This is a genomic window from Shewanella sp. VB17 (assembly GCF_013248905.1).
In the GTDB taxonomy this organism is placed as follows: Bacteria; Pseudomonadota; Gammaproteobacteria; order Enterobacterales; family Shewanellaceae; genus Shewanella.
The window spans coordinates 345,394-460,736 of the sequence record NZ_JABRVS010000001.1; the positions used below are offsets into that span (position 1 = coordinate 345,394).

Annotated in this window: 103 protein-coding genes, 1 tRNA gene, 3 rRNA genes, 5 pseudogenes and 2 riboswitches (2 of these 114 only partly in view); of the genes and pseudogenes, 76 read left to right on the top strand and 36 right to left on the bottom strand. The window is 42.9% G+C overall.

Translation table 11 applies throughout. From position 1 onward, the window contains the following. Positions 1 to 654 carry the 3' portion of an electron transfer flavoprotein subunit beta gene (locus tag HQQ94_RS01495; protein WP_173292774.1) on the top strand. The gene continues 129 nt to the left of window position 1, outside the view, so the window shows 654 of its 783 coding nt (coding positions 130-783); its start codon lies off the left edge, out of view; its stop codon occupies positions 652 to 654. A gap of 53 nt (positions 655 to 707) precedes the next feature. Here the strand turns inward: HQQ94_RS01495 and HQQ94_RS01500 are convergent, their stop codons facing one another. Continuing rightward, complete coding sequence (locus HQQ94_RS01500; protein ID WP_173292775.1) at positions 708 to 1,745, bottom strand: GlxA family transcriptional regulator; 1,038 nt, start codon at positions 1,743 to 1,745, stop codon at positions 708 to 710. A gap of 472 nt (positions 1,746 to 2,217) precedes the next feature. Here HQQ94_RS01500 and HQQ94_RS01505 point away from each other — a divergent pair, with 472 nt between their 5' ends. Beyond that, a complete protein-coding gene (locus HQQ94_RS01505) occupies positions 2,218 to 3,474 on the top strand; it encodes an aromatic ring-hydroxylating dioxygenase subunit alpha (RefSeq protein ID WP_309247227.1) in 1,257 nt (418 codons plus the stop codon). Between the two features lie 71 nt (positions 3,475 to 3,545). On the opposite strand, the gene pstB is transcribed toward HQQ94_RS01505, so the two are convergent. The 5 genes from pstB to HQQ94_RS01530 form a co-directional block, all read right to left on the bottom strand. Continuing rightward, on the bottom strand, positions 3,546 to 4,295 hold the full coding sequence (gene pstB, locus HQQ94_RS01510; protein ID WP_173292776.1) for a phosphate ABC transporter ATP-binding protein PstB: 750 nt from the start codon (positions 4,293 to 4,295) through the stop codon (positions 3,546 to 3,548). 12 nt (positions 4,296 to 4,307) lie between these two features. Next, on the bottom strand, positions 4,308 to 5,159 hold the full coding sequence (gene pstA / locus HQQ94_RS01515; RefSeq protein WP_173292777.1) for a phosphate ABC transporter permease PstA: 852 nt from the start codon (positions 5,157 to 5,159) through the stop codon (positions 4,308 to 4,310). Next, positions 5,159 to 6,064, bottom strand: coding sequence for a phosphate ABC transporter permease subunit PstC (gene pstC, locus HQQ94_RS01520; protein ID WP_173292778.1), 906 nt, complete (start codon positions 6,062 to 6,064; stop codon positions 5,159 to 5,161). Before pstC ends, pstA begins: the two co-directional genes overlap by 1 nt. Positions 6,065 to 6,137: 73 nt before the next feature. Then, positions 6,138 to 6,950 (bottom strand): phosphate ABC transporter substrate-binding protein, encoded by an 813-nt coding sequence (locus HQQ94_RS01525; RefSeq protein WP_173292779.1) that lies wholly within the window; start codon positions 6,948 to 6,950, stop codon positions 6,138 to 6,140. Between the two features lie 484 nt (positions 6,951 to 7,434). Next, the gene (locus HQQ94_RS01530) at positions 7,435 to 7,632 is read right to left on the bottom strand and encodes a DUF2061 domain-containing protein (protein WP_173292780.1); all 198 of its coding nucleotides are present in this window, start codon (positions 7,630 to 7,632) and stop codon (positions 7,435 to 7,437) included. Between the two features lie 526 nt (positions 7,633 to 8,158). Here HQQ94_RS01530 and ccoG point away from each other — a divergent pair. The 11 genes and pseudogenes from ccoG (at position 8,159) to HQQ94_RS01585 (ending at position 20,151) form a co-directional block, all read left to right on the top strand. Next, the gene (ccoG, locus tag HQQ94_RS01535) at positions 8,159 to 9,601 is read left to right on the top strand and encodes a cytochrome c oxidase accessory protein CcoG (RefSeq protein ID WP_173292781.1); all 1,443 of its coding nucleotides are present in this window, start codon (positions 8,159 to 8,161) and stop codon (positions 9,599 to 9,601) included. 697 nt (positions 9,602 to 10,298) lie between these two features. After that, positions 10,299 to 11,841, top strand: a 16S ribosomal RNA gene (locus tag HQQ94_RS01540). 476 nt (positions 11,842 to 12,317) lie between these two features. After that, a 23S ribosomal RNA gene (locus tag HQQ94_RS01545) occupies positions 12,318 to 15,236 on the top strand. A 307-nt stretch (positions 15,237 to 15,543) separates the two neighbouring features. Continuing rightward, positions 15,544 to 15,659 (top strand): 5S ribosomal RNA (gene rrf, locus HQQ94_RS01550). The 16S, 23S and 5S rRNA genes sit together here with 1 tRNA gene alongside, the layout of an rRNA operon. Positions 15,660 to 15,765: 106 nt before the next feature. After that, positions 15,766 to 15,842 (top strand) — tRNA-Asp (locus tag HQQ94_RS01555). 158 nt (positions 15,843 to 16,000) lie between these two features. Continuing rightward, positions 16,001 to 17,140, top strand: coding sequence for an alpha/beta hydrolase-fold protein (locus tag HQQ94_RS01560; RefSeq protein WP_173296469.1), 1,140 nt, complete (start codon positions 16,001 to 16,003; stop codon positions 17,138 to 17,140). Positions 17,141 to 17,246: 106 nt separating this feature from the next. Next, positions 17,247 to 17,778, top strand: a pseudogene (locus HQQ94_RS01565) (GNAT family N-acetyltransferase); the annotation flags it as partial. A gap of 83 nt (positions 17,779 to 17,861) precedes the next feature. Then, positions 17,862 to 18,104 carry a GNAT family N-acetyltransferase gene (locus HQQ94_RS01570; protein ID WP_173292782.1) on the top strand — a complete coding sequence of 81 codons (243 nt, stop codon included), beginning with the start codon at positions 17,862 to 17,864 and terminating at the stop codon, positions 18,102 to 18,104. An 85-nt stretch (positions 18,105 to 18,189) separates the two neighbouring features. Continuing rightward, positions 18,190 to 19,029 carry a PfkB family carbohydrate kinase gene (locus HQQ94_RS01575; protein ID WP_173292783.1) on the top strand — a complete coding sequence of 280 codons (840 nt, stop codon included), beginning with the start codon at positions 18,190 to 18,192 and terminating at the stop codon, positions 19,027 to 19,029. 32 nt (positions 19,030 to 19,061) lie between these two features. Next, positions 19,062 to 19,757: an MOSC domain-containing protein gene (locus HQQ94_RS01580; RefSeq protein ID WP_173292784.1), complete on the top strand. Its 696-nt coding sequence runs from the start codon at positions 19,062 to 19,064 to the stop codon at positions 19,755 to 19,757. 31 nt (positions 19,758 to 19,788) lie between these two features. Further along, positions 19,789 to 20,151, top strand: a complete 363-nt coding sequence (locus HQQ94_RS01585) for a DUF4870 domain-containing protein (protein WP_254303974.1) — start codon at positions 19,789 to 19,791, stop codon at positions 20,149 to 20,151. A gap of 63 nt (positions 20,152 to 20,214) precedes the next feature. Here the strand turns inward: HQQ94_RS01585 and HQQ94_RS01590 are convergent, their stop codons facing one another. Further along, on the bottom strand, positions 20,215 to 21,864 hold the full coding sequence (locus HQQ94_RS01590) for an electron transfer flavoprotein-ubiquinone oxidoreductase (RefSeq protein ID WP_173292785.1): 1,650 nt from the start codon (positions 21,862 to 21,864) through the stop codon (positions 20,215 to 20,217). Between the two features lie 225 nt (positions 21,865 to 22,089). Next, positions 22,090 to 22,224, top strand: a riboswitch (molybdenum cofactor riboswitch). Here HQQ94_RS01590 and moaA point away from each other — a divergent pair. The 18 genes from moaA (at position 22,212) to HQQ94_RS01680 (ending at position 35,425) form a co-directional block, all read left to right on the top strand. Continuing rightward, entirely contained in the window at positions 22,212 to 23,192 is a 981-nt protein-coding gene (moaA, locus tag HQQ94_RS01595) for a GTP 3',8-cyclase MoaA (RefSeq protein ID WP_173292786.1), read from the top strand. It overlaps the preceding riboswitch by 13 nt. 97 nt (positions 23,193 to 23,289) lie before the next feature. Then, entirely contained in the window at positions 23,290 to 23,766 is a 477-nt protein-coding gene (gene moaC / locus HQQ94_RS01600; protein WP_173292787.1) for a cyclic pyranopterin monophosphate synthase MoaC, read from the top strand. Positions 23,767 to 23,770: 4 nt separating this feature from the next. Then, complete coding sequence (gene moaD / locus HQQ94_RS01605; protein ID WP_173292788.1) at positions 23,771 to 24,022, top strand: molybdopterin synthase sulfur carrier subunit; 252 nt, start codon at positions 23,771 to 23,773, stop codon at positions 24,020 to 24,022. A 2-nt stretch (positions 24,023 to 24,024) separates the two neighbouring features. Next, positions 24,025 to 24,492: a molybdopterin synthase catalytic subunit MoaE gene (moaE, locus tag HQQ94_RS01610; protein WP_173292789.1), complete on the top strand. Its 468-nt coding sequence runs from the start codon at positions 24,025 to 24,027 to the stop codon at positions 24,490 to 24,492. A gap of 28 nt (positions 24,493 to 24,520) precedes the next feature. Then, positions 24,521 to 25,315: a molybdate ABC transporter substrate-binding protein gene (gene modA / locus HQQ94_RS01615; protein ID WP_173292790.1), complete on the top strand. Its 795-nt coding sequence runs from the start codon at positions 24,521 to 24,523 to the stop codon at positions 25,313 to 25,315. A gap of 3 nt (positions 25,316 to 25,318) precedes the next feature. Then, positions 25,319 to 25,999, top strand: coding sequence for a molybdate ABC transporter permease subunit (gene modB, locus HQQ94_RS01620; RefSeq protein ID WP_173292791.1), 681 nt, complete (start codon positions 25,319 to 25,321; stop codon positions 25,997 to 25,999). Then, positions 25,980 to 27,098, top strand: coding sequence for an ABC transporter ATP-binding protein (locus HQQ94_RS01625; RefSeq protein ID WP_173292792.1), 1,119 nt, complete (start codon positions 25,980 to 25,982; stop codon positions 27,096 to 27,098). The genes modB and HQQ94_RS01625 overlap by 20 nt, the downstream gene beginning before the upstream one ends. Positions 27,099 to 27,205: 107 nt before the next feature. Next, entirely contained in the window at positions 27,206 to 27,556 is a 351-nt protein-coding gene (locus tag HQQ94_RS01630; protein WP_173292793.1) for a NirD/YgiW/YdeI family stress tolerance protein, read from the top strand. A 194-nt stretch (positions 27,557 to 27,750) separates the two neighbouring features. Beyond that, positions 27,751 to 28,287 (top strand): hypothetical protein, encoded by a 537-nt coding sequence (locus tag HQQ94_RS01635; RefSeq protein WP_173292794.1) that lies wholly within the window; start codon positions 27,751 to 27,753, stop codon positions 28,285 to 28,287. A gap of 8 nt (positions 28,288 to 28,295) precedes the next feature. Further along, entirely contained in the window at positions 28,296 to 28,973 is a 678-nt protein-coding gene (locus tag HQQ94_RS01640) for a response regulator transcription factor (RefSeq protein ID WP_173292795.1), read from the top strand. A 49-nt stretch (positions 28,974 to 29,022) separates the two neighbouring features. Further along, the gene (locus HQQ94_RS01645) at positions 29,023 to 30,285 is read left to right on the top strand and encodes a HAMP domain-containing sensor histidine kinase (protein WP_173296471.1); all 1,263 of its coding nucleotides are present in this window, start codon (positions 29,023 to 29,025) and stop codon (positions 30,283 to 30,285) included. A gap of 8 nt (positions 30,286 to 30,293) precedes the next feature. After that, entirely contained in the window at positions 30,294 to 30,968 is a 675-nt protein-coding gene (locus tag HQQ94_RS01650) for a TIGR01621 family pseudouridine synthase (RefSeq protein ID WP_173292796.1), read from the top strand. 16 nt (positions 30,969 to 30,984) lie between these two features. Next, positions 30,985 to 31,149 (top strand): YqaE/Pmp3 family membrane protein, encoded by a 165-nt coding sequence (locus HQQ94_RS01655; protein WP_173292797.1) that lies wholly within the window; start codon positions 30,985 to 30,987, stop codon positions 31,147 to 31,149. A gap of 715 nt (positions 31,150 to 31,864) precedes the next feature. Next, positions 31,865 to 32,032, top strand: coding sequence for a DUF2986 domain-containing protein (locus HQQ94_RS01660; protein ID WP_173292798.1), 168 nt, complete (start codon positions 31,865 to 31,867; stop codon positions 32,030 to 32,032). 105 nt (positions 32,033 to 32,137) lie between these two features. Next, on the top strand, positions 32,138 to 33,361 hold the full coding sequence (gene gltS / locus HQQ94_RS01665; RefSeq protein ID WP_173292799.1) for a sodium/glutamate symporter: 1,224 nt from the start codon (positions 32,138 to 32,140) through the stop codon (positions 33,359 to 33,361). 143 nt (positions 33,362 to 33,504) lie between these two features. Continuing rightward, on the top strand, positions 33,505 to 33,789 hold the full coding sequence (locus HQQ94_RS01670; RefSeq protein WP_173292800.1) for a DUF2282 domain-containing protein: 285 nt from the start codon (positions 33,505 to 33,507) through the stop codon (positions 33,787 to 33,789). Next, complete coding sequence (locus tag HQQ94_RS01675) at positions 33,789 to 34,658, top strand: DUF692 domain-containing protein (RefSeq protein ID WP_173292801.1); 870 nt, start codon at positions 33,789 to 33,791, stop codon at positions 34,656 to 34,658. Before HQQ94_RS01670 ends, HQQ94_RS01675 begins: the two co-directional genes overlap by 1 nt. Beyond that, entirely contained in the window at positions 34,649 to 35,425 is a 777-nt protein-coding gene (locus HQQ94_RS01680; protein WP_173292802.1) for a DNA-binding domain-containing protein, read from the top strand. The genes HQQ94_RS01675 and HQQ94_RS01680 overlap by 10 nt, the downstream gene beginning before the upstream one ends. Here HQQ94_RS01680 and moeB read toward each other — a convergent pair. Both moeB and moeA read right to left on the bottom strand, forming a co-directional pair. Next, on the bottom strand, positions 35,422 to 36,195 hold the full coding sequence (gene moeB, locus HQQ94_RS01685) for a molybdopterin-synthase adenylyltransferase MoeB (RefSeq protein ID WP_173292803.1): 774 nt from the start codon (positions 36,193 to 36,195) through the stop codon (positions 35,422 to 35,424). The genes HQQ94_RS01680 and moeB overlap by 4 nt on opposite strands. Before the next feature lie 21 nt (positions 36,196 to 36,216). Next, positions 36,217 to 37,461 carry a molybdopterin molybdotransferase MoeA gene (gene moeA / locus HQQ94_RS01690; RefSeq protein WP_173296472.1) on the bottom strand — a complete coding sequence of 415 codons (1,245 nt, stop codon included), beginning with the start codon at positions 37,459 to 37,461 and terminating at the stop codon, positions 36,217 to 36,219. A gap of 334 nt (positions 37,462 to 37,795) precedes the next feature. Between moeA and ftnA the strand changes: the two genes are divergently transcribed. Beyond that, positions 37,796 to 38,323, top strand: a complete 528-nt coding sequence (gene ftnA, locus HQQ94_RS01695) for a non-heme ferritin (RefSeq protein ID WP_173292804.1) — start codon at positions 37,796 to 37,798, stop codon at positions 38,321 to 38,323. 142 nt (positions 38,324 to 38,465) lie between these two features. On the opposite strand, the gene ribB is transcribed toward ftnA, so the two are convergent. Beyond that, on the bottom strand, positions 38,466 to 39,119 hold the full coding sequence (gene ribB, locus HQQ94_RS01700; RefSeq protein WP_173292805.1) for a 3,4-dihydroxy-2-butanone-4-phosphate synthase: 654 nt from the start codon (positions 39,117 to 39,119) through the stop codon (positions 38,466 to 38,468). Positions 39,120 to 39,262: 143 nt separating this feature from the next. Next, positions 39,263 to 39,501, bottom strand: a riboswitch (FMN riboswitch). A gap of 536 nt (positions 39,502 to 40,037) precedes the next feature. On the opposite strand from ribB, the gene HQQ94_RS01705 reads away from it, so the two are divergent. Both HQQ94_RS01705 and HQQ94_RS01710 read left to right on the top strand, forming a co-directional pair. Then, positions 40,038 to 42,110, top strand: coding sequence for a S9 family peptidase (locus HQQ94_RS01705; RefSeq protein ID WP_173292806.1), 2,073 nt, complete (start codon positions 40,038 to 40,040; stop codon positions 42,108 to 42,110). Between the two features lie 17 nt (positions 42,111 to 42,127). Next, positions 42,128 to 42,415: a GIY-YIG nuclease family protein gene (locus HQQ94_RS01710; RefSeq protein WP_173292807.1), complete on the top strand. Its 288-nt coding sequence runs from the start codon at positions 42,128 to 42,130 to the stop codon at positions 42,413 to 42,415. A gap of 4 nt (positions 42,416 to 42,419) precedes the next feature. On the opposite strand, the gene lpxL is transcribed toward HQQ94_RS01710, so the two are convergent. After that, a complete protein-coding gene (lpxL, locus tag HQQ94_RS01715) occupies positions 42,420 to 43,403 on the bottom strand; it encodes an LpxL/LpxP family Kdo(2)-lipid IV(A) lauroyl/palmitoleoyl acyltransferase (protein ID WP_173292808.1) in 984 nt (327 codons plus the stop codon). Positions 43,404 to 44,111: 708 nt separating this feature from the next. Between lpxL and HQQ94_RS01720 the strand changes: the two genes are divergently transcribed. Continuing rightward, entirely contained in the window at positions 44,112 to 44,969 is an 858-nt protein-coding gene (locus tag HQQ94_RS01720) for a phosphatase PAP2 family protein (RefSeq protein ID WP_173292809.1), read from the top strand. A gap of 141 nt (positions 44,970 to 45,110) precedes the next feature. Here HQQ94_RS01720 and HQQ94_RS01725 read toward each other — a convergent pair whose 3' ends face one another. Further along, positions 45,111 to 45,866 (bottom strand): hypothetical protein, encoded by a 756-nt coding sequence (locus HQQ94_RS01725; protein ID WP_173292810.1) that lies wholly within the window; start codon positions 45,864 to 45,866, stop codon positions 45,111 to 45,113. A 198-nt stretch (positions 45,867 to 46,064) separates the two neighbouring features. On the opposite strand from HQQ94_RS01725, the gene HQQ94_RS01730 reads away from it, so the two are divergent. Together HQQ94_RS01730 and HQQ94_RS01735 are read left to right on the top strand one after the other, a co-directional pair. After that, positions 46,065 to 46,862, top strand: coding sequence for a bifunctional 2-polyprenyl-6-hydroxyphenol methylase/3-demethylubiquinol 3-O-methyltransferase UbiG (locus tag HQQ94_RS01730; protein WP_173292811.1), 798 nt, complete (start codon positions 46,065 to 46,067; stop codon positions 46,860 to 46,862). Between the two features lie 480 nt (positions 46,863 to 47,342). After that, on the top strand, positions 47,343 to 48,050 hold the full coding sequence (locus HQQ94_RS01735; RefSeq protein WP_173292812.1) for a 4'-phosphopantetheinyl transferase: 708 nt from the start codon (positions 47,343 to 47,345) through the stop codon (positions 48,048 to 48,050). Between the two features lie 32 nt (positions 48,051 to 48,082). On the opposite strand, the gene HQQ94_RS01740 is transcribed toward HQQ94_RS01735, so the two are convergent. The 12 genes from HQQ94_RS01740 to gspC form a co-directional block, all read right to left on the bottom strand. Beyond that, positions 48,083 to 48,841 (bottom strand): type II secretion system protein N, encoded by a 759-nt coding sequence (locus tag HQQ94_RS01740; protein WP_173292813.1) that lies wholly within the window; start codon positions 48,839 to 48,841, stop codon positions 48,083 to 48,085. Between the two features lie 46 nt (positions 48,842 to 48,887). Next, entirely contained in the window at positions 48,888 to 49,364 is a 477-nt protein-coding gene (locus HQQ94_RS01745; RefSeq protein WP_173292814.1) for a type II secretion system protein M, read from the bottom strand. A gap of 1 nt (position 49,365) precedes the next feature. Next, positions 49,366 to 50,559: a type II secretion system protein GspL gene (gene gspL, locus HQQ94_RS01750; RefSeq protein ID WP_173292815.1), complete on the bottom strand. Its 1,194-nt coding sequence runs from the start codon at positions 50,557 to 50,559 to the stop codon at positions 49,366 to 49,368. A gap of 46 nt (positions 50,560 to 50,605) precedes the next feature. Further along, complete coding sequence (gspK, locus tag HQQ94_RS01755) at positions 50,606 to 51,616, bottom strand: type II secretion system minor pseudopilin GspK (RefSeq protein WP_375335688.1); 1,011 nt, start codon at positions 51,614 to 51,616, stop codon at positions 50,606 to 50,608. Beyond that, on the bottom strand, positions 51,616 to 52,320 hold the full coding sequence (gene gspJ / locus HQQ94_RS01760) for a type II secretion system minor pseudopilin GspJ (protein WP_173292816.1): 705 nt from the start codon (positions 52,318 to 52,320) through the stop codon (positions 51,616 to 51,618). Before gspJ ends, gspK begins: the two co-directional genes overlap by 1 nt. Further along, positions 52,298 to 52,669, bottom strand: coding sequence for a type II secretion system minor pseudopilin GspI (gene gspI, locus HQQ94_RS01765; protein ID WP_173296474.1), 372 nt, complete (start codon positions 52,667 to 52,669; stop codon positions 52,298 to 52,300). The genes gspJ and gspI overlap by 23 nt, the downstream gene beginning before the upstream one ends. Next, a complete protein-coding gene (gene gspH, locus HQQ94_RS01770; protein WP_173292817.1) occupies positions 52,662 to 53,243 on the bottom strand; it encodes a type II secretion system minor pseudopilin GspH in 582 nt (193 codons plus the stop codon). Before gspH ends, gspI begins: the two co-directional genes overlap by 8 nt. 55 nt (positions 53,244 to 53,298) lie before the next feature. Next, a complete protein-coding gene (gene gspG / locus HQQ94_RS01775) occupies positions 53,299 to 53,733 on the bottom strand; it encodes a type II secretion system major pseudopilin GspG (protein WP_173292818.1) in 435 nt (144 codons plus the stop codon). A gap of 60 nt (positions 53,734 to 53,793) precedes the next feature. Continuing rightward, complete coding sequence (gspF, locus tag HQQ94_RS01780) at positions 53,794 to 55,017, bottom strand: type II secretion system inner membrane protein GspF (protein WP_173292819.1); 1,224 nt, start codon at positions 55,015 to 55,017, stop codon at positions 53,794 to 53,796. A gap of 3 nt (positions 55,018 to 55,020) precedes the next feature. Beyond that, on the bottom strand, positions 55,021 to 56,589 hold the full coding sequence (gene gspE / locus HQQ94_RS01785) for a type II secretion system ATPase GspE (RefSeq protein WP_217273978.1): 1,569 nt from the start codon (positions 56,587 to 56,589) through the stop codon (positions 55,021 to 55,023). After that, complete coding sequence (gene gspD, locus HQQ94_RS01790) at positions 56,582 to 58,819, bottom strand: type II secretion system secretin GspD (RefSeq protein ID WP_173292820.1); 2,238 nt, start codon at positions 58,817 to 58,819, stop codon at positions 56,582 to 56,584. Before gspD ends, gspE begins: the two co-directional genes overlap by 8 nt. 146 nt (positions 58,820 to 58,965) lie before the next feature. Continuing rightward, complete coding sequence (gspC, locus tag HQQ94_RS01795; protein ID WP_173292821.1) at positions 58,966 to 59,877, bottom strand: type II secretion system protein GspC; 912 nt, start codon at positions 59,875 to 59,877, stop codon at positions 58,966 to 58,968. Positions 59,878 to 60,129: 252 nt separating this feature from the next. Between gspC and hslR the strand changes: the two genes are divergently transcribed. The 3 genes from hslR to HQQ94_RS01810 all read left to right on the top strand — a co-directional run bounded on the left by hslR (position 60,130) and on the right by HQQ94_RS01810 (position 63,341). Then, complete coding sequence (hslR, locus tag HQQ94_RS01800) at positions 60,130 to 60,528, top strand: ribosome-associated heat shock protein Hsp15 (protein WP_173292822.1); 399 nt, start codon at positions 60,130 to 60,132, stop codon at positions 60,526 to 60,528. A gap of 96 nt (positions 60,529 to 60,624) precedes the next feature. Then, positions 60,625 to 61,485, top strand: a complete 861-nt coding sequence (gene hslO / locus HQQ94_RS01805; RefSeq protein ID WP_173292823.1) for an Hsp33 family molecular chaperone HslO — start codon at positions 60,625 to 60,627, stop codon at positions 61,483 to 61,485. 299 nt (positions 61,486 to 61,784) lie between these two features. After that, a complete protein-coding gene (locus HQQ94_RS01810; RefSeq protein ID WP_302051836.1) occupies positions 61,785 to 63,341 on the top strand; it encodes a phosphoenolpyruvate carboxykinase in 1,557 nt (518 codons plus the stop codon). Positions 63,342 to 63,548: 207 nt separating this feature from the next. Here the strand turns inward: HQQ94_RS01810 and HQQ94_RS01815 are convergent, their stop codons facing one another. The 4 genes from HQQ94_RS01815 to flgA all read right to left on the bottom strand — a co-directional run bounded on the left by HQQ94_RS01815 (position 63,549) and on the right by flgA (position 65,876). Next, the gene (locus HQQ94_RS01815) at positions 63,549 to 64,193 is read right to left on the bottom strand and encodes a DUF4937 domain-containing protein (protein WP_173292825.1); all 645 of its coding nucleotides are present in this window, start codon (positions 64,191 to 64,193) and stop codon (positions 63,549 to 63,551) included. A 126-nt stretch (positions 64,194 to 64,319) separates the two neighbouring features. After that, positions 64,320 to 64,766, bottom strand: a complete 447-nt coding sequence (locus HQQ94_RS01820; protein ID WP_254303976.1) for a flagellar protein FlgN — start codon at positions 64,764 to 64,766, stop codon at positions 64,320 to 64,322. After that, positions 64,756 to 65,052: a flagellar biosynthesis anti-sigma factor FlgM gene (gene flgM, locus HQQ94_RS01825; RefSeq protein ID WP_173292827.1), complete on the bottom strand. Its 297-nt coding sequence runs from the start codon at positions 65,050 to 65,052 to the stop codon at positions 64,756 to 64,758. The genes HQQ94_RS01820 and flgM overlap by 11 nt, the downstream gene beginning before the upstream one ends. A 77-nt stretch (positions 65,053 to 65,129) precedes the next feature. After that, complete coding sequence (gene flgA, locus HQQ94_RS01830; RefSeq protein WP_173292828.1) at positions 65,130 to 65,876, bottom strand: flagellar basal body P-ring formation chaperone FlgA; 747 nt, start codon at positions 65,874 to 65,876, stop codon at positions 65,130 to 65,132. Positions 65,877 to 65,962: 86 nt separating this feature from the next. Here flgA and HQQ94_RS01835 point away from each other — a divergent pair, with 86 nt between their 5' ends. The 24 genes and pseudogenes from HQQ94_RS01835 to HQQ94_RS01950 all read left to right on the top strand — a co-directional run bounded on the left by HQQ94_RS01835 (position 65,963) and on the right by HQQ94_RS01950 (position 85,248). Next, positions 65,963 to 66,313 carry a flagellar basal body rod protein FlgB gene (locus tag HQQ94_RS01835; protein WP_173296476.1) on the top strand — a complete coding sequence of 117 codons (351 nt, stop codon included), beginning with the start codon at positions 65,963 to 65,965 and terminating at the stop codon, positions 66,311 to 66,313. 25 nt (positions 66,314 to 66,338) lie between these two features. Continuing rightward, complete coding sequence (gene flgC / locus HQQ94_RS01840) at positions 66,339 to 66,758, top strand: flagellar basal body rod protein FlgC (protein WP_173292829.1); 420 nt, start codon at positions 66,339 to 66,341, stop codon at positions 66,756 to 66,758. A 7-nt stretch (positions 66,759 to 66,765) separates the two neighbouring features. Continuing rightward, positions 66,766 to 67,434 (top strand): flagellar hook capping FlgD N-terminal domain-containing protein, encoded by a 669-nt coding sequence (locus tag HQQ94_RS01845; RefSeq protein ID WP_375335712.1) that lies wholly within the window; start codon positions 66,766 to 66,768, stop codon positions 67,432 to 67,434. A gap of 29 nt (positions 67,435 to 67,463) precedes the next feature. After that, the gene (gene flgE, locus HQQ94_RS01850) at positions 67,464 to 68,672 is read left to right on the top strand and encodes a flagellar hook protein FlgE (protein ID WP_173292831.1); all 1,209 of its coding nucleotides are present in this window, start codon (positions 67,464 to 67,466) and stop codon (positions 68,670 to 68,672) included. An 11-nt stretch (positions 68,673 to 68,683) separates the two neighbouring features. After that, positions 68,684 to 69,418: a flagellar basal body rod protein FlgF gene (locus HQQ94_RS01855; protein WP_173292832.1), complete on the top strand. Its 735-nt coding sequence runs from the start codon at positions 68,684 to 68,686 to the stop codon at positions 69,416 to 69,418. Positions 69,419 to 69,478: 60 nt separating this feature from the next. Continuing rightward, positions 69,479 to 70,264, top strand: coding sequence for a flagellar basal-body rod protein FlgG (flgG, locus tag HQQ94_RS01860; protein WP_173292833.1), 786 nt, complete (start codon positions 69,479 to 69,481; stop codon positions 70,262 to 70,264). A gap of 23 nt (positions 70,265 to 70,287) precedes the next feature. After that, on the top strand, positions 70,288 to 70,950 hold the full coding sequence (flgH, locus tag HQQ94_RS01865; protein WP_173292834.1) for a flagellar basal body L-ring protein FlgH: 663 nt from the start codon (positions 70,288 to 70,290) through the stop codon (positions 70,948 to 70,950). 79 nt (positions 70,951 to 71,029) lie between these two features. Further along, a complete protein-coding gene (locus HQQ94_RS01870; protein WP_173292835.1) occupies positions 71,030 to 72,157 on the top strand; it encodes a flagellar basal body P-ring protein FlgI in 1,128 nt (375 codons plus the stop codon). Positions 72,158 to 72,212: 55 nt separating this feature from the next. After that, positions 72,213 to 72,641 (top strand): rod-binding protein, encoded by a 429-nt coding sequence (locus tag HQQ94_RS01875; RefSeq protein WP_173292836.1) that lies wholly within the window; start codon positions 72,213 to 72,215, stop codon positions 72,639 to 72,641. Between the two features lie 48 nt (positions 72,642 to 72,689). Next, positions 72,690 to 74,063, top strand: a complete 1,374-nt coding sequence (gene flgK, locus HQQ94_RS01880) for a flagellar hook-associated protein FlgK (protein ID WP_173292837.1) — start codon at positions 72,690 to 72,692, stop codon at positions 74,061 to 74,063. A 12-nt stretch (positions 74,064 to 74,075) separates the two neighbouring features. Continuing rightward, positions 74,076 to 74,993 carry a flagellar hook-associated protein FlgL gene (gene flgL / locus HQQ94_RS01885; protein ID WP_173292838.1) on the top strand — a complete coding sequence of 306 codons (918 nt, stop codon included), beginning with the start codon at positions 74,076 to 74,078 and terminating at the stop codon, positions 74,991 to 74,993. 9 nt (positions 74,994 to 75,002) lie between these two features. Continuing rightward, on the top strand, positions 75,003 to 76,067 hold the full coding sequence (locus HQQ94_RS01890) for a hypothetical protein (protein ID WP_173292839.1): 1,065 nt from the start codon (positions 75,003 to 75,005) through the stop codon (positions 76,065 to 76,067). A 262-nt stretch (positions 76,068 to 76,329) separates the two neighbouring features. Further along, positions 76,330 to 76,806, top strand: a pseudogene (locus HQQ94_RS01895) (Lateral flagellin); the annotation flags it as partial. Between the two features lie 426 nt (positions 76,807 to 77,232). Next, positions 77,233 to 77,511: pseudogene (locus tag HQQ94_RS01900) on the top strand (flagellin); the annotation flags it as partial. Positions 77,512 to 78,029: 518 nt separating this feature from the next. Continuing rightward, on the top strand, positions 78,030 to 79,442 hold the full coding sequence (gene fliD, locus HQQ94_RS01905) for a flagellar filament capping protein FliD (RefSeq protein ID WP_173292840.1): 1,413 nt from the start codon (positions 78,030 to 78,032) through the stop codon (positions 79,440 to 79,442). Positions 79,443 to 79,453: 11 nt separating this feature from the next. Continuing rightward, positions 79,454 to 79,834, top strand: coding sequence for a flagellar export chaperone FliS (gene fliS / locus HQQ94_RS01910; RefSeq protein ID WP_173292841.1), 381 nt, complete (start codon positions 79,454 to 79,456; stop codon positions 79,832 to 79,834). After that, entirely contained in the window at positions 79,803 to 80,129 is a 327-nt protein-coding gene (locus HQQ94_RS01915; protein ID WP_173292842.1) for a hypothetical protein, read from the top strand. The genes fliS and HQQ94_RS01915 overlap by 32 nt, the downstream gene beginning before the upstream one ends. Further along, complete coding sequence (locus HQQ94_RS01920; protein ID WP_173292843.1) at positions 80,119 to 81,294, top strand: flagellar hook-length control protein FliK; 1,176 nt, start codon at positions 80,119 to 80,121, stop codon at positions 81,292 to 81,294. The genes HQQ94_RS01915 and HQQ94_RS01920 overlap by 11 nt, the downstream gene beginning before the upstream one ends. Before the next feature lie 14 nt (positions 81,295 to 81,308). Beyond that, positions 81,309 to 81,767 (top strand): flagellar basal body-associated protein FliL, encoded by a 459-nt coding sequence (fliL, locus tag HQQ94_RS01925; protein WP_173292844.1) that lies wholly within the window; start codon positions 81,309 to 81,311, stop codon positions 81,765 to 81,767. Between the two features lie 7 nt (positions 81,768 to 81,774). Further along, positions 81,775 to 82,500, top strand: a complete 726-nt coding sequence (locus tag HQQ94_RS01930; protein ID WP_375335689.1) for an RNA polymerase sigma factor FliA — start codon at positions 81,775 to 81,777, stop codon at positions 82,498 to 82,500. A 15-nt stretch (positions 82,501 to 82,515) separates the two neighbouring features. Then, complete coding sequence (motA, locus tag HQQ94_RS01935; RefSeq protein ID WP_173292845.1) at positions 82,516 to 83,373, top strand: flagellar motor stator protein MotA; 858 nt, start codon at positions 82,516 to 82,518, stop codon at positions 83,371 to 83,373. Beyond that, complete coding sequence (locus tag HQQ94_RS01940; protein WP_173292846.1) at positions 83,373 to 84,392, top strand: flagellar motor protein MotB; 1,020 nt, start codon at positions 83,373 to 83,375, stop codon at positions 84,390 to 84,392. The genes motA and HQQ94_RS01940 overlap by 1 nt, the downstream gene beginning before the upstream one ends. Before the next feature lie 81 nt (positions 84,393 to 84,473). Beyond that, positions 84,474 to 84,890, top strand: coding sequence for a hypothetical protein (locus tag HQQ94_RS01945; protein ID WP_173292847.1), 417 nt, complete (start codon positions 84,474 to 84,476; stop codon positions 84,888 to 84,890). Positions 84,891 to 84,957: 67 nt separating this feature from the next. Next, the gene (locus tag HQQ94_RS01950) at positions 84,958 to 85,248 is read left to right on the top strand and encodes a hypothetical protein (RefSeq protein ID WP_309247229.1); all 291 of its coding nucleotides are present in this window, start codon (positions 84,958 to 84,960) and stop codon (positions 85,246 to 85,248) included. Positions 85,249 to 85,360: 112 nt separating this feature from the next. Here the strand turns inward: HQQ94_RS01950 and HQQ94_RS01955 are convergent, their stop codons facing one another. Beyond that, a complete protein-coding gene (locus HQQ94_RS01955; RefSeq protein ID WP_254303977.1) occupies positions 85,361 to 87,868 on the bottom strand; it encodes a bifunctional diguanylate cyclase/phosphodiesterase in 2,508 nt (835 codons plus the stop codon). A gap of 519 nt (positions 87,869 to 88,387) precedes the next feature. On the opposite strand from HQQ94_RS01955, the gene HQQ94_RS01960 reads away from it, so the two are divergent. From HQQ94_RS01960 to HQQ94_RS02010, 11 genes and pseudogenes are all read left to right on the top strand, one after another. Then, positions 88,388 to 89,785: a hypothetical protein gene (locus tag HQQ94_RS01960; RefSeq protein ID WP_173292848.1), complete on the top strand. Its 1,398-nt coding sequence runs from the start codon at positions 88,388 to 88,390 to the stop codon at positions 89,783 to 89,785. Position 89,786: 1 nt separating this feature from the next. Then, a complete protein-coding gene (locus tag HQQ94_RS01965) occupies positions 89,787 to 100,388 on the top strand; it encodes an FG-GAP-like repeat-containing protein (protein WP_173292849.1) in 10,602 nt (3,533 codons plus the stop codon). Then, complete coding sequence (locus tag HQQ94_RS01970; RefSeq protein WP_173292850.1) at positions 100,381 to 100,845, top strand: hypothetical protein; 465 nt, start codon at positions 100,381 to 100,383, stop codon at positions 100,843 to 100,845. Before HQQ94_RS01965 ends, HQQ94_RS01970 begins: the two co-directional genes overlap by 8 nt. Positions 100,846 to 100,984: 139 nt before the next feature. Continuing rightward, positions 100,985 to 102,037, top strand: a pseudogene (locus HQQ94_RS01975) (transposase). Between the two features lie 356 nt (positions 102,038 to 102,393). Further along, complete coding sequence (locus HQQ94_RS01980; RefSeq protein WP_173292851.1) at positions 102,394 to 102,744, top strand: hypothetical protein; 351 nt, start codon at positions 102,394 to 102,396, stop codon at positions 102,742 to 102,744. 136 nt (positions 102,745 to 102,880) lie between these two features. Next, complete coding sequence (locus HQQ94_RS01985; RefSeq protein WP_173292852.1) at positions 102,881 to 103,231, top strand: hypothetical protein; 351 nt, start codon at positions 102,881 to 102,883, stop codon at positions 103,229 to 103,231. A 112-nt stretch (positions 103,232 to 103,343) separates the two neighbouring features. Then, positions 103,344 to 103,700: a hypothetical protein gene (locus tag HQQ94_RS01990; RefSeq protein ID WP_173292853.1), complete on the top strand. Its 357-nt coding sequence runs from the start codon at positions 103,344 to 103,346 to the stop codon at positions 103,698 to 103,700. Positions 103,701 to 103,832: 132 nt separating this feature from the next. After that, positions 103,833 to 104,081 (top strand): hypothetical protein, encoded by a 249-nt coding sequence (locus tag HQQ94_RS01995; protein WP_173292453.1) that lies wholly within the window; start codon positions 103,833 to 103,835, stop codon positions 104,079 to 104,081. A gap of 79 nt (positions 104,082 to 104,160) precedes the next feature. Then, positions 104,161 to 105,195: pseudogene (locus tag HQQ94_RS02000) on the top strand (IS110 family transposase). A gap of 623 nt (positions 105,196 to 105,818) precedes the next feature. Continuing rightward, positions 105,819 to 106,004: a hypothetical protein gene (locus tag HQQ94_RS02005; RefSeq protein WP_173292854.1), complete on the top strand. Its 186-nt coding sequence runs from the start codon at positions 105,819 to 105,821 to the stop codon at positions 106,002 to 106,004. Positions 106,005 to 106,050: 46 nt separating this feature from the next. Further along, positions 106,051 to 106,464 carry a hypothetical protein gene (locus HQQ94_RS02010; RefSeq protein WP_173292855.1) on the top strand — a complete coding sequence of 138 codons (414 nt, stop codon included), beginning with the start codon at positions 106,051 to 106,053 and terminating at the stop codon, positions 106,462 to 106,464. A 421-nt stretch (positions 106,465 to 106,885) separates the two neighbouring features. Here HQQ94_RS02010 and HQQ94_RS02015 read toward each other — a convergent pair whose 3' ends face one another. The 7 genes from HQQ94_RS02015 to HQQ94_RS02045 form a co-directional block, all read right to left on the bottom strand. Further along, positions 106,886 to 107,881, bottom strand: a complete 996-nt coding sequence (locus HQQ94_RS02015; protein WP_173292856.1) for an alpha/beta fold hydrolase — start codon at positions 107,879 to 107,881, stop codon at positions 106,886 to 106,888. A 139-nt stretch (positions 107,882 to 108,020) separates the two neighbouring features. After that, positions 108,021 to 109,793, bottom strand: a complete 1,773-nt coding sequence (locus HQQ94_RS02020; RefSeq protein WP_173292857.1) for a DUF885 family protein — start codon at positions 109,791 to 109,793, stop codon at positions 108,021 to 108,023. A gap of 196 nt (positions 109,794 to 109,989) precedes the next feature. Further along, positions 109,990 to 111,348 carry an oxygen-independent coproporphyrinogen III oxidase gene (gene hemN, locus HQQ94_RS02025; protein WP_309247271.1) on the bottom strand — a complete coding sequence of 453 codons (1,359 nt, stop codon included), beginning with the start codon at positions 111,346 to 111,348 and terminating at the stop codon, positions 109,990 to 109,992. A 131-nt stretch (positions 111,349 to 111,479) separates the two neighbouring features. After that, positions 111,480 to 111,947, bottom strand: a complete 468-nt coding sequence (locus HQQ94_RS02030) for a DUF2489 domain-containing protein (protein WP_173292859.1) — start codon at positions 111,945 to 111,947, stop codon at positions 111,480 to 111,482. A gap of 169 nt (positions 111,948 to 112,116) precedes the next feature. Next, positions 112,117 to 112,656 (bottom strand): Der GTPase-activating protein YihI, encoded by a 540-nt coding sequence (gene yihI / locus HQQ94_RS02035; protein WP_173292860.1) that lies wholly within the window; start codon positions 112,654 to 112,656, stop codon positions 112,117 to 112,119. Positions 112,657 to 112,718: 62 nt separating this feature from the next. Further along, complete coding sequence (locus HQQ94_RS02040; protein WP_173292861.1) at positions 112,719 to 113,381, bottom strand: class I SAM-dependent methyltransferase; 663 nt, start codon at positions 113,379 to 113,381, stop codon at positions 112,719 to 112,721. A gap of 712 nt (positions 113,382 to 114,093) precedes the next feature. After that, positions 114,094 to 114,714 carry a cytochrome c4 gene (locus HQQ94_RS02045; RefSeq protein WP_173292862.1) on the bottom strand — a complete coding sequence of 207 codons (621 nt, stop codon included), beginning with the start codon at positions 114,712 to 114,714 and terminating at the stop codon, positions 114,094 to 114,096. Positions 114,715 to 114,882: 168 nt separating this feature from the next. Between HQQ94_RS02045 and yihA the strand changes: the two genes are divergently transcribed. Continuing rightward, positions 114,883 to 115,343, top strand: partial view of a ribosome biogenesis GTP-binding protein YihA/YsxC gene (gene yihA, locus HQQ94_RS02050; protein WP_173292863.1) — the 5' portion only. The gene runs 211 nt beyond the window's last position; 461 of the gene's 672 nt are visible here — the first part of the coding sequence; it begins with the start codon at positions 114,883 to 114,885; its stop codon lies beyond the right edge, outside the window.

The window sequence follows — 115,343 nt, forward strand, 5'->3', positions numbered from 1 at the left end:
CTGCGTGTGGTGCATGGAGGAGATCCGTACAATCCAGCATTAAGAGATTACTTAGGGATGGGGATTAGTCGTTTGTATGTGGTTTCTCAGTGTGAGAAGGCGGATGTGTTGCCCGCGCTAGTGGATCATATAGAGTCACAGGAAGTGGATATTATCTTAATGGGCGCTAGAGCTGAAGTCGGAGAATCATCGGGAATGAGCGGGTATATGCTGGCTGAGCAGTTGGGTTGGAGCATAGTGCCTAATGTGGCTGAAATCGTCTCTGTTACAGCAGGTATTGCAGAAGTTTTACAGGGACTACCTGGGGGACAAAGAAGTCGGCTTAAGGTCTCTTTGCCTTTCATTGCCTCAGTAGGTGATGCGGCAGCCACACCGCGACAAGTTGCCTTTTTATTGGCTAGAGATGGTGTTATAGAGGTGATAGAGGCTGTTTCTACTTTGGATGAGGCGTTGGAGTCGTGGGATATTATCAATGCTAAAAAGCGGCCTAAACGGCTTAAAGTCGTGAAAGCCAAAACGGCGATGGAGCGACTTAAAGCGGCGACAGTAGCATCAGATACTAAGGGAGGGAAAGTATTAACCAATGTGCCGCCTGACGTTGCAGCAAGGGAGATATTAACCTTATTGCAGCAAGAAGGTGTATTTAAAAAGTAAACCCCTGCGAATATTGGATTATCTACAGGGTGTTTTTATATATTAGTTATTGATTAAATAGAGATTGATGCGAAGGTGGGTTCGTTGATTGAAGGCCCAACTTCGTGTTCGCTGATTGAACTCATTCCTAAACGCTCTTCTCGCGGTGGTATGCCAAAATAATCTCGATAACATTTACTAAAATGTGGATTAGACACAAACCCACAAGCAATGGAAATTTCGATGATAGATAGGTTGGTGTGTTTTAATAACTGTTTGGCACGAATAATTCTCAAATTTAGATAATAACGAGAGGGTGAGCACATAAGGTATTTTTTAAATAATCGCTCTAGTTGTCGACGTGATAAATTAACATAGCTAGCCATATCGTCCATGCAAATTATTTCCTCCAAATTCGCTTCCATTAGGGCAACAATTTCCAGTAACTTGGGTTGAGAAGTGCCTATTAGCGTTTTAATCGGCACCTTTTGAATATCCTCACTGTTACGTATACGATCACAGATAAACATTTCTGAAATAGCAGAGCTTAGTTGATGCCCATGTTGTTTGGTCACTAAGTTAAGCATCATATCCATAGGGGCTGTGCCACCTGAGCTGGTCATCCGGTTGGCTGATATGGTAAATAGTTTGTTACTGGCCATGACCCTTGGAAATTCCTCTTGGATACCGGCTAAATATTCCCAGTGAATGGAACAAGATTGTCCTTCTAGCAAGCCTGCTTTTGCGAGCATATAACTGCCAGTACAGATACCGCCAAGTTGAACATTATTTCTGTCTAGGTGACATAGCCAATTTAAAATTTTAGGGTGGCTGTTTTGTTTGACGTTGATGCCACCGCAGATGATGAGTAAATCGAGTTCCTGATGTTTACTTATGGACTGTTCAACATGGACTTGCAGTGAATCACTGGCGTAAGTCGGTTCTCCTGTTTCGCTGATAGTGATCCATTTATAGAGTTTTTCACCGGTAAGTTGATTTGCCATTCTCAGCACTTCAATGGCAGAGGCAAGCGCTATCATGGTGAAATTTTTACTGAGAAAAAAACCAACTGTCATGGGGAGTTGAGTTAAGTTACAGTTCTTTGAGGTCATTAGGGTAACCTTCTATTTAGAATAGACAATACTAAGCTTATTTTATGTTGCAATACATCGAGGGAGATTGTTTGCATCAACAAGTAAGCAGTCTTTTTTTTGGTGTTAACTAATTATAATTAATGCATATAACTCCATAGTTGTTTGACTCTTTCTTATTTACCGCACGGTTGCTATTTTGTAAAGATAAATAGTGTTTTCTATGTGGTAATTTTATCTAGGATTATTTAATCTCGACATGAAATAGACTTTTTTAGTTCATGTATGTGAATTAAGGTCTCATAAACTTACTTTAATATAGGTCGTATAGTTACCAGTATTAGGTCGTTTATACGTAACTATTTCTACTTTAAATAAGGCAATATCGCTGTAAAATAATGTGATTTTTTTATCAAAATATTGTTGTAGATGTTAGGAGATAATTTTTCCTGTTGATGACACTCAATAACATGTGTGATGGAGAGTTAAGATAGTGGCGACGAGAATAAAAGGACGCAATAGGCGGCCAATTGATAGAGAAGTGGTTCTTGATATGCTGGCGCAGCGGACACCTGATTATTCACTTGAGCAAGCATTTTATAATGACCAAGACCTGTTTGATATAGACATGGAGGGGATCTTTTCTCAACAATGGCTGTTTGCTGGTTTAACGTGTGAAATCCCTAAAAAGGGAAATTATTTAACGCTAGATATCGGTGACAATGGCATTATCATTGTTCGAGGAGATGACGACACCGTTTATGCTCACCACAATACCTGCCGTCATCGTGGTTCTAAAATTTGTTTGGAACATAGAGGTAAGGTCGCAAAATTGGTCTGTCCCTACCATCAATGGACTTACAATACAGACGGTCAGTTAATCTATGCCGGTCAAGAAATGGGCATTGATTTTGACAAAACTAAATTTTCTCTTAAACCAGTACACTGTCGAACGGCAGGTGGGTATATCTATATTTCATTGGCTTCTTCAGCTCCTCCCCCGATTGATGATTTTTTGGTGGATATGGCGCATTATCTTGAGCCTTATGATTTGGAAAATGCCAAAGTGGCGGTTGAAAGTGTAATGATAGAAGAAGCCAATTGGAAACTGGTGATTGAAAATAATCGCGAATGTTACCATTGTGATGCTTCTCACCCTGAATTACTGGGTTCTTTGTTGGAGTGGGATGATACCCATGATCCCAGAGCCAGTGAAGAATTTAAAGCATTGGTTGCCGAAAAGCAGCTATTGTGGCATGAGGATAACATTCCCTATGAGCATAAGAGTGCCTATGGGAATCGGAATCGGATTGTGCGTATGCCCCTAAAAATGGGAGTACATTCGATGACAATGGATGGCAAGGTCGCTTGTAAAAAATTACTGGGGAGAATTAAGAGCCCTGATCTAGGCTCTATGAGGATTTTACATCTGCCGAATTCTTGGAGTCATGCTCTTGGTGATCATATCATTGCGTTTCAAGTGATCCCTTTAGGCCCACAGTTGACCAAAGTGGTGACTAAGTGGTTAGTACATAAGGATGCGGCAGAAGGCGTGGATTATGACCCAGTAAATTTGAGAAAAGTATGGGACGCTACTAATGATCAAGACCGTATTTTAGGTGAAAACAATCAATTAGGGGTTAACTCACAAGCTTATACACCTGGCCCTTATTCAAAGACATTTGAATTTGGCGTGATTAATTTTGTTGATTGGTATGCTGAGACATTACAGAATCACCTTAGTATTTGATTCTATTGTTTGATTCAAAAATAGTTTTCAAATTAAGCGCTGCACTTTGCAGCGCAATTAAACAGGATTAATTAACCAAACTCTCCATTTACATAGCCTTGTGTTCGCTTATCTTTGGGGTGATTGAATACTTGACTCGTTTCACCATATTCGACGAGTTCGCCCATCCAAAAGAAGGCTGTTTTATCCGAGATACGTTTAGCTTGATTCATGGAGTGAGTGACAATCACAATCGTAAACTTCTTTCTTAGCTCGTCCAGTAAATCTTCTATCTTGTGGGTGGCAATAGGATCGAGTGCACTGGTCGGTTCATCCATCAAGATCACTTCAGGCTGCATTGCGATAGCGCGGGCAATACATAATCTTTGTTGTTGACCACCTGATAGACCGAAAGCTGGAGTATCTAAGCGTTGTTTGACTTCGTCCCAAAGTGCTGCACCACGCAGCGATTCTTCGACTACTGAGTCTAATTGTTTTCTATCTTTAATTCCCTGAGCTTTAAGGCCAAAAGCAACATTTTCAAAGATACTCATAGGGAATGGATTCGGCTTTTGAAATACCATGCCGACTCGCATTCTTAATTGTTTTACATCAACATCATTATAAATGTCTTCACCTTCAAATTTAACATCACCAGTAATTTTTACGCCACTGATCAAATCGTTCATTCTATTCAATGTTCTAATGAGGGTAGATTTACCGCATCCAGATGGACCAATTAATGCTGTGACCTTGCGAGCAGGAATGTTGAGTGAGATATTTTTTAGCGCATGGGTCTCACCATAGAATAGATTTAGGTTATTTACTTCAAGTTTATTCATGCTATCTGGCCTTTATTTAATACGAGTGGCAATCAACTTAGTTGCCAGATTTAAAACAAGTATGAGTACGATAAGGACAGTGGCTGTTGCGTAGGCTTGATCCCATTCATTTTGAGTAAATAGCTCTTGCGTTAGTTTGTATAAGTGGACCGTTAAGGTGCGACCTGACTCTAAAACTGACTCAGGTATTTGGGTCACCATACCAGCGGTTAAAAATACCGGGGCTGATTCGCCAATGACTCGACCAATACTTAAGATCACCGAAGTGACGATACCTGGTAGAGCACTGGGTAATATCAAGCGCCAAATGGTGTACACCTTACTGCTACCTAAAGCGTAACCACCTTCACGGTAGCTAATAGGTACGGCGAGCAAAGCTTCTTCTGTGGTACGAATAAGCACGGGTAAAATTAGCATGGATAAGGTTAAAGACCCCGCTAGAATTGAGAAGCCTAAACCTAAGGTAGTGACAAAGAAGGTCATACCAAACAGGCCATAGACGATAGAAGGTATGCCCGCTAGAGATTCGATACAAAAGCGAATTATCTGCACAACTTTACAGCCAGGCTTAGCGTATTCAGTTAAATAAATTGCCGTCATTATGCCTATTGGAGCTGCTATGGCGAGAGACAGGCCAACCATATAAACAGTTGAAACGATCATGGAAAAGATGCCCGATGCTTCACCAATTCGGGTATAAGCACCAGTAATAAATGCCCAACTCACATGAGATAAACCATTACTTAAAATGTGCCAAACGACCCAGAGTAGGAAAAATACCGTGATAGCTGCTGAACTCCATATTACACCTAAAAGGAGTTTATCTTTAGTATCTCTGCTGAGTAAGCCTTTACCTTGAAGCATTAGTTGCTCCTCTTGCGGTTGAGATATAATAAGCTTGCGTTCAGTAATACAATAAAGACTAATAACACAATGCCGGTCGAATATAGTGCGCTGGCATGAATCCCCGTAGCATAAGACATTTCCATGGCGATATTTGCTGTTAAGGTTCGAGCAGGATCTAAGATTGAGCCGGGCATCGCTGGAGCGTTCCCCATGACCATGATAATCGCCATCGTCTCGCCTATCGCTCTAGCCACTCCGAGTGCTACGCCGGTTATAATACCGCTACGTGCAGCAGGGATTAATACCTTAAAGATACTGTATATATGCGATGCTCCTAAGGCGAGAGCCCCTTCTTTATAAACTGATGGCAGCGCACGTAGAGAGGTCTTTGATATGGTGATCACTGTGGGTAATATCATTATTGCCAATACGATAATGCCTGCCAAAATCGTATTTCCAGCCGGAATGTTGAAGATAATCTCAATAGCAGGAACTATGATCACTAATCCAAAAAAGCCATAAACAACCGATGGGATCCCTGCGAGTAGCTCTACAGCAGGCCTAATAATATCAGCAAGCCATTTTGGCGCTAACTCGGCCAGAAAAATAGCGGTAAGAATCGCTATAGGTACACCGATAATGACAGCTCCCGCTGTAGAAATAATCGATGCCACTATCATAGGGAATATGCCAAACAAGGCGGGAGGAAGCCATTCTCTTCCTAAAATTAATTCGGTGATCCCAGCTTCTTGAAATGCGGGTAAGCCTTCATGAAATAGAAACCAACCTATGGTCACCACAGAGATAACTCCCACCATGGCGCTGCATAGAAATAGGAGGTGGAATCCAGTTCCAATCCAATCATAAGTATTTTTTTGAACGAGTTTTAGCTCTGATGTGCGGATTATTTTGGCCGTATCCATCACTTTGCCTCAAGGTCATGCAATTAACATTACCTCGAATAGGAGCGAAAGCGCCTATTCGAGGGTGAAGGTATTACTTAATACGGATATAACCTTGTTCGGCAACAATGTTCTGACCTTTGTCTGACAGAATGTAGTTGATAAAGTCTTTAGCCTCTTGGGCTACGTTGTTTTTAATGAGTAATACAAATGGTCGTGCAATGGTGTATTCACCTGCGACAATATTCTCATCGGTTGCTGCGATACCATCTATTTTCACTGCCTGTAGCGAGTCGTCAACTGAACCGAGAGAAATATAACCAATAGCAAAAGTGTTATTTGCCACTATGGTTTTTACCATGCCGTTACCATTACCCACTTGAGCTGTTTGCGTAATAGCAGATACTTTTATGCCTTTTATTTCACGTTTGAGCTTCATGATATCTTCGAAAGCCCCCCGAGTACCGGATGCAGTATCTCGAGTGACAACGACAATAGGTTTGTTTTCACCGCCCACTTGATTCCAATTTTTAATTTCGCCACGGTAAATTTTAGTGATTTGCTCTTTAGTGAGGTTCTGCACAGGGTTATCATTGTTCAGTGCAACAGCGATACCGTCACGAGCTATGACTATTTTTTTAGTATCTGCGGTTATTTCACTGGTTTTAACATCGCGAGACGACATTCCTATCATGCTAGTGCCATCTTTGGCTGCACGGATCCCAGCTGATGAGCCTGTACCTTGTACTTCAACGTTGTTGCCAGCAGTCTTTTGATAAGTTTCTGCTAATACTTCCATCACATTCGTTACAGAGGTTGATCCTGAAACTGTAATTGTTGTGCTTGCTTGAGCAAGTGGTGCTGTCATTAAGCTAGCAGCGGCTAATAAACCAATAACTTTTTTCATCACAAATTCTACTCTATTTAGTCGAAAGACATATTAAGTTGAGACTTCCGCTCTGGAAGCTGAAAGCATTAAGACAGATAAATATGACAGCTAAGTTACAAGTAGTACTTTCGGGTTAGATAGAGAGGATTGGCATGGTGATATTTGTAGGTTTTATATCATGGTGTTACAAGGGAAGAATGAAGTGATAAGATTTAATTAACTAAGGTGAAAAACAATTGAACTTACCTAAAGCTGAGGATATATAGTAGGTTATGTTCCACTTTACATTGTTTCTTGCCATATAACTATCATATTAAGTAAGATGGATAGGTTAATTAAGTCAATGTCTAATTACTGATATATTTGTTTATGAAATTTTTATGACGCTTTGATTACCACTATTGTTATAACGGTTAACTGTGTCTGGTTATCCTCCAGCCTCTTTACCTCAAGGCTGAGAGTATGGTTATGTGTTTACTTGGTAGCTAAAATAAAATGCTGGTTATAGAGAGATGATACCTGCCTGTTTATTCTTCTCAAATTTACGCCATACCTTTTCATGAAAATAAAATACCACGGTGTTCACTGCAGGCTCTACCAAGGCGACTGTGCCACCGATAATGATGCTACCAGTCAGTAAATAAGTAATGGTGAATGCAACGCTGAAATGGAGTATTGCAAAAGTAAATGTCTTAGTCATGATGAGTTTCCTTTAAGTTTATAACCTAAATGGTAATGCTTATCATTTAGGTTATAAAGGGGAAACATTAGATTAACTTGATAGCTTTTTGAGATTAAGCGTTACTTTTAGTTATATACTAATAAAAAATAACGTCTTTTTACTGTCGAGATTCAATACCATTAATCGTGCAGAAGAAATCTTGATCACGCTTTCCTAAAAAGACATCAGGTCTCCTTTGGTTGAGGGACCATTAGCTGTAAGCAGTACGCAATCGACATCTGGCCATTGTCTTGTGTGGTCTAATGTAATAAACAATTCATTGATAGTGTTAGGTCTACATTAATTTTGACATTCAGGATAGTTAATCGTTATAGATAAGTGTTTGGCTAGATATGTTTATCTTGCGGTGCAATAGATTAAATCAGCTTCGATATCTAATATGATTCAACCTCTCATTTTAAGTCCAACTCTGGTGAATAATCTATAATATAAAAGGTATAATAAGCTAATTTTCGAGCAAAATTAAAGTGGTAAGGCTAAAAACATGAGCATAGAGCCTAATAATAAGGATTATTCAAAAGCTAAGCGGATTAAAATTCATCAACCTGATGCGAGTAAAATCGATAGGTTTAATCCTCGTAATCGTATTTATGTCCGAGCAGTAGAAGGGCTTTGGAGTCGATTACGTACACGATTAGGTTGGGGGGCATTGCTCTTTTTTCTTGTCTTACCTTGGCTCACATGGGGCAATCGACAAGCGGTGTGGTTTAACTTAGGTGAGCAGAAATTTCATATTTTTGGATTAACCATATGGCCGCAAGATCTTACTCTACTTGCAGCACTATTGATGATTGCCGCTTTTGGTTTATTTTTTGTCACGACTTATCTTGGCAGAGTTTGGTGTGGTTTTACTTGTCCACAAACGGTATGGACGTTTATTTTCATTTGGTTTGAAGAAAAACTTGAAGGTGCGCGTAATAAGAGAATTAAATTAGATCAAATGCCCTGGAGTGTTAATAAACTCTGGCGTAAAACCGCCAAACATACAGCCTGGTTGTTAATATCTTTGATTACAGCCATGACATTTGTGTCTTATTTTGTGCCTACCCGTGAAGTCTATGTTGATGTTTTTACCCTTAACGCTAGTGGTGGCATTTATTTTTGGGTTGTTTTATTCACTCTAGCGACATATGGAAATGCTGGCTGGATGAGAGAGATAATGTGTATCCATATTTGCCCTTATGCACGTTTCCAAGCCGCTATGTTTGATCAAAATACATATATTGTTGGATATGATACTCATCGTGGTGAAAGCAGAGGTCCAAGATCGCGTAAGGTTGATCATAAAGAATTAGGACTCGGTGACTGTATTGATTGTGATTTATGTGTGCAGGTGTGTCCTACAGGGATAGATATTCGCAACGGTTTGCAATATGAATGTATTAACTGTGGTGCTTGTATTGATGCATGCGACTCCACCATGGATAAGATGGGATACGCTAAAGGGCTAATTTCATATACGACTGAAAATAAACTCGAGGGGATAAAAGAAACCGTATTACGCCCCAAGTTGGTTGGCTATGGTGTTGTGCTCACTATTATGATCCTTGTTTTTATCTATGCGAGTGCGACAATTGCCCCTGTCCGTATCGATGTGATCCGTGATCGTAATGAATTATTTAGAGAAAATAATGACGGATTAACAGAAAATACCTTCACTTTGAAAATTCTAAATAAGACAGAGCAAGATCATAAGTACAGACTTTCAGTTGAAGGTTTACCTAAATATACCTGGTATGGTGCTCAGGAAGTCAGTATCTCAGGAGGTGAAGTGCTAACGCTTCCAATAAGCGTAGCGGTAGATCCTGTTAACCTTTCTAGAACCATGACTAAAATTCATTTTAAATTGGTCACTGAAATTAATGCTAATGAAACTGATGAGACTTATATAGAGGCTAAACAGGAATCTCGCTTTTTTAGTCAATAGTTACCTATATAATAGCCGTTTGAAAGGCACATAAGTTCCTTTCAAACTGTGATTTTGAGTGTTTTGTCTTTATTTTCACCTTGTTGAGTGATAAAGCAACATTTAGCATGTTAAATGTATTTATTTATAAAAAAGCGCTTGTACTCTGCGGTGATATCCCTATAATGCGCAACCACTGACACGGCACAGCAGGCCAACGAGGTAGCGTAAACGCTAAGGAGTAAGGGACTTGCAGCAGTGCTAGAGATTGAGATTTCAATAGAAAGCTTAGTCAGGTGAAAAGCGGTTTAAGTGGTTCATTGATGTAGCCTAACACGAAAGTGTACAAGAAAGCGTCAGTTGAAAATCTTCTTAAAATAAGCGCTTGACGCCAACAATGGAGAGTGTAGAATACGCCTCCTCAAGCCAACGACCTAGCGTCTAACGGCAGTACCTGAAAGATTGGTACTAACGCTCTTTAACAATTTGAGACAAGAAATCTGTGTGGACACTCACAGGTATTGAGTTATTCGAAACTGCCTCTTTTTTCTAGTAAAAAGTGAGGCAGTCAAAAAATTTCTCAATGAATGAGTGTTCATAGATTCGAACCTAGTTTGAATCAATATGTACAATCGTTGTTAACACTCTTATGAGTGTTGTCAATGAAATCAGAATTCATTGAGCCGCTGAGTCCTTAACGGGGTTTAGCAAAAAACTTTAATTGAAGAGTTTGATCATGGCTCAGATTGAACGCTGGCGGCAGGCCTAACACATGCAAGTCGAGCGGAAACGAAGATAGCTTGCTATCAGGCGTCGAGCGGCGGACGGGTGAGTAATGCCTAGATATCTGCCTAGTCGTGGGGGATAACAGTTGGAAACGACTGCTAATACCGCATACGCCCTACGGGGGAAAGGAGGGGACCTTCGGGCCTTCCGCGATTAGATGAGTCTAGGTGGGATTAGCTAGTAGGTGAGGTAATGGCTCACCTAGGCGACGATCCCTAGCTGGTCTGAGAGGATGATCAGCCACACTGGGACTGAGACACGGCCCAGACTCCTACGGGAGGCAGCAGTGGGGAATATTGCACAATGGGCGAAAGCCTGATGCAGCCATGCCGCGTGTGTGAAGAAGGCCTTCGGGTTGTAAAGCACTTTCAGCGAGGAGGAAAGGTTGGTCGTTAATAGCGGCTAGCTGTGACGTTACTCGCAGAAGAAGCACCGGCTAACTTCGTGCCAGCAGCCGCGGTAATACGAGGGGTGCAAGCGTTAATCGGAATTACTGGGCGTAAAGCGTACGCAGGCGGTTTTTTAAGCCAGATGTGAAAGCCCCGGGCTCAACCTGGGAATTGCATTTGGAACTGGGGAACTAGAGTCTTGTAGAGGGGGGTAGAATTTCAGGTGTAGCGGTGAAATGCGTAGAGATCTGAAGGAATACCGGTGGCGAAGGCGGCCCCCTGGACAAAGACTGACGCTCATGTACGAAAGCGTGGGGAGCAAACAGGATTAGATACCCTGGTAGTCCACGCCGTAAACGATGTCTACTCGGAATTTGGTAACTTAGTTACTGGGTTCCCAAGCTAACGCATTAAGTAGACCGCCTGGGGAGTACGGCCGCAAGGTTAAAACTCAAATGAATTGACGGGGGCCCGCACAAGCGGTGGAGCATGTGGTTTAATTCGATGCAACGCGAAGAACCTTACCTACTCTTGACATCCTCAGAACTTACCAGAGATGGTTTGGTGCCTTCGGGAACTGAGAGACAGGTGCTGCATGGCTGTCGTCAGCTCGTGTTGTGAAATGTTGGGTTAAGTCCCGCAACGAGCGCAACCCTTATCCTTATTTGCCAGCGAGTTATGTCGGGAACTTTAGGGAGACTGCCGGTGATAAACCGGAGGAAGGTGGGGACGACGTCAAGTCATCATGGCCCTTACGAGTAGGGCTACACACGTGCTACAATGGTCGGTACAGAGGGTTGCAAAGCCGCGAGGTGGAGCTAATCTCACAAAGCCGGTCGTAGTCCGGATTGGAGTCTGCAACTCGACTCCATGAAGTCGGAATCGCTAGTAATCGTGGATCAGAATGCCACGGTGAATACGTTCCCGGGCCTTGTACACACCGCCCGTCACACCATGGGAGTGGGCTGCACCAGAAGTAGATAGCTTAACCTTTCGGGGAGGGCGTTTACCACGGTGTGGTTCATGACTGGGGTGAAGTCGTAACAAGGTAGCCCTAGGGGAACCTGGGGCTGGATCACCTCCTTACCTATACGACTAACTCAATATTTGCTGAGTGTTCACACAGATAACTTGTTCTTGTTAGAGCGAGTGGCACGCCTTTACGGTGATGCTTGTTCTTTAAAAATTTGGAAAGCTGATAGTGTTAATGTGAAAGGGACAGTGAATGGCTTATGTTATAGGTTGTTTGTTGTTAATAGCATTAATGCGAAAATAAATAATTGAGTTCTCAAACACTTAAATCAAGTGCGGAATAATTTACCTTAGGGTGATGAGTTCAAGAGTATTCTTTTGGCGAAAGTAAACACCATTAGTTGCGATACATCTCGTTCAAACTACCCGTTTGAACAATAGATAATATTAGCGCAGCGAGTTTGGTCTTAGGCAAGGCGCGAAAGTGAGCGAGAAAGGCATGTAGCAGCGCTACATAACTGACAAGCGAACTTAAGTAACGCCGCATAAGGGCAAAGTAGCAAGCGAATAAAAACCTATGTGGGTTGTATGGTTAAGTGACTAAGCGTATACGGTGGATGCCTTGGCAGTCAGAGGCGATGAAGGACGTAGTAACTTGCGAAAAGCGTTGGCGAGCTAGTAACAAGCATTTGAGCTAACGATATCCGAATGGGGAAACCCACATGCATAAGCATGTATCACGACATGAATACATAGTGTCGTGAGGCGAACCCGGGGAACTGAAACATCTAAGTACCCGGAGGAAAAGAAATCAACCGAGATCCCCCTAGTAGCGGCGAGCGAACGGGGGTTAGCCCTTAAGTCTATGGGGTGTTAGTGGAATGTGTTGGAAAGCACAGCGGCACAGGGTGATAGCCCCGTACATGAAAACTAACCATAGATGAAAACGAGTAGGACGGGACACGTGACATCTTGTCTGAACATGGGGGGACCATCCTCCAAGGCTAAATACTCCTGACTGACCGATAGTGAACCAGTACCGTGAGGGAAAGGCGAAAAGAACCCCTGTGAGGGGAGTGAAATAGAACCTGAAACCGTATACGTACAAGCAGTGGGAGCGGTTCAACTCTTTATGGGTAAGAAACCGTGACTGCGTACCTTTGTATAATGGGTCAGCGACTTACATTTTGTAGCGAGGTTAAGCGAATAGCGGAGCCGTAGGGAAACCGAGTGTTAACTGCGCGTTTAGTTGCAAGGTGTAGACCCGAAACCCGGTGATCTATCCATGGGCAGGTTGAAGATTGAGTAACATCAATTGGAGGACCGAACCGACTTATGTTGAAAAATGAGCGGATGACTTGTGGATGGGGGTGAAAGGCCAATCAAACCGGGAGATATCTGGTTCTCCTCGAAAGCTATTTAGGTAGCGCCTCGAGCGAATACCATTGGGGGTAGAGCACTGTTAAGGCTAGGGGGTCATCCCGACTTACCAACCCTTTGCAAACTCCGAATACCAATGAGTACTACTCGGGAGACACACGGCGGGTGCTAACGTCCGTCGTGAAAAGGGAAACAACCCAGACCGTCAGCTAAGGTCCCAAAGTTATTGCTAAGTGGGAAACGATGTGGGAAGGCTTAGACAGCTAGGATGTTGGCTTAGAAGCAGCCATCATTTAAAGAAAGCGTAATAGCTCACTAGTCGAGTCGGCCTGCGCGGAAGATTTAACGGGGCTAAGCAATACACCGAAGCTACGGGTGTGCATCTTTGATGTACGCGGTAGAGGAGCGTTCTGTAAGCCGTAGAAGGTGAAGGGGTAACCCACGCTGGAGGTATCAGAAGTGCGAATGCTGACATGAGTAACGATAAAGGGAGTGAAAAACTCCCTCGCCGAAAGACCAAGGGTTCCTGTCCAATGTTAATCAGGGCAGGGTGAGTCGACCCCTAAGGCGAGGCCGAAAGGCGTAGTCGATGGGAAACGGGTTAATATTCCCGTACTTCTGCTAACTGCGATGGAGAGACGGAGAAGGCTAGGCTAGCGCGGCGTTGGTTGTCCGCGTTTAAGGTAGTAGGCAGTATTCTTAGGCAAATCCGGGAATACGCATTAAATTGCGATGCTGAGAGCTGATGACGAGTCACTAAGGTGATGAAGTAGTTGATGCCATGCTTCCAGGAAAATCTTCTAAGCTTCAGGTTAGTAGGAATCGTACCCCCAAACCGACACAGGTGGTTGGGTAGAGAATACCAAGGCGCTTGAGAGAACTCGGCTGAAGGAACTAGGCAAAATGGTACCGTAACTTCGGGAGAAGGTACGCTCCTGTTGGTGATAAGACTTGCTCTTTAAGCTGACGGGAGTCGCAGATACCAGGTGGCTGCAACTGTTTATCAAAAACACAGTACTGTGCAAACTCGCAAGAGGAAGTATACGGTATGACGCCTGCCCGGTGCCGGAAGGTTAATTGATTGGGTTATCTTCGGAGAAGCTCATGATCGAAGCCCCGGTAAACGGCGGCCGTAACTATAACGGTCCTAAGGTAGCGAAATTCCTTGTCGGGTAAGTTCCGACCTGCACGAATGGCGTAATGATGGCCACGCTGTCTCCAGCCGAGACTCAGTGAAGTTGAAATTGCGGTGAAGATGCCGTATACCCGCGGCTAGACGGAAAGACCCCGTGCACCTTTACTATAGCTTGGCACTGAACATTGAACCTACATGTGTAGGATAGGTGGGAGACTTTGAAGTTGGGACGCTAGTTCTGATGGAGTCAACCTTGAAATACCACCCTTGTAGTTTTGATGTTCTAACTCTGGCCCCTGAATCGGGGTTGAGGACAGTGTCTGGTGGGTAGTTTGACTGGGGCGGTCTCCTCCCAAAGAGTAACGGAGGAGCACGAAGGTTGGCTAAGTACGGTCGGACATCGTACGGTTAGTGCAATGGCATAAGCCAGCTTAACTGCGAGACATACACGTCGAGCAGGTACGAAAAGTAGGTCATAGTGATCCGGTGGTTCTGAATGGAAGGGCCATCGCTCAACGGATAAAAGGTACGCCGGGGATAACAGGCTGATACCGCCCAAGAGTTCATATCGACGGCGGTGTTTGGCACCTCGATGTCGGCTCATCACATCCTGGGGCTGAAGTCGGTCCCAAGGGTATGGCTGTTCGCCATTTAAAGTGGTACGCGAGCTGGGTTCAGAACGTCGTGAGACAGTTCGGTCCCTATCTGCCGTGGGCGTTGGATGATTGAAGGAAGCTGCTCCTAGTACGAGAGGACCGGAGTGGACGAACCGCTGGTGTTCGGGTTGTTATGCCAATAGCATTGCCCGGTAGCTACGTTCGGAATCGATAACCGCTGAAAGCATCTAAGCGGGAAGCGAGTCCTAAGATGAGTCATCCCTAGGGATTTAATCCCTTTAAAGAGCCGTTCGAGACTAGGACGTTGATAGGCAGGGCGTGTAAGCGTTGTGAGGCGTTGAGCTAACCTGTACTAATGACTCGTAAGGCTTAACCATACAACCCAGATGGGTTTTACTTCTAAGAAGTTTGTGGTTAATGAGTGATTACAGAGCGAAAAAGAATACCAATTTGATTTAAGTTGGTCATAAAATGCTCCTGCATTTATGACATACAGTACATCCGTGTACTAAATTCAATTATATTTATTTAACAGCTTTTCGAATTTAGTTATTTGGTTAATTACGCAGGAAATTGTTTGGCTGACAAAGCCGTAACGAGCGAAGCGCGGCGTGTACTTTAGTACACAAGCACTGGAGCGAGGAAACAATGCCGTGAGACGAATAATTAACCAGTAAGAATTTGTCTGGAAACCATAGCATTGTGGCCCCACCTGATCCCATCCCGAACTCAGAAGTGAAACGCAATCGCGCCGATGGTAGTGTGGGGTCTCCCCATGTGAGAGTAGGTCATTTCCAGGCGCCTAATTCGTTTTCACTTTAACTTTTTATTAGAGAAAGTAGTGAAAACACGTCTCCTAACTTTGACAAGTTAGTGACGAAAAAGAATTTAGACTTTATGTCTAAAGGAGTGGTAGTTCAGTTGGTTAGAATACCGGCCTGTCACGCCGGGGGTCGCGGGTTCGAGTCCCGTCCACTCCGCCAACACAAAGACGAAAGCCTCATCGAAAGATGAGGCTTTTTTCGTTTTGTCTATATCAGTTTAGTAGCATTATCATTGTTCTAAGACTCGTCTTGTTATTCTTTGAGTTGAGTGGCACTATCACTTAACTTATTAATAATTAATTATAAAAATAATTATGATGAAAAGGATATCATTGATACTACTCTTGTTATCACCATTTATTTGTGTGGGCGCGGAGCGCTTTTCTTTCGTTTCAACGATGATAAAAGAGCAACTTACTATCCAAGTTGCATTACCAAATTCCTGTAATCATTCAACAAACTTTAAATACCCTGTTTTAGTCGTGTTGGATGGATCTACACAATTTGAGCACATTTCTGCGGGCGTACAGTTTTTAAGCTCGTACGCGATCATTCCCGAAATGATTGTGATTGGAGTAAGTACTATTCATCGCTTGAAAAACTTCACTCACACAGAATCATCAAAATTCAAGGGACGTTCAGGAGGTGCACAAGTGTATACTTCTTTTTTACAGGAAGAGTTACTACCTGAGTTAAGAGATAAATATCGTATTGCACCATATGAAATCATCTCGGGGCATTCGTTGTCAGGTTTATACACAAGTTACTTAGCCTTGACTAGTAATTCGGAATTTAACGCCGCGATTTCAATTAGCCCAAGTTTATGGTGGGACAATGCATCTCTTGTAAGTCACGATAAGAAACTTCAAAAGCTTAAAATAGAAAAACCAATGAGATGGTTTTTAAGTTTGGCTAGTGAGCCGAATGAAATGAAAAGTGCATTTGATGCAATGCTAGGTAGCCTCAATAAAAATACACCAGATAAGCTAGTTTTGTTTCATGCTCAATTTCCTGATGAAACCCATGATAGCACTCCTCTAATAGGTAATAATAAAGCGCTGCAAGCTATCTTTAGCGGTTGGAATGCTGTTCCTGAAATAAATGTGATGTCACTAGCTGAATTGCAAAAGTTTTATCAGAGTAAAAGGCTTGAGTTTGGTTATGAATTTCCTATGTCAGAGCATCAGTATAATGTATATGGATTAAAAGCATCCTATGAGGGAAAGACGGATTGGGGGGTAGAAATACTTGAGCAAGGGGCTATGTATTTTAAATTATCGGATATTATTTGGGATAGCTTAGCAACGGCATACGCACTGAACAATGAATTAGAGAAGGCTATTACAGCTTCGGAAAAAGCGCTGCAGCTTGCGAAGCAATATGATTCAGTGTTTCTAAGTGACATCATTGCTCAAAATAAGAAATTACAAGCTAATCAGCTGGTCAGTAAGCATTAGTCTGTGAGTAATGGCATACTTAATATGACTTGGTAGGGAAAGTCATATTTATGGCAATAGGATTGCTAAAGGTTTGAGGTATTAATTTACCAGTGGTTTAATTGAGATGAAAGAATTATTTAGCACTGAGCGTATTGTTTGTCGTGAATTTCAACTAAACGATTTACACGCGTTTGCTAGTTATTTATCGTGCCCTGCCTGAAGTGGCTAAATATCAGAGCTGGAGTGAATATCGTTTTCAAGATGCTCAAGCTCTGTTCGGTGAGATGAAAAAGTGTAAATTTGGAACTTTAGGTGCATGGTTTCAACTTGCTATTTTGGAGAAGGAGTCTAACCAGCTTTTAGGCGATTTAGCGGTTCATTTTATCGATGAGGAGAAAATTGAAATAGGCTTTGCTTTAGCGCCTAATTTTCAAGGACTGGGCTATGCATCTGAGACTGTAGTAGGGCTATTAACTTATCTATTTGCTGATCCGAAATTGCATCGAGTTGTAGCGACAACCGACTTTGATAATCTTGCTTCTTGGCTTTTGCTTGAGCGGGTGGGCTTTCGTCGTGAGGCACATTTTATTGAGAATATCTTTTTTAAAGGTGTGTGGGGCAGTGAATATCAGTATGCAATGTTAGCTTCTCAGTGGCGTAGTAGTGAAGAGCCTCAATCAGAAAGTGTAGATGTAAGCTTAATTGAAACGCCAATATTGGTTAATCAAAAACTGTAGGCATGGGGCGAGTTGTTGGGGATGGGGCGCTGAATTTTGAAATAGTTGATATTGCCGTTGATCCAGTTTATCAAGGAAAATGTTACGGCAGGCTGATTATGCAAGCCATAATGGACTACTTGGATCGAGAAGCACCAAAGGGGGCTTATATCAGCCTCATGGCAGATGTACCTGAGTTATATGAAAAATTTGGTTTTACGCTTAGTCGACCCACCAGTGAAGGTATGTTTCTGGTTAAAAGTTGACTCTGTTTATTGTTTATTTGTGAATATCCCTTTTGCCAAGATTCCTTTATTATCGATACTATAATGTTTATTTTTCGGAGCGATTTTGGCTAATATTCTTCTGGTGGCGAACCTAAATTGTGATCGCATATTGAATCTGGATAAGCCGTTGCAGATGGGCGGACGATTTCACTATCAAGATGGTGGTAAACGCTTAGGCGGAGGAGGAGCAAATACCGGAATTGGTCTTGTATGGGCAAAACATACAGTGACGCTTGTTAGCCAAGTAGGTAAAGATAAGTTGGGTGATTGGCTGTTGGCTGAGGCGAGTACTCAGGGTATAGATTGTCATCTAATTCAAAGGTATGAGAAAAATACATGTGAGATGTTATTGGTAATGACGCCAGATGGCGAGCGCACTATTATTCGTCCTGAAAGGCCTGTTTTTGAACTTGCTAAGCCTCCTGTATGGGGTCAGTGGGATGCTGTGTATTTTAACTCTTCGGCAAAAGGGTGTGAGAGTTGGGCTAATAGTGCTCTTAACCATTGCTTAGTATTGGCTCAATTGGCTAAAGATGATCGTTCCAGACCTTGCGATATCTTAATTGCCTCTATGACCGATATACAAGGGCGCAGCCAGTTACCACCTTGGGAATACGGGTTAACGATTGCTGGAGATAGCCTGAAATATTTTATTATTACCGATGGGGTCGATGGATCATATCTTTATACTCATGATGGCTGTAAGCATGTAGACTCGACTTTAGCTAAGGTTGTAGAGACAACAGGTGCGGGAGATGCTTACGCTGCAGGTTTGCTGCATGGTTTGACTTCAGGGTTAGGGATTATAGAGTCGATGACAGAGGCTGGAGTGTGGGCAAGTTTTGCTGTTGCGACCCAAAGTTCAATTCCCGGAGAGGCATTGAAGCATTATTTGTATGGTTAAATATGAAGGTTATATTTTTATGGAGAAGTTAGATGTTAAAGGAAGTTCTGGTTAAGCAGTTATCGGGTTTATATGCCGGTGATGAAGTCGTTAGTGTTGAAGGTATTTCCAGCGGTATAGATCAAAAAAAAATAGCGACTAAGTTGAATGTCAGCATAGACAGTGTTGTTGGTGATGCTCAAGCTGATCCCAAGCATCATGGTGGCCCCGATCGAGTGCTGCATCATTTTCCTCGCGAGCACTACGGTCAATATCGCCGCTGGGATATGATGAATGGATTTAAAGATGCTCCTACCATGGGAGAAAACATCAGCACTGTCGGTTTGGAAGAAGCGCAAGTCAATATTGGTGATGTTATTGCTATAGGTGATGTTGAGTTGCAGGTGACGCAACCGAGATCGCCATGTTTTAAATTAAATCATCAGTTTGGACATAAAGAGTTTGCTTTAGCTATGCAGGTTAGTGGTCTGTGCGGCTGGTTTTACCGTGTGCTTAAGCCTGGTGTCATCGATGTGGCTGATAATATTGTTTTGCTCGATCGACTTAGTGACATCAGTGTGCGAGATGCGATGAATATTTATTTTTCCCCAGAATTTGATGCGAAAGCTTACAATAAGCTCGCGGTATGTGATGGCTTAGCGCAGTCTTGGGTTTGTAGCTTACAAAGAAGAGTTGAATCTCGTAAAATTGAATCGTGGGAGATGCGTTTATTTGGCCCACAAAAGTAGGGTAACTGGCTATCACTTAAGGAGATAAAACATGGCAGAAGAAACCTATGTACTCACGCAAGATGATAAAAATATGGGCATTGTGGTCCATGCTTCAAGCTTTGCTGGCTACATGATCCCTTTTGGCAGCATACTTGGCCCACTAGTCGTGTGGTTGATGAAGCGAGATGAGATCGCTTTTGTTGATGATTGTGGCCGTCACTGTTTGAACTTTAAGTTAAGTCTAATGATTTATATGATGATTAGTGGGATCCTAATGTTTATCGGAATTGGGTTTATTATGATGGGTATACTTGTGATCCTTGATATTGTATTTACCATTATTGCAGTGATGAAAGCCAGTGAAGGCATAAGCTACCAGTATCCTATGTCAATTAACTTTATAAAAAAATGAAATCAAGAGTTATAAGGTAAACACGCTCTTGAAGAGCGTGTTTACTCAGTTTATGTCACTTATTTACATATTGGGGTAGTTTGGCCCACCACCTCCTTCAGGGCTGACCCAAGTAATATTTTGACTTGGGTCTTTAATATCGCACGTTTTACAATGAATACAATTTTGACTGTTGATGACAAATTTACTCTCGCCTTCTTCTTCTACGACTTCATAAACCCCTGCAGGACAATACCTTTGAGCTGGCTCATCAAATGTGACTAAGTTGACATCGATAGGGATACGGTCATTTTTCAGTTTGAGATGACAAAGCTGATTTTCTTCATGGAAAGTGTTAGATAGATATACTGATGACAGCTTATCGAAACTTAATTTACCATCGGCTTTAGGATAATTGATCTTCTTGTAAGCACTGGCTTCAGCCATTTGGGCATAATCAGGTTTTTCATCCCTTAAGGTGATCGGAAATTTACCGCCAAACCAATTTTGGTCGATAACATTAAATGCGCCTCCTAAATAGGTGCCAAATTTGTGCAGGGCAGGGCCGAAATTACGTGACTTATAGAGCTCCTCTTGTAACCAGCTTTGTTCGAATTTTTTGGCATAGGAATCGAGATCTTTACCACCTTCAGGATCAGTTAACAGGGCTTGGGCCACGGTTTCTGCCGCTAATACGCCACTTTTCATCGCGGTATGTGTGCCTTTAATTTTGGCAAAGTTAAGTGTGCCAGCATTACATCCTATGATGAGTCCACCTGGAAAACTCATTTTAGGCAATGAATTTAGACCGCCTTTAGTGATTGCACGCGCACCATAGCTTAATCTCTCACCATCTTTGAGGTAGCGTGAAATGATGGGATGGGTTTTGTAGCGCTGGAATTCATCAAAGGGGCTTAGATGAGGATTTTGATAATTAAGGTCGACAATTAAGCCTACTGCTATTTGGTTGTCTTCGAGATGGTAGAGGAAGCCGCCACCGGAAGCCCCATGAGTGAGTGGCCAGCCGGCAGTGTGCACTACCTTACCTTGTTCATGTTGCTCACTGGGAACTTTCCATATTTCCTTAAACCCCAAGCCATAGTGTTGAGGGGTTTTACCGTTATCTAAGTGGTATTTATGGATTAATTGTTTACCTAAATGACCACGACAGCCTTCGCTAAAAATAGTGTATTTAGCATGGAGCTCCATGCCAGGTTCATAACTCTCTTTAGCTTGCCCGTTACTGTCGACACCCATGTCACCGATGAGTATGCCTTTAACACTTTTATCTTCATTGAACACTAGTTCACTAGCAGGAAAACCTGGAAAAATCTCGACACCTAGTTCTTCTGCACGTTCAGCTAACCAACGAGCAAGATTACCCACACTAATAATGTAGTTACCTGTATTGTGCATGGTTTTTGGGTGTAGTGAGTTAGGAATTACACGTGCAGTTGTCGCTGAGCTGAGCATGTGGATTTCATCGCTGACAACTTGAGTGTGGAGTGGGGCACCATGAGTACGCCATTCTGGGAACAGTTCATCAAGTATTTTAGCTTCAAATACGGCACCAGAAAGTATATGTGCGCCGACTTCTGAGCCCTTCTCTACCACACAAACTGTGATCTCTTGTCCGCTATCTTTTGATAACTGCATTAATCGGCATGCTGTCGCTAGACCAGCTGGACCCGCCCCAACGATAACGACATCAAACTCCATCGATTCACGTTCCATCACTCACCTCATAGGTTACATTTTCCCGTTAAACGGGCGTTTTAATTATGCTACTCACCTTACATCAAAATGGGTCGATGGCACAGAGTTTATACAATGAGATACTGCGAACTTGCCGGATTTATTAACGTGAGCGGTGTCACAAAATATTAACGGCCAATTCGTTCAGTACAACAAATTGATTTTTAACGCTAGGGGTCAGAGTTGAAATATGTCTATAATTAGCCTCTGACGGTTCTCCGAGCTTCTTGTCCTAAGTCAACAGATATGGGCGTTAAGCCGTGGCAATAACGCCACCGGGGTGTGATAAGAAATTCTCTCACCTCCCCTTACTTGGAAAGGTGATCATGTCGCAATTACAAGACAGCTTTGGTCGAAGGTTCCATTATTTGCGCATGTCAGTGACTGATGTGTGTAATTTCAAGTGTACTTATTGTTTACCTGATGGGTATAGGCCTAATGGCCGTGATAAGTTTCTTGGGCTCGATGAGATAAATAATTTAGTTGCAGCCTTTGCCGAGGTCGGCACTCAAAAAATCCGTATAACAGGCGGAGAGCCGACACTGCGTAAAGATTTTACTGATATTATTCGTATTGTTGCAGATAACGATAAAATTAATACCATAGCGATGACGACAAATGGTTATCGTTTGGAGCAGCATGCTAAAGAATGGTATGAAGCAGGTCTGAGGCGTATCAATGTATCTGTCGACAGCTTAGATCCTAAGATGTTCTACCAGATCACAGGTGAAAATAAATTCGATAAGGTGATGCGAGGCATTGATGCTGCTCTTGAGGCGGGGTTTGAGCGAGTGAAAATTAATGCCGTTCTTCTTAAGGGTTTGAATGATAAAGACTTACCAAGTTTTCTTCATTGGATTAAAAACAGTCCAATAGATTTACGTTTCATCGAGCTGATGGAAACTGGGCTGGGTCGTGATTATTTTCAAACACATCATTTGTCTGGAGCAGATATTAAATCTCAGTTGATTACTGATGGCTGGAGTCGTGTTCCATCAGCTGTTGAGGATGGACCAGCACAAAATTTTAGCCGCAGTGATCATAAGGGACGCATTGGCTTGATTATGCCATATGAGCAACATTTTTGCGCCAGTTGTAATCGGTTACGTGTCTCAGCTAATGGCAAATTACATTTATGTTTGTTTACTGAAAACGGTGTTGATCTCAGAGATTTGTTGCAAGATCCATCGCATCGACCTGAGTTAATCGAGCGTCTCCATGGACAACTTGCTCAGAAGAAAGAGACGCATTTCTTACATGATGGTATCACAGGTGTGACACAGCATTTAGCCTCTATTGGTGGTTAATTCAGGTATCGGTTATGATGCATTCGAACTTGATTATTGAATCGGTAATTTTGTGTATGCTAATTAGTATTTTGTAAATAAATGAAAGGTTAATGTCATGAGTAACAATTTTACCCATATCAATGCCAATGGCAATGCTCATATGGTTGATGTGACTGACAAAATGGTGACTGAGCGTGAAGCAAGAGCTGAAGCGTTTGTTGAGATGGCCAGCGAGACGCTTGAGATGATCATGAGCGGTAGTCATCACAAAGGCGATGTGTTTGCCACCGCACGTATTGCAGGTATTCAGGCCGCGAAGAAAACCTCAGATCTTATCCCTCTATGTCATCCGCTGATGTTGACTAAAGTTGAGGTGGAACTTGAAGCGCAGCCGGCACATCAACGAGTTCGTATTACGAGTTTATGTAAGCTATCAGGTAAAACGGGTGTCGAGATGGAAGCATTAACGGCAGTATCGGTTGCAGCATTAACGATTTATGATATGTGTAAAGCTGTGCAGAAAGACATCTTGATTTCACAGACGCGCCTGTTAGAAAAACGTGGCGGTAAATCAGGGGTTTTTAAGGTATAACAATATGATTAATATCTTGTTTTTTGCTCAAATCAGAGAGCTGTTAGGTGAAAGTTCTATACAAGTTGAGGCCATTGCAGAGATAACTACAGCAGAGGAATTACGTGCAAACTTAGCATCTAAAAATGAACAATGGGGCAAGGTCTTGGCATCCGATAAGTTGCTTGTTGCTGTTAACCAGACCATTAGTCGTTGGGATATGCAGGTCGAAGATGGAGATGAAGTGGCTTTTTTCCCACCGGTGACAGGAGGATAAAAATGCCTGCTAATGTGAGTAAAGTATTAGTACAAACCCAAGATTTTAGTGTGGCTGACGAATACGCACTTATCGCTGATGATTATCGTGATGGTGCCGTGGTTACGTTTGTCGGTAAAGTCAGAGATTTTAACTATGGCGGCATGGTAACTGATTTGACTTTAGAGCATTACCCTGGGATGACCGAAGAGGTATTAAGTCAAATTATTGTTGAAGCGCGTGAGCGCTGGTCGTTAAATAAGGTCACTATTATTCATCGTGTCGGTACTATGGCTCTAGGTGACCAGATTGTGTTTATCGGTGTGACCAGTGCCCACCGTAAAGCCGCCTTTTCTGCAGGTGAATTTCTAATCGATTTTCTTAAAACTAAAGCCCCTTTTTGGAAATTGGAATCAGGTGAAGCAGGGAAAAATTGGCTTGACGCTAAAGATGCAGATGAACAAGCAGCTAAGATGTGGGATATACCATAATAGTCCGCGTTGATCATAAGGAAAGAGCATGATTCGATTTAAAAAGGGATTTGCACTGATATTTGCCTGTGTTATGTCGGTAATGTGTATTCAAGTGAAGGCGAATGATGTGCCAGCCATTGCGGCTGCATCAAATATTAAATTTGCATTGGATGAGCTGGTTCAAAAATTTACTCAAGATACAGGGTTTAAGGTACGAGTTTCCTATGGTTCTTCTGGCAATTTTGTCGCGCAAATTAAACATGGTGCTCCCTTCCAGTTATTTTTATCGGCTGATGAAAAGTATATTAAGCAGTTAGTTAACTTAGGAGTTACTGTCGATGATGGGGTGCTTTATGCTGTAGGTCGGCTGGCAATTGTGGCACCGATAAGCTCACCTTTGCAGCTTGATCCTGAGTTAGTCGGCGTAAAAGCCTTAATTGACAGTGGGAAATTGAAACACTTTGCTATTGCTAATCCTGAGCATGCGCCATACGGAGAAAGAGCTCAATCCTTACTAACACATTTGGGGTTATGGGAGTTAATAGCCCCACAGCTTATTTATGGTGAGAATGTGTCTCAAGCGGCGCAATTTGCGATCAGTGGTTCGACTCAAGGAGGGATCATCGCGCTTTCACTTGCCATTTCACCTCAATTTCAGCAGGTGGGTCATTATCAAGCCTTGCCTGAATTATTACATGATCCTATTTATCAACGCATGGTGCTTACCAATAAAGCGGGACCAACCGCAAAAGCTTTTTATGATTATTTACAAACAGATATAGCACGGCAAGTATTCAGTGATTTTGGCTTTGGTTTACCCGTTAAAGCAGAGGGTCATTAGTTAATGGATTGGCAGGCTTTGCTATTATCGGTGAAACTCAGTAGTGTCACGGTGTTTATCTTAATTCCCTTTGCGATTATCGTGAGCCGATTTCTCGCATATCATCAATTTAAAGGTAAATCATGGATTGAAGCTTTGATCATGGTTCCTCTCGTGTTGCCACCCACAGTCATTGGTTACTACCTGCTAGTAGGGTTGGGAAATCAATCTTGGCTTGGCAAGATCCTAGAGGAGTTAATTGGACACCAATTGGTGTTTAACTTTTCGGGCTTAGTACTGGCTTCAATTGTGGTTAATATTCCTTTCGCTATTCAGCCCATTCAACGTGCATTTGAAACTGTGCCTGAAGATGTTCGCGATGCGGCTGCTTGCTGTGGAATGAGCCAGATAAAGGTGCTTTTTAACATTGAGCTACCTATGGTGTGGCCTGGTGTGCTAACGGCTCTAGTGCTGTGTTTTTCGCATGTATTAGGTGAGTTTGGTGTTGTTTTGATGATGGGAGGAAGTATTGCTGGAGAGACGAAGACCATTGCCATTTCTATTTACGACAGTGTTCAGGCTTTTGATTTTGACAGTGCGGGCCAGATGTCCTTAGTGTTACTTATTTTTGCGGTAACGGTGTTGGCGTTTGCGACAAGTTTATCTAGACGCATGGGAGGCATACATGTCTCAAGGCGTCGGTGATCTTTATTGTCGTATTCAGCAAAATAAACATATTCTGCTGGATGTTGAATTCCTTTGCAAAGCTGGTGAATTACTTGCAGTTGTAGGCCCTTCAGGCGGTGGAAAATCAACTTTGCTGCGAATGATTGCAGGTTTAAATCAACCAGAATCAGGTACTATTAGTTATGGAGAAAAAGATTGGTTCAACGATAAAAATCGTCTTCATCTCAGTCCGCAACAGCGTCATATAGGTTATGTACCACAGCATTTTGGTTTATTTCCACATTTAACTGCGCTGAACAATGTGGTTGCAGCCTTAGGCCATATCCCAAAAGCCAAAAGAATGACTCAAGCACAGGACTGGTTAGAGCGAGTGGATCTTCATGGGTTATTTGACCGAACCCCCGCCAATTTATCAGGTGGCCAACAACAAAGGGTTGCATTGGCACGTGCTCTTGCGCGTGAACCGTCAGTATTATTGCTCGATGAGCCTTTCTCAGCAGTGGATGGAGAGACGAGAGAGCGGCTTTATTTAGCGCTAGCACGTCTTAAATCACAACTTGTGATTCCGGTTATCATGGTGACTCATGATCTCCATGAAGCGTTACTGCTTGCCGATAATATGATTTTAATCAATCAAGGTAAAATGCTTCAACAAGGGATCCCTCATGAGATTTTGAATCGACCACATTCTGAGGCAGTTGCAAAACAGATGGGGCAAAGGAATATTTTTGATGCTGAGGTTGTGACTCAAGAACATGAGCAACAGATCACTTGGCTGCAATTTGGAGGTCAACTTATTGCGAGCAAATATTGTGGGAAAGTACAAGTAGGAGAAAAAGTGCGCTGGGTGATCCCAAATCAAGGAATTCGATTCAATTCTATTAAGCAAGGGCATTTAGGATTTGAATTTAATAGGCTAGAAATTACGATAGATTCTCTGTTAATGATGGGGGAAACCGTTAGGCTAATCGCCAACGTGGGAGATGGTGGGCATCAGTTACACGTAGAGTTGACATTACATTTTTTTAATAAGCTAGACCTTGCTATTGGAGCCGTCACTGAGGTGGCTTTGAAGCCTGAGTTGATTCATATTTTAGAATTTCAGCTTGATAGCTGAGGTTATAAACTTCCGGCGATTGATGATCAAAGGTTAATCTTGTTTCCATCTCTACAATATGGTCACTCCTTTAACATTTAGGTTCATTCAATAGAGGAAATATTCAGATGTCTAAAACATTAGCGGGTTCTATTATTTTATCATGTGTGCTCACCTTGCCAGCATTTGCTGCATACAATGGTCCTAATGCTGAGACACTAATTAACGATGCCAAAAAGGCTAGTCAAGCAAAAGATAAAAGTCCTGTTGAGCTAACTGGATATTTAGTTAAGAGTTTAGGTGATGAAAAATACCTTTTTCGTGATAGTTCTGGTGAAGTTGAAGTCGAAATTGACAATGTACTTTGGCGGGATATTGAAGTAAATAGTGACACTAAGGTTACCCTTAAAGGTGAAGTTGACGATGAGTGGCAAGGTATTGAAATAGAAATTAATAGTTTAGAATTGGTGGCAGAATAGTTTGGCTCCTGTCGCGCTATATTTCAGAGTATAAATATTGATGCTAGTTTGTTAAATTAAAGAACAGAACACATTTCTAATCATTAGTCATGTGATTAAATCGAGATAAATACTTATCAGAATGGCTCGAACAGTAACGGTTTTTTTTTGATTGATATAAGATGAAGGTCATAGTAATGATTAAAGGAGGAGCCATGACGCGTTTGCTAGTGAGTTTAGTGCTTTTTTCCAGTGCCAGCTTTTCTGTGTCAGCTTGGGCTGAGCAGTCGGTGTTAGAGCTATTATCAGATGAACAGAATCTTTCTCCTCAAGCGTTAATGCTTAAGGTTGAAAAGGAATACTCTGGGGTGATCTGTGACTTTGAGATTGACGTCGAAAATGGTGAGCTGATTTATGAAGTGGGTGTTATTGATACTGAAAGAGAGACGCTCACTGAATTTGAATTTAAAGCGAAAGATGGTGGCCTGATTAACCAAAAAGTAGAAAGACTCGAAGCGGCGGATAAGTATGGCCTTAAAGCTGTTATTTTAATAGAAGAGATGGAACAGACTTTTTATTCATTAGTTGATAAAGCTATGGAAGATCGTAATGGCCATATTGTTGGGGCTAAAATCGATCACGATCTTGGGATTAGTTATTTGGAAATTAAGCTTATAGACGCCATGGGCAAGCGTAAATTAGCCTTTGATATTAAGAGTCAACGTCCATTGCCATTGTTAACCTGGGATTAAGTTACGATATGAAAATATTACTTGTAGAAGATGATGCAACCACCATTGAATATGTGGTTAAAGGGTTTACTGAGCAGGGCCATAATATTGAAACGGCAAGTGATGGACATCAGGGATTACTACTTGCGACAAGCATGAAGTATGATCTTATATTACTGGATCGCATGTTGCCTCAGCTTGATGGGCTTAAATTACTTGCAGCATTAAGAGCGACTGGAAGTCAGACTCCTGTATTGATTTTATCAGCATTAAGTCATGTTGATGAGCGGGTTAAAGGTCTTCGAGCTGGCGGTGATGATTATATGACGAAACCTTTCGCATTTTCTGAGCTCTTAGTTAGAGCTGAAAAACTCATGCAACGTGGTTTGTCTCAACCTGTAGATACAGGTTTAACTGTTGGTAATTTAATGATGGAGCTTCTGACACGTAAAGTGACCTTAGACGGGCATGAGTTAATGCTACAACCGAAAGAGTTTCAATTATTAAAGTATTTGATGGAACACCCAAATCAGGTTATTAGTCGTACGCTGTTGTTTGAGGCGGTGTGGGACTATCACTTTGATCCTCGCACTAATGTCATTGATGTGCATATAGCGAAGCTTAGACGCAAGTTTGAAGAACTAGGTTTTGGTGAGCTTATTGAAACGGTTAGAGGAGCTGGTTATCGTCTCCGTCAAGGGAATTAAACCTTATCAGAGTAGTGCCTGGTACATTACTATTATTTTTTCATCCCTTGTGACTTTAATTATCGGCACCTTATTACTTGGTATGTACCGCCAACTGATGAATGAGCAGGAACTGCAAACCGATAAACATTTGGCATCAGAGAAAGTGCGTTATCAAAAAATGGCACTCACTTTAGACAAGCAAAGCTTTGCTAGGCAAGTGAAAACAGCCGATCCTAAGACTGCATTAGTGGTATGGCGTAGCTCGTTAGATCTTGTCGGTGCGTTAAGTTTGATCCCCGATGATATGCCGATGTTACCCCAAACTCGTGAATTCCCTATTTTAACTGCGGGTCCAGATAAGTTGCATATTTTAACGGGTGGTTTAGTGATCACACGTTATGGTCCTGTACTTATAGCGACACGTACTGATCAGTTAGCAACCTTGATTGACCGTTTCGTGAATGCCGCTATTACAGCTCTGATGCTAACAATCGTGCTAACCCTTGCCTTAGGGTACCTCTTTTCTAAAGCGATTTTACGTCGTTTAGTTCAGTATAACCGTTTGAGTCGTTTGATTGAGAAAGGCGAGTACTCAACACGACTCCCCGTTAGCTGGCGACAGGATGAATTTGATATCCTTGCGGGTAAGTTTAATCAAGTGTTGGATACCTTAGAAAATAATTTATTAGCCGTAAGAGGCGCGACAGACAATATTGCCCATGACTTAAGAACCCCTTTATCACATCTGAGGTTCGGCTTGGAGCAGTTACCAGAAAAAAGTGCTAAGGAGTTACCTGAAGCCTGCGCTATCTTGACTGAAAAACTCGATCATTGCTTAGCCACATTTGATGCCATGCTATCACTGACCCGTATCGAAGAGGGTCAGCAAACGCTAGAATTACAAGATGTTAACCTTAAAATTTTGTGTGAAGATCTTTATGAAATGGCTGAGGTTATGGCTGAAAGTAATGAACAAACACTGAGCTTAACCACAACAGATGACATGCTGATGACTGGTGATAAATATTTGTTATTTCAAGCGCTGTTTAATTTGATTGATAACGCGATTAAATACGCTGGTGAAGGGGCAAAGATTGAAATTGTTCAACGTGGTAGTGAAATTCAAATTCGAGATAATGGTCCAGGGATCCCAGATGAAGAAAAGGGACGGGTGTTTGATCGTTTGGTTAGATTAGATCCTAGTCGTCACAATCAAGGCACTGGCTTAGGGTTATCACTGGTGAAAGCTATTTTTGCTCGACATAATGCTAAGGTTATTTTGATGGATAATACACCGGGGTTAATTGTCAGTGTCACTTTTAGAGATTAAGATAAAATATGTATCAAATAATCGCCGATGAAACAGATTTTATCGTGATAGCTAAGTCTCATAACGTTCACTTTCATAGTCAAGACGGCAGTGCAGGTGTGATGGCAAGATTAGAGCAAGATTTGCACATTAAACTTTTTTCCGTTCATAGGCTGGATACGTTAACTTCAGGCCTTCTGCTGTTTGCTAAATCGAGTTTGGCAGCAGCCGAGTTTACCCAGTTATTCACTGAACATAAGATACAGAAATACTATGTCGCCTTGGCTAAAGGTAAACCGAAGAAAAAACAGGGGTCGATCACTGGCGATATGGCTAAGTCCCGTCGTAGCATGTATAAGCTGATGCGAACCATGGTCAATCCAGCCCAAACGCAGTTCTTTTCTCAGTCTATTGCAGAGGGACTGAGGTTATATCTACTTAAACCTCTTAGTGGCAAGACACATCAACTCAGGGTTGCATTAGCCAGTATTGGTGTGCCCATTTTAGGTGATCAACTCTATGGTGGTGAGGAGTCCGATAGAGGTTACCTGCATGCCTTTAGTCTACACTTTATTTTTCGAGGTAAAGCATATCAATATATAAACCAGCCTGTTTCTGGAACCCATTTTACTGCGCCAGAGGCGGTAAAACAGTTGCAGATATGGTCCGATCCTGAGACCTTAGATTGGCCTAAACAGAAATAATTAAAGGAGACAGTAAATGGATACTAATAAGCTTTTGCTCGTTGTGATAGCCATCTTGTTACCCCCTGTGGCCGTATTTTTAAAGTCTGGTGTGGGACAAGATCTCTTGATCAATATTATTTTATGTATATTGTTTTTTATTCCTGGTGTGCTGCATGCATTGTGGGTAGTGACGAAGTAATTTAGCGACGTTGTTAATATGGAAATAGAAGACCCAACGCAGCCCAAAGGCTGCGTTTTTTGTATGACAGATGAACAGCTGGAACTAGGCGACCTAGAAAGGCATGGTAAATAACACCCGCTGAGATAGATAAAGCGATGCATGAAAGGTTAAAATTCATTTCGTGTTCTAGAGCAAAATGGCGCAATACTGCATTGGTGCGCATATCGTTTTTCATAAACATAACTACAAATGATAATAATTATAGTTATTAAAGGATTGTAAAGACGAGGGTTAGCTTGGTCGAATAAACAAGAGTTGAGTTGTGATGACTTACATAACTTAAGCAACTTCACTACACTCATTTTAGCGTTCGCATAGGCTGACAGAACTCAGCATTGTGAGGTCGTTTAGGTATATCTGTAATATTGGTTTTTTTACGGGGGCAGTGTATATAAAAATGAGTCATTGTTTTTTTATTGGTTTCTTTTGGTTTTGGTTGAGTAATTTGTTATCTGTAATGGCATATCGATTGGTATTTATTTTTCATGATGTATTTCTTAAATATATTAAAGGTTTAATCATCTTCTCTTTATTTATACTGCTTTTATAGTGTTAAATCGGTGTAAATCAGGCTGATAAAAAGTTTGAATTAAGGGGAGGTAAGTTATAATTCGCGGTCTTTGCTTTATCCAGAGCGATTGAGTAGAAACTAGAATGTGGGTGAGTAAAAAAAATGAATAGAAAAAAGAAAATCAACGAAACGTTGAAAAGTAAGGCTAAAAAAGCCAATGCTAAATTTCATTCGAGCAATAAGCCTAAATACCTTTCTAAAGCTGAACGTGCGAGCATTGAAGAAGTTAGCAAAGATGCGACTTCAATAATAAATATGACTTCGAGTTAATCAATCTTTAATTTAAGACGTCCAATAACGATGATAATGGTTATTTTCATTATGTGTCTTGGTTGGATGTAGGCTTAAAGAAGCCGAATATCGAATAGGAATGTTATGAACACAGTTTATTTAATTGGTGAGTTAGAGTCCTTTTTAGTCGCGATTTTAGTGCTATTTATCGGACATTCAGTGAATCGTCATGTTGCTTTTCTCAGGAAGTATAATATTCCAGAGCCTATTGTAGGTGGCATTATCATCGCTGCTATTATTACAGTTTTACACTTTAATGATATAGCGCTTGAGTTTACGTTATCGATGCAAAGTACATTAATGTTGATGTTTTTTAGTACTGTGGGCTTAGCTGCTAGTTACAAATTACTACTCAAAGGAGGGACTAAGGTGTTTGTTTTTCTTGGTATCGCATCCTTATTTATTGTGATTCAGAATGCCGTTGGTGTGAGCATAGCTACAGCCTTAGGTTTAAAGCCTCTTATGGGATTAATTGCTGGGTCGATCACGCTCTCAGGTGGCCATGGAACTGGAGCAGCTTGGGCACAGACCTTTCATGATGACTACGGTATTAACACCTTAGAGTTTGCTATGGCAGCTGCGACATTTGGGTTAGTCATGGGTGGAATTATTGGTGGTCCAGTAGCACAAAGACTCATTAGTAAAAATAATCTTGTGTCCTCATTCGGTGTTGGTGGTAATCATCATAAAGAACATCCTGATCTGCTGACTTACGATCAACTAGAGGAAGATAGGGTCACGGCTAAAAGCATTTTAGAAGTGTTATTTATTTTGTTGTTGTGTGTTGCCGGCGCAAAATGGATCGATTATTTAGTGACAAGCCTGGATATTGGCTGGCTCAAAATGCCTGATTTTGTTTATGCCTTATTTTTAGGTGTCGTGTTTACCAATATTACAGAAATCTCTAATGGCTATAAGATTAAAAGTGAAAGTGTGGATGTCTTGGGCACTGTGTCTTTATCATTATTTTTAGCTATGGCGTTGATGAACCTTAAATTGTGGGAGATATTCGATCTTGCGCTGCCTCTGCTCATCATTTTGTTAGTTCAAACGATGACATTAGCCTTATTTGCCTATTTTGTTACCTTTAAATTGATGGGCAGTAATTATGATGCAGCCGTGATTGCTGGTGGCCATTGTGGCTTCGGTTTAGGTGCAACGCCGACTGCAGTGATGAATATGGGGGCATTAGTATCAAGAACGGGTCCCTCGCCGCAAGCATTTATGGTTGTACCAATAGTCGGAGCTTTCTTTATTGATATCGCCAATGCAGTTATTTTACAAGGTTACCTGAAATTTATTGGCTAGCTAATTCATTGTATTTCAATTTAATTTAACCAGTTGTATTTCACAACTGGTTTTTTTTGATTTTTTTATTAACCTGATGCAATCAAAAATATGTGCTATTCGTTATAGGGAGTGAATACTTCATTTATAAAGGAAAACATAAAATGGCATCATCAAATAAAGCATTGGGTTTAACGGTAGCGGGTATTTTAGCAGCAGGTTTATCTGTTGGGGCGAATGCGGTACCGGATCAGCCTACTAATTGGGAAAAATGTGCAGGTATTGCTAAAGCGGGTGCAAATGATTGTGGTGCGCTAGATAAAAGCCATGGTTGTGCTGGTCAGGCCAAAGAAAGTCATTTACCCAATGAGTGGGTTTATGTTCCAGCAGGGACTTGTGACAAGATCGCGGGTGGTGAAGTTAAAGCTGTAAAACCGGCGAAGTCTTAATGGCAGAAGGGAGTTTAGTGGGCGCAGGCATTGGCCTGCGACTCCCTCATGTACAGGAGATATTAGCGGCGGGTGACACTGATATTCCCTGGTTTGAAGTGCTGGTCGATAACTGGCTGGTAGAAGGGGGCCTAAATAAAAAGATGTTACTTGCGATAAGTGAGCGCTATCCCTTGGTGTTTCACAGTGTAGGCCTTTCCTTAGGGGGGCTGACTCCTCTGGATTTTAATTACCTGAAACAAATTAAAGCGTTGAAAAAAGAGACGGGAGCCCTTTGGTATTCTGAGCATGCTAGTTTTTCTGGTAATGCAGAATTAAAGGTACCCGATCTGTTGCCTTTGCCTTATACCCAAGAGGCGGTGACTCATCTAAGTCAACGTATTAGCCAAGTTCAAGAATTTATGGGTGAAAGAATGCTGCTGGAAAACGTATCTACTTACTTAAGTTGCCAATTCAATGAAATGACTGAAGGTGAGTTTATTGCCGCTGTTGCTCAGGAAGCCGATTGTTATTTGTTACTCGATATTAATAATGCCCATGTGACAGCTCATAACTTAGAACAGGATATACAGGCATTTATGAACTCGATTCCAGTGGAGCGGGTTAAGCAGATACACCTTGCTGGGTTTCATGATAAGGGTGACTTTTTACTCGATGCACATAATCATCCCGTTGATAAACAGGTGTGGCAAGTATTTGAACATTTCATTCGTCGTAATGGGGCGATCCCAAGTATGATTGAATGGGATAGTGATCTCCCTCCTTTAGAGCGTTTGTTGCAGGAGAGAAAAATAGCGGCAGATATTCTGACATCTGCCACAATGGGAGCACATACACCTTCTGTTTCAAGGGCGCTAGTATGCGGTTAGTTGAATGGCAGAACGCGTTTGTGGACGCGCTCAGTGAAAAAGGCTTCGATACACCATTACTTTCACTCGTTAATGCCAGAGAGATTGATCGTTTAGCGGTATATCGAAATAACAATAATCAAGCGTTAACTGCCGCCATGAGAACAGCATATCCTATATGTGACAAGATATTAGGTGAGCAATGCTTTGATCAATTGGCGCGAAATTATCAAGTTCATCACCCTTTAAAGCAGAGTCATTTAAATCAGTATGGGGAGTTTTTTTCGGAGCTATTGGCTAATACGATAGCAGTGCATACAGAGTTTGCAGGGCTTGAATATTTAAGCGATCTTGCACAATTAGAATGGCTGCTGCAGCTGAGTTACTACGCCGGGGATAGACGAGATTGCTACAGTTTATCGCAACTTGGGTTACTTAGTGAGGATCAACAGGCGAGTGTTGTGATGCTGCTGCGCCCTGATGTCAAATTACTGAGGTCCACATATCCTCTTTATGAATTGTGGTTAAAATATCAGGGTGAACAAGACAATATTAAGATCTCTGCTCCAGAAGATGAATATCATTTTTGTATTTATCGCAATCCATTCAAACCTCAAGTTGAACGTATTTCTTCTGAGGAATACCGAGTGCTTACTGATATCATGCTGTCGCATTCCTTAAGCCAGATGACTGAGTCTGGCGTCGATATGGCATCGCTTAATAGTGTAATCACAACAGGCTGGGTGTGTGGTTTTACGGGTGAAGACATTACTTTTACTGTCAGTTAGTTGTTAGCACAAACTTTACAATGTATTTGCTTGGCTAATTTCATTTCGCGAAATTCCATCGTCATGGCGTCAATCATCAATATCTTACCTATGAGTGGCTTGCCCATATTACTGATGATTTTTATCGCTTCTATTGCTTGCAAGCTACCTATCATGCCGACCACAGGAGATAATATTCCCGATTCGACGCACGTGAGATTTTGTTCCGCAATGAGATTGCTAAAGCATTGATAACATGGGGTACCATCTTGGTAGTTGAAAGAAGTTATTGTGCCCTCCATACGAATTGCAGCAGCAGAAACCAATGGCACTTTGTGGGTGAAGCAACTTCTATTGAGTTGCTCACGAACTTTTATGTTGTCGGTACAGTCCATAACGAGACTATGGTTTACGATTAAACGATTGAGTTCATGATCGTCCAGCTGACTATTAATTATGTCTATTTGAACATGTGGATTCAGTTTGTGTAGGCTCTCCTTTGCTGATTCAACTTTCGGTTGGCCGATATTATTATCTTGATGTAATACTTGGCGCTGGAGATTAGACAGTTCAACGGTATCAAAGTCGACCAAGGTCATCATTCCTACGCCAGCCATTGTCATATATTGAGTTGCAGCACATCCTAGCCCCCCGACACCGACAACGAGAACCTTGGCAAGTTTCAGCTTTTCTTGACCTTCAAAATCCATGGCTTTGATGGAGATGTGGCGGCTGTATCTGAGGATCTCGCTGTCGGATAAAATATCCTCGTTAGTCGTGCTTGAGTTCATCTTTTTTCCTTACAGAATGGATCAGCAAAGTACCGAATTAAACGGTTCAACGGTCACTAATGTTCCGTTAGGTGTGTCGCCCTGTTCTTGGTTTAAGATAACGAAGCAATTAGCCAAACTCATGGAGGTGAGCATTCCCGAACCTTGTCCACCTGTGAGGCTAACTTCTGCTTCACCTTGTTCGTTGTGGCTTAGAATGCCCCGTTGGTATTCAACACGCCCTGGAAACTTACGTAAATCCCCTTTTAGCTTAGCTTTTAGTTGTAACGGCTGGATGTGTGGCAACCCCTGCATTTTTTGCAGTAGCGGCCAAACGAGTTTATAGAAGGTCACCATCGAAGAAACTGGATTTCCCGGTAGTCCACAGAACACCGCCTTGCCTAAATGACCAAAGGCGAAGGGTTTCCCAGGCTTGATGGCTAGCCTCCAAAAGGTGATCTCGCCCTCCTCATTGAGTATTTGCTTGGTGTAGTCAGCATCTCCAACTGAAACACCGCCTGATGTTAGTACCATATCGGCACGAGAGGCTGCATCACGGAAAGCGTGGCGTATCGCTTCTGGATCATCAGCAATAACACCAAGATCGATCCAGTCTATATTTGCTCTGCTCAGTAGGCCTTGGATGGTATAGCGGTTGGAGTCGTATATCTGACCAGGTGAGAGTTCACTACCGACGGGACGCAATTCATCTCCAGTTGAGAAAAAGGCAACTTTAACCTGATGAATCACGCGAAGTTGGCTGACACCTATGGTCGCTAAGACGCCCATCTGCGCTGCGCCGATTAAGGTTCCCCTAGATAAGACCTTACCCCCAGTTTTAATTTCTTCCCCTCGGTAACGCAGGTTTGCGCCTTTTGCTTTTGGCGCTTCAATGACAACGGTTTGCTCTTTAGCGTCTACTCTTTCCTGCATCTGCACTGTATCGTAACCAAATGGTAGCGGTGCCCCAGTCATAATACGTATGCAGGTGTTAGGTGTGATTTCACCTTGAAATGGATGACCTGCGAAAGATTGACCTATTAGTGTCAGACTTTTGTTGACGGAGAGATCATCGAAGCGAAAAGCGTAGCCATCCATTGCAGAATTATCAAAAGGTGGTAAATCGATAGCCGATGTCAGATCTTCAGCCAGTATACGGCCCAATGCATGAGTAAGTTGTACGACTTCTGACCCATCGGGTGGGGCGACTTGTTTGAGAAGTAACGCTATGGCTTCATCTGGTTGGATTAGATTGGGTTGAGAGCAAGGATCGGCTTGGGTGGGCATCTGGCTACCTTTACAATAATGTGAAATGAAAAGAGGAAAGTTAACGTTGTGGTCATTATGCCATGCTCGAGGGGGAAGGGTATGATCTTCAGAGGTGTTTTGGATGAATTTTTTCAAATTTAACATTATGAGTTCCCTGTATTGCCATGATTTGTCATTACCTAGTACAGAGATGTTGTCTGTTGTTTGGTAAAGCTGACGAGAAGACTAATGATAATTGTTTGTATTTTAAAACAATAACTTAAGTAAATTTTGTTGATTTCTGAACCTGATTTTACGACAATGCGCCAGCTAGAATATTTATTCAAACAAACATGTGTCGATAGGAAAAATAATGCTTGCACAAACAATGATTGATCAACTAAATGCTCAAATAAATGTTGAGTTTTTTTCTTCTAACCTTTACTTGCAGATGAGTGCGTGGTGTGAAGGTAAAGGGTTCGAAGGTGCAGCCCAATTTATGCGTGTCCATGCCGATGAAGAGATGCAACATATGCATCGTTTGTTTACTTACGTGAGCGAAACAGGCGGTATGCCGCTATTGGGTGCTATTGAAGCGCCACAATCTGAATTTTCTTCTTTGTTGGCATTGTTTGAGTATACCTATGAACATGAGCAAATGATCACAAGTAAAATCAATGCACTGGCTCATGCAGCTTTTACTAATCAAGATTATTCGACCTTTAATTTTTTACAGTGGTATGTTTCTGAGCAACACGAAGAAGAGAAGTTATTTAAATCTGTTGTCGATAAGATCCGTTTGATTGGCGAAGACGGTAAAGCACTGTTTTTTGTTGATAAAGATCTGGCTAAAATGGCGGTGAATGAATCGTCGAGTATTATGAGCAGTGTTGTTGCGTAATATTTAGCGCGTTAATTTTTTGCATAAGTGCTAACTTAAATTCATAAAAAATAAACAAAAAGCAGTGGCAACTGCTTTTTGTTTAGTATGACTCATCAATTGACAATGATCATCTTTTGAGAGAGTGAGCTAATGAGTAGTATTAGCTTGCTTTAGCTAATAAGGCTTTACGGTACTCGACAATATCTTCGATGGTGAGTATGGGTAGATTATGCAACTTTCCGAATTCAATGATTTCTGCTAATCTCGCCATAGTGCCGTCAGGCATAGTGACTTCACATAATACGCCAGCAGGTTTCAGGCCTGCGAGTTTCATTAGATCAACCGTTCCTTCGGTATGGCCTCTGCGAGTAAATACACCACCTGGCTGAGCACGAAGTGGATAAACATGTCCAGGGCGAGCGAGATCGTCAGCAGTAGCATTATCAGCGATAGCGGCTTTGATTGTGGTGACACGATCTGCTGCAGAAACCCCAGTAGTGACCCCTATTTTTGCTTCGATACTGACAGTAAATGCTGTGCCATACTGGCTAGAGTTATCTTCGACCATAGGGGGCAAATCTAATTGCTTAATACGTTCGTCGGTTAAACACAGGCAGACAATGCCACTGCACTCACGAATTAACAGTGCCATTTGTTCATTGGTTAGTGTTTCTGCACAATAGATCAAATCACCTTCGTTTTCTCTGTCTTCGTCATCGACAACAAGTACACCTTGACCTTGTTGAAGAGAGAGTAGCGCGGCTTCCACGCGCTCAATTGGGGTGCCAAAAGGGGTAAGTAATGACTGATTCATGGTTAAAATCCTTAATAAACAACATTGAGTTTGCCAGAATCAGGGCGTACAGAAAATGACGCGGCATAAGTAACGCTATGCGGCGCACAAATAAGAGGTTAATAAATCTCATCCTCACTAAAGAGTGATGTGCATTATTTTTCTTATATTCTCTTTCATCCGGACTGAGTATAGGATTGCCAGTATTTGTTCGTTGGCTAATGCTATTCATTACCGTCGGCTCTGGAGTGTTTTATTGAGTAAAAGTCACCAGATCTGCTTGACCCCAAGCCTGCTCCATCAGAAATAAGAGCTGCGTTTGGGCGCTCGCGGGCTTAAGGTTGAGGTTAACCTAAACACTATCACCGCCGGTGGGGAGTTTCACCCCGCCCTGAGAATTTGCTCATTGATATGAGCGCAAATAGAGTGCATTAATTTAATAAGGATGACAAGAGTAATGATATATTCAAGCCTTTTTCATTGAATATACCTAAAGGACAGGCCTTGCTGGAGTTCCCAGAGAATCACTGCATTGTGTTAGTGCTATCAACAAGGGAACAAGGATTACCTCAATCATTGCCTTATTCAGCCATTTTATGTGAACTCTGAAACGAGCATCTATATATCATCGCCGAAAATATTTCATCGAGGCTTAACGTCATTAACTTAATTAGGTTATCACCATTGATAATTGCAGTAGTAACTTGATTAGCAATACCTTCTCTATGGAATTTGCCCCTTGAATTGATTGAAGTAGAACTTGATGATTTAACTTTACCTAGGAGATAATCGACTTTAGACTCAAGCCTATTGCTGTTAAATTCACTAAGCTAGCGCTTTATTTGTCAAGGATGATCAATGAGAGGTGAGTTCGTTGTGAGTCCTATAAGTATATGACCACTATTACGCCTATTAACCTTACCTGTTGGATGTACTTCTATGAAAACCGTGACTTCAATGCAGCCGCCTGTTGCTGACAAAATACCCTACGAAATGAACATGCATGGGCTACAACGTACTGATAATTACTATTGGATGCGTGATGATGAGCGTCAAGAACCTAAGGTTATCGAGTATTTAGAAGCAGAAAACACTTATAAAAAAGCACAGTTTTTACCTTATGAATCTTTGCAGCAGACATTATTTGATGAGCTGGTTGGACGGTTAGATAAGGATGAGTCTAGCGTGCCTTATCAGTGGCATTCGCACTGGTATTGTCGTCGCTATCAGCAGGGGTTTGAATATCCTATTGCGACCCGAAGTCTGACATTAGGTGAGGATGAGACAATATTGTTGGATGTTAATCTTCGCGCCGAGGGTCAAGATTTCTATGGTCTCGGAGGAATAAATGTAAGTCCAGATGAGTCTATGCTGGCTTTCGGTGAAGATCTGCTAAGTCGGCGTATCTACAAAATTTATTTCAAAGTGATTGAAAGTGGTGAGTTGCTTGACGATATATTAGAGGGTACCGATGGTCATCTGGTGTGGGCTAACGATAACCAATATGTTTTTTATATTAAGAAAGATCCGCAAACGTTACTGGGTAATCAAGTATTCCGTCACCAGTTAGGTACCGAACAAGCACAAGATGTGTTGGTCTATGAGGAATTCGATGATAGTTATTATATCGGACTGGGTAAGAGTTTAGATGAAACGCGTATTGTTCTGTATCATGAGAGTACAATCACTAGCGAAATATCTGAGCTTGATGCCAATAGGCCACTTGATAAGTTTAGACCTCTTTTAGCGCGTGAAGAAGGACATGAGTATTCCGTCGCTAAGCTTGGCGATGAGTATTATATCTTGACCAACTGGTTGGCTGAAAATTTTCGCTTGATGAAGGTAAATGAGAGTGAATTTTCAGATAAAAGCAAATGGCAACAAGTGATTGCTACCGATCCTAATAGCCGTATCGAGGATATATTATTGCTGGAGGATTTTCTGATTGTCCAGACCCGAGTCAATGGACTGAGTCATATTGAAATTCGCCCGTTTGGTCAGCAGAAACCTTATCAGCTCATTTTTAGTGATCCCGCTTATGTTGCCGGATTAGATATGAATGCGAGCCAGCAGACCAATAAGTTACGCATCTACTATTCCAGCCTTACAACCCCAGAATCTATTTATGAATATGATCTTACTCAGGCATCAGCGCGTATTTTGCTAAAGCAGGAAAAGATACTGGGAGATTTCAATAGTGAATGTTATCAAACTGAACGCGTGTTTATTGGTACTAGAGATGGTGCCAAGGTGCCGGTGAGTTTGGTATATCGAAAAGATACATTTAATAAAGATGGCACCAATCCTCTGTACCAATATGGTTATGGCGCTTATGGGCACACTATAGAGCCTGATTTCGACAGTGCAGTATTAAGCTTACTGGATCGAGGTGTGGTGTACGCCATTGCTCACGTGAGAGGAGGTGAAATGCTAGGGCGACCTTGGTATGACAATGGTCGTATGTTGAATAAGCAAAATAGCTTTAATGATTTTGTTGATGTGACTCAAGCACTCACTGAACAAGGCTATGCAGACAGTCAACGAGTGGTGGCTGCGGGTGGCAGTGCTGGTGGGCTTTTGATGGGGGCGGTGGTTAATCAGGCTCCCGAACGTTATTTTGCTGTTGCGGCACATGTACCTTTTGTTGATATTGTGACAACTATGCTGGATGAGTCGATACCTTTGACGACAAATGAGTATGATGAATGGGGAAATCCGAATAAGAAGGCGTATTTTGACTATATGCTGAGCTATTCTCCTTATGATCAAGTTAAACGGCAAGCTTATCCACATTTATTAGTGACTACTGGTTTACATGATTCTCAAGTGCAGTATTTTGAACCTGCTAAATGGGTGGCCAAGTTACGTGACTATAAAACAGATGATCATCAACTCTTGTTTCATATTGATATGGAGGCGGGCCATGGTGGTAAGAGCGGCCGCTATCGCCGTTATGAGGACACGGCGCAGGAATACGCTTTTTTTCTCGGACTGTTAGATTTAGATAAATAATGGAGCAGTGATCATATATGAGTGAATCTACATGGTACTTATACATGATCGAATGTGCTAACGGTCACCTCTATACTGGGGTGACATTAGATATAGTGCGTCGTTTTAGTGAGCATGAAAGTGGCGGTGTTAAAGCGGCTAAATTTCTGCGCGGTAAGGGGCCGCTTAAACTGGTTTATCAAGAGCTGGTGGGGGATCGATCCGCCGCGTTAAAGCGTGAGATTAAAATAAAGTCTTTTAGCAGGAAAAAAAAGCTGATGTTAATCAGCTCTCTGAAATGTATCAATCTAAAAGTGCCGAGTTAACCTTTTATTCTACCTCAGCAATATCTCCCGGAAGCCTTGATGTAGTAAGTGTTAAGTTTTTAGAATAGACATTCTCTAATCCTTCTGGACGTGTTTTAAAGCGTTTATGTAGCCACATCCATGCTGGGATATCGCGATTAATCATCCCTTCTAGCTCTCGATTTACTATGCTTGCTGTACTGACTGGATTGCGTCTTTCAATCTGCTTACTGAGGTCATTTCCAATATGTAATGTATAGTGGCTATTTTTTACAACAGTGACTGCAGAAATCACAGCGCAACGTGTTGCATCAATTAATACACTTGAGCCTGTAGTGCTTGCTGCTTTCGCTACTGCAAAGAATGGAGCAAATACAGAGTTTTTTGGACCATAGTCATGGTCAGCTAGATACCAAAGTAGATCACCTTTCTTTAATACTTTAAGCATGGACTTTATATCTTTACGATCAATCATTTTATGGCCACTACGAGTACGGCCTCGATGTTGAATAAACTCGTAAACAGGGTTTGAGTTTGGTCGGTAGACAGCATAACCTTTAGTGAATTGACTAAAGATACGGGCTGTCATTTCCAGATTTAGGTGATGGCTAGATAAAAGCAAAACCCCACGACCATTTTTCTCTTGTTTAAGTAGTTTTTCTTTGCCAATCACTGATGATATTCTGCGTACTCGCCATTCAGGCCAGAACCAAGCCATTCCAGTTTCAATTAGTGCCATTCCTGTATATTGAAAGTTCTTCTTCACCAGCGCAGTGCATTGATATTCAGAATATTCAGGAAAGCAAAGTTTCAAGTTGCATTTTGCCACGTTAGAGCGCGATTTTAAAAGGGGCATTGCAAATAACCCAATGGCATATCCAAGTCGACGCAATAGAAAATAAGGTAGCACATTTACTATCAATGCAAGTGTCGCAAAGGCAAACCAAATAGGCCAATATTTAATTGCTAATAATTGGATAGAGAATGAAGGGTACGGTACGGGATTCATAATAAAATGTTGTTTAATAGATCGGTTGCGTAATGCTGCTTACATTACCACGGCACCTGCTTAACATCAAAAGGCTAAATTGATATTAATGACTTAACATTGTTTATATTTGATTAGTAAACCTAACATTAAATCATTAGATTATTTATTTGCCGTCAATAATTAAATAAATATAAAACCTTTTTAGGTGTCGTTTCGCTGTGTTTCTATAAGCGGTAGGGTTACGGTTTTTTATGTTGATAAGTCACCATGTTAAAGGTGATGTTTAAGTGTCTGAGTCGGTATCAGAAGCAGAGATCATCATCTTAAAAGAAGCGTAGAATAGCGGGAAAAAGTTCCGTTTTAGGCAAAGATCTCATATTCTTCTGTTGGGTCTTTCTTGTTTTTAATTTATTTACCGCTTTCACACTTTTTTCACACTCACCCCTTTAATCTGGCATTCGCTACAGGAGATTTAAATTGTCATATAAGGTATATAAGCTTTTAGGACTAATTCGTATGGATTGAATCTGGGCGAGAGTGATTTGCTATCAAGGTTCTACGTCATAACTAGACTAAAGTGTATTTTCAATTTGAGCCCGCTCTACCATAGGTAAAGAACACTGAGTAGTTAAAGGACGATTAGTCATAAGGATGTCAATTTTTGATAACGCAAGGCTAGGTATATCCTAAAGTGGATATGTTGCAACTTGTACTTTTGGAGAATCAATGGCTTTTTTATTACAAGACGTTACGCGTAGGCTTAAAACGCCACCACACACAATAACTCGGCTTAGTGAGTTAGAAGGCAGTGGATTTCAATTGCTGCTATTGATGATGTTTATTCTGCATGTGTTAACGATTAACGAAGCGTCAAATCTACATATCTTCAATACTATCAATGGTTTTAGTACCAGTATTCCTGCTTGGTTGCAGGCTAGTGTGACGAATATGGGCGATGGCGTTACCTTAGGTGCAATGGTGCTATGTTATCTTGTTTTTCGTCCTAAATTAACGGGCAGAGTGGTTGTCGCGGCTTTGTTAAGTTTAATTGTTGTACCACTTCTTAAGCAATACTTCGATGCTCCCAGACCTGCTGTAATACTCGATTACCTTAATGTTATTGGCAAAGTTAGACATGAACATAGCTTCCCTTCAGGCCATGCTGCTACTTCGTTTCTATTAGCCGGTATTATATTTTTATCAACGAGTAAATCTTGGGTAAAATGCTCCGCTGTTATCGTTGCCACTGTTGTTGCCAGCTCTCGCATCATGGTCGGGGCACACTGGCCTGAAGATGTGGTAATGGGGGCCTTTGTGGGACTTTTATGTGCTTATGGTGCTGTAAAAATGATGCCACTAATTGCAATGTCAGATCCTATTAGAATTAAGCTCTACTTAGTGTTATTTACAGTAATAGTGTTAAGTGAGTTTAAAAATGGTGATAATTATCCTGAGTATTGGCAGGTGCAAGCTGTACGATGGGTTTTTATTCTTTTGTCTGGGCTGCTTATTGTGCGCTTTTGGATGCGAAACAAACCAAAAGCAAATTCATTAAAATCTTCAAGTGAAAATCTAGCGAGCTAAATCATATTGGTATGAATTGGGGCTGTGATTTTAATATTCTACGTCGCAGCCCCTGTATGTAGAGGGATAATATTGTAGCTAGTTGTTCAAATAGCTACAAATTTGGAGTGTGTCGATCTGAGATACGATTTAGCAACGTTGTTATTGCATACTTATTTTACCATCTATATGATTAAAAGTGAGGTTGCCAGAACCCGCTTCAATGATTTTTAAACCTTTAGTGTTAACCACACTAATACTACCAGAGCCGTCATCTATGGTGACGAGACCTTGAACGTCCTCAATAATGAGACTGCCAGATCCATCATTAATGGTGACATCACCGTTAATCCGTACCATTTTTACTGATCCTGATCCATCGTTTAATATGATCTGTCCATCAACATCAGAGAGTGTAATGGAGCCTGATCCGTCTTCAATATTGATGTTTTTACCTCCGTTAATATCTATGCTACCTGATCCATCTTTAAGCTTGATGTTAGCGTTCGAACCCTGAATGTTAATCTTGCCAGAACCATCATGTATATCCATGTTCATATTGGCAGGCACTTTGACAATAAGGTTGATATAAGGCGAGTTCCCGTGGGTATTATGCTTGTCAAAATTGGCGATTAACTGCGCTGAATGGCCATTTTTCTCAAGTGTGAGGATAGGATCTATCCCTACATAGGTATAGATATCAGCTTCGAGTTTTATGTGAGATAAGCCAGTAATGCCTTGTATCTCTAAAGCCCCAGCTCCAGTTTCTGCCATTAGTGCATGAAGACTATCACTATCCAATGTGAGTGATTGATGGCTGTGCTCAGTGGGAGAATGGGTTGCGGCGTTAACGTTAATCATGTAGCAAGATAAGAGTAAGGCGGTGAGGCTCGTGAGGATAATGGGCCGTAGTATCATGTGATTAAGTCCTTTTTAAATATCAGTTTTCTTACATAGTCAAAAATTGACATTATATTTTTATTACTATGTTTTATAAGAGTTATTTTATTTTTTGTTTCGTTCTGTTAGTTTAAGTGGCGATGAGGTTGGGGGTCTGACTAATGAGTCGGTGATTTCCCCACAGGACATAAAATAACAAATAAATAGGTTTAAGCAATGGATTACTTAGAGACAAACAAAAGTGCATGGGATAAACGCACGAAAATACATGTTGGTTCGAAGTTTTATGATGTTGAGGCTTTTCTTGATGGAAGCTGTTCATTAATGGAAATAGAGCGCGCTGAGCTTGACGTAAAAGGTAAAAGTTTACTGCATCTACAGTGCCACTTTGGACTTGATAGCTTATCTTGGGTTAGAGAAGGCGCTCAGGTGACAGGGATTGATCTTTCTTCTGTGGCTATCGAACAGGCACAAGATTTGGCGCAGCGCAGCGAGCTTGAAGCCGAGTTTATTTGCAGCGATGTTTACTCTGTTACTGAAAAGTTGAATCGTCAATTTGATATTGTGTTTACTTCATATGGCGTTATTTGCTGGTTACCGGATTTAACCCGCTGGGCACACGTTATCAGTGATAATTTAAAGCCCGGTGGTGAGTTTTATATGGCGGAATTTCATCCTTTAGAAGCCATATTTGGTGGCTATAATTATTTTTCTCAAGCGGAGCCTGATATCGATGAAGAGGCGACGTATACCGAAAACTGCACCGGAGAAAAAGAGACGGTCGTCACTTGGCCGCATCCAATCAGCGAGGTATTGAACGCGCTTATTGTTGCAGGACTCGAGATTAAGATGTATAACGAGTTCGATTTTAGTCCCTATGATGCATTTGCCGATTTGCAGCAAGAAATGGTGACAGATCAACAAGGTAATGAGCATGCCCGTTACGTGCTAATGCATAATGCGCAGCGTGTGCCGTTAGTTTATTCAATATCTGCTAAAAAAGTTTCAAGCTAAAATAGTTCATATAACAAAGCCTGCTTGTTAATATTAGGATAATCAGAGTGATAGTTGGTATCAGCGTCTCTTACGCCAGTCGTGTCATCTCCGCTTTATCCAGCTATCCTACGGGGCTCTGAAACCAGCATCTTGAAATAGCGCCTCATGAATTAGCGCTTGGTTGGACAAGAGGTTTTTCAAACGCTGTTGTTTTTTTGGGGAGAGTTTGTATCTTAATTAACCTGAGCTCGGGTTAAGCAGTGCCGCTTAATATCGCTATTTTGGCCCCTATCTTTGTTGTGCTTTCTAGTAATAGCCAGCTATTACGTACGAAATCCCGCCTTGATATCGACAAAAATGTCGGCATTAAGCAAGTGGGTGGATGAATAATAACCAGGTGGAGTTTAACTTGTTGATTTTAAGTAAAAAATCAAACGTATTTAACACTCGTTATCCCGAGTTCAGGTTAATGAGTGTTGTCATAAGGGAATTTGCTCTTTGAAATTAAAAGATAACCCATTTTTATATAATGAAAAGCTTATCGGATTTCCTGATTTACACAAACTGAGTGTGGTGCATTACTCTTTCAATTTGGAGCATTATCATCGAGTGTTCTTTGAACATTTCGCTATAGTATGCCCAGCGTCAATTTCAGGCTCTGTTATTAAACGCCAAGCAGAGTTCTTAGCGGGAAGGTTTTGTGCCGCGCAAGCCTTACTTATAAAATCAGCCACCAATACTCATATCTCTATTGGCAAGAATAGAGCGCCAGTGTGGCCAATAGGTTTTATCGGCTCAATTACCCATAGCCGAAATATTGCTATGGCTGCAGTGGCGAGGGTAGATGAATACCAGTATGTCGGTCTGGATGTTGAAGACATGATGTCAGCTGAATTAGCCTTATCCATTTCTGCAAGCATTATTCAAGATAAAGAGTTCGATTTGTTACACAATAGTGGATTAGATTTTTCTCTTGGCTTAACCATTGCCTTTTCAATGAAAGAAGCGTTATTCAAGGCGTTATACCCAAGTGTGGGAGAATATTTTGATTTTCATGCTGCAGAATTAATCGACATAAATCTCGCTAATAATCATGTTTCCATGCGATTACTTGAAAACTTGTCTACTCGGTTTAGCAAAGGCAAGGTTTTTAATGGCTATATAGATCACAATGAAGATTGTGTTACCTCGCTGATTTGTGGTTGAACTTTCCGCCTTGGTAAGGCGGAAATTCCTATTTATAAAGGGATTATCCCTTGATACTTAATAGGGTAATAACCATTGCTGTCTTTCTTACCTAAAAAGGTAAGCGCTTTTTTAAGATCGTCAGGTTGAGAAGCCGTTTCTTTTATTTTGGCTGAAATGACGACATTTTTTTCAGCTTGCAGTAGCACGCTGCCATTGAAACCCAGTTGATTCATTTCTTCATTAGATCTTATTTCAACATTACCATCGATACACGCTAAGGCTAACTCGATATCACCTAATGGATAATGACCAAACTGGTTTTTTACCCGAACAGCATTGAGAAAAAGCTTACCATCTAATTGTTCACACCAAGGTAGACCTTGTTGCAAGGTACCGATAAACACACTCAACTCACCTGCAATTTCGGTGCGAAAAGGCAAACGAGTCTCACCCAATAGAAAACGACTTGGCGCATCAAACTTTAACCCTTCAGCATCAATACCCGACATCGATAAAGTGACTAAGCCTTTACCATTAACAGGGGAAGTAGGGTTTCCGATGACAAGATCTAACGTTACTTTACCTAAAAGTAAGCCCCAAGGACTTAATTGCCATTGAACCTGATCTATTTGTCGTTGCCCAATACTGACAGATTCAATTTTTCCAGACCAGATACTGCCAGAAACACCACTAATATTCATATTAGTGGGCAGTGGAGCCAGCTTAACGGCAATATCAGCTGGTAAGAGTACAAGCATAAAAGTTAGGTAAACAAGCACACCTAATATTATTTTTTTGGTTAAATTCACTACAACACCTATAAAAATGACGAGTTAACTTGAATCATTAACTAGACTATTGTGAAAGCTGAATGCGGCGTACTTTAACATATCCCGCGAGATCTGATTCGGCAAGATCGATACTATCTAATGATAAACCTTTGACTTGTATCAACTCATTTAAATAACCCAATAACGCATCAAAAGGCACATCGTCCATCCAAATTTGTATCTTATTTGCTTGAGGCTGCATGCGCGTTATTTCAAGACCAAATGCCCCAGCGCTCTGGTTCACAGCGGCACTTAAACTGCCACTAAAACTAGCCTTACTGCTATTTAGACGTAATCCTTCAATCTGATTTGCCGTTTTTTTAACAAAATTTAAAGTTTTTTGTTGCGCCTGTAAACCACGTTCAGCCTTCAACTCTGCGTTTACTATCGGGGTCCAGATCCCCCAATACAAGATAGCTAATAACAAAAAAAAGCCACAGGTTCCAACAAGCTGTTGCTCGCGTAAAATAAGTCCATTCCACCAAACTTTGAGGTTTTCCATATTATTTACTCTTCAATGTTAGCGTACTGGTTACTGAGTCTTCGCCACTATTCATTGCGCCTGAATCGAGTTGATAGGTAGCCGATACAATGGTTTTAAATTGTTCGACTTGAGCATAGTTTTTTGCTGTCACCTGCATTCTCAATTCATTGCGCGTACTATCAAACCGTAAGCTTGTAGGCTTAAGTGTCGGCACTTGAGTAAAAGCAGGTTCTAACCCTTGCAGCAGACTAAAAAACTCACTGCCACCACTATTTCCCTGCATGCTATGTAGCTTTTTTTCCATTTGAGAGCGTAAATTGATAATTCTGGAGCTACCCGGTACAGCTTGCTGATAAATCTTTTCACTTTCAGCCTTCAATCTTGAATGCTCAGCATTCATTTGAGCAATATTAAGCCCTTTATTTACTAAGCTTAATATCAAAGTCATCGCTATCACAATAGCTGCATTTCGCCATAAAAATAAATGCTTACTATACTCACGCTTAGGGCTATAAATACCTGATAGCAGGTTCAATGGCGCAGAGATAATCCCCTTTGCTAATACTAACATTGGCAGTTCAAGTGCTTGAGGTTTTACATCTGCACCAGTGAACGCTAATTCACTGTGGCCAGCTACTGTCACTAATGTGTCTTGATCCACTGGAAGTAATTTGGGTAACACAATATCGAGCCAATCAGATGTAAGGCACACACCCGATCCTGCACCCGTTCTGACTAAATATTCCTGATTAAATTTAATAGCAGCCCATTGACAGCCATCAAGAGGTAAAGCTAAACAGTCAGGAACTAATTTATTCACTTTTAGACCCGCTTCACTTAACCAACTCATCCACTCTTGCATCTGTTGATGTGATACTACCGCAATACTCAATGATTCCCCATCTCGTGGGCCTGGCACAAAATGCAGCTCATCCACATTTTCTGCTAAGGATTCTTCCAGCATAAAAGGCAGTGCTTGAATTGCCTGACGTTGACCTTTTTCAGGTAATTCAACTGAGGTTAACGTGATCGCTGATGATGGTACTAACACATCGACAACACTCTGTTCTGCGCGCTTTGTTAGGCTAGCTAATGCTTCGGCATTTTTTAATTCACCTGAAGCAATAATTTCTTGTTCCTGTTCTGACCAAACGACCCAGTCACAGGCTTGATCTGAATTTGTCCCTAAGCGAATAAATAATCTCTCACTCACACTCATTCTCCACCGATCTTATGGCGACTAGCCAATAAGATTGTCATTATTTTTGTCCACCAAACTGCCGAGTCAATATATTAAAACTTGAACCTTCTGCTTTAATGACACTCTCTAAACGGAATACTGCGGTATCGACCTTAGCGGCTGCTTCGAGTCGGAAGTATTTGCTTTTAATAACAAAACTTGAACTTAAGGCTGCATCCTCAGACAATAAATTAGCAACCGACGAGTTTGTTTTAAAATCTTCAATTTTTTCATAGCCTTCGTCATTTGGACGCTGATTAATCACATTTTCAGCTTCACCCACAGACATTTTGCCATTGAACATGCCGGCTAACAGTGCTGCTTGTTCAACTTTAATGGTATTGACGTTCAATAACTGCTGGGTATTACCAGGGATGGCACAAATATAGGGTAACAATTTGAGATAAAGGTCCTGAGAATACCCGATAACAGCTCTTAACTCACTACGATGACTCATCAAGGTATTCGCTGCGCGATAGGGCACATGACGAGATTCATATTCCGCATCTTCTGCACCAAATTGGCTCGAACGAGTGTCCTCATCGAGATAATCTTTCAAGGTGTAAGTCAGCTGTTCTGCTGAAAAATCATCCATTCCTAACGCCACTAACAAGCCCTTATATTGGCGGGCAGCTAATGACAGTTTATCTTGGCCATTGGGATTGTTTTTTTCTTTTTCTGTGTCGCCAACCGCAAGTGAATTAAGATTAAAGCAAGCACGCATATCACTGATTTTACCGCCAACAACACCATTATCAACATCAAAAACCATATCAGACTGAGCCCAATATTGCTGTAAGTGTACTCGATTGTCATCATCTTCCAGGTCTTGCTTCAATGCTTTTTTAGTCAGTTCTTCAGCAGCAAGAGCATACCAAAACGCCTGATCATATTGGGCCACATTTAACGTACGACGCATCGAAAGTTGATTACGACTATTAATATTGGTCGCAATAATTGCCACCATGGCCACGATAAGCAATACCACAATCAGTGCGACTCCTCGCTGCTTATTTGGCAGCTTACCCACTATTTATCTTCCTTATCTGAACCATTTTTGTCCTTGTCATCATCCTTGCTATCGTCGCCGTCCTTACTATCATCATTAGCTGCATCAGCTGTTGCACCTACAGGAAGTAAAAACTTACGCTGAATTTTACCTAGCCCCTCTAATTCAATCTCCATCGCTATTGCTTTTGGCAATTGAGTGGCATCCACTTTATCTTCCCATTTATCCTTAACAAAGAATGTGTATTCCACCGCAAGTACATCACGCATCACGATGGTTTTTATCGGCTCACTGTTAAATTCAGGATCTGGGTAGGGGTAATACCAACGTTCTAGATTATTTTCTTGAACAACATAGGCGACAGATTGAATACTGCCGCGCGGTAAGATGCCACTAGGGTTTAACCAACCTAAACGATAAAAAATTAACGCGTCAGATTCCGAATCTACAATATCTGAGCCTATTTGAAAAACATGAGTGCCACGGCCCCCTTCTAATAAACGTGGAGTACGTGCGACCATTTGCATTAAGTCACGCTCGACAGCACCAAAACCCTGTTGCATCGCCTTGAGCTTATTAGAGAAATCTTTGGTTACTTCATCGTTACGCATCACAGTCTGTAGTAGTGCATTAGAAGCTAGACCCAACATGGCAAAAATCGAAATTGCGATCAGCATTTCAAGCAGGGTAAAACCCGCGCCGTTACGCTTCTGAATTGAATACATAGCTATTTACCTGAGCAAGCACTCGCTTATAACGCTTCTCATCACTAATACTAATGCGGATCATTCGCATATTATCATCTTCAGTTTTAATGACTTCTTTACGCCAATACCAATCTTTACCGGCAAATTCAATTTTACCTTCTTTCTTACCAACTTTGGGAAACCGTGTTTCTAATCTTGCATCAACCATCACATTGTCTGCCGCCCACTGAGCATAAGTACGCTGCTCTAAGATAGGCATATTAGCCATCTGTTGGCCTAAACTTTTAGTGATGGACACCGCCGCAATTGAAAAAATGGCTAAGGCTACAATGACCTCAAGTAAGGTCATTCCTTTGGTTTTATTGATGGTCGAAATCATCTTTTCTTCCTAAGGTTAATCGCCCCAGCCCATCACCCACAACTAAAGCCGTTACCTTATTACCTGATTCATCTTCGCTTACAAACGTCAACTCAAAAGCGCTCATTTCGCCACTTGGAAATAACAGAATTTGTGGCTCAGGAAACTTCTCTCTTTCCTCAGCCCACTGCTCCATTAAAGACTGACCCAAAAAGGACTCATCGTCTTCATCTTCTTGCGCTAAAGGCAAGCCATCAAGCATTAAGTCTATTTGTACACCTTCATTCATCTGCCGCTCAGATAACAGCCTATCTTGGGTTAAATCTTGCCATTTTTCATCATCATAAACGACATATTTGTAGCTAGTGTCTTCGACGATAATGCCAATAAAAAAACCATTAAGGACAGTCTCATCAAGCACCATTTCAGTGGTCGCAATAAATTGCTTGGCTGTTGCTTCCAGTTTCTTTTTCTTATCTGATCCCCCCATTCCCATGGTAACAGCAGAAGCGGCCAGCCCCATTAAGAGGATGACCAATAAAACTTCCAGTAAGGTAAAACCCCTTTGATGCATACGCTTCATCAAATTTCAGCCTTAACAGTCACCATAGAATATGAATAAGCAGAAGATTCAGTGATCACTGAAAGTTCTGTAGGTTCCAGTTACCAATATCATCTTCAGTCCCAGCCTGGCCATCCGGTCCTATGCTAAAAACATCAATCTTACTATTTTCACCAGGGCTCAATAATAGGTAATCGTTTCTCCATGGATCTTGTGGTAAACGTTTCACATAGCCGTCTTCACGGTAATTACGTGGCACAGGTGTACTTGTCGGCTTTTGTGTTAGCGCTTCTAAACCTTGATCTGTTGTTGGATAGACACTGTTATCTAATTTATACATGTCTAAAGAGTTTTCTAATGCCACGATATCAGAGATCGCTTTTTGCACATCGGCTTTATCTTTGTTGCCCATGAGATTTGGCACAACCATAGACGCTAAAATACCCAAAATCACAATCACAACCATGACTTCAAGTAAGGTAAAGCCCTGTTGTTTTTTTCTTGTTTGCATTAACTACATCCTCTTAATAAAACCATTCTGCATCATCAGCGAATACAGAAAATAAAACCACTAACCACTAACCATGTTATTCAACTCTAAAATCGGTTGTAAAATGGCCAGTACAATAAACAGTACCACAGCGGCCATACTCACCACTAACAAAGGTTCAAATACACCTAAGGCGATATTGACATTGGACTCGAACTCTCTATCTTGATTGTCAGCGGCTCGTTCGAGCATCTGCTCCAACTGACCACTTTTCTCACCCGATGCAATCATATAGAGCATCATAGGAGGGAAAAGTTTCGTATTGCCTAATGCTGCACCTAAACTTGTCCCCTCACGTACTCGCGCTGTGGCATCTTCAACCCCGGCACGCACTTTCACATTAATCAGTACTTCACTGGCGATACGCATCGCATCTAATAGGGGAACTGCGCTGGCAGTTAAGATACTTAAAGTACGCGCAAACCTTGCTGTATTCAGCCCCTTACTAACACGCCCAATCACGGGTAATACCAGTAAATAGGTATCATATTTCATTCGATAAACAGGTTTAGTTAGCAGACGCTTAAGCAAGACAAACATACCAACACCGACTCCTAAAACAATGAGGCCATAATCTCTAATAAAGTCTGAGGCGGCGATCAACAGCAGAGTTGTCCAAGGTAACTCTTGGCCCATATGTTCAAACTGACCCACCACTTCAGGCACTACTGCGGCAAGCAAAATAGCAATCACACTGATAGCCACCACGGTTAATACCACCGGGTAGATCATGGCTTGAGTCATCTTATTTTTTAGCTGTTGACGACGCTCGGTGTAATCGGCCAACCGATTAAGTACCACTTCTAAGTGGCCCGATTTCTCACCTGATGCCACCATCGCGCGGTAAAGATCGTCAAAGATATAAGAAAATTCAGCCATAGAGTCAGCCAAACTATAACCTTCAACCACCCGTGAACGTACGGCCATGATCATACTGGCTAATCGGTCTTTTTCACATTGCTGGCCGACGGCCTTTAATGCTTCTTCTATCGGTAAGCCTGCTGCCACTAATGTGGCAATTTGACGTGTGATTAAGGCCAGTTCAGCGACTGAAATTCCACGCTTAAAAACATGCTTACCAGTAGAGTTAGCTTTGGCTTCTTTTTCGGTCACTGGCACGATTTCCAGTGGCATTAAGCGCAGCTCTCTTAGCTGACTTCTGGCATGACGAGCGGTATCGGCTTCCATCACCCCTTTTTGCTGCTTACCCTTATTATCTAACGCCTTATATTCAAATGCTGGCATCAGTTACTCCTCACGAGTGACACGAAGTACTTCTTCTAATGTGGTTTTACCCGCCAGCACTTTACTCATGCCATCGTGTCGAATACTCGGCGTTGATTTGCGTATGTGCCTCTCAATTGCCAGCTCGCCTCGTCCGGTATGGATTAATTCGCGAACATCATCATCGACCACTAAAAGTTCATGAATACCAGTACGACCGCGATAACCATTGTGGCTGCAACTTTTACACCCTTCAGCACGATAAATCACCCGAGTGTCATCATCAGCCATGCCTAATAAAGCACGTTCACTTCTATCTGGCACATGTTCAGACTTGCAATCTTTGCATAAAGTACGGATTAAGCGTTGAGCTAATACGCCAAGCAAACTCGATGATACAAGAAATGGCTCTACTCCCATGTCCTGTAATCGAGTAATAGAGCCTGCTGCGGTATTAGTGTGTAAGGTCGATAGTACCATATGGCCAGTTAATGACGCTTGAACGGCAATTTGCGCCGTTTCTAAGTCGCGAATTTCACCAATCATCACCACATCGGGATCTTGACGCAATACAGCGCGTAAGCCACGAGCAAAGGTCATATCTACTTTGGTGTTAACCTGAGTCTGGCCGACGCCCTCTAGCTCATATTCAATAGGATCTTCTACCGTCAATATGTTAGTGTCTTTTGAATTAAGCTCGGTAAGACCTGCGTACAAGGTGGTACTCTTACCTGAGCCTGTTGGCCCGGTCACCAAAATAATGCCGTGAGGTTTGCGAATTAATTCTTCGTACAACACTTGTATTGCACTTGTCATGCCCAGCTGTACTAGGTCTAAGTTACCGGTATTTTTATCCAATAAACGTAACACCACCCGCTCACCGTGACTCGATGGCATGGTCGATACTCGCACATCCACCGCACGGCCACCAATACGCAATGAAATACGGCCATCTTGTGGTACCCGCTTTTCGGCAATATCGAGACGTGCCATTACTTTAATCCGCGAAACCAGTAAAGATGACAGCTTACGGTTTGGCTTAAGCACTTCTTTTAGCACGCCATCAACACGAAAACGAACCACCAACTGCTTCTCGTAGGTTTCGATATGAATATCAGACGCTTCTTCTTTAATTGCTTCCGATAACAAGGCGTTAATCAACTTAATGATTGGCGCATCATCATCTCCTTCTAACAAATCTTCTGTTTGCGGCAGCTCTTCGGCCAAGGTGAATAAATCCATCTCATTGCCGATATCTTCCATTAACTGTTGCGCTTCTGATGAATTAGCTTGGTAAGCCATGGTCAGTTTCGTTTCAAATTCAATGGCCTCAAGCTCGACTAACGGCAAGTCGCGTCCGGTATAACGCCTAGCTTCAAGTAGGGCCGCCACAGGTGAATCCTGAGTATGAAACAAGGTTAGCACCTCATCTCGCTTATCCAACACCAGCTTAAAGCGGTGCGCAAAAGCGAACGGTAAGCGCTCTTTACTGTACGAATGAAACACTTCATCGGTTTCATTTTCAGCCGTTAAGCTTAATTCACTACTCACTTGAGCCAGTTCATCAAGTTGAGTGATTGCTGATTCACTCATTGCTGCTATCTTCACTAACGGCGGTGCTCTTTTCTACAGTACTGTCTTCTGCACTAGTTCTTTCTGAGTGACTGCCTTCACTGCTCGCGGCAGCCTCGGCTTCGGCATCAATGGCGTCTTGCGCTTTACTCTCAGAAATCGATTTCAAGGCATCATCACTTCTGCGCATTTTAGTGTCGAGCCCTTTACCTGCTTTGTAACGCTCAAGTATGTCATTCACTTCTGGCGGTAAATACTCAGATTGGTTCCATTCTTCAAGTACTGGCACCTGACTATCAGGCATCAGGTTTATGCCTCGCTCTAGCTGCTCTAGCTGTAATGCTCTGAAATAATTATATTTACGCCCAGCAACCCCATTCATCGTACCTTCATCTCGAATAATGGTGGGTTTAATAAATATCATCAAATTACTTTTGGTTTTTTTACTTGACGAGGATCTAAACAACCAACCAATAACAGGGATATCGCCTAAAAATGGCACTTTTTGTACACTTTCTTGCACACTTTCTTGAATTAAGCCGCCTATCACCACAATTTCGCCATCATCGGCCATCACTGTGGTGGTGACATTGCGCGTCGAAATCGTAATATCTATATCTGTGGTGCCGTTAACATTCGAGACTTCTTGTTCAATGACTAATTTAACTGAATTGCCTTCGTTTATTTGCGGGGTCACTTTCAGTATCACCCCGACAGGTTCACGTTCAACCGTTTGCAGCGGGTTGCCATTGCCACTGTCTGAGGCTTGAGAGGTGCCTAATATCGGTACCTCTTCACCTACGGTGATGGTGGCCTCTTCGTTATCTAATGTGGTCACTGAGGGCGTCGATAATACATTTGAGGTGGTATCACTGGCGACCGCTTGTACTAGGGCGCCAAAATCTCCCATAGTTACGCCCCAGGCCATGCCACTCACTTTGCCTATGGCACTAGCCAGTGCGGTAATATCACCAGGTGTATCAGGGTTATTCTCACATTTAGCACCACTAACATTATCTCCGCCTGGACAGACAAGGTCTCCCTCCACAGGCTTCATATCCCAAATACCGGCGCCAACCTCACCAATGGTGGGACCAATGTTGTTAAACTGAGTTCCACCACCGGCTAGCGAACCCATTTGCACACCAAAGGCCACATTGTCGCCGTCACCCACTTCAACAATGATGGCCTCGACTAAGACTTGTGCGCGGCGAATATCAAGCTGATTGATCACGCTGTCAATGGTGCGCATTTGATCTGGCTCTGCGGTGATAATCAAGGCGTTGGTGCCAGTATCAGCCATAATATTCACTTCATTACGCTTTTTACTGCCGCCCCCTTTTGGGGAAGCGCCCACATTAGCGTCGACCAATTTCTCAGCGACACCGGTTAATACTTCGACCAACTCTTCTGCATCAGCGTATTTAAGGTAGCGAACTTTGGTATTGCCTGCGCTTGCCTGCTCGGCATCAAGCCTTTTAATTAAGCTGACCACACGTTTGCGACTTTTCTCATCACCACTGACCAATACCGCATTCATGCGCTCATCGGCCACCACTTTAGGCGACTTACCTGGTGTTCGAGACTGGTTGGTGCTAGAGCGGTATAAGGCCTCAACAATACGCACAATTTCGCCTGCGGAGGCATAATCCAGTGGTACCACCTCTACTGCAGTATCACCTTGCTTGTCGACTCGGCGTACGATTTCAACCAATTTATTTACCACAGCCGCTCGGCCAGAGATCATCAGTACATTCGACGGGTCGTAATTAACCACATTACCGCCACCGGCATTATCGTTAAGCTGGCGAAGTAGCGGAGCTAACTGCTTAGCTTCTGTGTTATATAGCGCGACAATGCGAGTGACCATTTCATCACCGACACCGGGAATATTATCATCGGCAACACGAATGGACGCTGTTTTCGCGTCCTTGTCTTTGATAACCTTGATGATGTTATTGTCCATTTCGACAACAGCATAACCGTAGACCTGAAGCACATTGAGGAAGAATTGATAATATTGCTCATTATTGAGGAGATCATAACTGCGCACATTGATCTTACCGCGCACTGTTGGGTCAACAATAATAGTTTTGTTTAAATTTTTACCAACAACGTTGATAAACTCTTCAATATCAGTTCCTTTAAAATTAGCCGCATACTGCTCAGACCAAGCAAGCGGTGACATCAGTAGTGACGCACCCATTACCATTCCTGCGATTAACTTCTTACGAATGTACTTCTTATGCATGTTAACTTCCCATAAAACTTAAGCTGTTTATCACTTGCTGTCCTAGCTAAAAATACTAAGGATGCAGTGTGCTTTATTCACACATACACGCCCTGATATGGCGTGCGGCGAATGCTATTATTATTTTCATATAACGTTAGTTACTGCTATTGATGAGGTAAACTGAACAAGATCTCAATCAATTGTCCGTCACGTTCAACCATCAAAGAAACGTCAGTTAAATCGGATAATTGTGACATCACCTCTAATGCTTGAGTCATCTCAGTTAGATCATAACCATTAATAGATTTTGCTAAGTCATTGGCTTTAAAACCCGCCTGTGTAAACAGTTCCCTGTCTTTACCGGCATTGAGGCGATAACCTTGTAGTTCTTCCCCATTCTGTACCGGGGATATGGCTAAATAGTCAGTTAACTTGCTCGGATCCGCTAACAGCTCATCTCTGGACTCCAGTAACTCCTCAATAACCTGACTATTTTGGCGTTGATCCACTTTGCGCACCGATTTAGCTTGCTGTAGCTGCTTATTGGCTTGGCCATTGGTCTCATATTTAAGGCCATCTAGCATTAAGGTTTCATAGCGGCCACTGTTAGTAATGATGATGCGATCGGCATATACCTCTTTTAGTGATGCTGATGTGCCCTTAATTTTATCTCCGAGACCATAAGTATTTTGACTGCCGCTGGATTCAACCACAGCCAAACCTTTTTGTTGTGACGTCGATGCGACAACCCCAGTTAATTGAATTGATAAAGAAGTCTTAGGTGCATCAGTCATTTGTTCTTCAACTTCAGCCACTATGGGCTTTTTAGCGCCAAGTTCGGCATTGCCAAAAAGTGATAATGCTTGTAATTGAGACACATTAATACTCTTGCCTGATCCCACGCTAGTCGGGGTTGGGCGCCAGTTAGACGTAGGCTCTGAGGCTGGGACTAATTTCCATGAGATTTGAGCTAAAAGGTAAATGGCAATGATTAAGCCGCCAAAAAAAACACTATTGCTCAAAGGTTTATGCGGAATGTCCGCCGCCTTGTTGATAATTTTATCTAATAAATCCATATAATGTGGACCCTCGACACAGGTCTCTGTTCTGATTAAGATAATTTAGTGAATGTGCCTCATGCTAACCTAGACTGCTAATAGCAACAAGTCTACAATTTTAGCTTATTGGCGAAAAGGGGCAAAATATGTTATTTTTGCGCGTCTAAATAAGGGCCTTTGCAGTCACTATCGAGAAGAATTCTTTTGATAATCGACGCAACAATTTCGTTTTCTGCACGCAGCCATTGTTAGTATTATCATGGAGATTCGATGACTAAACCCACTGAAGAAATACCCTCTATCCGCCTAGACAAGTGGCTTTGGGCTGCACGTTTTTATAAAACGCGTGCCATTGCCAAAGAGATGATTAATGGTGGTAAAGTGCATTACAATGGCCAGCGAGTAAAATCTAGCAAGGTTGCAGAACTGAATGCTATCATCAAGTTAAGGCAGGGGCATGATGAAAAACAAATTGTCATAAAAAAATTATCAGAACAAAGACAAAAAGCAACAGTTGCGCAAACTTTGTACCAAGAAACACCAGAAAGTGTAACGAAACGTGAAACCTATGCCGAAGCCAGACGGCTAAACGTGCTCAATAACCCAGCTCCGGACCATAAACCGGATAAAAAACAACGCCGTCAGTTAATACGCTTTAAAGAGAGTTAATTTCCATTTGTTGCATTTCATTGGATAGCAGCAATCCATTTCGGCTCCAAACATGTGGAGCCGTTTATTATACAAGATGATTATTGTGGAACAAACATGAGTAAAGATAATTTACATCGATATCTATTTGAAAATACAGATGTTCGTGGCGAACTGGTACAACTTGAGAAGAGCTATCAAGAAGTACTTGCTGCACACGACTACCCGACTGTAATTCAATGTCTACTGGGTCAATTGCTTGCGGCAACTTCGTTGTTAACCGCGACCTTAAAGTTCGATGGTGATATTAGTGTACAGCTGCAAGGCAATGGCCCAGTTTCATTCGCTGTGATCAATGGCAACAATCTACAGCAACTGCGTGGGGTAGCGCGTTTTAATGGTGAATTAAGCGATGATGCCGATTTACAGCAATTGTTTGGTAAAGGTCAGATGATTATCACGCTAAGTCCAAAGGAAGGTGAGCGTTACCAAGGTGTCGTGGCGATGAGCCAGCCTAATTTAGCCGCCTGTCTAGAAGATTACTTCACTCAATCGGAACAACTTGCTACTTCTATCACATTGTTTGCAAATGGCAAGCAGGCTGCCGGTATCTTGTTACAGGAGCTTCCAAGCGAAGACGATCATAACGTTGAGTTTGAGCACCTAACTCAATTAACAGCAACCATTAAAGCAGAAGAGTTGTTTGAACTTGAAGCTGAGGATGTATTACATCGTCTTTATCATCAAGAAGAAGTCCTGCTGTTTGATCCCGTAATTGTGACCTTTTCGTGTACCTGCTCACGAGAGCGCAGTGCATCGGCGATACGCACGGTATCAAGAGAAGAGATTGCCTCAATCATTGCTGAAATGGGCAAAGTTCAGATGGGATGTGATTACTGTAATACTAGCTATGAATTCGACTCTATTGATATTGAGGCTATTTTTAGCCACATTCAAGCACCCGATAAAAAGCAATAACCTCCACAGATTGATGCAACAATACAGCGAATAATACGCTGTATTGTTGGGCTTAGCCCCGTCTGTTTACCTCGATTAAAATACCGTCATGGTAGGTTATTGGATGACAATACCAATATGTTTTTTCACCCTTTTCACGATCTTCCTCACACATTCATTTTCTGCTTAAGTTACAATCGATACAGCGCAAAAAAAGACCTACCCAAGTGACCAAAAAAATGCGAAATTTAGCATGCAGAAATCACCTGGGCAATCGACACTAAACTGACAAAGATCAGCCCCTAATTCAGACCTCAACAATGGAGACCTTACAAATGTCGGATAGAACACCTCTTATTCATCGCAACCCGTCTACCGCACAGCTTGTCGAAATCGCATTATTACGCCAAGAAGGTGAGTTGACAGCTAACGGTGCATTCGTTGCTAAAACAGGCGAACGTACTGGCCGTTCACCTAATGATCGGTTTATTGTTAAAGAACCAAGCTCTGAAGCTGATATTGACTGGGGTTCAGTTAATAAACCTTTTACAGCTGATGGATTTACTGCGCTATGGAACCGAGTTGAAGCGTACCTTGGCGACAAAGAATTGTTTGTTTCTGAATTAGAAGTCGGCGCGGATCCAGCACATTATCAACCTATACGTGTCACCACAGAGACGGCATGGCACCAGTTATTTGCTCGTAATTTATTTATCGTGCCAGAAGCGTTTAATGCCGCCGATAAACCTGTTTGGCAAATTATCAATGCACCTGGTTTTGAGTGTATACCAGAGCGTGATGGCACTTATTCAGATGCAACAGTGATCCTTAATTTTGCCGAGCGTAAAGTCCTGCTTGCAGGGCTTAAGTATGCCGGTGAGATGAAAAAATCTATGTTCTCGGTACAAAATTTCCTCCTACCCGCCAAAGGCGTACTGCCTATGCACTGCTCAGCTAACGTAGGGGCTGACGGAGATACAACTCTATTCTTTGGTCTCTCAGGCACAGGCAAGACGACCTTGTCAGCTGATCCTAAGCGTTTTTTAATCGGTGATGATGAACATGGATGGGCACCCGGTGGAGTGTTTAATATTGAAGGTGGCTGCTACGCTAAGTGTATCGACCTGAGTCAAAAAAATGAACCTGTGATCTGGAACGCAATACGTTTCGGTACTGTGCTTGAGAACGTGGTTATAGATCAAAATAGAATTCCTGATTACACCAACTCAAGGTTGACCGAAAATAGTCGCGCTGCTTACCCACTTGAGCATATCGAATTGCGTAAAGAAGAAAACTGCGGCGCTGAGCCACACTCTGTGGTCTTTCTAACTTGCGATGTATCTGGTGTCTTGCCTCCGGTGTCAATTTTGACCAAAGAGCAAGCCGCATACCACTTTTTATCTGGCTACACAGCTAAAGTAGGGTCGACAGAGATGGGTTCAAGTTCAGCGATTCAATCAACATTTTCGACCTGTTTCGGTGCTCCATTTTTTCCTCGACCAGCGGGGGTTTATGCCGAATTACTGATGAAGCGTATTGAGTCTTTCGGCAGTCAGGTTTATTTAGTTAACACAGGTTGGACAGGTGGCCCACACGGTATCGGGAAGCGTTTCGATATTCCAACGACTCGTGCGATTATTGATGCCATTGTCAACGGTGAACTAAAAGGTGTTGAAACAGAGTACCTTGAAAAGCTCAACTTACACGTTCCAGTTGCCGTTTCGGGGGTTGACACTCAATTACTAAATCCAGTCAATACTTGGACAGATAAAGCCCAATACGCGAGCTATGCGCAACAATTGGCTGAGAGTTTTACGGCTAATTTCGATAAATATCAAGTCCCAGACTCAATCAAAGATGCGGGACCCAACGCGTAAATTGTAGTCAGCTTAACTGATTAATCCTGATTTAATTTATCGTTAAATCAGGTTTTTTACATTGATGTCGATGTTAAGTTGCATTGGAATGCTAAAGAATAAAGCAGCGGATCTAGGGCAAGGTTTGTTGACCCTTTCTACTGCGTTGTCACTTGTTTGTGTAGCATCACTAAACTACCCAGCTTCTGCCTTGTATAAAAGATCAACTTAAGGGACTATTTGCCAGCTTTGCTCTGTTGGGATGCTTTGGCCTGACATCGTTTGGATGATATTGTTGGCGGCTTGCTGCTTTAAGGCCGGAAAATGCTCGCTAACATAGTGATTATGATGAGACTCACTTTGCCAATAACTGGTGACCAGATAATGATCCACTTCATCATTAAACCGCCATAGCTCTCCACCTAACATCCCCTCCACTTGTTGCATACCCGGATTCCAGAGCGTGTCTTGCTCTAGGATAAATTGATCAACCTTATCAGCAGCGATATAACAATCTGCAATTCGAATAAAACCAGCATCAACTTGTGTACTTGCTGCTTTCTCAGGTATAGGCGCAACAGATACTGGGATCTGCATCACTTGCTGTAAATAAGACACGGATATTGCAGTATAAGTCCCCACTTGACGGGTTTTGTCAGCAATAGGATCATGAGCTGACGCCATGAAATTTTTTACACTTTCCATATCCGCCCAACGAGCCAAGATGATCGCTTTGCCTGTTGCTTGCTCCCAGCCACCGTGTTGGGAGATAAAACCATGACTAAGTGCCGTCTCTTGCCAACGCCTCTGCCCTTGGGAAAAAGCATCTTGTTGACCTACTGGCACTGTACATCGTATGTATTTAGCAATCATTGGTTATCCTTCACCCTAATATTCTAGTTTGTTTGCTAATCTATATCATCGTATGAGTAACGTATATACCCAAGCCACTTCGCCAACAATATAAAAAATAAAAATATCGCCTTTATTCGGCGGCTCTCAACTGGGTATGTGCATACCGTAATCAATGTTGACCTCTTTATGTCGATTTAATAATCCAGAGATCACGGTTTGCTGATCCACGAGCAAATTACCATTGTCATCATTAACGGCTTGGCTTTCTTTGACTAATAACAGCAGGCTATGCCACAGTGTTTCCATTTGTTTTGCGAGTTGAGTGGGCAATTTAGTGATCAGCAGCTCTATACCATGAGCATCTCCAGCAAAACCTAAACTCATCAATTCTTGGCTGCGTTTATCAGCTCGTGCTTGCAGTTGTCTACATACACTACTTTGATGGCTATTATGTCGTTCAAGGCCCGAATTGTCTCGGCGCTGCATTAATTCTCGTTGACGCAGGATCAAAATCTTCAGTTGTTTATAGTCTTCGATATCCTGATGGATCCCACGAATGATGTCCTGCACTATCTTTCTTTTACTGGTCATCGCTCTTTCCATGCTGCGACAACATAGCCTCTGCAATAGCATCGATGTCCAGTGTAAATGTTCCCCCACGTAAAGACTGACGGATCTCAAGCATCTTAGTTTGATCCATATCATCCATCTGCTGTAACGCTTGCTGTGAACTTGCCAGCATTTTCCAATCATCACTTACAGACTTGTGGGCAAGTTGAAGCTTGGGAGCTGTTTCTGTGGGTTTTGGCGAGGTAACGGGCTCTTTCTTAGTGCTGATATCAGCACTTATTGCCCCATTAATTTTTTGAATTTCCATCAGGTAAGTTACCTTGTTAATGACCGTTAGTGTCTAAAAGCGACACTTTTTATACAAAACTTAAATATTATTCGGCATTAAAATCGCGTTGCAACCCTGCCTTTTCCTGTGGGGTAGGCGGTAATAATCTTACCTGAGCTTAAGTTTTTAACCCTAATCGCTTGTCCTTCACCTCCAGAGTCTAATGCCTCTCCTGTCATATTGGCATAAAAGCCCTGACTGCGGGCCTCGATAATCACCTTGTCGCCTAAGTTTACCCATAGAGGTAAGCTCAAATGATTCAGTTCGATGGCCCTATGTCGGCGGATTTTCCGTGTCACCTGTCGACCAACAATATCCTCTATACGGGTCATTAGATCTCGATCTGAAGCGCCTAACTTTAGCGCCTTCCATTCAATATCTTGCGCCGCCACAAACTCGCCACGTTTTAAGGCTCGATTCATAACTGGAAGTCGTGCCGTCACCTTCACTTTGGCTCTCACAAACATCGACCAGCCCTGTGTATCACAGCTAACTTTTCGCTGTAGATTGCCAAATACTCGCTTTGACCCTGTATCTATCTGTAAAGGTTTATCACAAGGTTCAAGGTTATCTGCCCCTGAAGGGACTTGAATCTTAATTTTTTGTTGCAAGGATTTAATCCCGACTTGCTTCTGCCATTGGGTGACATCATTGCTTAACACTTTATGGAGTTCAGCCTCTAATTGCTGCCGAGTTGTCAATGTGCCCTTAGCAGCCAAATCAAGCGGAAGTAAACAGGTAACAAGCAGCAAAAAGTAGGAAACACCAGTTCCTCCTTTGCTTAAAAATCCATAGCAAAACATTGGTATACCTCAAAATTAACTATTGGCATGTTATTTGTAACACACAAGGAACGAACAAGATGAAACACACATTATTAGGAGTCGCTATGGCTATTAATCTCGATAAGGCACTGGGTAGTCATGCCCAACTGCTCGATTTTAGAGTCGAACGAACCAAGATTCTAGCAGGTAACTTGGCCAATGCCGAGACCCCAGGTTATAAGGCTAAAGATCTTAATTTTCAAGCGTTAATAACAAGCATCAATGCAGGAATGCCAGCCAGTAGTCAATACCAAGCTGGCTATCGCGTACCTTACCAAACCTCAGCCGATGAAAATACCGTTGAACTTGGAAAAGAGCAGGCGAGATATTCACAAAATGCCATGGACTATCAAACCAGTCTCACTTTTCTCAATATGAAAATAGCAGGATTAAAATCGGCTATCGAAGGTCGATAGGCATATTTAAGCTAAGGAATTTACGATGTCATTTGGAGAGATTTATTCAATCGCAGGTGCGGGCATGCAGGCTCAAACGATTCGCCTCAATACGGTAGCCAGTAACTTGGCCAACGCAGGGGCGGCTGCAGCAACACAAGATACGGCCTACAGAGCATTAAAACCCGTATTCTCAACTATTTATAGCCAAACCCAAGAGGGTAAAGTTTCGGGAGCTCAAGTAGAAGTCTCGGCCATAGTGGAAAGCGATGCACCATTGGATATGCGCTACGAACCTGATCATCCCTTTGCAAATGATCAAGGCTATGTTGCCTACTCAAACGTCAATACTGTTGAAGAAATGGCAGACATGATGGCCGCCAGTCGTTTGTTTGAAACCAATGTAGAAATTATGAATCAGGCTCGTTCTATGCAGCAAGGCCTACTGCAACTAGGAAATAAATAGCATGAAGATAGACAGCACAGCCACGAACAATAAAAGCGATAGCACGGCCAGTAATGTGGTTAATGCGCCAGGTAATGATGCGGCATCGATCAAAAATGAATTTATGACACTGATGATTGCGCAAATTCAGAACCAAGATCCCACGAACCCAATAGACAGTACAGAATATGTGACTCAGTTAGCTCAATTTTCTCAGGTGGAAAGCCTAGAGAAGATGCGCCTAAGTCAATCAACTCAGACTACGGTTATGGAAAACATGGGCATAGTGCAATCAGCACAGCTCATCGGTAAAAATGCCATGATCCCTGCCTCCGAGCTGACCATAGAGACTGACTCAGAAGTTATCGAGGGCAAAGCCTATTTAACCAATGCTGTTGAAGATCTCAGTATCGATATCATCAATCAACAAAATGAAGTGGTTAAAACACTCAAATTAGGACCGCAAAAGCAAGGTGATACCACTTTTAGTATTAATCCTCAAGCATTAGGACTGGCTCCAGGTCAATACAAAATTGAAGCCAAAAGCACGTTAGGTGAAGAAGTCCTCACCGCAGACACTTTTATTCAGGCCCCAATAGAAAAAATTCACTTTATCAGTGCATCAGGAATGATGATGGCTGAGCTGGGTAATGGACTGGGCACTATTTCAGTGCTTGAAATCTCAGAAGTTTCTTAACCTACTCATCGTTAACAAGGATTATCTCAATGTCTTTTAATATTGCCCTAACTGGGCTACAAGCGACAACGCAAGACCTTAACACTATCAGTAACAATATTGCTAACTCCTCTACCGTAGGCTACCGTGGTGGGCGCAGTGAATTTTCCGCTATCTATAATGGCGGTCAAGCTGGCGGTGTCAATGTCATGTCAACCAGTCAGAATTTCTCTATGGAAGGAAGTTTAAACCGTACAGGCCGAGAGTTAGACATGGGTATTCAAGGTGATGGCTTCTTCGTGCTTAACAGTCAAGATGGCAGCACGCTTTACTCAAGAGCGGGTATGTTTAATCAAGATGCAAATGGTTTTATCACCGACCCTACAGGCAATCATTTACAAGGCTATCCTGCGGGTGCTGCGGGACAACTGCAAAAAGGTAATGTGACCGATTTAAAAGTTCAATCTGCCGCACTTACTGCTAAAGCGACTTCAAGTATTGGTCTGGTGTCTAACTTAAATTCAGAGGTCGATGCGATAGATCAAGTCAAGGTGCCATTTGATGCCAATGATGCGTCGAGTTATCACACATCAAACACAGCTGTAGCCTATGACTCATTAGGTAAAGAGCACGCTTTAAATCAATACTACGTTAAAACAGATACTGCCACTTGGTCGGTTCACTACACCATGGACGGTGAAGATGTCACCCCAGCAACAGGCCAGGAAATGAAGTTCGATGCTAACGGTCAACTTATTAGCGGTGACAAACTGACACTGGACATCGCAAAGCAAGACATTCTTGATGGAGCCTCGGCGTTGAAAATAGCCGTTAATTACCAACACAGCACCCAAACTGCTGGTGATTTCAGTAAATCAAGTATCAGTCAAAACGGTTATTCTTCTGGAGAGCTTAACGGCATACGGCTTGACGATAATGGCAATGTTTATGGTACCTACACCAATGGCCAGGAACAGCTTCAAGGGCAAGTGGTATTAGCCGACTTCAATAATCCTAATGGTCTCACACCCACCAGTAATAACGCTTGGACAGCGACCAATGCTGCAGGGCAACCCATTATAGGCTCACCTAAAACAGGGACACTTGGTTCAATTGTAGGTGGTTCTCTGGAAGGTTCGAACGTGGACACAACACAAGAAATGGTCAGCTTAATGACAGCCCAGCGTAACTATCAATCTAACGCGAAAGTACTCGATGCCAATTCAACCATGTATCAAGCTTTACTTAACACCATTTAAGGACGCTGAACATGGATAGAATGTTATACATTGCGGTTTCTGGCGCGACTCGGGTGATGGAATCTCAGTCTATCAGGGCAAATAACTTGGCCAATGCTGATACGACTGGATTTAAAGCTGATTTGGAGCGGGTTAACTCCACTAGGCTTCCCACCATAGGTGCTAGCCTGCAGACGCGCGTCATGGCACAGACTGAAGGCAGCGGTTTTAGCTTGCAAGCTGGTACGCTCAATCCTACAGGCCGTAAATTAGATTTGGCTATTCGCGATCAAGGCTTGTTTACCGTACAAAGCAATCTCGGAGAAGCCTATACCCGATCGGGCACCATGGTACCCGATCTCAATGGGCAGCTGACCATAGATGGTCGTCCAGTGGTCGGTGTCAATGGTCCTATTGTTCTTGGTGAATATCGAGATTTATTTATTGGTAATGATGGCCGAGTCAGCGTGCTTGCCGGCGAAGGTGGCATTATCGAAGAAGTGGGCCAGCTAAAACTGGTTAATCCTGAATTTAGCAGTATGGAAAAAGGCGTAGATGGACTTTTTCGTCGTCGCGATGGCGAGCCGCTACAGCCCAGTAATCAGGTTAACGTCGACAGTGGTTTTCTTGAGTCCAGCAATGTTACCGCCGTCAGTGAATTAATTGCCTCTATGGATTTAAGCCGTCAATTTGAGGTGCAAGTGAAATTGATGAAGAGCGCTGAAAAATTAGCCGAGGCCGGTAATCGTTTACTGAGAAATGCGTAAGTAAACGAGCTAAATGAGTCTCGGCGAAGCTGAGTCATTAACAGATATGAGGAATACAGTATGCAATCAGCGTTATGGGTAAGTAAAACAGGCCTAACAGCTCAAGATATCAAAATGACCACAATAGCCAACAATTTGGCTAACGTAAATACGACCGGATTTAAACGTGATCGTGTTTCTTTTAATGACCTTTTTTACCAAACGCAACGTCAGCCCGGCGGTCAAGTTGATGAACTTAATACGCTTCCTTCAGGCTTGCAGCTTGGCACGGGAACGCGGATTGTAGGCACGCAAAAAATCTTCACCGAAGGCGATATGTTGACGACAAATCAACAACTGGATCTCGCCATTGAAGGTCAAGGTTTCTTTCAAATAGAAGAAGCAAATGGTGAATTAGGTTATACCCGTGATGGTCAGTTCTTTCGCAACAGCGACGGGATCATGGTTACTTCTCAAGGGCTACCTTTAGTGCCTAATATTGAGGTCCCTGAAGAATCCCTCAATATCACCATCGCCAGCGACGGTATCGTTACCGCTCAGATATCCGGGCAGGCAGAAGCACAAGAGCTAGGGCAAATTACCTTAGTTAACTTCACCAACCCCACGGGACTGGAAGCCAGAGGTGATAACCTCTATCGCGCAACTGGGGCATCAGGGGCAGCCATCGAAGGCGTGCCCGGTGATCAATCTATAGGCCAATTGCGCCAAGGTGCATTAGAGGGTGCTAACGTCAATGTGGTCGAGGAAATGGTCGAAATGATCTCTACTCAACGTGCTTATGAGATGAACGCTAAAGTTGTGTCAGCATCCGATGACATGCTTAAATTCCTCAATCAGTCCCTATGATAACTCAGTACTAAAGGATCATCATGCGCCATTTATGGATAGCAATCTTACTTTTGTTGTCGGGATGTATTGCCCACTTCCCCGACGCAGAAACTAAGCCGGGTCAACCTGAATGGGCGCCACCTGAAATAGATTACAGTTTACCCGATGCAGAAAATGGCAGCGCCTATCGCCAAGGTTACATGCTCACTTTGTTTAAAGATAAGCGTGCCTTTCGCGAAGGCGATATTCTGACAGTGGCACTGGATGAAAAGACCTACTCGAGTAAACGAGCCGATACCAAGGCCAATAAAGCACAAGATATTTCCATTGGCGCATCAGCTGCTATAGGTGATAGCAGTCATACTGGTAATGGTGAGGGCAGTTTAAATCGGGGTTTTAAAGGCTCAGGATCGAGTACCCAGCAAAACCAACTCTCGGGTTCAATTACCGTGACCGTCGCCAAGGTGTTGCCAAACGGTACGTTATTGATCCGAGGTGAAAAGTGGCTGCGGCTCAATCAAGGCGATGAATATTTACGTTTATTGGGGTTAATTCGTACCGATGACATAGGTAACGATAACACCATTTCATCTCAAAGAATTGCTGATGCGAGGATCATTTACGGCGGTCAAGGTGCCATTGCTGACAGCAATGCCATGGGCTGGGCATCACGTTATTTTAGTAGCCCTTGGTTCCCGTTATGACCCAAGAATGGCACAACATCAGCCTTATATTCCACCACGACAAGCTTTTTAAGCATCGCCTTAATGGCAGGATTAACCCATGAATAAAATGCTCACTTTTATGCTGAGTCTACTGCTCGTCTTGGTGGCTCAACAAGCATCAGCCGAAGGTCAAACCCGCTACCTGATGGACATCGTCGATGTACAAGGTATTCGAGAAAACCAATTGGTCGGCTATGGTTTGGTCGTCGGTCTGAGCGGAACTGGTGACCGTTCTCAGGTCAAATTCACCAGTCAATCTGTGGTTAACATGTTGAAGCAATTTGGAGTTCAGATTGATGATAAAAGCAATCCAAAACTCAAAAACGTTGCAGCAGTTGCAGTACATGCCATGGTGCCTCCACTGGCAAGTCCAGGGCAAACTTTAAACGTGACCGTTTCTTCACTTGGTGATGCTAAAAGCTTGCGCGGCGGCACGCTTTTAATGACCCCACTACGGGCGGTTGATGGTGAAATTTATGCCGTCGCCCAAGGCAATATGGTTGTCGGTGGAGTGTCAGCTCAGGGCCGCAATGGCAGTTCTGTGACCATTAATGTGCCCACGGTTGGCACTATTCCTAATGGCGCGTTACTTGAAGCATCGATGAAAAGTAACTTCACTGAATCTAAAGACATCGTGCTTAACCTACGCGCACCAAGCTTTATGACGGCCCGTAATATAGAACGTACAATCAACGCGCTCTTTGGTCCTGACGTCGCTCAAGCAGACAGCAGTGCCAAGGTCATCGTCAGTGCGCCAAAGTCCAAGCGAGAGCGGGTCACTTTTATGTCGATGCTTGAAGAGTTACAAATAGAGCAAGGCCGTAAACTACCTCGAGTCGTCTTTAACAGCCGCACTGGTACTGTGGTGATGGGAGGAGGTGTTGTAGTGAGAAAAGCAGCCGTAAGCCATGGCAACCTGACGGTTACCATCGTTGAAAAAGACAGTGTCAGTCAGCCAAACAGCGCACTTTTTGGAGAGGCTGCGGGTGAAACCGTGGTTACCACAGACAGCAAGGTTGATATCAATACCGGTAATGGCCATATGTTTGTTTGGCCAGAAGGCATCGCCCTCGATGAAATCGTCAGAGCCATTAACAGCTTAGGGGCGTCGCCGATGGATTTAATGGCCATACTACAAGCACTTAACGAAGCGGGGGCATTAGAAGCCGAGTTGGTGGTGATTTAATGATACGTCTCAATTTATCCGCTTACTTTACCTCATTACAGCGAGAAACAGGCCAATGAAATTAGATAACGACCATGGCTATTTAAAGCAAATGAACGCAGCCGAGCTGATAAAAGCTAATGGCGAATATGGCGCACTTGAACTGGTGAGCCAGCAATTTGAAGCTCAATTTCTGCAAACCGTCTTAAAGCAGATGCGCAGCGCATCGGACGTGATGGCGGATAAAGATAGCCCGCTATCGTCACAAAATGATGGCATGTACCGTGACTGGCACGATGCCGAGTTGGCGGGGCGTTTAAGCCAAATGCAAAGCACAGGGTTGGCTAGTGTGATGACCAAACAATTAGCGGGGGCACTTAAGTCCGAGCCACAAACGGTCGCCTCTACTAATCAAGCAAGTACCAATACTGTGATTAGCCAGAGTGGCACAACAGCGATGCAGCCTGCGCTTATTGTGCCAGTCATGGCCAAGCCAAATGAATGATTGATGTGGCAACAACAGCCAAAGTCATAGAGAATAAAAGGATACAAAATGAGCATGTTAAATATTGGTTTATCAGGGTTAAATGCCAGTATGGCAGCCATGAATTCCCTCTCAAACAATCTTTCTAATGCGACAGTGGCAGGGTATTCACGCCAACAGGTGATGATGAGTTCCGTCGGTAGCGACACATATGGCGGTGGCGCTGGTGTCATGGTTGACGGCGTGCGTCGTATTTCGGATCAATATGAAGTCGCTCAACTGTGGAACACCACCAGCAAGGTGGGATTTTCTGAGGTTCAAGCCAGCTACCTTCGCCAAGCTGAACAGATTTTTAGTGCTGATGGTAACGATATCTCTCAAGGGCTAGATCAATTATTTGCCTCCTTGCACTCCGCCATGGAGCAACCCAATGAGATAGCTTATCGCCAAGGTATTTTAAACGAATCTAAAGCATTATCTCATAGACTCAACTCCATCAGTGAGGGAGTTCAGTCACAGATGACCCAAATTGAAGGTCAGTTAGGCGCATCAGTTAAAGAAATTAATGCCCAATTACAGACCATCGCTAAATTCAATAAAGAGATCCAAGCTGCAGGTAACAAGCATAACGTCCCATTAACGCTGTTAGATGCTCGCGATGCTGCCATCGACGATTTAGCCGCCATTGTTGATATTAACGTGGTTGAAGACAGCAACAATATGATCAATATTTCGCTGTCGAAAGGGCAGCCGCTGCTCGCTGGTAAAACAGCGTCAAGGTTAACCCTATCACCGGATCCCAGCACCCCTAATAAGAGCCAAATTAGTATCGAGTTCGGCCAATCACGCTTTGCTGTCGACGAAGGTGCTGGTGGTAGCTTAGGTGGTCTGCTCGACTACCGTGATAACAGCCTAGCGGGATCTAAGGCATTTATTGATGAACTCGCCACCACCATGGCCGAGGAATTCAATTCGGTGCTACAAGGCGGAAAAGATCTTAATGGTGACTCCCCCACTCAAGACTTATTCAGCTATGATCCTCGCAACCCCTCAGCTAGCTTTAAAGTCAGCTCAGGCTTTAGCGCTGAAATGTTGGCCTTAGGTAAAGATGGCACCCCAGGTGACAATAGTAATCTTAAAGCGTTAGCCAAAATTGCCGAAGCCAACTTCGATTTTAATTCCCTCGGTGTCGATGTCACCATGGGAGATGCCTTTGCCAGTAAAATTGGAACACTGGGTTCAGCCTCTCGCCAAGCATCGATAAGTGCAAAAACCGATCTCACACTGCAAAGGGACGCGCAAGCTCAATGGTCAAGCACCAGTGGCGTCAACACAGATGAAGAAGGGGCGAATCTGCTCATGTATCAGCAAGCATATCAAGCCAACGCTAAGGTTATATCGGCGGCAGATAAACTATTTCAAACCATACTCAACACCATTTAAGGACGCCTAAATATGCGAGTCAGCACCTTCAACACATATAGCAGTAGCCTTTACCGCATGCAAAACCTCACTAGCGAAATTGCTAAACTCAATGAGATGCAGGCAACGAGTACATCGATACTGCGCCCGTCAGATGACCCAATAGGGTCAGTAAAGATGATTGGTAATCAAAGGGATATGGCCGCCACCGAACAATATATTAATAATATCGAGTCGCTAAGCAGCAGTTTTAGCCGCGCAGAAACCAACCTTTCTAGCGTGGTCGAACTGCAAAACCGCATGCGAGAAATAACCATTAGCGCCAATAATGGCAGCTTATCGCCCAAAGACAGAGCCGCTTATGGCGCTGAAATGAGTGAGCTACTTGGCGCGTTTACCGACACACTTAATGCCAAAGATGAAAGTGGTAACTACCTATTTTCAGGTAACAAAACCGATACAGCCCCGATCGCTATCGACGACAGTGGTCACTACACCTACCAGGGTGACAATAAACTGCGCGAAGTACAGACTTCCAGCTCATCATGGGTGTCAGCCAATGTCACCGGCGATGCGCTGATTTTCTCTAATGGCAGTGATGATATTCTTAATCAGACTCAAGATTTTATCAAAGCGCTCAAAGACCCTGCCCTTGCACCGGGTAATGCCGCGTTCGATGACGTGGCCACCGCCATGTTAGAGAGCTTAGATGACACCTTAACCAGCACCAGCCGGGCTATCACTGACATAGGAGGTAAGCAAAACAGTTTATCTCTGGTGCAGTCATCTCATGAAGAAATGAAATTATTTAACGACACCGTGATTGGTGAAATTCAAGGGCTAGATCATCCTAAGGCACAAGCCGAAATAACCGCTAATCTGGTCGTGCTTGAGATCACCCAAAAAACCTTTGTACAAGTCAGCCAACTGTCCCTGTTTAATCAGCTGTAAGAGAGTAAAATGATTAAAGGTGTTTCCGATAGTCTAAGTGTTCAGCAGCGCAGCCCAAGTGTCGTGGCTGCCACGCTTGATAGACAACAAGATAAGCCGACATTTACCGCACCAGCGTCGGCTCTTTCTCCTCACAGATTGAGGGTTTACCAGCAATGGGCTAATGTCACCCGTGGTCAACACACGATCTCCGCCTCCCAAGTGGCTGAGCAAGGTATGCGGCACATTATGGTGCAATTAACCCAGCTCAACAGGCTGGTAAAAGATGCACAATCCTGTGGTGGCGATCAGCGTGCTGAAAAAATCAACGAGGCTGTCTTACTGCAGGACCACCTTGCACACTTACATATCACTTATCAGCATAAACCTTTGCTGGATCATCAATTCAACCTGATTTCGGCTAAACGCCCATCCAGTCCAAGGCAGTTCGTTTTACGCTCTATTGAGTTAGCGCAACCCAAATCACGTCAGGAACGCATTTTAATTCAAGTTGATGCCAAGTCAGTCGCCATTTTACTGCCAGCACAACAAACCCAAGCTGCGCTCAGAGCTGTGTTAGCCCCCAAGCTCGCCCAATTAGCCATCAGTATCGCGCCATCTGCTCCTGCGTCATCAACGACATCAAGTGCATCAGCACTGACCACCTCAGTATCCACCACACGTTATTTGTGTGATCAAGCCTGCTGGCAAAAAATCAGCGCTGGCATTATGATGACCGGGCAAGGCCAAAGGCTACCAGCAGGTGAGGCGAGGATCATCAAGGTTGACGAGCAACTCAGCTGGCAAGATCCCCGAGAGTGGGGTTTTAATAGCAATGCAGAGCTCAAACACACCACGGCTAAAATCGATAAATCCCTGTTTAAACTCCAACAGCAACTTCGCGAGCTTAATCAGTCAAGCAGCAAGATACAAAGGCAGCTGCAGCGAGCCCACACCTACAATGCCCATGAACTCGAACAAATGCTGTTGCACTTAGCGCCGTTAATGCAAGCCAATCCCTTTTCATTGCAAATGCGCTCAATCATGGCGCAGGCTAACGTCACCCGCTTACAGGTATCATCGCTGCTAGAATAGATAGGTAAGCAAAATATCCATAAACTTAATCCTTTCTCTTTCTTCTCGCTGTCATTCATCATCGTATCTGCAAAAATGCAGTAAAATTTGAGCGGTCACATCAATAGTTAAATAAAAAGTAAAAATAAATATCGCAATATAAACAATACTTTACAAATAACTCTTCATTTATTTTTATTAACATCTTTCAGTTTGTTAAGCCGATGTCGTTTTAATACTGTAGATACACAATAAGTTACTTAAACATTTAAAGGAAGACATTATGCTATCTGTTATGACTAATAATTCGTCAAACATCGCCCAAAACTCAGTCAATAAAAACGCCGACCTACTTAGCAACGCCATGGAGCGTCTGTCAACGGGTCTGCGTATCAACAGCGCCGCTGACGATGCTGCGGGTTTACAAATCGCCACGCGTATGAATGCCAACGTCACTGGCATGGAAACCGCTAACCGTAACGTATCCGATGCCACCTCTATGCTGCAAACCGCCGATGGCTCGTTAGATGAGCTCAACACCATTGCTAACCGCATGAAAGAGCTCACCACCCAAGCGGCAAACGGTGTTAACACCAGTAAAGATCTTGTGGCACTCAATAACGAGTTTAAAGAGCTAGGCGCTGAAATGGTCCGCATCGTGGAAGAGACCACTTATGCGGGCAATGACTTGTTTGGCAAACTCGACGGCACTGGCACAACATTCCAAATCGGTGCTGGCTCAGATGAAACCCTCAATGTCGGCATCGACAGCCAGGGCCTTAAAGACGCAATAGGAGAATTGGCTAAGGGCTTAGGCGCCGTCACAGCTGACTTTGACAATCGAACTGAAGACGTAGCAGAACTAGCAAAACAAGAAGATGAAATAGTAGCCAGACAGCTCGTCATAGATGCAAAAGAGAATGGCTTGGACAAGACAGCTATAAACACTGCGGAGGGTGACCTCGTGATCGCTCAAACTACTTATGATGCGATACCGACTCCGAGTGCAGCTGAAGTTGCTACGCTTGCTACAGCGAAGAAAGCTGTAACCGATGCTAAAGCAGACTTTCTGGTTGATAACAAAGATGCTTTGGCTGCTATAGCTGAAGATCAAAAATCACTTGATACAGATCAAAAATCCCTTGATAAAGCTAAAACAGAACTGGATAAACTTGCCGCTGCTGCTGGTGGTACAGCCTCTATCGATAGCGTCAATGACATGATTGACACTATTGGTGAGCAACGCTCAGACTTGGGTGCCAACATCAACCGCTTGGGTCACACCGCCTCTAACTTGGCCAATGTGACTGAAAACACTAAAGCCGCTTCTGGCCGTATTATGGACGCTGATTTTGCTGCAGAAACTGCCAGCATGACTAAGAACCAGTTACTGGTACAAGCGGGCACTAAAATCTTGTCATCTGCCAACCAAAACACTGGCTTGGTGATGGGTCTATTACGTTAAGCTAAACGTTACTGATTATAAGTGCTGGCTATACATCTGATTGATGGGTAGAGCGAGTTCGCTGTATCGCAAGATGTCTAGTCAATGCTGTATGTCATGCAATATGTAAGGGGCGTTTAGCCCCTTTTTTATGGCTGTTTTCTATGGCTGTTTTCTATTGCTGTTTTTCTATGGTTTTTTTAGCATTTTAGCCACATCAACTTTTTAACCACCTTATCTGCAGTTATTCCTTTAGCCCGCCTTGGCTGAGGTCGCCTTATTAAGCTGTACCAGTCTTAATGTCAATCATTGATTCAATCATGGATTCAATCATGGATTCGATGGTTAGCGTGCATGGCGTTGACTTGCACAATGATGCAGTTGGCTCTAGTTGAGGAAGCACTACTTCCCCACGAGGTAACACAGGCGGAAAATTGCTTGATACAAGACGATACAAATAACCATTAAATCAATAAAAATCAAAGCTTAAACCTTGGCATGAAGTTTGCTTTGTCAGTTTGAATAATCAGGAGATAAATATGATTTCAGGTATGAGTGGGGCAAGCTTCGCCCAACAGGTGATCAAAGCTGAACGCATGGGTAAAGATCAGCTATTAAAAAACACCATGGTCAAGCATAAAACTCAGGTCGATGCCTATGAAATACTCGAGCGCACCCTGAAACAGGTCAGCCGTGACTTAAAAAAGCTCGACGGCGAAGCGTTTGACACTAAAACCGCGACAATAACAGATAACAATGCCTCGATTAACGTCACTAAAGATGCGCCAACGGGCAGTTATGATTTGTCGGTTAAGCAGCTAGCACAAGCGCACCAAATCTCGAAAAGCTTTGCCAGCGAAGAGGCGTTATTGCCCACCACTGGCACGCTGACCATCCAAGTGGGACCTGATGTTAAGGACACGCTCAACCTAGACATGGCAGTCATCAATGCCAGTGGCACTGCGACAGTGGCGAACCTTGCAGCTTACATCAATCAAGATGAAATGAATCCTGGAGTACAGGCCTCATTGGTGCGCACTGGCGGGCAAGTAGAGCTAATGCTGTCAGCAACATCAAGCGGCGCCGACAGCAGTATCAAGCTTGAAATGAACGACTCTGGTGATGACGCTGATTGGAGTACGGTTGAGCGCCGCGCCGCCCAAGACGCGCAAGTGTCTCTTAACGGTATTGAGATTAACAGCAGCAGCAACACCCTAGATAATGTGGTCGATGGCGTGTCTATTGAGCTAAATAAAGCCCATAAAACCGGAGAGACCAGCCGCATTAATATCAAGGCAGATACCGATGCGACAGAACAAGCGGTCAGTGATTTTGTTGATACCTTCAATGATTTGATGGATGAAATCGATAAGTTAACGCGCTCCATGGGCAGCGCTGAACTTGACAAGCTTAACGAAGACAAAGCCGATAGAAAAGATAAAGCCGATAGAAAAGACAAGGATAATGACAAAGAGGATAAAAAAACAAGTCGAACCTCATCTATCTCAGAAAAAAACCTCGGGGTGCTCAAAGGTGATTCAAGTATTCGGATGCTACAAAACAGCATGCGAAATAGCATTTTTGAGTCCAGCCCCAATGGCATGCGTTTATCCGATATCGGCATCGAAATCAGCCGCGATGGTAAATTAACCATTGATGATAAAAAACTCACCCAATCCCTCAAAGACGATGCCACAGCTGTGCAAGCCATGTTTACCGACAGCGGCAGTTACGTCGACAAGATCAATAGCATCGTTAAACCTTTTACTGAATCTAGCGGCTACTTAGATCTAAAACAAGAAAATCTAGACCAGCAGATATCTCGGGTTGAGGACAATATGTCGCGCCATAATTACCAGATGAAGCAAAGATATCAAATTTACCTCACCCAATTTACCGCAATGGAGGCCACCGTGAGTCAACTCAATTCGGCCAGCTCATTGTTTTACTAAGGAACACAATAATGCTAAATGAGCACGATCCCTTTAATGCCTATAAACAAACTAGCCTAGATGCCAGAGCCGCGGCGGCAAATCCCCATGAAATGGTGCGCATGTTACTCGATGGTTTATTAGATGAAATCGAGCGTGCCAGTGGTTTTATGCAAAGGCGCAGCTTCGAAGATAAAGGTAAGAGTGTGAATAAGTGCCTCAATATCGTCCATGGCCTTAGCTCTATGCTCGATCTCGATAATGGCGGTGAAGTGGCCAGTAGCTTGAATCGCCTTTACGACTATTGCAGCCGACAACTGGTTACCGCCAGTGTTGAGAATAGTTCATCGGCTTTAGACCCCATCATTAAGGTAATTGAAAATGTCAGAGCTGGCTGGGCCAATCTCAATTGAGGTGTGGCAACGATTTGAAACCGCATTGCAAGCGCAAGCTGATGCACAAGATTGGGACAAGTTGGTGAAGGTTAATCGCTTAATGATCAATGCATTGAAAAAAGCGGGTAACCCTATCACCCCGAGTCAATTGGCGGCCCGAAAATCTCTGGCTAACACCCATGCACATATAGTGCAGGGGCTCAATATTGCACAGGCAAAATTGCAATTGGAAATATCACAATTTGAGAGACAACAAGATGGCTTAGCAGCCTATCAACTTACCTCGCTCAGTGGAGAATATCATGATAGCTAATGCAATAGCTCCTGCGGCCACAACCTCTGGTACGGGCGGCGCTGGCATTTCAAATAACGGTATTTCACATAACGTTACTTCACAGCACGAGACCTCAAATCAAATCTCTCAGGATACAGCGCCCCAAAATGCAGTGACCATGGATAAGATAGGGGCTAAAGCGCCGGCATTACAGCCTTCTTACGCTATGCTGGTGGCAGCAAAAGCGGCTAACATTCGTGCCAGCAACCTAGGTGCGACAGATGTGACGACGGCAGAAATCAATGCCGCAGAGACTCATGTTGCTGAAATCATTACCCCAGAGTTAGCGGAACTGCTTGCAGCTCAGCTGCCACTGAATGGCAACACTCACGCAGGTACCCTGACAACAAATGTGCACACTGCCACGATAAGGCCTGCGGATAATCAAGCATTATTGGCGGCAATGAACGCCCAGTCGGCAGCGTTACCTTTAACGCAAGCCTTATACACACCGACGAGTACTCACCCAAGTACTGGCCTGAATACCCATTTAAGTTTGGCACCCACAGTATTGCGCCAAGTTGGTTCACAGACAACAAGCTTGCCGCTAGCGACACATTTGGCCACCACATCTTTAACGGTGAGTGGCGTAGGTGAACACGCCTCTGTGATGCCGCCGCTGGCTTTAAGTGATCCCAGAACAATGGAAGCCGTGGAGGTGACCAATCCGCTATTAGCAGCCATCACTCGGCCATCAAATCAGGTGAGTCAATGGGGACCTGTGCCTATCACGCCGACAGCCCCTCAGGCTCAGCAAGCGCAAGAGCTGCTGTCGCCTTTAAGAGAGCAACTTAGGTTTCAGATAGACCAACAAATAAAAAAGGCCGAAATAAGGCTAGATCCCCCTGAATTGGGCAAGGTTGAACTGAGTATTCGGCTCGATGGTGACCGTCTTCACATTCAGATGCACGCGGCTAACGCCTCTGTCAGGGATTCATTGCAGATTGGGCTAGAGCGATTACGTTCTGAGCTGGCCATGGATCACGGTGGTCAAATTGATGTGGATGTCGGTCAAGGGGAGAACAAGCAATCAGCGCAGGATCATCAAGGTAGCAGCATCGCTGGCGCTCAGCAACATAATGCGGGGGCTGTCGCTCACCCACCCAAACAACAAACAAGTAATGGCGTCGATCTATTGGCGTAAATGAGGAGTTCGTAATGGCATTAGATACAGGTAATTCAGGCAAGCAATTTTTATCAGTCGCGTTCATATTGCTCTGGAGCGGAGTCATATTTATGGCTGGCTGGCAAGCGCCACAGCTGATAGGTGGGCCATTTACCGCAACTGAACAGCCCCCAAATACGGCTAAGTACTACCCATTAGATAAGTTTGTGATTTCAGTGCCCGGTGATGAGTATTCTCATTATCTGTTACTTGAAATGGCCCTGAAAAGCAGTTCATCTAATGTGAAAGTGACCTTGGATGAGGCCGATCCCTTATTAAGAAACTCATTAATGAAGATGTTTTCACGTAAACATTTTAATGACTTGAATAATTCAGAGCAATTGGAGTCATTGCAAAAAGAGGCGTTGGTGTTGCTGTCTGGGGTCTTAGCTGACAATAAGTACCCCATTGAAATCGACGAAATACTTTTCACCCGCATGGTTATTCAGTAGGGGTAAGATGATGAATTCAGAACAAATAGCCTATGAAGAAGTGTTTGATGATGTGACCGATAACAGGTTGAGCGAACATCAGGTGATGCAACAATATCTGCCTTTGGTTAAGCGCTCTATTGGCCAACTGCGTAGCCATTGTGGTGCCGTATTGGCCATAGAGGATATGGAACAAATCGGCATGATGGCACTGCTGGAGTCATCTCGGCGCTACCCTGGTAGCTATGATCATGGCTTCCTTTCGTATGCAGGACAAAGGATCCGTGGGGCTATTTTGGATGAATTAAGGCGTTTAGACTGGCGGCCACGTCCGGTAAGGCAGCAAGCTCATGAATTAAACGACATGGTGCGTAAATTGACCCGCTCACTGAGCCGTGATCCCACCGATATTGAAGTGGCTAATGCAATGGGATTGAGCAGAGAGCAGTATCGAGAACGCTTGTATGCCTCTCAATCTGAGTCGATGAAGAGCTTAGATGACCTACTCATAGCGGGCAGTCATTTCACCGATACGGTCAATTTAATTGAACGATTTTCAGCCAAAAAAACATTAATCACCGCAATATCCAAATTAAATAAAAGAGAACAGTTAATTCTGTCGCTTTATTATCAACATGAACTTAATTTAAAAGAGATTGCTGCAACATTGGGATTAACTGAAACACGCATTTGTCAGCTACAGAAACAGGCTGTTAAACAACTTCAGACTATCTATCAACAATGGGAGCGGTAAGACAGGTAAGGTGTTATGAGTAAGCTAATAGGATTATTTATTATTCTAGTGTCAGTATTTGGCGGCTATATGTGGGCAGGTGGCAACCTTATCTCTTTATGGCAACCCGCTGAAATTTTGATTATATTCGGTGCTGGTATCGGTTCATTAATCATCGCTAATCCTACTGCTGTACTTGTAGAACTGTATAGCCAACTTCGTGAATTGTTTAAAGCAGAAAAAGAGGATCCTGAACTTTACCCACAACTTTTTGGCCTAATGGGTATGCTGATGCAGCAAATCAAATCTCAAGGCCTTAAAGTGCTTGACGACCATGTTGAAAAACCGAGAGAAAGTTCACTTTTTTTGATGTATCCCGCCGTGCTAGAACACCCCAATGTATTACATTTTTTAATCGATAATCTGCGTATACAGTCTATGGGTAAAATATCTTCTGATCATTTAGAACAGATTTTAGAAGAAGAAATCTACCGCATTGAAGAGGACAGATTAAGGCCGTCTCATGCACTGGCAAAAATAGCTGAAGCCATGCCGGGTTTTGGTATTTTAGCTGCTGTGATGGGGATTATTATTACCATGTCTAATATTGACGGTCACATCGCCATGATTGGTATTAAGGTCGCAGCTGCGCTGGTGGGTACCTTTATCGGTATTTTTGCCTGTTACTGCTTATTTGAGCCGATATCTAAAGCATTGGAACACCTAGTCGAACGAAAGTCCGCTCAGCTGCGTTGCGTCGCCGCGGTGTTAATCGCCTTTTCCAAAGGTAAACCACCGATGTTGGCTATCGACGCCGGCAGAAAACAGATCCAAAGTGAAAATAGGCCCACCTTTATCGAACTCGAACGCTGGATGGTGGAGCAAAAAAGCTAATGTCTGCTACCAATGAACCCGTTATTATCAAAAAGCGTAGACGCCAGAAAAAACCTGGGATCGTCGGTGGAGCTTGGAAGGTTGCCTTTGCCGATTTTACCTTGGCGATGATGGCGTTGTTTATGGTGTTATGGATTTTGCAAATAGCCGATCAAAAAGAGCGCAATATGATTGTGCAATATCTCAAGGGAGATATGTTTGCTACTGGCTCTATCAATCCATTTAATCTGAGTCAGAATCCCTCGATGCTCGATTTACAGGGGTCGGTAGCGTTACAACAGGCAGTGGTACCTGCATCTGGAACTGGCGTCGAACGCTCTGGTCCTGCGATGCATAATCATATTCCCACTGGTGAGGATAACGCTAAGGCAGGCAGGGGCCCAGAGCTGAATTCTTTAGTGCCCGGCCAGTTTGAAACTCAGGCTCAATTGGAGTTTTTAGCCCGAGAAATAAATGAGATCAGTGATGAGGTCAATCTAGGCGCCAATGTGGAGATTAGCGTGGTTCCTCAAGGGGTAAGAATTTTAGTTCACGATGATGTCGATAGCTTGATGTTTACGAAAGGCAGTTCAACCATGACGCCCTATTTTGAAGATTTACTGATGGCGTTAGGCCCGTTATTGAGCAAAGTAGAAAATAAAATAAGTATCTCAGGGCACACAGATTCGAGTGCTTATATGGGGAAAACGTTTACCAATTGGGAACTCTCGAGTAAACGAGCCCTATCAGCAAGGCGCGTACTCGAATACGCTGGAATTAAACGCAATCAGGTTATTCAGGTAACAGGGATGGCAGATCAATCTCCTTATGTGAAAAAAGATCCCACCGCTGCAGCTAACAGGCGTATTGAAATGCTGGTGTTGACCACTTTTGCTGAGCAGCAAATACGTGCAATGACAGGCTTGCCCCCAGAAAATACACCCGCTGATAGTCGGTTGGAAAAGGCCCGTATGCTGGCTGATAAAAATCAACCTAGAGCGCGCTATCCTGAACAATGGAGCCTCTATGAATCTTTTTAGATTATGGGTGTTGTGGCCAATAATGCACTAAGTAAACCTGAGTCAAAGAGTTCACATTTGAATGCTCTACAGGATTGATCCATGAGTAAGTTGAAAATATTTGCCCGCGCCGAGCGCCGCAAAAAAGTCAAAGTAGAGCCGCAAAATAATCGTCAACACATTCGGGTCAGTTTACGAAAAAAAACCGATGACAGTTTAGTGTTAGCCTGTGACGGTATCACGGTGACGATTTACAGTAACGGGTGGTGGCGTAGTAAGAAACTTGGTATTGCCAATATTAAAGACATTGGTATTGGCGGGATAGGACTACTCACTTCCGTGCATCTAAAGTTAGATCAAAAGATCAGAGTTCAACTGCAAGAACAGCTTATTTCGGTCAAAATATCTCGTGCTTGGCCTATCAATAACAAGCTCAATTTTTACGGCGCTTGTTGGCTAAATGTTGATGAACACGAGGTGATAGCCATGCTTAACAAAACTCGGCATGTCAGATTTTAATCTTGCCAATCAAACTCGGCAATTCAATTATTAATCAACACAATTTACGTGGTGAAGGGAGGTTAATGTGGCCACATATTATCAAAAAAGAAAAGGTCCAGATGGGTTACAAAAAATGTTTCTGTATTTAATTGTGCTCGATTGGGTCATCTTGATTTTTGTTACTACCGAGGTCAACAATACGACCTTTAGACATGGGGTACTTTCATCTATTATGCTCACTTCGTTTAACATTATTTTGATGAATTTATGCTTTCGTCGCGCGCGTCGCGCGGGAGATAGTTATATGTTGTATCCCGTTATTACGGGAGCCTTGTATTCATTTGCACTCATGAGTTACTTTTTCTTCTTTTTGTGATCCATACCCAAGCCACTTCACTTCTCGTTAGCGTATATGTTGAGGTAGTTTGGGTATATACCAATAACATTAAATAATTCAAGTGATTGAATATAATTATTTTAATATGTTTTTACAATCTCACCACTTTACTCATGTTAATATGACTTGAATTCAAAAATGCTTGAATAAACGCCTGTTCACTTAAAGGATCACTGAAAAAATACCCTTGAAATGTATCGCAATTATTGTCTTGTAAAAAGGCATATTGTGCTTGGGTTTCAACCCCTTCTGCCACCACCTTTAAATTGAGACTATGCGCCATATTGATAATTGCTTTAACAATGATATCCGACGCCTCATTTTCACCAATTTTACTGATAAAAGTGGTGTCTAATTTTAGCCTAGAAAGGGGTAAACTCTGCAAGTAATTCAATGAGCTGTAACCGGTACCAAAATCATCAATGGCGATAGAGACTCCCGCCTCTTGTAACATGTTCATTTTTTTCTTGATGATGTCCAGATTTGTGATCAATGCATATTCAGTTAATTCTAACTCTATTATGTCAGCTGCCACTTCATTTTCTGCGATCTCTGCCAGCATATTTTCAACATACAAATCTTGATTAAATTGACGTGCACTGACGTTAATCGCCACTGAGGCCAGTTCGACCCCTTGGTCTTTTAATCGACCAATAAAATGACATGTTTCCTTTAAAACCCAATAGCCTATCTCTTCAATTAGCCCGCTACCCTCAGCAATGGGAAGAAAGTCATCAGGAGAAATGAGGCCTTTTTCTGCATGATGCCAACGAAGCAAAACTTCTGCGCATACGATAACGCCGTGCTTGTCGACGATGGGCTGGAATAACAAAGAGAGTTCTTCTTTGGCGATTGCCTTTTTTAATTCATTGTTAATCCATAAGCTATTTTGAGCCATGACTTCCATTTCATGGCTGTAAATAGCATAAGCATCACGACCCTTGTCTTTTGCTCTGTGCATAGCAAGGTTAGCATGTTGCAATACTTGCTCAGGCTCCATTTGGTCAAGGTCATCGAGCATGCAAATACCGACACTGACTGAAATATTTAATGTTTGATTGTCAATATCAAAACTGCGTCCTATCATTTGACGGATCTGGCTGGCTAATACGACAGTGCGTCTATTGGCGGCAGCAGCATCCTCACCTAATGACTTCACTAATAACACAAATTCATCAGCAGCCAGGCGTGCTATCACCACATTATTTGAAAAGTGACTCGATAAACGTGCCGCCACTTTGATTAACACCCGATCACCTCGATGGTGACCTAAGGTGTCATTAATGATTTTAAAATTATCTAGATCGATCACAAACAGCGCTGAACAATGGTGTTGATTGTGTCGCTTAAGGGCGTAAATCTCATCCAATAGGGCTCTGCGATTGGCTAGCCCAGTTAAGATATCATGTTTAGTCTGGTGTATGATGGCCTGCTGGTTACTCACATCATTAGAAACATTGGCATGAGTACCTATCATGCGAATAGGGGCTCCGTTGTCATCCCACTCAACCACTAAACCTCTATCGAGTACCCAAATATAATGACCTTGTTTATGCTTGAGCCTATGGATACTCTCAAATTCTTTCATTTCATTATTTAAATACCGTTTAAGGTTTTTTAACGCCTCTGGCTTATCTTCTGGGTGTAGCAGTTCCTGCCAAGTATTAAATTCATGGGTTAACTCATCGGCGTCATAACCTAGCATTTCCTTCCAAGATTCGGACAAAAACACTTCATTGGTGACTAAATTCCAGTCCCAAATACGATTTTCGGAGATCTCCACGGCAAACAGCCATCTTATCTGGCTATCATTGAGCTGTTTTTTGCTATGAGTTAACATATTTGAGAAATCTCTCAGGTGCTCCTGAATTGCTACGACTTCACTAAATACGGCTAAAACTGGTTGTTCATGAAAACCAAAGAAATCATTAGAATATTTGGTGCCATTGGTGGCCTGTACGCTGAGGGCTCTCAGTGGACGTATTAGATACACATGTAACAGAACCAGAAAAAATAGCAGACCGATTAAGCTCACTCCAATGAACCTGATAAAGCTGACTTGTACATGGTGATCACTGTTCTTTAATAAGGGGGAGATGTCATACTCTACATAAATGAGATCATGAATATCTTTTTGATTGTGCTGATATTGTGTCTTTAATGGGTAGTATGCTTGTATGGAAAGGCGTTGAGTATTCACCACTGTCTGTGGGGTCCGTTCGGCTGCTACCCGTCGATGTAAATGAAAATCATAGCCATCGATAATATGATTTGCCTGACTATCGCGCCAAACGAGATGATTTGAAAACCGAATAATACTTTGATTGTTTAATACCGTATAAACCATCACTCCGAGATCGGCAGCGGCTAAAGCAATTTCTTGCTCAATTCTTGCGGGATCTTGCATCGCCAGGGCAGAATTTACAATATGCTGCATTCTAACCAAATGCAGATCTAAGTGGGCGACCTCATGAGTGATCGCTTCCTGTCGTTTTTCATTGCGCTCATAGAGATAATCTGCCGTTATTAGACAGAGATAGAGAAGAGATGTAAAAACGGGAATACCGTAGGCTAAAGAGGGCCTAAATAGTGTAGACAAAAGTAAATTACCTATAATAAACTAACAACTATCATTATACGCTTACCCTATGCTAACGATTATTATCCTTTTAGGCAAAATAACTGACGATTTATAACGATTCAAAACTATAAGCTACAAGTTTGCAACTTAAATTGATAAGGGAATGCTAAATAGAACTCTGATAACGTGATGTTATTTATCGCAGAATATCTCAAAAAGTCTTCAATTAAACCCTAATTCAATAAATTTACTTATTGATAACTAAAAATAAATAGTAACACCCATTTCGTATTGTTATTAACGTATGGGTAACCTAATTGGTTCTGTATTAATTTCACCTCTTGGTTGAATAATTTGTTGGAGGGTGGTTTTTAGGTTGCTACAACTATAGGCATTATCTCTTACGTGTATAAAATGTAAATAAAAAGATTGTTTTAAGTGTTAACTTGTTTTTTTTCGGTTGTGTTTATGTGTGCGCTGGTATATATTTCGCGCTGCTTTGTTGTTTCTGTTGTTTTGATATATGGATGTATTGATTTGAAAGCTATAACTAGACAGGGGTTCACCCTGCTGTTTTTGTGTGTAACAAGTGTTTATTTTGCAGCAATTGCTGTTTCTGCCCCAGCCCCCTTTGAGCAAGCTTATGCGCCAATTTCAGTTGGGGATATCACCATTTTTATTCCTATCGAGCGCCTGCCGAGCTTGCCGCCATCGTTATCCATCAAATCCAGCGGCGATGAATATCTATTAGAGTGGGCAGGCGATAGTAGCGTGAGTCGTTATCAGCTTGAACATAAGGTTAACGGTGTTTGGGTATTACTCACCGATAATATATCAACATCGTCTTATCAGACCTCAATCAATAATGGCCCCGAGTTTCGCATCAGTGCCTGTGACCGTTATGGCTGCTCAGCGTGGAGGGAGGTGAACAATAACGTTAGCGGCGAATTAATGATAAGCCAGTTTAGCAAATCTGCCGATGCCGTCTCCTCCGGTAGCCAAGTACAGTTATCTTGGCAGGTTTCAGATGCGGTAAGCATTGACATCAGTAGTAACCAAGGCCATCAATTCAGCACGCATATCGGCCAAGGCCAACACGCATTTAGCATTAATGGACTCACAGAATTTACTCTCAAAGCCAGCAGTTTTGATGCCAGTTACAGCCAGCGCCTTATGGTGGCGCCTGCGGCAATCATGCCTGATTTCACTATCGCCCCTAAGCAAGACAGTTACAGCCAGCCCTTGCTCGAACTGGTAAAAAGTCAAAATCTGCATATGCAACCCATAGAGCGGGCTTTGTTATCAACCAAACTGAGGGATAATTCAGAGTTAAATATCATTGCTCAGCACGATAATAAGTTATCTCGTGTCTCTAACACGGGCCAGCTAATATGGACCTTAGCCCTCGATGGTGTTATTGCCAATCAACCGGTATTCAATCTGGCAACCAATGAACTGTTTTTTACCCTTAGCTCGGCCCAGGGCTCTGGCAGTTTATGCAAAGCCGATATTAATGCTAATGAACACCGCTGTTTTACCAGCAAACCGGACAGTGAAGAGACATTGGCCAGTATGATCGCCGCGCCTTTAATCATTGATGACAGGGTATTTGCCTTCGATGTTAACGGCGCCCTATATGAAGTGAGCAGCAACTTTAATGCTGATACTTACCGCAGACTAGGTGTGCTGCCATTATCAGCAAGCGATGCCATCTTAACCACCACAGTCACAGATAAAGAGCAAACCCGTTTTATTGTCAGAACCAAGCAAGACAAGGTCATTGCTTTAGCTATTCCTCGCCCGTCCGGTTTTATCGACACTTTAGTGCGCATGAAAAGATCGCTCTCTTTCCTGAGCTCAGCAGCAGAGGCTGACAGCTCACCCCAATTAGAGATCCAATGGACCAAGTCGTTAACTCAGGAAGAGGCCAAATAATATGAAGATGCAAATGCAAAGCGGATTGAGCGTTAAATTTACGCGTTTGATTAAATATTTAGTCGTGTTTACTTGTTTTATTTTGAGTTCGAATGTTCAGGCCACACAATCTACTAGTGTTGGAAATTTTTCATCTTCGTTTAAGCCTGATGAGCATATCAGTCTGTTGAATACTAATCATTCAGTGAGAGTCAAGTTTTGGTCATCTATTCCACGAGGTATATATGACTATGCTCCTATGACTCCTTATATTAAAAAGGTTTCGTTACGGGTTGGTATTCTAAATGGGAGTTTTATTAGGGAGATTCAACTACCAAAATACACCGATTTTGAATTTACAACTGTTGATTCAGTTACACTGTTTAAGGGGGTTCCTGGAAAGTATAGATTAACCTATGAAGTTCTAATTGATGAATATACAATTGATGATTCTGGTGACTTTGGGGATTTTTATAGTACAGAAAAAAGAATGCTATCCTCCAAAATTGTCACTGTGTATAAAAATACTCCCCCCAGAGTCACGCTAAGCTCTACATCTATCAACACAAAATTAGGCAAACCAGCTGTGGTTACAGTTAAGGTCAGCGATAGTGGGGGTAAACTCAAGAATTATCCTAGGCTGAGTGTCACTGGCAGCAGTCGATCCCGCTGGACAACAAAACTCATCTCCTGTTCAAAAAATACCGCCACAGCGCAAGTGTGCAAGTTTCAGCTTAAAGATAATGGCAGTGGCGCCAATGTAGCCACCCATGGTTTCACGGCTAAGGCGGTTGATAAATTTGGCTTAGCAGCCACAGCTAACGGTAGCATCAAGGTCACTGAAACCAATACTGCGCCGACCATCAGCGCATCGATAAATAAAACTAAAATCGGGCTTAATCAGGCCGTCGTGTTAACGGCCAATGCCAGCGATGTCGATAAGTCCAGCAAGAATCGGATTAACCTTATCCGCTGGTGTTACACTAGGGGGAGTCGTCGTGGCCCTTGTAGTCTTATTATCCGTGACAATATGAATAGTAAGGATAAATGTTTAATTACTAATGCTGGCGCCAATGCCAAGTGCCAATATTCAAGAACCTTTACCACTCCAGGAACATACACCCTTTGGGCTGAAGTCTCCAATCCCGCCAGTAGCTCATACACTAAATCGGCCAGCCAAACGCTCACCGTGGTGGCGCCACCGACCGCCGCCATCAGTTCCACTGGCACGTTTGCCTTAGGCAATAGCGTGACTTTGAGCGCGACCTCCAATGCACAGCAATTCCAGATCTGTTACGGGGCCAATGGGGCCAGTAAAGCTTCGTGTGCTCATTCATTAAAGCTGTGTACCAGCTCGCCCTGTCAGTTGTCGTTGACCCTTGATTCGGCGAGATTTAAGGCGCAAAAATACGATTTTTATACTTTTGCAAACGACGGTGTCAATGCGCCTGTGAGCCATAGCGTCACCCGTACGGTTTTAGGCGGTTATTCACTGTCAGCGCCTATTGTTGATGACGCTGTCGAGAATGTGCTTTATCCGCAGACTCGGATCTCGATTAAAGGTGACTATAATAAGTTAGGTAATGACACTAACCCTGTGGCCCGTATTGAGCTTTATGCCAATAACACCAAGGTGTCGACTTTGGCATCGCCCGCCGCTCAATTTGCCTTTGATTTTACCGTTGCCAATGTGCCCAGCTATCAATTTAAATTCAAATTAATCGATAAAAATAATAATCAAGTCTGGTCATCGCCCGGTCACTTTACTGTAGTAGCGAGCGCGCCCCAGCAAACACCCAAGGTGACGGGACCAAGTGTTAGCACCGATGGACGCATATCCTTAAGTGCAACCAGGGTGGCTAATGTCGCAAAATATCAATGGTTTGAATATAAAACCTGTCCGCAATCGGCAGGTGTAGCTTCAAATAGTGTGTTCGCCTCGACTACAACCCCCGAGCTGTTAGTGCAAAAAACCTATAACGATAATGGTGATTATTGTTACTGCGCCCGCGCTACCAACCCCAATGGGCACGGACCAATGAGCATTGGCAGTCAGTGCGCCCAAGTGAAGCTAGATATTGCCGATGCTGACGCCGGTTTTACTCGTTTTGACCCTAATTTATCGTTAACGGCCACTGCATCTTATGCGCTTAAATGGATTAACCACAGCGCTGCGGCAAAAAAGACCTATTTACTCGAGACCAAAATTGGCCAACCCGGCAGTGATGATGATTGGCGACCCATCCCCCTTGCAAGTGGCGTGAGTCAATACCAAGTGACTAGCTTGCCACCTGGGGATGTCAGTTACCGCATTCAAGCCTGTAATGGTGATGATATTTGTGAAAACGGCCAAATACTGACCATTAATCATCAAGTGCCTTATATACATAAGGCGCAATATGTCGCCGCATCTGTGACTAAACCGGCAGAAATTGTATTTGAAGGCTTAGGCATGGCAGGGCTAACTAAGGCCAATGTGCAGCTGCGTAACAGCACCGAAACCTTTAGCTTTAACGTATATCAAGCCGCTGGCGATAATGCTACCCAATATCGATTGGCTCCTAATGCTTATGTGCTTAAGGGACTCGACAATGGTGGTTTGCGCTTAAGGGTCAATAACGCTGTCGGTCATGCCAGCATTGAATTTGATAAAACGGGCAGCAGCGATCGCACATATATCGATTTAATTGAGGCCAGCCCCACAGTCAGCGACCAAGGCATTGTTTATGTCAGTGCGGGTCAGTCAGTACATGCTTTAAAAGAGGGCAATAACCTCACCAATTGGCCGTTTACCTTGCCAGCAGACACGCCTGCAGCGGTCAGGTTTACCGCCGCACCTACAATAGATCAAGACATCAATGCCAATGATGTGATTTATGTGGGCGCCACCAATCGCTATGTGTATAAACTCGGTCAAATGAATCAAACCCCCGGCCCGCGTATTTTATGGCAAACCCGGGTGCGTGGTGAAGTGCATGCTAAGGCTCAACTATTAAACGAGCCAGACCCTTATCACAATAACCAATTACGAAAACTTCTTTATGTTGGGGTGGCGGCCAATGGCGGCAATGATATCAGCGGCCTTTATGCGCTCAATGCCGACACCGGGGCTGAGCATTTCATGTATCCGCTGCTGGCAGGCGTCAAGCAGCAACCGCAAATCTTCACCAATGGCGATATGCATGTCACCACCGAAGACAAGCAATTGCACATTATTAATCGTACTCAACTAGGGCCGTTTGCCCTGCGTTGGCAAGATATCGACAGTTCTTTAATAAAAGCCAACCTCGATGACTTAATCGATTGGCAAATCCCCGCAGATGCCAACGTGCCTTTGCGCAGTTTCGCTGGGCTATTTTATGGCCTGTTGGGGCGGGCCCCGAGCCAAGCCGAGCTGACCTTCTTTGCTTATGCCTATTGGAGTGGCATGGGCACCAATGAGATCACCGCCGCTTTTCTGGGATCAGAAGTGGGCTTAGTTAGGTTCACACCCACTCTTGCCCCTCAGGCGTTTATTGACGCTTTGTTTTATTATCTATTTCCTGCAGAAGAAGGCAAAACTCAAGCAGGCGGCCTGAGCCGTGCGGGGTGGGCTGCTTTGTTAGTGGCAGGTCACCCACGCAGTGAAGTGGCTTATAGCTTGATCCAAACAGAGGAGTATTATAGTTACAGTGCTAATGCCATTGATTTAGCCACTAAGGCTTTTTATGATCATTGTAATTGTAATGAAGCGCTGGATTCTGATAGTGATGGCGTGTTGGATATTGTCGAAATTGAGCAGGGCTACAACCCCTTAGATCCCCGCGATCTCATTATCGATGAGCCCGTGTTGAGTGCCACAGCGCCGCAAATGGGTGACTTTAGCGTAAATTGGCAAGCTGTTAACTCACCGGACAGCAGTAAAACCGTCTTTTATCGCATTAGCGAGCGGATCAATAACCAAGGTGAGGCGATACTCTTCACCGACTATACCGATACTCATTACGGCTTGGTAAAAGCCAGTGGTCATTACGAGTATCGGGTGCAAGCGTGTATTGCTGCACAAATATGCAGTCAGTGGTCAAACAGTGCCAATGTAAGCGTTGGCGACAGCATTGTTGAAGCTGGCGTGCAACCCGAAGCCGCCCCTGATGAGATTGCACCATTTAGTGCCCCTTCAGGGAGTGATATTGCCACTTCAGCCAGATTTGGTTTAACTGCGGGTCAATTTAGCGTCAATGAGGCGGGGGCGGCCAGCTATAGCTTGCCATTTGCCCTCCCCAGTGGCATTGCCGGCGTGGCGCCGCAATTAGCCTTAGCCTATAACAGCCAATCTGGCGAAGGTCTTGCCGGTACGGGTTGGAACTTGCAAGGCATCTCGGCGATTAGCCGCTGTGGCAGTGCCAAGTTGATCGATGGGGTGAATCGTCCGGTCACCTATGATGCTAATGATCATTATTGTCTGAATGGCCAGCGTTTGTTACTCAAATCAGGTGTTGAAGGTCAGCCCAATTCAACCTATGTCACCGAAATTGCCAATCAACAGCTAATCACCTATCAGGGCAATGATTCATTTATTGTTGAAGCTAAAGACAAAAGCTTAGTCACTTATGGTGGTAATGAGCAAAGTAAAATTGCGTTTGCTATTGGTGGGTATAATTCGACTGAGGTGACTCAAACCTGGTTATTGAGTCAATCTCAAGATAATTTACGTCAAAGCAGTAATCAAATTCTTTACCACTATATTAATGGTGCCGGGGAGAGAGAAAAGCTTCTGTCTAGCATCACTTATAGCGGTAATCGCGTTGAGCTTGACTATAACTTTAATGGCAGAATAAAAAGTGCCGGTTATATTGACGGCGAGCAATATGCCCAACGTGCCGATTTAACCGACGTGAAAATTTATAATCATAACGGCGTTAAGGTGCGTGAGTACAGATTATCCTTTAGCGTTAATGGCATAGGTTTACGCCAGTTAACCGCCATTGCCGAATGTGGCCTAGCAGGCGTGTGTAAAAAGCCGGTGAGATTTAGCTATCGTGACGTGTTTTCACACGATGCCGACGACATGTCGACCAGACAGGTATTGAAGACGCCTTCGGGTAAACGTTTACGACAGGCCATGATCATGGATACCAATAATGATGGTACCAGTGAAGTGGTCAGTTTAACCCAAGTGTCAGGAGCTAAAGTGAGTTTGTGTGTTGGTAGCCACACTAACCCAACCCAAGCGTGCCAAGTGTTTAATCGTCATGGCGGAGCCAGTGTGAATGATATCAATATTCGCTTAGTGCCAACCGATCCCGATGGCGATGGCTTAGTGCAATTTTTGGTCAATAAATCCAACGACAGATCCGATGCCAAGTGGGTGCAAATCGATGTGTTATCTGATGGTCGTTTGTCAGCGCCCCATGCCTTACCGCTCGATGTCGATACTAGTGCTGGCTTGAATTTAAAACCGCAGGATTTCAATGGTGATGGTTATAACGACCTTATCGAAACCATCGACGATAAAATTTATATTCGTGGTTGGGACAACACCCGTGGCCGTTATAATTCGCCCGTACAGCTGACACTCGCAACCGGTAGTGCTTATTATAAAATCAACATTTCAGCGGGTTGGCAGAGCGTCGATATTAATCGTGATGGCATTGCTGACATTATGGGCTGGAAAGATTGTGGGGGTTCTTGTGATGGCGCCGCGGGTAAACAGTTAATGTTTTATACCGCGAGCTTTGATCTGGGCAGTGATAACCCTTGTGTCACTTGGGGGGAAGGCATGAGTTATTGCGCGCCTTACCTTGATGATAAATATCAAGCAAAATTTTATCAGTCAATTAATGTCAAAGGTAAGCATGCATTGCCGCTTGATATTAATAATGATGGCTTAACCGATGTTGTGGTGTACAACACGCTAGATAAGCGTTGGGAATACCATATCAATACAGGAAATCGTTTTGATAGAGGAACAGATTTTACTGATAACGCTAACCTCAGTAGCTCAATTGCACCCATTGTGGTTGATTTAGACGGCGATGGCCGCCTTGAATTAGTGTTTCATAATAAACGAGATAAGAAGTGGTACCGTTATGAGTGGACCAATGCCGAATCATACTCAGAGTCTGTTTTTACCCCGATGTCCGGTGGTTTTAAAAAGCTGACCCCCCCTATATCAGATTGGACATTTAGTCCGCCGTCAGAAGGCTCGTCAAATCCCCGTGTTGAATATGGTATGTTCACCGATGTTAACAATAATGGCCGGGTAGACTTTGTTTATAAGCATGATAATGTGTCGTATGCAGGATCATCGCTGGTGCTTTACAGTGCCGGTGAGCGAGTAAAACATCCTGGTTTATTAGAGACGGTGACCACAGGGACGGGCATCGAAACCCGCATTGAATATGGTTCTATGGCTGATGCCTCACTCTACACCAAAGGCCATGGCTTACCCGCGGGTGTACCGGAAAGTGGCGCGGCGACCCGCATTATGAATATCAGCGGCTCTCGCAGCTTAGTGGCCTCGGTGGCCACCGAGGCGCCAGCGCAGTTCAGCAATGATGAGGTCAAGGTTAATTATCACTATGCAGGCTCAAGGGCTCAATTTAGCCGTGGCAATTTAGGCTTTGAGTCCATTACCACCGAGCTTGATAAACAAGGGGTGCGATTTAGCACCACCACTGAGTACGCCCAGCAATTCCCGTTAACTGGCATGCCTATGCGCACGGTTAAACGGGCCAATGGTGTGGTGATTTCAGCGGCTGAGAATCGCTATTTTGTGGCGGATTATCCACTGGCAGATAACTACATCGGCCGGCGGATGTATCAGCAAGAAAGCCGCGATTGTCAGGCCAATGTTGACGATATCAATGGCAGTGTTAATGCCAGCAGTTACAATTGCCAGCAATTGATCACCGTCCAAGATGATGATGCTAATGTCACTAGCAGCCAAACCGGCTATTTTGATAGCAGCTCTGCGTTAAACTTTGTGGCCATGGACGATGCATTTAGCCCATTACTTAAAGGCGGCAGCGTCAAAAGCTTAACCAATAATAACCAATACGGCAGCTCGCAGAGCGATAAGCGTTTTGGCCGCTTAAGTCGGGCTGTGGTAACCCATACCCGTGGCAGTGACAGTGAAACCCGCACCAGTGCCTTTAGCTATTATGGTAACGGCATGATCCGCCAAGAAATCATCGAGCCAAGTGCTGACAGTAAGACCAAGCTTGTGACAAATTATCAATATGACGGTTTTGGTAATTTGATTAATAAATCGGCGCTCACTCGCAGCACGAGCAATGTGTATGATGCCAGCGGCCGTTATGCGGTGAAGTCGAGCACCAATGGCATCGTCACCAGTGAGGTAATAAGCCGTAATGCGTTAGGACAGGTTACCAAAGCAAAAAACACTGACGGCGTGGTAACTCAGGTAGTATTTGACGCCTTTGGCGCTGAAGTGGCCCGTTATGGCGCCTCGGGTGCTCAGGGGAGTAAGCTCAACAAAGCCTGTGATGAAGGGGTGAGTTATTGCTATACCATGGTCGAAACCTCGGTTAACGGCGTGCTCTCGAAAAAGCAGTATATCGACCGTGCGGGCCGTGGTTACCAAGAAAGCAGCCTAGATGTATTAGGGAACTGGCACACCAGTGTGCAAACTTATGACAAGTATGGCCGGGTGGTATCTGCCCTCGCGCCGGGGCTTGCGGCGGTCACCAGTGCCTATGATGCCTTAGACAGGGTCATTACCAGTATCGATGACAACACCGGCATCACCTCAAGTCAGCGTTTTAATGGCCGGGTGCAAACCAGTGACTTATCTGGCGATGTCCCAGGCGGTGAGCAAACCAAGTCGGTGTTATTTAACGCCTTAGGTGAGCAATATCAAGTCACTGATGAACTCGGTAACGTACTGACTTACACCTATGATGCTCTGGGCGCGCTTAACACTGTTCACAGCAGTGTCGATAACCGCGTGATAAGTGATATCAGCTATGACAAGCTGGGCCGTAAAACCCGTATGCAAGATGAAAATCGCGGTAACTGGTCTTATGAATACGACGCCTTAGGTCAGCTCACTAAGCAAACCGATGCGCGCGGCGTTATCACCCAAGTCTATTACGATAACCTTGGGCGTAAGAAACACCAAAAGATCACAGGTACCGCTGATGTGGTGTCTGAAGACATGTTCTGGGTGTATGGCACTGGGGACAATAAGCATCGGCTGATAAAAGAATACACTGGCAGCTGGAGTCGTCATTTTTACTATGACAACTTAGGCCGCGGTGTCGCCACGCTCACCAACTTAGACCACACCACCAACTGTGTGGCCAAGGTGGTGTTTAATTCGGCTAATAACGATCTGCGTATGCTCGATGAGTCGTTAGCCGATCCCATTGCCAGTCGCTGCGTGATCCAGCAAACCCAGTTTGATCAGTACGGCAGAGTATTCCAACAGTTCGATGATTATCGCCGCCAAAAAGACGGCCGTTTTGTCGACGCGCGGGGGATACGTCAGCACTATCAATATAACCAAGTCTTTAAGCAGCAAGAAGCCCGCGAAGGCAGTGCTGGTCGTATTTACCATCAAATTGTTAACATCAATGACAGTGGTTTATTGACCGAGTATAACAAGGGTAATCAGGCCATGGGCTTGAGTTACGACAGGGCCAATCGCCTGACAGGCATTAGCAGTGGTAACCATATTCAAACCGATGTGTATGCCTTTGACAGCATCAATAATCTGTCATCACGCTTACTTGCCGCCTCTGAGCAACAAAGCTTTGATTATGATGGGCTCAACCGCATCACCCACGTCAATGGCGAGGAGCGTTATCAGTATGATGATAATGGCAACTTAACCAACAAAGATGGCTGGAGTTTAGGTTATAACGGCGCCAACAAGCCGCTACACGGTGTGGTCAGTCGCAGTAAGTCGGGGCAAGCTACTGAAACGTACACCTATGATGCCAACGGTAATCAAGTGCGTGGCCTAAAAGGCGGCGCCGCGTGGCGCAGCTTTAGTTACAGTGGCCGCAATAAAGCCACCGAAATTAAGGTGGGTGATAAGACCACCCGCTTTAGTTATGATGCTAACAACCAGCGCTTTAAACGCACCGACAGCCAAGGAACCATCTTCTATGTCGGCAACTTGGAGCTGACGATTAAGCGTCAAACTGATGCCTACGGCACTGAGCAGACCTACATCAAGCGTTATTTAGGTGAGGCGATGCAGACCTATTACGCTGACGGTAATGCCATGCTGCGTTGGCTGTATAAAGATCACCTAGGCTCAGTGATTGCTATCACCAATGACAGCGGTAAGTTAGTCAAACGTTTTAGCTACGATGTTTTTGGCCTGCAAACAGAAATTGTGCCCACTGAAGCCGAGCGCATAGCCCATTATGAAAACACTGCCATGTCGGCGCTGTTTTTGGCTGAGATTTCGCCCAATACTCGCGGTTATACTGGCCATGAGCCAGTCGACTTTGAGGGCGATAAGCGCATTATTCACATGAATGGCCGTATGTACGATGCCGCCCTTGGGCGCATGTTACAGGCCGATCCTGTGGTGCAAGCGCCGGATAATCTGCAAAACTTCAATGCTTATAGCTATGTGCTTAATAATCCGCTCAATGCGACGGATCCGAGTGGGTACTTTTTTAAGAATATTGGTAGCTTTTTTAAGAAGTATTGGCGGGTGATTGCGGCTGTCGTAGTGGCTATTGTTAGCTATGGTTATCTTACTGAGCCAGCCTTTGCTTGGGCAGGTGCTATGGGAGCGACAGGCACTGCACAGGTTGTCATAGGAGGGGCCATTGCGGGCGGCATAGCTGGTGCGGCCTCTGGTTTTGTTTCCACAGGGACTCTTCAAGGTGCCTTGAATGGTGGTTTATCTGGTGCGGTATTTGGCGGTTTAGGCGGCTATTTTAATGCAAATACGGTTGCAGCTGGTAATCAGGTATTTCTGCACGCCGCTGCGGGTGGGATTATGGCTGAAGTTCAGGGTGGGAACTTTGGACATGGTTTCATCACTGCTGGGGTGATGAAGGGGGTCAGTTTTGCTAATAGTGTATCGAGTGGTGCAGAGTTCGGTGAAATTGCTGCAAAGACAGTGATTCAATCTATGGTGGGTGGTACTGTCTCTAAACTTACTGGCGGAAAGTTTGCTAATGGTGCGACTACCGCCGCGATACAGTATGTGGTAAATGCAGCGAGCAGTGCGATTCAGGCTCAGGGTGGGCATTCCATTAAATCGAGAAAATTAGCAGCTAGAAGAGTAATAGTCGGTGGTAGATCAGTAACAAAAGAAATGAAGTTGGGCAAACCTAGTTGGGTAGGATTACCAGCTGGATCTTTAGTTGATATGGCTCTTAAAAAATCTTTAAATGTCAGCTTTGAAGTATTAAGTCAAGACTATGCTTTGTTCGAAAGGTGGGAGCTTTTTGAGACTGAATACACAACTATTGAAACACGCGAAGGAAATTATGACTATAGCTCTAAGGTCATTAATATAGGTAAGCCGACTCCCGTTTCTGGTTCGGCAACTTGGAGATCTTTAGGTATAAAAACGGGTAAGCAGATAATTGACTTTAGAGCTTGCATTGCTTCGTGTAATAGTAATTATGGTGGGGTTTTAGGTAATGAGTGATCTAGGAGGTAAAACGTTAGTAAAGTACGTTTGCTTATTGTGCTTTGTTTTTACATTTGTTTTTTTGTCAAACAAAATTTCAACTTATGTACTCTATGAGCAAAAGTCCGACTATAGAGAATACTATATAGAGGCTACAAGTAAAGATAGTCTAACAATAGAAGAGTTTAATGAACTCACAAGACGGGGTGAAGTTTTTATGAGTGATAAAAAACATTCAGATGAAATTGCAACACTTTATTTTTATATGTTGACATTTTTAATGTCTGTATATTCAATTTTGCTATTTTATTCACTACGTTTTTATTTGAAAGGATACCACTTTGCTTCAGTTTTATTGTTAACAACTATTTCAGCATTTTTTGCATGTGTAAGTTTTTATCAGGGAACTATTTGGTTTTTAATTTCCTTGGCTGTTTGTTCTTTATTACTTAAAAATAAGATTCTAAGATTCTAATAAATCAAAAATAACATGGCCACCCATGATCGGGAATAACATCGAATAACATGGCCACCCATAATTGTGGCGAGGGTTTCAACCGGTGACTAAGCTTTTATGTACGCAGTTGCATTGGGGTTGTTACGGGGGGGTTACTATGGCTAGACCAAGAAGCACATTAGTGAGTGTTGAAGATACGCCATTTTATCATTGTGTGTCACGGTGTGTTCGTAAAGCGTGGTTGACGGGAATAGATAAGTATACGGGTCAGTCGTATGAACATAGGCGGGATTGGGTCGAGTCTAGAATACTTGAGCTAGCTGGTATTTTTGCGATAGATGTGAGTGCTTATGTAGTGATGTCTAATCATCTGCACTTGGTATTGAGGGTTGATATCTATGAAGCAAATAGTTGGTCGGATAGGGAAGTTGTAGCGCATTGGCATCAATTGTTTAAAGGAAATGACATCACTCAAAAATTTGCTAAAGGTGAAGTGATAGAAAGCTTTGAAGTTAACGGACTCAAGCATTCAGTTGCTCAATATCGAAGTCGTTTAAGTGATATTAGCTGGTTTATGCGGGCATTGAATGAGCCTATTGCTCGGATGGCCAATAAGGAAGACAAGTGTACCGGTCGGTTTTATTCGCTGCCCTCCATGGCGCCCACCCTTCGGGCCAGCTAAAGCTGTTCTAATTGATTCCTGACAAATTAGTGGGAGGGAAGGTTTAAGTCTCAAGCATTACTTGATGAAGCCGCTGTTTTGGCTTGTATGGCTTATGTTGATTTGAATCCAATTCGTGCGAAAATGGCAGAAACTCCAGAGGAGTCAGAGTATACCAGTATTGAACTTAGAATTAAGTCAGCGCTTAAGGGAGAGCAACCCAGTGCTTTACTGCCATTTGTGGGTAACGAGCAGAAGGATATGGTTAAGGGGTTAATGTTCAGCGCTAAAGATTATCTGCAATTGGTTGATGATACAGGCAGGATTATTCGAGATGATAAACGTGGTGCAATAAGTCACTCTTCGATGCAACTGCTTGAAAGACTGAATATTCCAGCAGAGAACTGGATAAAGCTGACGACAGATTTTAGTCGATTATTCAAAGGTCCAGTGGGGACGTTGCCAGAGCTTGATGCGTATTGCGAACATTTAGAGCGTAAGCGAAGGCAAGGTGCAGCAAATTGTCGACGGTGGTTGGATAGTGCTTAATACAACCGATTAATCATCCAGCTTATTACTATCCATAATGGATAAAATCTCCCGAACCTTGTTCGGTGTGTCTGTTGGTTTTTTATCGAGTAAATAGTCAATATTTAGTTATTAACCTCGAATTTGATAGCAAGCTAGGCCTCTTGGGGTTTTGCAGGTGTAATGTATTAGCAAAATAAGATAATCATTTGGTTAGTGTAAGAAAGTGAAATAATCATAGGCCGCTGATGTTGAAAATTAGGGAGCGCAAAATCTAACTTAAGAGTGCTGATCTTGCTGGCTGGGAGAATATAAGTTTCTATGGCATAGAACTAGATGATTTTAAACACGATAGCAATATTTATGGATGTACAGAGATGAAAAAAATAAAAAAATACATGTTGAGCGTAATTGTGCTTACGGCTTCTTCGATGAGTAATGCCACCACTATAGTGAATACTAAAATTACTATGCTAAAGACGGATAAAAAATATTCTCATCATGTGTATATAAAAACAAGTGTGCCTCATGAAGCTGGTGCTCCAGAATGTCATAGCTCTCCTTGGTCTTATGTACTTGAAATGGACTCAGAGTTAAGTAAGAGTATGCATTCTTTATTATTATCCGCTTACATGTCTGGTAAACCAATTAGTTTAACCGGTAATGATACATGCACTGCTCATTCTACAATTGAAGATTTACGCCGAATAGAGTTTGCTTCGATTTAGTGAAGTTATCTGTAGATAAACAGTGACTCCCACAATAGTTGTTCGCGACTATTGATGACGACGGCCCAGACTATTGCTGGCTACAAACAAGATGGGCGACGCTCATCGGTAATAATAGAAATATGGATATAAAACGATGAAAAAAATTAAAATAATTATTATAAGTGTAGCGCTCCTAACAGCTTCCTCGATGAGTTATGCAACAGAAATAATGAATACAAAAATAACTATGATAATGATGGATAAAAAATATGCTCACCAAGTGTATATCAAAACAAGTGTGCCTCATGAAAGTGGCGCTCCAGAATGTCATAGGTCCCCTTGGTCTTATGTACTTAAAATGGATTCAGAGTTAGGTAAGAGTATGTATTCTTTATTATTATCAGCTTATATGTTTGGCAAGCCAATTAATCTAATCGGTAATGATACATGTGCAGCCCATAGCAGCATCGGCATTGAAGATTTACGTCGAATAGAGCTCCCTTAGGGATCGTCCATCTCATCACCCATAATTGTGGGTGTCAATTTATGTTGATTACTGATTGTCTAGTGGCGTTTTTTAGCTGTACTTGTTTTAAAAAATAAAAGAGAAAAATATAATGTTAAAAATAATATCAAAACGAATGTTAAAACTCGCTGTAGGAACACTGGCTTTATCGCTTACCAGTTCTGCTTATGCGGCATGTAGAAGTACCGGTTGCGAAGATGTGTATGTCGACATACTTTATGTTAATGCTTCCGGCATCATTCATATTGGGACTTCAGGTGATGAAACTTTGATGTCTTGTACCGCTACATCGGGTGTTTATGCCACCTTAAAACGCAGTGAGCCTGCGGCAGATATGATTTTTTCAACCTTACTTGCAGCGCAGACGGCCAATAAAAAGGTACACATTCGCACCGAAGCCAAATCAGCCGATTGTAAAGTCTTGTACGTCACGCTCCAGAAGCAATAGATTTTATTTTTTGTGCAAAACCATGCTATCAACCATAAAACCTCAATTCGAAGAAATACACTCCTTTGTTTGAGATAAAGGTGTGAACATAGCTGTGATCTTCTGTGGCAAGGAGGTAACAACATAAACAACATGGCCACCCACAATTGTGGCGCCCGTTTTAGTTATGACGCCAACAATCAGCGCTTTAAACGCACCGACAGTCAAGGAACCATCTTCTATGTCGGCAACTTGGATCTGACGATTAAAGCACCAGATAATCTACAAAACTTCAATGCTTATAGCTATGTGCTGAATAACCCGCTTAATGCGACGGATCCGAGCGGATATTTCTGGAAGAAACTCAAGAAGTGGGCTGGAGTGAGAAATTATAATGGGTGATTAGATGGACGCTCCCTAATTCGGCGTCAATGCGCCAAACTGATGTTTCACCATTCAGTTACATTAAGGAGCGTCCACTATGAAAGTTACCACTATTGCTATCGATCTTGCAAAGAATGTCTTCCAAGTACTTGGTATGGATGAGCATGCAAAGTCAGTCTTCAATAAACGGCTTAATCGAGCCCAACTGGCTGAGTTCATGCTGCAGCAACCCGCTTGCGATGTCATATTTGAAGCGTGCTATTCAGCTCATTATTGGGGGCGGAAATTCCTTGCCATGGGGCACAACGTTAAATTAATACCAGCACAACATGTGACCCCATTTGTTCGAGGTAATAAGAACGATAAAAACGATGTATTAGCTATTTTTGAAGCGAGTTTCAGACCTCACATCCGTTTTGTACCTGTGAAAACGGAGGAACAGCAAGAAGTATTAATGCTTCACCGGATCAGAGAGCGCCTTGTTAAACAAAAAAACGGCCTGTACTAACCAAGTTCGAGGTGTATTTGTTGATTTTGGCCTCAGTTTTCCTCAAGGCTACAGCGCATTTGAAAGAGCCATGTGGGAAATTATGAGTGATGAGCATCAGCGACCAATGATAAAATTAATGGCCAATGACTTTTGGGATGAATATCAAACGCTCAACCAGCGCCTTGATCGAATTAACTCATTGATAAAGCAAATTGTTAAGCGAGATCCTAATGGGAGAATTTTATTAACAATCCCTGGTGTTGGGCCAATCATCGCTTCGGCATTTGCAGCCTCAATTGGTGGTGGCCAAGCCTTTAACAGCCCAAAAGAGCTCGCAGTGTGGCTAGGGTTAACCCCTGAAACAATTTGCTTCAGGTAATAAGAGTGTCAACGGTAAGATCAGCAAGAGAGGTAATTGCTATTTACGTAAACAATTGATCCATGGAGCAAGGACAGTCGTCAGTCATGCGAGTAAAAAAACAAGATGATTTAAACATGTGGATAAATCAGCTGAGGGGTCGAAAAAGCATATGCTGTACCGTTGTGGCAACAGCACATCGTTTGGCAAGACTGATATGGATTTTACTTCAAAAACAGAGCCCATATGAGCCTCAATATGGTGGCTATCATGGCACATGTTAAAAGTGTTGTAGCTATCTTGCCAAGCTCGGTCAGGCCAAGGGTTTTTAGCCCGTCTGGGTGATAAGAGCGGCAAGGTAGCACATTAAAAACTAATCAAGGTTGTGGTAAACGATGAAGTAATGGCTCAGTCCAACCAATGTCAGCCAGAACAGGCCAAGGATATGCAGTAAACATAATCCGTATGGGTGTTTAAATTTTAACAGGCGCAAGGGTACGGATTTCATTTGGGGCGCATTTCCTTTTAAAAAAGACTTGTTAAGCCCGTATATATGGCAGTACAACCGCTTTTAGCGGAAAAGAGTCACATCAAATGACAACGAGATTAGTAGCAGGAAAGTAGATAACTGAGGTTAAAAATACCTTGGTTAGGCAGGTATTAGCTTGACTAACCGGGAGCGTCCATATATGGCATATTATTTTTGGGAAATATCAATGGTGGCGCTGCTGTGGGCGGCTATTTAGCATATGATCCCCAAGAAGAATGTTTAATTTTGGAGGGTATGACAGTATGCAAGCTGGGTCCGCTATTGGGGTTCCCGGTGCTGCTGGTGGGGGAGTTGGAGTAGAGTTTAGTATTTTTTGATTCTCCAAACTTTAAAGCAGCTTTAAGCGGTAAATATCACATGTCTGGGCTTGAGTTGGGGTTTGGCAAGGTTTCGTTAGATGTAGAGGTAATAAAACCATTTAATAGCGAGATTACCGGTTACCAATTGACCCCGTCTTTTAGTGGTGGGGCATTACAAAAAATGCCGACTCCGAAGGCGTATTATAATGTAGGTGGTGGTGAACAATTTCCATTAAGCAATTAACATTTGCTATAAATGTCTTCATAATTAATTTTTATTGAGGTGTTTTATGAATAGGTTTGGTAGTGTCATGAGTTGCTTTTGTGTTACTTTTATTGTGGCCATGTGGGTTTTTATGCTTATGCCTGATGATGTCATTGAATCAGCGATGAGTAAAATTGAATTTGAATCAGAATATGAGATGTTTGGTGGTTATCATTATAATACTTTGATTAGAAAGGGGACGCTGAACGGATTCTCGACTTGTATAAAAAACTATGAGCCTATTAGTGACCATCGTAAAGCTATCGGGGATCCGAAACAGTTCAATTTGATTATTAATGAAGGGGTGAAATTAAATTTAAGTGTATATGGCGTTAATGTACACAATTTTTCAGCAGTAGAAACATTACACAATAATGATAAGCGAAATTCTAAGTATTATAGTGTTAATTGTGACTTAAGCCTTTTAGGAGTGAACTAGTGCAACTAACATTAAATCACCAAAGTAAGTAAGAGGTAGGACAGGTATAACTTTTAGACTAAGCAAAACCCTTTTACATTAGCTTTTCTAAAGCCACTGCTTTATTCGGCCTACTTACCTTATGAACTGCGAAGCTGACTTTTGTCCAAAACCGCGTTAGGGCCAGACAAACCCAAATCGAAGCAACCAATGCTTTGCTTTAGACAAGGGTGTAGATGCGGCTGCAGGCTTTGACAGCACGGACGCTGTCGTAGAGGCTATAGGGATATACTCGTGCCGTCCTGCAGAAGTATCTGCACATCAGTCTGCTGCAAACAATAAACACCAACGAGGCTTTGGTGATCAGCAAGCTAACCAAACACCAAATTCGCCCAATGAGGCCACCACAAAAGAGACTTAACACTTGTTCTCCGACAAGTGATTAAACACTATGTGTTTGCAAGAAATCAACCAATGCTGTTAATGCCATATTTCGACTCTCATCTTGCTCCATAAAAATTTCATGGCGTGCATGGGGGATGTTGACAAGCTGGCACACATTACCGACGGCGCGATGTTGAGCGGCATTATCAATGATGGTGTCTTCATCGGCCTGCAGTATTAAGATGGGGATAGGGCTGTTTTTGGCAGCTTGTATCGTTTGTTCTAGTACATCAATGGATTCAATGAGCCAATGATTGGTGGGTGAGCCGAGTTGAAGTGTTGGCTGTCGTTGATAAAGGCGACGATAATGGTGATAGCGTAATTGACTGCGGGTTAGATCATTATTGGCAAATTTATCAGGAGTATAATCTTTGCCGCCTAAAACATAATTTGGCGCTTTACTGTCTGATGTTGTGTCGAGTTTTTGGGCTAACCAACGAATAGCGCTTTGGCTAACAGGCAGTTTAATACCATACATTGGGGCTGAAAATACGGCCGCGTTGAATATTGTTGGATGCGTTTCGATATAGAGCGTTCCTATGGCACTGCCCATAGAATGCCCCACGAGAAACAGTGCTTGATGTTGCTTAGGTATGACAACCATGTCCATGAAATAGCTGAAATCATCAACATAGGTACTGAACTTATCAATATGCCCCTGATGAGGATTAGCTGTGATACGGCTTGATAACCCCTGACCACGATGATCAATGGCGTAGATGCTATAGCCTTGGTGGTATAGGTCGAAAATCAGCTCTTGGTATTTAAGGTAAGACTCGACTCGACCATTACTGATAACAATGGCTTTGTGGCTTTGTGGGTGCTCAATGAGGGCATAAGCTAACGTGATATTGTCGTGAGTCTTGATAACCGATTGCGTGACGTTATCCCAAAAATCTTGCTGTTTGAGGGTGTTTAACGCCTGTTCAGATGAAAATGTGAGTTGAGGTACTTGAGGCTGCAAACAAGCTTGCGGGTTAAGAGCTCGTGACATGATGACAACACAGAGTTATTTATGCTTGTTTGACAGTGTAGCACAGAGTGTAAATCAACCTGAACTCAGGTTAATTTAGCTGCGAATACAGGATGCGCTGACTCACTCGCAGTGTCGTGGTTTTGGTTGTTCTGTTGAGTTATTTTTGGGCCGAAATAAAATCTTGAATTTGCTGCTCTAGTACTAGCATGGGGACTGAGCCATGTTCGAGTATAGCATCATGGAAGGAGCGAATATCGAATTGGTCACCTAGCTGCTGTTCTGCTTGGGTCCGTAGGCGTTTAATGGTGAGTTCTCCTATTTTGTACGACAGAGCTTGGCCTGGCCATGTGATATAACGGTCTATTTCGGTGGTCACATTATGTAATGATAAGGCTGTGTTGCTGGCCATAAAATCCAGTGCTTGTTGACGACTCCAGCCTTTAGCGTGCATTCCGGTGTCAACCACTAAGCGTGCTGCACGCCACATCTCATAGGTTAAGCGGCCGAAATTACTGTAGGGATCTTGGTAGAAGCCCGCTTCTAATCCTAGATACTCACAATAGAGCCCCCAACCTTCACCAAAGGCTGAAATATAACTATAGCGACGAAATTTAGGCAGTGAAGTGAGCTCTGTATTGAGGGATATCTGCAGGTGGTGGCCAGGAACAGCTTCGTGGAGTGTCAGGGCTTCCATTTCATAGAGTGGACGCTTATTTAAGGCGTAAGTGTTGACCCAATAATAACCAGGTTCGTCACTGCGGTTTGAACCAGAGTAGCGCCCTGTGGTGTATTTTGGGGCTATTTCTGCTGGAACTTCTTTTATTCCATAAGGGGTTCGTGGTAGTTTGCCAAAAAATTTGGGCAAGATAGCATCGGCTTTCTTGGCAATATAGGCCGCCTCTTTTAACAGTTCCTGTTTTGTTTTGGGGTAAAACTGAGGATCGGTTCGCAGAAAATTAAGAAACTCGGCGAATGTGCCTTTAAAGCCGACCTCAGCGATCACTTTGTCCATTTCGCCTCTAATCCGTTTAACCTCTTGTAGGCCCAGTAGATGAACCTGATCTGAGTTCATGTCTAAGGTGGTGTAATACCTGACGCGATTCTCGTAGAATGCTTTTCCATCAGTGAGGTTCGCTGTCGCTATGCTGGTACGTGCAGCGGGTATATATTCTTGAGTGATAAAGTCATAAAATTCTTGATACAAAGGTAATACTGTATTTTCGACTAAAGTGCGACCTTGCTCAGTGAATGTCACTTTTTGTGCATGACTAAAATGTGTGGGATATTGGGTAAAAGGCGTAAAGTATCCACTTTTTTCAACTGGGAGTATAAAAGCGCGAATACTGTTTTCAAATCCATTTAACGTGACTTTAGGGGGGGTAATGCCTGTCGTTAATCCTTGCTGTAACCAATAAGTCTGCTGGGCAAAATACTCAGGTAGGGCCTCAAGTTTGGCCAAGTAATTTAAATAGTCTTGCGCTGTAGCAAAGCGGGCTTGGGTGATCGAGGCTATATCGGAATGAAAACCACTCTCTGATGAGATGGGTTGGTAATGGTCCTTGTATTTATACAGGTCGACATTGTTTTGTAGCTGGTTTTGTAAGATCTGTGCGTTGATTTTATTTTCTTTAGAAAGGTTACTTTTGTCGAGTGATTTAAGAGAGCCAAGCAGCTGTTCACGTCTTATATTGAGCTTTGCTAGAGTAGCCGACGACATATCCGTGAGTTTTCCTGCTTGGGATAGGCGGCCTTGATCGTAGGCAAAGTTTGGATCGGCATCCAATGTTATTTCCCAGGCTTCATCTATTAAGTGTTGCAGTGGGGCATTTTTTTGTGCTTGCAGAGCGTGCTGCTCAGTTAATGAGATATTTTTTATTTGGCAGGCGCTTAAGCTGATTGTCAGTATGCAATAAGCAAGTATCTTGTACATAAAAACCCTTTATTGCTTTTTTATAAGGGGATAGCGTTAAATGCATCCTAGTTTGAGTTAGGTTAACACCTTTAGGGTTTACTGTAATCTTACTGTGTGTTTTTTGTGTGGTTAAATAAATCAGCGAGATAAGGTTGATAGTGTAAAAGGGCCTGCGTTACACAAGCTCTTTGGTTTATTTGACGAGTCAGTTGAGTTAGATCACTCGAGAAAACTGCTGTTGTCTTGCTTTTTGACGATAATAAACATCAAAACAGATACAGATATTACGAATGAGCAAACGGCCTGTGGCACTAATGGTGATCTTTCGCTCTGTAATATCGACGAGTTTATCGTCAACAAAGGTTTGCAGTAAGCTAAGATCTTCGCTGAAGTATTCTTCAAAGTTAATCGCTAGCATCTCATCTATTTTTGCCATATCTAAATCGAAGTGACAGATCAATTGCTTAATTACCACACGACGTATTTTATCATCATGATTTAAGCTATACCCTTTCCATAAAGCGTGGCCAGACTTGTCAAGTGAATCGTAGTATGGGCTTATGTCTTTTTGATTTTGTGCATAACAATCACCGATCTGGCTGATTGACGAGACTCCTAAGCCTAATAAATCGCATTCCTCTTGAGTGGTGTAACCTTGGAAGTTTCTGTGAAGGCGTCCTTGGTTTTGCAGTATCGATAGTTCGTCATCGGGCTTAGCAAAATGATCCATGCCAATGTATTGGTAACCCGCAGTGGTTAATATTTCAATTGTCTGGTGTAGCATCTCCAGCTTTTGCTGAGGGGATGCTAAATCTTGGTCTTTAATTTTACGCTGAGCCGCGAAACGTGCAGGCAGATGAGCGTAGTTAAATACAGATAGGCGGTCGGGATCGAGATCTAATACTCGCCGCATTGTCTCTGCGAACGTTTGTGGTGTTTGATGTGGCAAGCCGTAGATCAGGTCAATGTTTGTCGATACAAAGCCCAGTTCTTTTGCTCTGCTCATCAAATCGAAGATAAATTGTTCATCTTGTTCACGATTAACTGCCATCTGTACTTTCTTATTGAAATCTTGTACACCGATAGAAATTCGATTAAAGCCCGCTTCTTTTAGTGAATCTAACATAGATAGCTTAATTTCACGTGGGTCTATCTCGATGGAGAACTCACCTTTGTCGGCAACATTGAAGTTTTTTTTGATGAGCGCCGAAAGCGTAATAATCTGATCTGGACTTAAGAACGTAGGTGTACCACCGCCCCAATGGATCTGAGTCACAAGGTAGTTTTTAAAAAGAGGAGCACGTTTAATGATCTCTGCGGCAAGATATTCTATATATTGATCGGCTTTATGCGGGTGGCGGGTGATCACCTTATTACAGCCACAATAGTAGCAAAGCTTAGCGCAAAAAGGGATGTGAACATAAAGAGATAGCTTGTCATTGCAACTGTTTGCAATTGAGGTTAACAGTTGATTTTCGGTAAAAGAGTTATCGAATTCCAATGCTGTAGGATAAGAAGTATAACGGGGGCCGCTGTAATTGTATTTTTCGATCATTGACTGATCCCAATTAATGTGGATGTTGTGCTTCAAGGCCTGCACTCCGAGCGAGTTATTTAGCAAGGTATAAAGTATGCATCTTCATTGATGAGATGATTATGATCTAGGTTATAAAAATGTGCCTTTTAGCATTTTTTTAAGTGAGATCAATGTAAGGGAGGAGGGGTGAATGAGGTGAGCAGTTTAGCTTCGTGTAGAATATCTGTTTTTAGTTCAGCTTCTGAACACATACGCGCATAGTCCAGTTTCATGCGAGCTTTTTTTTCAAGTTGCTTTCTTTTTGCCATGATAGGGTGAGATTCGATGACAGCGAAGTGTTTAAAAATAGCGGGATAATCGTGAGCGACTTGCTCAGACATTGAGATAATGCCGAATAGTTTAGCGATTCTCATCACACCTTCAGATAACTCACACCTATCATCTAGCATTGCGGCGGCAATATATCGGATACTGTCTAAATGTTCATCTAGTTTAGCTTGCTGTGCAATGTCAAGTTCAGCTTGTTTTGTTACCTTGTCCGCGGTTTGCTTGCGTAGCTTTAAGATGAGTATGCTTGCATAGCAGGTGAGAAAGATTACTAGGATACCGCTTAATGTAAGTAGCACTATTGTCATTGTATGTCCTGAAATATAGCTTAATGTCATAATACTTGTTTCAACGTCCTGAGTAGGATAGCTGAAGCTGGATTCAAGTCACAAGCCGTTATTGGAGAAGGGTTATTTTTTGGCGTTATTTATAAAAATGGCATCAATATCGATGCCATTTAGTCGAGTTGTTCAAACATTACTCTTTGTTTTGAAAATCTTTAAGGAGATCAGCACCTGATTCAAATTTATTGAGCAGGTCATCATCGCTATTCTCAGTGACAGATTTCATGACATGTTCAAGATCGTCAGCTTCAGTAATGCCCAATTTGTCCATCAGTGTTTCGATTTGAGTGATCTGCTTTTCAAGCCACTTTTGATCATCTTGAGGTAATTCTTTACCTTCTTCAAGCATATCGAGTAGCTGATTTAATCTGGGATCATCTTCTAACTTTAGGAGTTTCTGCTCATCGTTGAGTTTAGGTCCTTTCTCTTTTTTAGGTGTGATAACCTGAGTCGGGAGCACCAATTTGACTGGTGTTTTACTGCCGTGTCGTGGATCTTTCTTCTTTGCGCCAGCGCCTTGTGGTTGTGCGACAATATTCTCATTGTGGCGACTTCCAGCCTGGTTGCCAGAATCTTTCTTTTTACCTGCTAAAACACGTTCTTTCTTCTTGGTTCTTGGGGCTAACTTAGGTGCATTTTCATTAGCTTTACGGGATTTTTTAGAGTGTGCCATGGGTTTTCTCAATAACTGGTAATACAAATTAGGTATAGAAGCGTTGATAACATATCAATAAGCTAGCTTTGGCTGCGTTTTATATCAGATCCTGATGGTTTTTGCACCAAAATGAGATCGTTTGGTGCGAATGATAGCTTAAAACCAGTCTGTTCGGCTAGGAACTCGAAGGTTGAGTGTTGATAAAAGCTGACATGAGTGGGATTATTTTTATGATGCCATCGATCGAAGGAGCTAAGATCGGTGAGTAATTTAGTGTTAATGGCAAGCCAGCCCCCAGGTTTAAGCATACTGCTCAAGAGTGCCCATTCTTTGAAGGGCGATCTAAAATGTTCAAAAACTTGATAACAACCAATATAGTCATAGTGTCGCTTTAACAACTCATGATCGGGAGCGAAAAAGGGGTCATATTGGACCATACTATGTTGCTGTGAGTTAATCTTCGACAGTGAACTTGTTTGTAATACTCTGCCAAAATTAAGCCCAGATAGAGGAGAGGTTGTTCCTTGTTGGCACTGCGCACTTAAATTGAACATAAATTGAGAGAGTGCGGATTGTTTTTTTTGGCAGCTTTGTTGATATCTCAGCTTCTCTACTTGGGGAGGAAGGTGAGCGCTCGCGTCGGAAAAGACTAAATTACAATGATTACAGGTGTACACGTCGCGTTTTTTATTGCGATGAAATAGCCATGTTTGAGTATTGTGGCAAAGGGGGCATCTGCGCATTTTCAACATTGACCAACTATCAATAAGGGTATGGTCAAAATATCATAAAAAAAGGCGACAGTATTACTGTCGCCTTCAAAAGGTGTAAAATACACCAATTCTTGTTTCAAGTATCCATACTTCTATGTGACTTTCCCGGTCTATATCCATCTATTTCAGCTGCTTTCCTTGCATAGTCTTTTAGTTATTGGTCATCTAGACACTTTATTAATATCCTAAATCATCCTGACTATAGCTTTCGTAGAGGGTCTTCATGACGCATCTTCATCCTAATTGTCATCTATGACATTCATTAAACCATCCATGTTAGTTTTTTTGTTGGTTTAGTGATTACAACTTAAAAACAGCAAGCTGCAAAGTCATTGTCACTGAACCTGTAAGGTAGTGCTACTAGAGCGGTTTGGTTCCTTACTAAATCTTGCTGACCTGGGTTTCATTTGAAATCACGACTCTTATTATTTTTATTTGAGTGGTCTTAATTATATTATTATTATTAAATATTTTTATTATTGTATCTTAAATGTAACGTAGTCGAGAACTGTAAATTATTATTAATATTGTTATATAAACAGATGGGTTCATCTCGGTACGGGCCCAATTAAACCTAAATCTGTTAACGGTGTCAAGCATGTTTTTTGGGTGAAGTTTACGTAAAGGTAAGGTGGAGGGTAAAAAAAAGGTGGCAAAACCACCTTTTTTAGATGACTAAAACTTACTTAAGGCTTGATATATATTTAGATAATGCTTCTATATCTTCAGCAGCCAATTTACTCGCTACATCTTGCATCATACCGTTTAAATCATTGTTACGACTTGTATCATGAAATTTATTTAACTGGATCTTTATATAGTTTGCATGTTGACCGCCGATAGTCGGAAAACCTGCTAATTCAGAACCTGCACCTTCGGGTCCATGACAAGCAATACAGGCAGTGATGCCACGAGCGACATCACCGCTCTTGTATAGTTGTTCTCCTAATTTTGGAATATCGGTTACTTCGACTTGAGTTTGAGCCTGTGAAGCGTAAAATGCCGCGACATCTTTAACATCTTGTTCGCTAAGCATCATAGCCATTCCACCCATGATGGGATCGTTACGGCCTTCTTTACCACCTGTTTGAGCTGCACTTTTAAAATCGTGTAACTGCTTTTCAAGATAAGTGGCGTGTTGTCCTGCAAGTTTAGGGTACATATCTATCATGCTGTTACCATCAACACCGTGACAGGCTGAACAAACTATGGCTTTAGTTTTTCCGGTTTCAGCATTACCTTCAGCCATAGTAGGTGAAGAAATAAAGGCTAAAACAGATAGCGTAAGAGCTAACTTTTTCATGGCGTTCCAACTTATTGTTAAAATTTTTGTCCTGAGCTTACTAGCATAGCTCGCAAGCGTGATAAAATGTACTTAATGTGATCGAAGTAATATTTTACACGAAATTGTAAAAATGTAAGCAACTCTTCGGTATTTAACGTGCAAAAAATTATATTTTTGGAGTCGGTAGTGACTGAATCTCGTATGGATTTTCGTAAAGCAAAGTTTTTAATTAGTGCTCCTGATATTGCACACCTTAACCAGTATTTACCCGGGGATGCAGGGGTTGAAATCGCGTTTGCAGGTCGCTCAAATGCGGGTAAATCGAGTGCTTTAAACATGTTAACAGACCAAAAAGGATTGGCTCGAACCAGTAAAACACCGGGAAGAACACAATTAATTAATGTGTTTGAGTTAGATGAGCATCGTCGATTGGTGGATCTACCTGGTTATGGTTTTGCTCAAGTACCTTTGGCATTAAAGAAAAAATGGCAACATGCATTAGGTGAGTATTTACAGGAGCGTCAATGTTTGGCTGGTGTCGTAGTATTGATGGATATTAGGCACCCGCTTAAAGATCTCGACATGCAGATGATAGAATGGGCCGTTGAAAGTGAAATTCCTGTCCTTGCTCTGCTAACTAAAGCAGA

What these genes read in the sequence shown, in the direction of transcription:
- HQQ94_RS01500 (WP_173292775.1), bottom strand. Translation starts at nt 1,745, where the DNA reads ATGACCTCAAAGAACTGTAACTTAACTCAACTCCCCATGACAGTTGGT.
- pstB (WP_173292776.1), bottom strand. Translation starts at nt 4,295, where the DNA reads ATGAATAAACTTGAAGTAAATAACCTAAATCTATTCTATGGTGAGACC.
- pstA (WP_173292777.1), bottom strand. Translation starts at nt 5,159, where the DNA reads ATGCTTCAAGGTAAAGGCTTACTCAGCAGAGATACTAAAGATAAACTC.
- pstC (WP_173292778.1), bottom strand. Translation starts at nt 6,064, where the DNA reads ATGGATACGGCCAAAATAATCCGCACATCAGAGCTAAAACTCGTTCAA.
- HQQ94_RS01525 (WP_173292779.1), bottom strand. Translation starts at nt 6,950, where the DNA reads ATGAAAAAAGTTATTGGTTTATTAGCCGCTGCTAGCTTAATGACAGCA.
- HQQ94_RS01530 (WP_173292780.1), bottom strand. Translation starts at nt 7,632, where the DNA reads ATGACTAAGACATTTACTTTTGCAATACTCCATTTCAGCGTTGCATTC.
- ccoG (WP_173292781.1), top strand. Translation starts at nt 8,159, where the DNA reads ATGAGCATAGAGCCTAATAATAAGGATTATTCAAAAGCTAAGCGGATT.
- HQQ94_RS01560 (WP_173296469.1), top strand. Translation starts at nt 16,001, where the DNA reads ATGAAAAGGATATCATTGATACTACTCTTGTTATCACCATTTATTTGT.
- HQQ94_RS01570 (WP_173292782.1), top strand. Translation starts at nt 17,862, where the DNA reads ATGGGGCGAGTTGTTGGGGATGGGGCGCTGAATTTTGAAATAGTTGAT.
- HQQ94_RS01580 (WP_173292784.1), top strand. Translation starts at nt 19,062, where the DNA reads ATGTTAAAGGAAGTTCTGGTTAAGCAGTTATCGGGTTTATATGCCGGT.
- HQQ94_RS01585 (WP_254303974.1), top strand. Translation starts at nt 19,789, where the DNA reads ATGGCAGAAGAAACCTATGTACTCACGCAAGATGATAAAAATATGGGC.
- HQQ94_RS01590 (WP_173292785.1), bottom strand. Translation starts at nt 21,864, where the DNA reads ATGGAACGTGAATCGATGGAGTTTGATGTCGTTATCGTTGGGGCGGGT.
- moaA (WP_173292786.1), top strand. Translation starts at nt 22,212, where the DNA reads ATGTCGCAATTACAAGACAGCTTTGGTCGAAGGTTCCATTATTTGCGC.
- moaC (WP_173292787.1), top strand. Translation starts at nt 23,290, where the DNA reads ATGAGTAACAATTTTACCCATATCAATGCCAATGGCAATGCTCATATG.
- moaD (WP_173292788.1), top strand. Translation starts at nt 23,771, where the DNA reads ATGATTAATATCTTGTTTTTTGCTCAAATCAGAGAGCTGTTAGGTGAA.
- moaE (WP_173292789.1), top strand. Translation starts at nt 24,025, where the DNA reads ATGCCTGCTAATGTGAGTAAAGTATTAGTACAAACCCAAGATTTTAGT.
- modA (WP_173292790.1), top strand. Translation starts at nt 24,521, where the DNA reads ATGATTCGATTTAAAAAGGGATTTGCACTGATATTTGCCTGTGTTATG.
- modB (WP_173292791.1), top strand. Translation starts at nt 25,319, where the DNA reads ATGGATTGGCAGGCTTTGCTATTATCGGTGAAACTCAGTAGTGTCACG.
- HQQ94_RS01625 (WP_173292792.1), top strand. Translation starts at nt 25,980, where the DNA reads ATGTCTCAAGGCGTCGGTGATCTTTATTGTCGTATTCAGCAAAATAAA.
- HQQ94_RS01630 (WP_173292793.1), top strand. Translation starts at nt 27,206, where the DNA reads ATGTCTAAAACATTAGCGGGTTCTATTATTTTATCATGTGTGCTCACC.
- HQQ94_RS01635 (WP_173292794.1), top strand. Translation starts at nt 27,751, where the DNA reads ATGACGCGTTTGCTAGTGAGTTTAGTGCTTTTTTCCAGTGCCAGCTTT.
- HQQ94_RS01640 (WP_173292795.1), top strand. Translation starts at nt 28,296, where the DNA reads ATGAAAATATTACTTGTAGAAGATGATGCAACCACCATTGAATATGTG.
- HQQ94_RS01650 (WP_173292796.1), top strand. Translation starts at nt 30,294, where the DNA reads ATGTATCAAATAATCGCCGATGAAACAGATTTTATCGTGATAGCTAAG.
- HQQ94_RS01655 (WP_173292797.1), top strand. Translation starts at nt 30,985, where the DNA reads ATGGATACTAATAAGCTTTTGCTCGTTGTGATAGCCATCTTGTTACCC.
- HQQ94_RS01660 (WP_173292798.1), top strand. Translation starts at nt 31,865, where the DNA reads ATGAATAGAAAAAAGAAAATCAACGAAACGTTGAAAAGTAAGGCTAAA.
- gltS (WP_173292799.1), top strand. Translation starts at nt 32,138, where the DNA reads ATGAACACAGTTTATTTAATTGGTGAGTTAGAGTCCTTTTTAGTCGCG.
- HQQ94_RS01670 (WP_173292800.1), top strand. Translation starts at nt 33,505, where the DNA reads ATGGCATCATCAAATAAAGCATTGGGTTTAACGGTAGCGGGTATTTTA.
- HQQ94_RS01675 (WP_173292801.1), top strand. Translation starts at nt 33,789, where the DNA reads ATGGCAGAAGGGAGTTTAGTGGGCGCAGGCATTGGCCTGCGACTCCCT.
- HQQ94_RS01680 (WP_173292802.1), top strand. Translation starts at nt 34,649, where the DNA reads ATGCGGTTAGTTGAATGGCAGAACGCGTTTGTGGACGCGCTCAGTGAA.
- moeB (WP_173292803.1), bottom strand. Translation starts at nt 36,195, where the DNA reads ATGAACTCAAGCACGACTAACGAGGATATTTTATCCGACAGCGAGATC.
- moeA (WP_173296472.1), bottom strand. Translation starts at nt 37,461, where the DNA reads ATGCCCACCCAAGCCGATCCTTGCTCTCAACCCAATCTAATCCAACCA.
- ftnA (WP_173292804.1), top strand. Translation starts at nt 37,796, where the DNA reads ATGCTTGCACAAACAATGATTGATCAACTAAATGCTCAAATAAATGTT.
- ribB (WP_173292805.1), bottom strand. Translation starts at nt 39,119, where the DNA reads ATGAATCAGTCATTACTTACCCCTTTTGGCACCCCAATTGAGCGCGTG.
- HQQ94_RS01705 (WP_173292806.1), top strand. Translation starts at nt 40,038, where the DNA reads ATGAAAACCGTGACTTCAATGCAGCCGCCTGTTGCTGACAAAATACCC.
- HQQ94_RS01710 (WP_173292807.1), top strand. Translation starts at nt 42,128, where the DNA reads ATGAGTGAATCTACATGGTACTTATACATGATCGAATGTGCTAACGGT.
- lpxL (WP_173292808.1), bottom strand. Translation starts at nt 43,403, where the DNA reads ATGAATCCCGTACCGTACCCTTCATTCTCTATCCAATTATTAGCAATT.
- HQQ94_RS01720 (WP_173292809.1), top strand. Translation starts at nt 44,112, where the DNA reads ATGGCTTTTTTATTACAAGACGTTACGCGTAGGCTTAAAACGCCACCA.
- HQQ94_RS01725 (WP_173292810.1), bottom strand. Translation starts at nt 45,866, where the DNA reads ATGATACTACGGCCCATTATCCTCACGAGCCTCACCGCCTTACTCTTA.
- HQQ94_RS01730 (WP_173292811.1), top strand. Translation starts at nt 46,065, where the DNA reads ATGGATTACTTAGAGACAAACAAAAGTGCATGGGATAAACGCACGAAA.
- HQQ94_RS01745 (WP_173292814.1), bottom strand. Translation starts at nt 49,364, where the DNA reads ATGGAAAACCTCAAAGTTTGGTGGAATGGACTTATTTTACGCGAGCAA.
- gspJ (WP_173292816.1), bottom strand. Translation starts at nt 52,320, where the DNA reads ATGTATTCAATTCAGAAGCGTAACGGCGCGGGTTTTACCCTGCTTGAA.
- gspH (WP_173292817.1), bottom strand. Translation starts at nt 53,243, where the DNA reads ATGAAGCGTATGCATCAAAGGGGTTTTACCTTACTGGAAGTTTTATTG.
- gspG (WP_173292818.1), bottom strand. Translation starts at nt 53,733, where the DNA reads ATGCAAACAAGAAAAAAACAACAGGGCTTTACCTTACTTGAAGTCATG.
- gspF (WP_173292819.1), bottom strand. Translation starts at nt 55,017, where the DNA reads ATGCCAGCATTTGAATATAAGGCGTTAGATAATAAGGGTAAGCAGCAA.
- gspE (WP_217273978.1), bottom strand. Translation starts at nt 56,589, where the DNA reads ATGAGTGAATCAGCAATCACTCAACTTGATGAACTGGCTCAAGTGAGT.
- gspD (WP_173292820.1), bottom strand. Translation starts at nt 58,819, where the DNA reads ATGCATAAGAAGTACATTCGTAAGAAGTTAATCGCAGGAATGGTAATG.
- gspC (WP_173292821.1), bottom strand. Translation starts at nt 59,877, where the DNA reads ATGGATTTATTAGATAAAATTATCAACAAGGCGGCGGACATTCCGCAT.
- hslR (WP_173292822.1), top strand. Translation starts at nt 60,130, where the DNA reads ATGACTAAACCCACTGAAGAAATACCCTCTATCCGCCTAGACAAGTGG.
- hslO (WP_173292823.1), top strand. Translation starts at nt 60,625, where the DNA reads ATGAGTAAAGATAATTTACATCGATATCTATTTGAAAATACAGATGTT.
- HQQ94_RS01810 (WP_302051836.1), top strand. Translation starts at nt 61,785, where the DNA reads ATGGAGACCTTACAAATGTCGGATAGAACACCTCTTATTCATCGCAAC.
- HQQ94_RS01815 (WP_173292825.1), bottom strand. Translation starts at nt 64,193, where the DNA reads ATGATTGCTAAATACATACGATGTACAGTGCCAGTAGGTCAACAAGAT.
- HQQ94_RS01820 (WP_254303976.1), bottom strand. Translation starts at nt 64,766, where the DNA reads ATGACCAGTAAAAGAAAGATAGTGCAGGACATCATTCGTGGGATCCAT.
- flgM (WP_173292827.1), bottom strand. Translation starts at nt 65,052, where the DNA reads ATGGAAATTCAAAAAATTAATGGGGCAATAAGTGCTGATATCAGCACT.
- flgA (WP_173292828.1), bottom strand. Translation starts at nt 65,876, where the DNA reads ATGTTTTGCTATGGATTTTTAAGCAAAGGAGGAACTGGTGTTTCCTAC.
- HQQ94_RS01835 (WP_173296476.1), top strand. Translation starts at nt 65,963, where the DNA reads ATGGCTATTAATCTCGATAAGGCACTGGGTAGTCATGCCCAACTGCTC.
- flgC (WP_173292829.1), top strand. Translation starts at nt 66,339, where the DNA reads ATGTCATTTGGAGAGATTTATTCAATCGCAGGTGCGGGCATGCAGGCT.
- flgE (WP_173292831.1), top strand. Translation starts at nt 67,464, where the DNA reads ATGTCTTTTAATATTGCCCTAACTGGGCTACAAGCGACAACGCAAGAC.
- HQQ94_RS01855 (WP_173292832.1), top strand. Translation starts at nt 68,684, where the DNA reads ATGGATAGAATGTTATACATTGCGGTTTCTGGCGCGACTCGGGTGATG.
- flgG (WP_173292833.1), top strand. Translation starts at nt 69,479, where the DNA reads ATGCAATCAGCGTTATGGGTAAGTAAAACAGGCCTAACAGCTCAAGAT.
- flgH (WP_173292834.1), top strand. Translation starts at nt 70,288, where the DNA reads ATGCGCCATTTATGGATAGCAATCTTACTTTTGTTGTCGGGATGTATT.
- HQQ94_RS01870 (WP_173292835.1), top strand. Translation starts at nt 71,030, where the DNA reads ATGAATAAAATGCTCACTTTTATGCTGAGTCTACTGCTCGTCTTGGTG.
- HQQ94_RS01875 (WP_173292836.1), top strand. Translation starts at nt 72,213, where the DNA reads ATGAAATTAGATAACGACCATGGCTATTTAAAGCAAATGAACGCAGCC.
- flgK (WP_173292837.1), top strand. Translation starts at nt 72,690, where the DNA reads ATGAGCATGTTAAATATTGGTTTATCAGGGTTAAATGCCAGTATGGCA.
- flgL (WP_173292838.1), top strand. Translation starts at nt 74,076, where the DNA reads ATGCGAGTCAGCACCTTCAACACATATAGCAGTAGCCTTTACCGCATG.
- HQQ94_RS01890 (WP_173292839.1), top strand. Translation starts at nt 75,003, where the DNA reads ATGATTAAAGGTGTTTCCGATAGTCTAAGTGTTCAGCAGCGCAGCCCA.
- fliD (WP_173292840.1), top strand. Translation starts at nt 78,030, where the DNA reads ATGATTTCAGGTATGAGTGGGGCAAGCTTCGCCCAACAGGTGATCAAA.
- fliS (WP_173292841.1), top strand. Translation starts at nt 79,454, where the DNA reads ATGCTAAATGAGCACGATCCCTTTAATGCCTATAAACAAACTAGCCTA.
- HQQ94_RS01915 (WP_173292842.1), top strand. Translation starts at nt 79,803, where the DNA reads ATGTCAGAGCTGGCTGGGCCAATCTCAATTGAGGTGTGGCAACGATTT.
- HQQ94_RS01920 (WP_173292843.1), top strand. Translation starts at nt 80,119, where the DNA reads ATGATAGCTAATGCAATAGCTCCTGCGGCCACAACCTCTGGTACGGGC.
- fliL (WP_173292844.1), top strand. Translation starts at nt 81,309, where the DNA reads ATGGCATTAGATACAGGTAATTCAGGCAAGCAATTTTTATCAGTCGCG.
- HQQ94_RS01930 (WP_375335689.1), top strand. Translation starts at nt 81,775, where the DNA reads ATGATGAATTCAGAACAAATAGCCTATGAAGAAGTGTTTGATGATGTG.
- motA (WP_173292845.1), top strand. Translation starts at nt 82,516, where the DNA reads ATGAGTAAGCTAATAGGATTATTTATTATTCTAGTGTCAGTATTTGGC.
- HQQ94_RS01940 (WP_173292846.1), top strand. Translation starts at nt 83,373, where the DNA reads ATGTCTGCTACCAATGAACCCGTTATTATCAAAAAGCGTAGACGCCAG.
- HQQ94_RS01945 (WP_173292847.1), top strand. Translation starts at nt 84,474, where the DNA reads ATGAGTAAGTTGAAAATATTTGCCCGCGCCGAGCGCCGCAAAAAAGTC.
- HQQ94_RS01965 (WP_173292849.1), top strand. Translation starts at nt 89,787, where the DNA reads ATGAAGATGCAAATGCAAAGCGGATTGAGCGTTAAATTTACGCGTTTG.
- HQQ94_RS01970 (WP_173292850.1), top strand. Translation starts at nt 100,381, where the DNA reads ATGAGTGATCTAGGAGGTAAAACGTTAGTAAAGTACGTTTGCTTATTG.
- HQQ94_RS01980 (WP_173292851.1), top strand. Translation starts at nt 102,394, where the DNA reads ATGAAAAAAATAAAAAAATACATGTTGAGCGTAATTGTGCTTACGGCT.
- HQQ94_RS01985 (WP_173292852.1), top strand. Translation starts at nt 102,881, where the DNA reads ATGAAAAAAATTAAAATAATTATTATAAGTGTAGCGCTCCTAACAGCT.
- HQQ94_RS01990 (WP_173292853.1), top strand. Translation starts at nt 103,344, where the DNA reads ATGTTAAAAATAATATCAAAACGAATGTTAAAACTCGCTGTAGGAACA.
- HQQ94_RS01995 (WP_173292453.1), top strand. Translation starts at nt 103,833, where the DNA reads ATGGCCACCCACAATTGTGGCGCCCGTTTTAGTTATGACGCCAACAAT.
- HQQ94_RS02005 (WP_173292854.1), top strand. Translation starts at nt 105,819, where the DNA reads ATGTCTGGGCTTGAGTTGGGGTTTGGCAAGGTTTCGTTAGATGTAGAG.
- HQQ94_RS02010 (WP_173292855.1), top strand. Translation starts at nt 106,051, where the DNA reads ATGAATAGGTTTGGTAGTGTCATGAGTTGCTTTTGTGTTACTTTTATT.
- HQQ94_RS02015 (WP_173292856.1), bottom strand. Translation starts at nt 107,881, where the DNA reads ATGTCACGAGCTCTTAACCCGCAAGCTTGTTTGCAGCCTCAAGTACCT.
- HQQ94_RS02020 (WP_173292857.1), bottom strand. Translation starts at nt 109,793, where the DNA reads ATGTACAAGATACTTGCTTATTGCATACTGACAATCAGCTTAAGCGCC.
- HQQ94_RS02030 (WP_173292859.1), bottom strand. Translation starts at nt 111,947, where the DNA reads ATGACAATAGTGCTACTTACATTAAGCGGTATCCTAGTAATCTTTCTC.
- yihI (WP_173292860.1), bottom strand. Translation starts at nt 112,656, where the DNA reads ATGGCACACTCTAAAAAATCCCGTAAAGCTAATGAAAATGCACCTAAG.
- HQQ94_RS02040 (WP_173292861.1), bottom strand. Translation starts at nt 113,381, where the DNA reads ATGCGCAGATGCCCCCTTTGCCACAATACTCAAACATGGCTATTTCAT.
- HQQ94_RS02045 (WP_173292862.1), bottom strand. Translation starts at nt 114,714, where the DNA reads ATGAAAAAGTTAGCTCTTACGCTATCTGTTTTAGCCTTTATTTCTTCA.